103 protein-coding genes, 3 tRNA genes and 1 other RNA gene are annotated in these 115343 nt (G+C 68.4%); 59 read left to right on the plus strand and 48 right to left on the minus strand.

The features are described 5' to 3' along the window. A partial coding sequence (locus ACWEKS_RS05915) for a MarR family transcriptional regulator (RefSeq protein ID WP_452339041.1) occupies positions 1 to 234 on the plus strand: 234 nt, incomplete at its 5' end. Here the strand turns inward: ACWEKS_RS05915 and ACWEKS_RS05920 are convergent. Next, positions 197 to 1414 carry a low temperature requirement protein A gene (locus tag ACWEKS_RS05920; RefSeq protein ID WP_452339042.1) on the minus strand — a complete coding sequence of 406 codons (1218 nt, stop codon included), beginning with the start codon at positions 1412 to 1414 and terminating at the stop codon, positions 197 to 199. The genes ACWEKS_RS05915 and ACWEKS_RS05920 overlap by 38 nt on opposite strands. A 90-nt stretch (positions 1415 to 1504) precedes the next feature. Between ACWEKS_RS05920 and ACWEKS_RS05925 the strand changes: the two genes are divergently transcribed. The 3 genes from ACWEKS_RS05925 to ACWEKS_RS05935 all read left to right on the plus strand — a co-directional run bounded on the left by ACWEKS_RS05925 (position 1505) and on the right by ACWEKS_RS05935 (position 4631). Then, positions 1505 to 3661 carry an ATP-dependent DNA helicase UvrD2 gene (locus tag ACWEKS_RS05925; RefSeq protein ID WP_452339240.1) on the plus strand — a complete coding sequence of 719 codons (2157 nt, stop codon included), beginning with the start codon at positions 1505 to 1507 and terminating at the stop codon, positions 3659 to 3661. A 153-nt stretch (positions 3662 to 3814) separates the two neighbouring features. Next, the gene (locus ACWEKS_RS05930) at positions 3815 to 4177 is read left to right on the plus strand and encodes a hypothetical protein (protein ID WP_354840427.1); all 363 of its coding nucleotides are present in this window, start codon (positions 3815 to 3817) and stop codon (positions 4175 to 4177) included. 112 nt (positions 4178 to 4289) lie between these two features. Further along, a complete protein-coding gene (locus tag ACWEKS_RS05935; RefSeq protein WP_379379392.1) occupies positions 4290 to 4631 on the plus strand; it encodes a WhiB family transcriptional regulator in 342 nt (113 codons plus the stop codon). A gap of 81 nt (positions 4632 to 4712) precedes the next feature. Here the strand turns inward: ACWEKS_RS05935 and ACWEKS_RS05940 are convergent, their stop codons facing one another. The 3 genes from ACWEKS_RS05940 to ACWEKS_RS05950 form a co-directional block, all read right to left on the minus strand. Next, complete coding sequence (locus ACWEKS_RS05940; protein ID WP_452339241.1) at positions 4713 to 6101, minus strand: ABC1 kinase family protein; 1389 nt, start codon at positions 6099 to 6101, stop codon at positions 4713 to 4715. Between the two features lie 44 nt (positions 6102 to 6145). After that, positions 6146 to 7006, minus strand: a complete 861-nt coding sequence (locus tag ACWEKS_RS05945) for a TOMM precursor leader peptide-binding protein (protein WP_452339043.1) — start codon at positions 7004 to 7006, stop codon at positions 6146 to 6148. Between the two features lie 111 nt (positions 7007 to 7117). After that, positions 7118 to 8530: a zinc-dependent metalloprotease gene (locus ACWEKS_RS05950; protein ID WP_452339044.1), complete on the minus strand. Its 1413-nt coding sequence runs from the start codon at positions 8528 to 8530 to the stop codon at positions 7118 to 7120. An 85-nt stretch (positions 8531 to 8615) separates the two neighbouring features. On the opposite strand from ACWEKS_RS05950, the gene ACWEKS_RS05955 reads away from it, so the two are divergent. Then, positions 8616 to 9641, plus strand: a complete 1026-nt coding sequence (locus ACWEKS_RS05955; RefSeq protein ID WP_364607761.1) for a YlbL family protein — start codon at positions 8616 to 8618, stop codon at positions 9639 to 9641. 6 nt (positions 9642 to 9647) lie between these two features. Here the strand turns inward: ACWEKS_RS05955 and ACWEKS_RS05960 are convergent, their stop codons facing one another. Next, complete coding sequence (locus ACWEKS_RS05960) at positions 9648 to 10256, minus strand: PPA1309 family protein (protein WP_452339045.1); 609 nt, start codon at positions 10254 to 10256, stop codon at positions 9648 to 9650. A 179-nt stretch (positions 10257 to 10435) separates the two neighbouring features. On the opposite strand from ACWEKS_RS05960, the gene ACWEKS_RS05965 reads away from it, so the two are divergent. Further along, positions 10436 to 13420, plus strand: coding sequence for a UPF0182 family protein (locus ACWEKS_RS05965; protein WP_452339046.1), 2985 nt, complete (start codon positions 10436 to 10438; stop codon positions 13418 to 13420). 104 nt (positions 13421 to 13524) lie between these two features. Here the strand turns inward: ACWEKS_RS05965 and ACWEKS_RS05970 are convergent, their stop codons facing one another. Beyond that, the gene (locus tag ACWEKS_RS05970) at positions 13525 to 14649 is read right to left on the minus strand and encodes an Lrp/AsnC family transcriptional regulator (protein WP_452339047.1); all 1125 of its coding nucleotides are present in this window, start codon (positions 14647 to 14649) and stop codon (positions 13525 to 13527) included. Positions 14650 to 14783: 134 nt separating this feature from the next. On the opposite strand from ACWEKS_RS05970, the gene ACWEKS_RS05975 reads away from it, so the two are divergent. Next, positions 14784 to 15644 (plus strand): NAD(P)H-binding protein, encoded by an 861-nt coding sequence (locus ACWEKS_RS05975; protein ID WP_452339048.1) that lies wholly within the window; start codon positions 14784 to 14786, stop codon positions 15642 to 15644. Between the two features lie 88 nt (positions 15645 to 15732). Here ACWEKS_RS05975 and ACWEKS_RS05980 read toward each other — a convergent pair whose 3' ends face one another. Then, a complete protein-coding gene (locus ACWEKS_RS05980) occupies positions 15733 to 16272 on the minus strand; it encodes a transglycosylase family protein (RefSeq protein ID WP_452339049.1) in 540 nt (179 codons plus the stop codon). 533 nt (positions 16273 to 16805) lie between these two features. Here ACWEKS_RS05980 and ACWEKS_RS05985 point away from each other — a divergent pair. Continuing rightward, a tRNA-Met gene (locus ACWEKS_RS05985) sits at positions 16806 to 16879 on the plus strand. Between the two features lie 162 nt (positions 16880 to 17041). On the opposite strand, the gene ACWEKS_RS05990 is transcribed toward ACWEKS_RS05985, so the two are convergent. Further along, a complete protein-coding gene (locus ACWEKS_RS05990; RefSeq protein ID WP_452339050.1) occupies positions 17042 to 17317 on the minus strand; it encodes an alpha/beta fold hydrolase in 276 nt (91 codons plus the stop codon). 127 nt (positions 17318 to 17444) lie between these two features. On the opposite strand from ACWEKS_RS05990, the gene ACWEKS_RS05995 reads away from it, so the two are divergent. From ACWEKS_RS05995 to ACWEKS_RS06020, 6 genes are all read left to right on the plus strand, one after another. After that, positions 17445 to 18203, plus strand: coding sequence for a PP2C family protein-serine/threonine phosphatase (locus ACWEKS_RS05995; RefSeq protein ID WP_452339051.1), 759 nt, complete (start codon positions 17445 to 17447; stop codon positions 18201 to 18203). Positions 18204 to 18296: 93 nt separating this feature from the next. Beyond that, entirely contained in the window at positions 18297 to 20294 is a 1998-nt protein-coding gene (locus ACWEKS_RS06000; RefSeq protein WP_452339052.1) for a YhgE/Pip domain-containing protein, read from the plus strand. A gap of 64 nt (positions 20295 to 20358) precedes the next feature. Further along, positions 20359 to 20432 (plus strand) — tRNA-Met (locus tag ACWEKS_RS06005). Between the two features lie 609 nt (positions 20433 to 21041). Then, on the plus strand, positions 21042 to 22412 hold the full coding sequence (locus ACWEKS_RS06010) for a cutinase family protein (protein ID WP_452339053.1): 1371 nt from the start codon (positions 21042 to 21044) through the stop codon (positions 22410 to 22412). Positions 22413 to 22528: 116 nt separating this feature from the next. Beyond that, on the plus strand, positions 22529 to 23179 hold the full coding sequence (locus tag ACWEKS_RS06015; RefSeq protein ID WP_452339054.1) for a TetR/AcrR family transcriptional regulator: 651 nt from the start codon (positions 22529 to 22531) through the stop codon (positions 23177 to 23179). A 209-nt stretch (positions 23180 to 23388) separates the two neighbouring features. Continuing rightward, positions 23389 to 23709, plus strand: a complete 321-nt coding sequence (locus tag ACWEKS_RS06020) for an alpha/beta fold hydrolase (protein WP_452339055.1) — start codon at positions 23389 to 23391, stop codon at positions 23707 to 23709. 6 nt (positions 23710 to 23715) lie between these two features. Here the strand turns inward: ACWEKS_RS06020 and ACWEKS_RS06025 are convergent, their stop codons facing one another. Both ACWEKS_RS06025 and ACWEKS_RS06030 read right to left on the minus strand, forming a co-directional pair. Then, a complete protein-coding gene (locus ACWEKS_RS06025; protein ID WP_452339056.1) occupies positions 23716 to 24921 on the minus strand; it encodes an Ig-like domain-containing protein in 1206 nt (401 codons plus the stop codon). Between the two features lie 174 nt (positions 24922 to 25095). After that, positions 25096 to 26634, minus strand: a complete 1539-nt coding sequence (locus ACWEKS_RS06030) for a DUF4185 domain-containing protein (RefSeq protein WP_452339057.1) — start codon at positions 26632 to 26634, stop codon at positions 25096 to 25098. A gap of 160 nt (positions 26635 to 26794) precedes the next feature. Between ACWEKS_RS06030 and hrpB the strand changes: the two genes are divergently transcribed. Then, complete coding sequence (gene hrpB, locus ACWEKS_RS06035; protein WP_452339058.1) at positions 26795 to 29242, plus strand: ATP-dependent helicase HrpB; 2448 nt, start codon at positions 26795 to 26797, stop codon at positions 29240 to 29242. A gap of 333 nt (positions 29243 to 29575) precedes the next feature. Further along, entirely contained in the window at positions 29576 to 30556 is a 981-nt protein-coding gene (locus ACWEKS_RS06040; protein ID WP_452339059.1) for a quinone oxidoreductase family protein, read from the plus strand. 12 nt (positions 30557 to 30568) lie between these two features. Here ACWEKS_RS06040 and ACWEKS_RS06045 read toward each other — a convergent pair whose 3' ends face one another. From ACWEKS_RS06045 to ACWEKS_RS06055, 3 genes are all read right to left on the minus strand, one after another. Beyond that, positions 30569 to 31954: a DUF2252 domain-containing protein gene (locus ACWEKS_RS06045; RefSeq protein ID WP_452339060.1), complete on the minus strand. Its 1386-nt coding sequence runs from the start codon at positions 31952 to 31954 to the stop codon at positions 30569 to 30571. 167 nt (positions 31955 to 32121) lie between these two features. Then, positions 32122 to 33684, minus strand: coding sequence for an FAD-dependent monooxygenase (locus tag ACWEKS_RS06050; protein ID WP_452339061.1), 1563 nt, complete (start codon positions 33682 to 33684; stop codon positions 32122 to 32124). A gap of 57 nt (positions 33685 to 33741) precedes the next feature. Continuing rightward, positions 33742 to 34362: a TetR/AcrR family transcriptional regulator gene (locus tag ACWEKS_RS06055; RefSeq protein ID WP_452339062.1), complete on the minus strand. Its 621-nt coding sequence runs from the start codon at positions 34360 to 34362 to the stop codon at positions 33742 to 33744. Positions 34363 to 34570: 208 nt separating this feature from the next. Here ACWEKS_RS06055 and ACWEKS_RS06060 point away from each other — a divergent pair, with 208 nt between their 5' ends. The 5 genes from ACWEKS_RS06060 (at position 34571) to ACWEKS_RS06080 (ending at position 41305) form a co-directional block, all read left to right on the plus strand. Next, positions 34571 to 35449, plus strand: coding sequence for a DMT family transporter (locus ACWEKS_RS06060; protein ID WP_379427148.1), 879 nt, complete (start codon positions 34571 to 34573; stop codon positions 35447 to 35449). A gap of 115 nt (positions 35450 to 35564) precedes the next feature. Next, positions 35565 to 36836, plus strand: coding sequence for a diguanylate cyclase domain-containing protein (locus ACWEKS_RS06065; RefSeq protein ID WP_452339063.1), 1272 nt, complete (start codon positions 35565 to 35567; stop codon positions 36834 to 36836). A gap of 129 nt (positions 36837 to 36965) precedes the next feature. Then, a complete protein-coding gene (locus tag ACWEKS_RS06070) occupies positions 36966 to 37625 on the plus strand; it encodes a phosphate signaling complex PhoU family protein (protein ID WP_452339064.1) in 660 nt (219 codons plus the stop codon). A 121-nt stretch (positions 37626 to 37746) separates the two neighbouring features. Then, positions 37747 to 40263: an MFS transporter gene (locus ACWEKS_RS06075; protein WP_452339065.1), complete on the plus strand. Its 2517-nt coding sequence runs from the start codon at positions 37747 to 37749 to the stop codon at positions 40261 to 40263. Positions 40264 to 40396: 133 nt separating this feature from the next. Continuing rightward, complete coding sequence (locus ACWEKS_RS06080) at positions 40397 to 41305, plus strand: SGNH/GDSL hydrolase family protein (RefSeq protein WP_452339066.1); 909 nt, start codon at positions 40397 to 40399, stop codon at positions 41303 to 41305. Between the two features lie 9 nt (positions 41306 to 41314). Here ACWEKS_RS06080 and ACWEKS_RS06085 read toward each other — a convergent pair whose 3' ends face one another. Beyond that, on the minus strand, positions 41315 to 43279 hold the full coding sequence (locus ACWEKS_RS06085; RefSeq protein ID WP_452339067.1) for a molybdopterin-containing oxidoreductase family protein: 1965 nt from the start codon (positions 43277 to 43279) through the stop codon (positions 41315 to 41317). A gap of 182 nt (positions 43280 to 43461) precedes the next feature. On the opposite strand from ACWEKS_RS06085, the gene ACWEKS_RS06090 reads away from it, so the two are divergent. Together ACWEKS_RS06090 and ACWEKS_RS06095 are read left to right on the plus strand one after the other, a co-directional pair. Then, positions 43462 to 43872, plus strand: coding sequence for a hypothetical protein (locus tag ACWEKS_RS06090; protein WP_364607860.1), 411 nt, complete (start codon positions 43462 to 43464; stop codon positions 43870 to 43872). 240 nt (positions 43873 to 44112) lie between these two features. Beyond that, positions 44113 to 44865, plus strand: coding sequence for a DUF6319 family protein (locus ACWEKS_RS06095; protein ID WP_452339068.1), 753 nt, complete (start codon positions 44113 to 44115; stop codon positions 44863 to 44865). A 77-nt stretch (positions 44866 to 44942) separates the two neighbouring features. Here the strand turns inward: ACWEKS_RS06095 and ACWEKS_RS06100 are convergent, their stop codons facing one another. After that, positions 44943 to 46463: a diguanylate cyclase domain-containing protein gene (locus ACWEKS_RS06100; protein ID WP_452339069.1), complete on the minus strand. Its 1521-nt coding sequence runs from the start codon at positions 46461 to 46463 to the stop codon at positions 44943 to 44945. A gap of 272 nt (positions 46464 to 46735) precedes the next feature. On the opposite strand from ACWEKS_RS06100, the gene galK reads away from it, so the two are divergent. Then, positions 46736 to 47848: a galactokinase gene (galK, locus tag ACWEKS_RS06105; protein ID WP_452339070.1), complete on the plus strand. Its 1113-nt coding sequence runs from the start codon at positions 46736 to 46738 to the stop codon at positions 47846 to 47848. Positions 47849 to 48181: 333 nt separating this feature from the next. On the opposite strand, the gene ACWEKS_RS06110 is transcribed toward galK, so the two are convergent. The 9 genes from ACWEKS_RS06110 to ACWEKS_RS06150 form a co-directional block, all read right to left on the minus strand. Beyond that, positions 48182 to 48904 carry a hypothetical protein gene (locus tag ACWEKS_RS06110; RefSeq protein WP_452339071.1) on the minus strand — a complete coding sequence of 241 codons (723 nt, stop codon included), beginning with the start codon at positions 48902 to 48904 and terminating at the stop codon, positions 48182 to 48184. 134 nt (positions 48905 to 49038) lie between these two features. Continuing rightward, positions 49039 to 50514 carry a PepSY-associated TM helix domain-containing protein gene (locus tag ACWEKS_RS06115; protein WP_452339072.1) on the minus strand — a complete coding sequence of 492 codons (1476 nt, stop codon included), beginning with the start codon at positions 50512 to 50514 and terminating at the stop codon, positions 49039 to 49041. Positions 50515 to 50753: 239 nt separating this feature from the next. Then, positions 50754 to 51329, minus strand: coding sequence for a hypothetical protein (locus ACWEKS_RS06120; protein ID WP_452339073.1), 576 nt, complete (start codon positions 51327 to 51329; stop codon positions 50754 to 50756). Between the two features lie 76 nt (positions 51330 to 51405). After that, positions 51406 to 53067, minus strand: a complete 1662-nt coding sequence (locus ACWEKS_RS06125) for an acyl-CoA synthetase (RefSeq protein WP_452339074.1) — start codon at positions 53065 to 53067, stop codon at positions 51406 to 51408. A 251-nt stretch (positions 53068 to 53318) separates the two neighbouring features. After that, positions 53319 to 54980, minus strand: a complete 1662-nt coding sequence (locus tag ACWEKS_RS06130; protein ID WP_452339075.1) for an acyl-CoA synthetase — start codon at positions 54978 to 54980, stop codon at positions 53319 to 53321. A 353-nt stretch (positions 54981 to 55333) separates the two neighbouring features. Further along, entirely contained in the window at positions 55334 to 56170 is an 837-nt protein-coding gene (locus tag ACWEKS_RS06135; protein WP_452339076.1) for an SDR family NAD(P)-dependent oxidoreductase, read from the minus strand. A 253-nt stretch (positions 56171 to 56423) separates the two neighbouring features. Then, positions 56424 to 57335, minus strand: a complete 912-nt coding sequence (locus ACWEKS_RS06140; protein ID WP_452339077.1) for a serine hydrolase — start codon at positions 57333 to 57335, stop codon at positions 56424 to 56426. A 351-nt stretch (positions 57336 to 57686) separates the two neighbouring features. After that, positions 57687 to 58934: an acyl-CoA dehydrogenase family protein gene (locus ACWEKS_RS06145; protein ID WP_452339078.1), complete on the minus strand. Its 1248-nt coding sequence runs from the start codon at positions 58932 to 58934 to the stop codon at positions 57687 to 57689. A gap of 27 nt (positions 58935 to 58961) precedes the next feature. Further along, the gene (locus ACWEKS_RS06150) at positions 58962 to 60350 is read right to left on the minus strand and encodes an acyl-CoA dehydrogenase family protein (RefSeq protein ID WP_452339079.1); all 1389 of its coding nucleotides are present in this window, start codon (positions 60348 to 60350) and stop codon (positions 58962 to 58964) included. 234 nt (positions 60351 to 60584) lie between these two features. Between ACWEKS_RS06150 and ACWEKS_RS06155 the strand changes: the two genes are divergently transcribed. Then, complete coding sequence (locus ACWEKS_RS06155) at positions 60585 to 60848, plus strand: hypothetical protein (RefSeq protein ID WP_452339080.1); 264 nt, start codon at positions 60585 to 60587, stop codon at positions 60846 to 60848. Positions 60849 to 60974: 126 nt separating this feature from the next. After that, positions 60975 to 62438 carry an ArnT family glycosyltransferase gene (locus tag ACWEKS_RS06160; RefSeq protein WP_452339081.1) on the plus strand — a complete coding sequence of 488 codons (1464 nt, stop codon included), beginning with the start codon at positions 60975 to 60977 and terminating at the stop codon, positions 62436 to 62438. A 20-nt stretch (positions 62439 to 62458) separates the two neighbouring features. Here ACWEKS_RS06160 and hisN read toward each other — a convergent pair whose 3' ends face one another. Next, positions 62459 to 63244 carry a histidinol-phosphatase gene (hisN, locus tag ACWEKS_RS06165; protein WP_354840545.1) on the minus strand — a complete coding sequence of 262 codons (786 nt, stop codon included), beginning with the start codon at positions 63242 to 63244 and terminating at the stop codon, positions 62459 to 62461. A 117-nt stretch (positions 63245 to 63361) separates the two neighbouring features. Further along, entirely contained in the window at positions 63362 to 63955 is a 594-nt protein-coding gene (locus ACWEKS_RS06170; protein ID WP_452339082.1) for an NADPH-dependent FMN reductase, read from the minus strand. Between the two features lie 144 nt (positions 63956 to 64099). Here ACWEKS_RS06170 and ACWEKS_RS06175 point away from each other — a divergent pair, with 144 nt between their 5' ends. From ACWEKS_RS06175 to ACWEKS_RS06215, 9 genes are all read left to right on the plus strand, one after another. Next, entirely contained in the window at positions 64100 to 64957 is an 858-nt protein-coding gene (locus tag ACWEKS_RS06175) for a helix-turn-helix transcriptional regulator (protein WP_452339083.1), read from the plus strand. A gap of 194 nt (positions 64958 to 65151) precedes the next feature. After that, on the plus strand, positions 65152 to 66270 hold the full coding sequence (prfB, locus tag ACWEKS_RS06180; protein WP_433562604.1) for a peptide chain release factor 2: 1119 nt from the start codon (positions 65152 to 65154) through the stop codon (positions 66268 to 66270). Between the two features lie 162 nt (positions 66271 to 66432). Then, positions 66433 to 67296, plus strand: a complete 864-nt coding sequence (locus ACWEKS_RS06185) for a mechanosensitive ion channel family protein (protein WP_452339084.1) — start codon at positions 66433 to 66435, stop codon at positions 67294 to 67296. Position 67297: 1 nt separating this feature from the next. Next, positions 67298 to 67459, plus strand: coding sequence for a hypothetical protein (locus ACWEKS_RS06190; protein WP_452339085.1), 162 nt, complete (start codon positions 67298 to 67300; stop codon positions 67457 to 67459). A gap of 57 nt (positions 67460 to 67516) precedes the next feature. Continuing rightward, the gene (gene ftsE, locus ACWEKS_RS06195; RefSeq protein ID WP_354840562.1) at positions 67517 to 68206 is read left to right on the plus strand and encodes a cell division ATP-binding protein FtsE; all 690 of its coding nucleotides are present in this window, start codon (positions 67517 to 67519) and stop codon (positions 68204 to 68206) included. Then, positions 68206 to 69111: a permease-like cell division protein FtsX gene (ftsX, locus tag ACWEKS_RS06200; RefSeq protein ID WP_452339086.1), complete on the plus strand. Its 906-nt coding sequence runs from the start codon at positions 68206 to 68208 to the stop codon at positions 69109 to 69111. The genes ftsE and ftsX overlap by 1 nt, the downstream gene beginning before the upstream one ends. Positions 69112 to 69216: 105 nt before the next feature. Then, positions 69217 to 71358, plus strand: coding sequence for a DNA helicase RecQ (gene recQ, locus ACWEKS_RS06205; RefSeq protein WP_452339087.1), 2142 nt, complete (start codon positions 69217 to 69219; stop codon positions 71356 to 71358). Positions 71359 to 71471: 113 nt separating this feature from the next. Further along, positions 71472 to 71544: transfer RNA gene (locus ACWEKS_RS06210), tRNA-Glu, on the plus strand. A gap of 360 nt (positions 71545 to 71904) precedes the next feature. Beyond that, the gene (locus ACWEKS_RS06215; RefSeq protein WP_452339088.1) at positions 71905 to 72573 is read left to right on the plus strand and encodes a slipin family protein; all 669 of its coding nucleotides are present in this window, start codon (positions 71905 to 71907) and stop codon (positions 72571 to 72573) included. Between the two features lie 66 nt (positions 72574 to 72639). Here ACWEKS_RS06215 and ACWEKS_RS06220 read toward each other — a convergent pair whose 3' ends face one another. Then, on the minus strand, positions 72640 to 72963 hold the full coding sequence (locus ACWEKS_RS06220) for a putative quinol monooxygenase (RefSeq protein ID WP_379437483.1): 324 nt from the start codon (positions 72961 to 72963) through the stop codon (positions 72640 to 72642). Between the two features lie 187 nt (positions 72964 to 73150). Here ACWEKS_RS06220 and smpB point away from each other — a divergent pair, with 187 nt between their 5' ends. Continuing rightward, positions 73151 to 73627: an SsrA-binding protein SmpB gene (smpB, locus tag ACWEKS_RS06225; protein WP_154787106.1), complete on the plus strand. Its 477-nt coding sequence runs from the start codon at positions 73151 to 73153 to the stop codon at positions 73625 to 73627. Positions 73628 to 73741: 114 nt separating this feature from the next. After that, positions 73742 to 74114, plus strand: a transfer-messenger RNA (tmRNA) gene (ssrA, locus tag ACWEKS_RS06230). A gap of 84 nt (positions 74115 to 74198) precedes the next feature. On the opposite strand, the gene ACWEKS_RS06235 is transcribed toward ssrA, so the two are convergent. From ACWEKS_RS06235 to ACWEKS_RS06245, 3 genes are all read right to left on the minus strand, one after another. Further along, a complete protein-coding gene (locus tag ACWEKS_RS06235) occupies positions 74199 to 74915 on the minus strand; it encodes a DUF4240 domain-containing protein (protein WP_452339089.1) in 717 nt (238 codons plus the stop codon). Positions 74916 to 75211: 296 nt separating this feature from the next. After that, a complete protein-coding gene (locus tag ACWEKS_RS06240) occupies positions 75212 to 75664 on the minus strand; it encodes a hypothetical protein (RefSeq protein WP_452339090.1) in 453 nt (150 codons plus the stop codon). A gap of 66 nt (positions 75665 to 75730) precedes the next feature. Then, a complete protein-coding gene (locus tag ACWEKS_RS06245; RefSeq protein WP_452339091.1) occupies positions 75731 to 75943 on the minus strand; it encodes a DUF5302 domain-containing protein in 213 nt (70 codons plus the stop codon). Between the two features lie 135 nt (positions 75944 to 76078). Here ACWEKS_RS06245 and ACWEKS_RS06250 point away from each other — a divergent pair, with 135 nt between their 5' ends. Then, the gene (locus tag ACWEKS_RS06250; RefSeq protein ID WP_452339092.1) at positions 76079 to 76552 is read left to right on the plus strand and encodes an NUDIX domain-containing protein; all 474 of its coding nucleotides are present in this window, start codon (positions 76079 to 76081) and stop codon (positions 76550 to 76552) included. 46 nt (positions 76553 to 76598) lie between these two features. Here ACWEKS_RS06250 and ACWEKS_RS06255 read toward each other — a convergent pair whose 3' ends face one another. The 6 genes from ACWEKS_RS06255 to ACWEKS_RS06280 all read right to left on the minus strand — a co-directional run bounded on the left by ACWEKS_RS06255 (position 76599) and on the right by ACWEKS_RS06280 (position 83422). Next, positions 76599 to 77993: an alpha/beta hydrolase family protein gene (locus tag ACWEKS_RS06255; RefSeq protein ID WP_452339093.1), complete on the minus strand. Its 1395-nt coding sequence runs from the start codon at positions 77991 to 77993 to the stop codon at positions 76599 to 76601. Positions 77994 to 78135: 142 nt separating this feature from the next. Beyond that, a complete protein-coding gene (locus tag ACWEKS_RS06260) occupies positions 78136 to 79188 on the minus strand; it encodes a Rieske 2Fe-2S domain-containing protein (protein WP_452339094.1) in 1053 nt (350 codons plus the stop codon). A 127-nt stretch (positions 79189 to 79315) separates the two neighbouring features. Continuing rightward, a complete protein-coding gene (locus tag ACWEKS_RS06265; RefSeq protein WP_452339095.1) occupies positions 79316 to 80005 on the minus strand; it encodes a DUF899 domain-containing protein in 690 nt (229 codons plus the stop codon). A gap of 85 nt (positions 80006 to 80090) precedes the next feature. Next, complete coding sequence (locus ACWEKS_RS06270; RefSeq protein ID WP_452339096.1) at positions 80091 to 80618, minus strand: phenolic acid decarboxylase; 528 nt, start codon at positions 80616 to 80618, stop codon at positions 80091 to 80093. A gap of 99 nt (positions 80619 to 80717) precedes the next feature. After that, entirely contained in the window at positions 80718 to 81872 is a 1155-nt protein-coding gene (locus ACWEKS_RS06275) for a serine hydrolase domain-containing protein (RefSeq protein WP_452339097.1), read from the minus strand. A 113-nt stretch (positions 81873 to 81985) separates the two neighbouring features. Beyond that, the gene (locus ACWEKS_RS06280; RefSeq protein WP_452339098.1) at positions 81986 to 83422 is read right to left on the minus strand and encodes an MFS transporter; all 1437 of its coding nucleotides are present in this window, start codon (positions 83420 to 83422) and stop codon (positions 81986 to 81988) included. A gap of 105 nt (positions 83423 to 83527) precedes the next feature. Here ACWEKS_RS06280 and ACWEKS_RS06285 point away from each other — a divergent pair, with 105 nt between their 5' ends. Next, the gene (locus ACWEKS_RS06285) at positions 83528 to 83950 is read left to right on the plus strand and encodes a MarR family winged helix-turn-helix transcriptional regulator (protein WP_452339099.1); all 423 of its coding nucleotides are present in this window, start codon (positions 83528 to 83530) and stop codon (positions 83948 to 83950) included. Between the two features lie 23 nt (positions 83951 to 83973). Here ACWEKS_RS06285 and ACWEKS_RS06290 read toward each other — a convergent pair whose 3' ends face one another. The 3 genes from ACWEKS_RS06290 to ACWEKS_RS06300 form a co-directional block, all read right to left on the minus strand. Next, a complete protein-coding gene (locus ACWEKS_RS06290) occupies positions 83974 to 84597 on the minus strand; it encodes a hypothetical protein (protein WP_452339100.1) in 624 nt (207 codons plus the stop codon). Positions 84598 to 84782: 185 nt separating this feature from the next. After that, entirely contained in the window at positions 84783 to 85181 is a 399-nt protein-coding gene (locus ACWEKS_RS06295; RefSeq protein ID WP_379399775.1) for a CD225/dispanin family protein, read from the minus strand. A gap of 126 nt (positions 85182 to 85307) precedes the next feature. Beyond that, positions 85308 to 86072 carry an IclR family transcriptional regulator gene (locus ACWEKS_RS06300; RefSeq protein ID WP_452339101.1) on the minus strand — a complete coding sequence of 255 codons (765 nt, stop codon included), beginning with the start codon at positions 86070 to 86072 and terminating at the stop codon, positions 85308 to 85310. 82 nt (positions 86073 to 86154) lie between these two features. Here ACWEKS_RS06300 and ACWEKS_RS06305 point away from each other — a divergent pair, with 82 nt between their 5' ends. The 12 genes from ACWEKS_RS06305 to ACWEKS_RS06360 all read left to right on the plus strand — a co-directional run bounded on the left by ACWEKS_RS06305 (position 86155) and on the right by ACWEKS_RS06360 (position 97647). Continuing rightward, positions 86155 to 86394: a thiamine-binding protein gene (locus tag ACWEKS_RS06305; RefSeq protein ID WP_452339102.1), complete on the plus strand. Its 240-nt coding sequence runs from the start codon at positions 86155 to 86157 to the stop codon at positions 86392 to 86394. After that, on the plus strand, positions 86387 to 86776 hold the full coding sequence (locus ACWEKS_RS06310; protein WP_452339103.1) for a helix-turn-helix domain-containing protein: 390 nt from the start codon (positions 86387 to 86389) through the stop codon (positions 86774 to 86776). Before ACWEKS_RS06305 ends, ACWEKS_RS06310 begins: the two co-directional genes overlap by 8 nt. 266 nt (positions 86777 to 87042) lie before the next feature. Next, positions 87043 to 88467 carry a nucleobase:cation symporter-2 family protein gene (locus ACWEKS_RS06315; RefSeq protein ID WP_452339104.1) on the plus strand — a complete coding sequence of 475 codons (1425 nt, stop codon included), beginning with the start codon at positions 87043 to 87045 and terminating at the stop codon, positions 88465 to 88467. A gap of 214 nt (positions 88468 to 88681) precedes the next feature. Next, positions 88682 to 89179 (plus strand): 2-oxo-4-hydroxy-4-carboxy-5-ureidoimidazoline decarboxylase, encoded by a 498-nt coding sequence (uraD, locus tag ACWEKS_RS06320; protein WP_452339105.1) that lies wholly within the window; start codon positions 88682 to 88684, stop codon positions 89177 to 89179. Next, positions 89167 to 89511, plus strand: coding sequence for a hydroxyisourate hydrolase (uraH, locus tag ACWEKS_RS06325; protein WP_354840832.1), 345 nt, complete (start codon positions 89167 to 89169; stop codon positions 89509 to 89511). The genes uraD and uraH overlap by 13 nt, the downstream gene beginning before the upstream one ends. A 6-nt stretch (positions 89512 to 89517) precedes the next feature. Continuing rightward, a complete protein-coding gene (pucL, locus tag ACWEKS_RS06330; RefSeq protein ID WP_452339106.1) occupies positions 89518 to 90423 on the plus strand; it encodes a factor-independent urate hydroxylase in 906 nt (301 codons plus the stop codon). 31 nt (positions 90424 to 90454) lie between these two features. Continuing rightward, positions 90455 to 91861, plus strand: coding sequence for a nucleobase:cation symporter-2 family protein (locus tag ACWEKS_RS06335; protein WP_452339107.1), 1407 nt, complete (start codon positions 90455 to 90457; stop codon positions 91859 to 91861). A gap of 161 nt (positions 91862 to 92022) precedes the next feature. After that, complete coding sequence (locus tag ACWEKS_RS06340; RefSeq protein WP_452339108.1) at positions 92023 to 92844, plus strand: hydroxypyruvate isomerase family protein; 822 nt, start codon at positions 92023 to 92025, stop codon at positions 92842 to 92844. 54 nt (positions 92845 to 92898) lie between these two features. Beyond that, entirely contained in the window at positions 92899 to 93789 is an 891-nt protein-coding gene (locus ACWEKS_RS06345) for a 2-hydroxy-3-oxopropionate reductase (RefSeq protein ID WP_379399768.1), read from the plus strand. Positions 93790 to 93791: 2 nt separating this feature from the next. Beyond that, complete coding sequence (gcl, locus tag ACWEKS_RS06350; protein ID WP_452339109.1) at positions 93792 to 95570, plus strand: glyoxylate carboligase; 1779 nt, start codon at positions 93792 to 93794, stop codon at positions 95568 to 95570. A 9-nt stretch (positions 95571 to 95579) separates the two neighbouring features. Continuing rightward, positions 95580 to 96752: a glycerate kinase gene (locus tag ACWEKS_RS06355; RefSeq protein WP_452339110.1), complete on the plus strand. Its 1173-nt coding sequence runs from the start codon at positions 95580 to 95582 to the stop codon at positions 96750 to 96752. Positions 96753 to 96771: 19 nt separating this feature from the next. Then, entirely contained in the window at positions 96772 to 97647 is an 876-nt protein-coding gene (locus ACWEKS_RS06360) for a fumarylacetoacetate hydrolase family protein (protein ID WP_452339111.1), read from the plus strand. A gap of 146 nt (positions 97648 to 97793) precedes the next feature. Here the strand turns inward: ACWEKS_RS06360 and ACWEKS_RS06365 are convergent, their stop codons facing one another. Further along, positions 97794 to 98585 (minus strand): VOC family protein, encoded by a 792-nt coding sequence (locus ACWEKS_RS06365; RefSeq protein ID WP_452339112.1) that lies wholly within the window; start codon positions 98583 to 98585, stop codon positions 97794 to 97796. Positions 98586 to 98812: 227 nt separating this feature from the next. Between ACWEKS_RS06365 and ACWEKS_RS06370 the strand changes: the two genes are divergently transcribed. From ACWEKS_RS06370 to ACWEKS_RS06385, 4 genes are read left to right on the plus strand one after another with little or no spacing between them, the layout of a single operon-like run. After that, the gene (locus ACWEKS_RS06370) at positions 98813 to 99502 is read left to right on the plus strand and encodes a VC0807 family protein (protein ID WP_452339113.1); all 690 of its coding nucleotides are present in this window, start codon (positions 98813 to 98815) and stop codon (positions 99500 to 99502) included. Further along, the gene (locus ACWEKS_RS06375) at positions 99495 to 100154 is read left to right on the plus strand and encodes a TMEM175 family protein (RefSeq protein ID WP_452339114.1); all 660 of its coding nucleotides are present in this window, start codon (positions 99495 to 99497) and stop codon (positions 100152 to 100154) included. Before ACWEKS_RS06370 ends, ACWEKS_RS06375 begins: the two co-directional genes overlap by 8 nt. A 37-nt stretch (positions 100155 to 100191) precedes the next feature. Further along, entirely contained in the window at positions 100192 to 100692 is a 501-nt protein-coding gene (locus tag ACWEKS_RS06380; protein WP_452339115.1) for a VOC family protein, read from the plus strand. Beyond that, positions 100689 to 102146: an FAD-binding protein gene (locus tag ACWEKS_RS06385; RefSeq protein ID WP_452339116.1), complete on the plus strand. Its 1458-nt coding sequence runs from the start codon at positions 100689 to 100691 to the stop codon at positions 102144 to 102146. The genes ACWEKS_RS06380 and ACWEKS_RS06385 overlap by 4 nt, the downstream gene beginning before the upstream one ends. Here the strand turns inward: ACWEKS_RS06385 and ACWEKS_RS06390 are convergent. Beyond that, the gene (locus ACWEKS_RS06390) at positions 102122 to 103369 is read right to left on the minus strand and encodes a DUF4132 domain-containing protein (RefSeq protein ID WP_452339117.1); all 1248 of its coding nucleotides are present in this window, start codon (positions 103367 to 103369) and stop codon (positions 102122 to 102124) included. The two genes, ACWEKS_RS06385 and ACWEKS_RS06390, sit on opposite strands and share 25 nt — an antisense overlap. An 84-nt stretch (positions 103370 to 103453) precedes the next feature. On the opposite strand from ACWEKS_RS06390, the gene ACWEKS_RS06395 reads away from it, so the two are divergent. After that, on the plus strand, positions 103454 to 105565 hold the full coding sequence (locus tag ACWEKS_RS06395; protein WP_452339118.1) for a prolyl oligopeptidase family serine peptidase: 2112 nt from the start codon (positions 103454 to 103456) through the stop codon (positions 105563 to 105565). 23 nt (positions 105566 to 105588) lie between these two features. Here ACWEKS_RS06395 and ACWEKS_RS06400 read toward each other — a convergent pair whose 3' ends face one another. Continuing rightward, positions 105589 to 106188 (minus strand): TetR/AcrR family transcriptional regulator, encoded by a 600-nt coding sequence (locus ACWEKS_RS06400; protein ID WP_452339119.1) that lies wholly within the window; start codon positions 106186 to 106188, stop codon positions 105589 to 105591. Between the two features lie 130 nt (positions 106189 to 106318). After that, a complete protein-coding gene (locus ACWEKS_RS06405; protein ID WP_379379193.1) occupies positions 106319 to 106939 on the minus strand; it encodes a TetR/AcrR family transcriptional regulator in 621 nt (206 codons plus the stop codon). Positions 106940 to 107014: 75 nt separating this feature from the next. Here ACWEKS_RS06405 and ACWEKS_RS06410 point away from each other — a divergent pair, with 75 nt between their 5' ends. Together ACWEKS_RS06410 and ACWEKS_RS06415 are read left to right on the plus strand one after the other, a co-directional pair. After that, on the plus strand, positions 107015 to 108358 hold the full coding sequence (locus tag ACWEKS_RS06410) for a DUF3533 domain-containing protein (protein ID WP_452339120.1): 1344 nt from the start codon (positions 107015 to 107017) through the stop codon (positions 108356 to 108358). Between the two features lie 117 nt (positions 108359 to 108475). Beyond that, a complete protein-coding gene (locus ACWEKS_RS06415; RefSeq protein WP_452339121.1) occupies positions 108476 to 108928 on the plus strand; it encodes a GAF domain-containing protein in 453 nt (150 codons plus the stop codon). Here ACWEKS_RS06415 and ACWEKS_RS06420 read toward each other — a convergent pair. The 5 genes from ACWEKS_RS06420 to ACWEKS_RS06440 all read right to left on the minus strand — a co-directional run bounded on the left by ACWEKS_RS06420 (position 108906) and on the right by ACWEKS_RS06440 (position 113695). After that, complete coding sequence (locus ACWEKS_RS06420) at positions 108906 to 110456, minus strand: MFS transporter (protein WP_452339122.1); 1551 nt, start codon at positions 110454 to 110456, stop codon at positions 108906 to 108908. The genes ACWEKS_RS06415 and ACWEKS_RS06420 overlap by 23 nt on opposite strands. A 75-nt stretch (positions 110457 to 110531) precedes the next feature. Next, positions 110532 to 110927: a large conductance mechanosensitive channel protein MscL gene (gene mscL / locus ACWEKS_RS06425; RefSeq protein ID WP_452339123.1), complete on the minus strand. Its 396-nt coding sequence runs from the start codon at positions 110925 to 110927 to the stop codon at positions 110532 to 110534. Positions 110928 to 111169: 242 nt separating this feature from the next. Further along, the gene (locus ACWEKS_RS06430) at positions 111170 to 111535 is read right to left on the minus strand and encodes a hypothetical protein (protein WP_452339124.1); all 366 of its coding nucleotides are present in this window, start codon (positions 111533 to 111535) and stop codon (positions 111170 to 111172) included. Positions 111536 to 111688: 153 nt separating this feature from the next. Continuing rightward, entirely contained in the window at positions 111689 to 112987 is a 1299-nt protein-coding gene (locus ACWEKS_RS06435) for a D-arabinono-1,4-lactone oxidase (protein WP_452339125.1), read from the minus strand. Between the two features lie 33 nt (positions 112988 to 113020). Beyond that, positions 113021 to 113695, minus strand: a complete 675-nt coding sequence (locus tag ACWEKS_RS06440; RefSeq protein ID WP_379379177.1) for a TetR/AcrR family transcriptional regulator — start codon at positions 113693 to 113695, stop codon at positions 113021 to 113023. Between the two features lie 118 nt (positions 113696 to 113813). Between ACWEKS_RS06440 and ACWEKS_RS06445 the strand changes: the two genes are divergently transcribed. Continuing rightward, positions 113814 to 115310 (plus strand): MFS transporter, encoded by a 1497-nt coding sequence (locus ACWEKS_RS06445; protein ID WP_452339126.1) that lies wholly within the window; start codon positions 113814 to 113816, stop codon positions 115308 to 115310. Positions 115311 to 115343: the final 33 nt, after the last annotated feature.

Below are 115343 nucleotides of genomic sequence, written 5' to 3' on the forward strand. Positions count from 1 at the left end.
CCCATGATGACCTCCCAGGTGCTGCGCACCCTGGAACAGAAGGGCCTGCTGGAACGGCGCGATCACCCCACCGACCGCCGCGCCAAATCCCTCGTTCCCACCGAATCCGGTGCGGCCCTGGTCAATCGGGCCATCGGCGCCGTCGAAACCTGCGACCGCGACTTCTTCGCCCCCCTCGGCGACCGCACCCCCCGCTTCACCGCGGCATTACGCCAACTCCGCGACCGCGGCTAGTCCAGGTCTCCCACAGCAGCGGCCACAGCACCTGCGCCGCCACCGCGCAGACCAGGGGCAGGGCCGTCAGATGTGCGGCGAACAGGCCGAGGAGCACGGCGAGCAGCGTGCAGGGCAGCGGCCAGACCAGGGTCCACCGCCAACCCGCGCCACTGCGCACGCCGCTCAGGCCCACGACCGCGAAATAGCATGCGGCACCGCCGCACAACGCCCAGCCGGCACCGGTGCTCAGATGTCCGTGGGGGTGATCCATCGCCAGACCCAGGCCGGCGGCGAGGGTGGCCAGGCCGCCCGTGATGCCGCAGTGCGTGAGCATGATGCGCTGCCACGGTTCGTCGGCCGCGGCGACCGACTCGGTCATCAGGCGCGGCACGAAACCGAACAGGAGGGTCAACGCCCACAGCCCGGCCAGGATCACGAATGCGGCGAAGGCCAGGCCCAGCACGGCGGCGGTCCACAGTTGTCCGCCCAGCGCGGCGATGATGCCGATGACACCCTCGCCGAGCACGATGATCACGAACAGCCCGAGCCGCTCACCCAGGTGCGCCGGATCCGCGTGCACCGCTTCCATTTTCGTCACTCGATCGGGATCGAAGCGCGGGTTGCGCTCGGCCCGCTGCAATCGGGCGCGCAGCCGCTTGCGCACCTCGGCCAGCATCTGCTCGCCGCTGACCGCGAACATGATCCACAGATCCAGCGCCAGGCCCGCGGCCCACAGCCAGTACTTCGCCGGTTCACTCACCCACAGCGAGATGATCCACGGGTACACGCCGATGGTGAGCTGCACCGTGGGCCAGTCGACCACGATCTTGCCGCGACCCCACAGATGTTCGGATCCGAGCCGCACCAGTACGTAGACCGCCGCGAAGGTGGTGGCGTGCCGGTCGGGAATGCCGGGGACGGCCGCGGCCATCAGCCCCAGGCCCAGCATGGCCGACAGCATCAGTACCACCCGCGCCTGGTCCCGAGCGATATTGCCGTACAGCGTGATGCACGCCCAGACCATCCAGAACGCCAGGTAGAGCACCACGTACAGCCCGAAGTCGCCGAGTGACGGACCGCGATGCAGCAGGTGCGTCAGCTGGCCGATCCCGGCGACCGCCACCAGGTCGAAGAACAATTCCATCCAACTCGCATGACGTTCGTGCGTCTCATGCGTCTCCCGCGTCTCATCGACCACGTCCGCACGCTAACCGGACGTTTTCTCAACCGTCCAGTTTTCGTGCCGCCGCGCGGAGGGCCACCACGCCTGTCGGAGGGCACTGTCATGATGGAGCGCGTGACTGCCGCGACCACCCAGGCCCAGCTCCGGCTCGACGAACTCGATGCCGAGCAGGCCGCGGCCGTGCGCGCACCCCGGGGACCGGTCTGCGTGCTGGCGGGCGCGGGCACCGGCAAGACGCGCACCATCACTCATCGCATCGCGCACCTGGTCTCGGCCGGGCATGTGCGTGCCGACCAGGTGCTGTCGGTGACCTTCACCGCCCGTGCGGCGGGGGAGCTGCGGAATCGGCTGCGGGCCCTGGGTTTGAGCGGTGAGGCCGGGCAGGTGCAGGCGCGGACCTTCCACGCCGCGGCGCTGCGGCAGCTCAAATACTTCTGGCCGCAGGTGGTCGGCGAGGTGCCGTGGCGGCTGATCGACGGCAAGTTCCCCATCGTGGCCCAGGCCGCCGGCCGGGCCGGGCTGCCCACCGACACCGACAGCCTGCGCGACCTGATCGGCGAGATCGAATGGGCCAAGGGCTCGCTCGTCGCGCCCGAGGACTATGCGGGCGAGGCGGCCCGCCGCCACCGCGATGTGCCCTACGAGGCGAAGAAGGTCTCGGCGGTCTACACCTATTACGAGGCCCTGAAGAACACCCCCGACGGGTTGCTGCTCGATTTCGACGATCTGCTGCTGCACACCGCGGCCGCGCTCGAGGACTATTCGTCGGTGGCCGAGGAGTTCCGCGGCCGCTACCGGTGTTTCGTGGTGGACGAGTACCAGGACGTCACCCCGCTGCAGCAGCGGGTGCTCGACGCCTGGCTCGGCGATCGCGACGACCTGACCGTGGTCGGCGATGCCAACCAGACCATCTACTCCTTCACCGGGGCCAGCCCGGCCCATCTGCTCGACTTCTCCCGCCGCTTCCCCGACGCCACCGTGGTCCGCCTGGAACGCGACTACCGCTCCACCCCGCAGGTGGTGTCGCTGGCCAACCGGGTGATCGGTGCGGCCCGCGGCCGCATCGCGGGCACCCGGCTGCAGCTCATCGGCCAGCGCGCCGACGGCCCGGAACCGACCTTCGCCGAATTCGACGACGAGCCCGCCGAGGCCGCCGCCGTCGCCAGGGCGGTCGCCAAACTGCTCGGAAAAGGTGTTCCCGCAGCGGAAATCGCGATCCTCTACCGCATCAACGCGCAATCGGAGGTCTACGAGCAGGCGCTCACCGAGGCGGGCATCCCGTATCAGGTACGCGGCGGCGAGGGCTTCTTCCACCGGCCCGAGGTGCGGCAGGCGGTGTCGGCGCTGCGCACGGCCGCCAACCGCGACGACCTGCCCGATGCCCGCGGCGAGCAGCTGGTCACCCTGGTGCGCGCGGCACTGGCCCAGGTCGGGCTCACCAAGGAGGAGCCGGTCGGCGCCCAGGCCCGCGAACGCTGGTCCTCGCTGATGGCGCTGGTCCAGCTCACCGAGGAACTCGCCGAGCAGGATCCGGACCTGGAACTGACCGGCCTGCTGCGCGAGCTGGCCGCCCGCGCCGAGGCCCGGCACCCACCGACCGTGCAGGGCATCACCCTGGCCTCGCTGCACGCTGCCAAGGGTCTGGAGTGGGACGCCGTCTTCCTGGTCGGCCTGGCCGACGGCACCCTGCCCATCCAGCACGTACTCGGCCCGGACGCAACGGTTTCCGACGAGGCCGCCCTCGAGGAGGAACGCCGCCTGCTCTACGTCGGCGTCACCCGCGCGCGGGAACACCTCCAATTGTCCTGGGCCCTGGCCCGTTCCGCGGGCGGCCGCAAGGTGCGCCGCCGTTCCCGCTTCCTCATCGGCCTGGTCCCCGACGACTCGCCGGCCTCGCGCATCGCCGCCCACACCACCGAGCGCCGCAACGGTCCCAAGCGCGTCCACCCGACCTGCCGCATTTGCGGTCGGCCGCTGCTGAATACGCAGGCCACCATGCTCGGCCGCTGCTCGCGCTGCCCCGCCGACATCGACCCGGAACTGCTCGAGGCACTGAAGGAATGGCGGCGCGAGAAGGCCGAGGAGCTGTCACTGCCACATTTTGTGGTGTTCAGCGATACGACCCTGACCGCCATCGCCGAACAGCGCCCGGCCGACGACCGAGCCCTGGTGGCGCTTCCCGGCATCGGGGCCAAGAAACTGCAGGCATACGGCGCGGATGTCCTCGCGATCGTCCGATCGCGGCTACGGGACTCTTCCTAGTCCGTGCGAAGAATGTGTGCAAGCCCCTAAAACCGCAGGTCAAAAATAGGTTGTGCGCATCCGTATAGGTACCTAGTGTGGTTCTCACGCACCGGGGAAGAGCCCGCGTGTTCCAAGCACTGATCGCTACGAGTGAAGGAGGGAGACAGACCGATGAACAACATTTCGAGCTTCGTTTCGACCGGCAGCATCGCCGGCCGTCCGGCGACGGCATGCGTCATGTCCGTCGCGTCCGTCTCCCGGGGGATCCTCGCGCCCAAGGGGATTCGTATGTCCGGCGTGAATGGCGATCTTGGTCTTCAGGTCTTTGCAAGCAAAGCCCAAGCGGATCAGCAGATCGTGATCAAGCAGGACAAGCCCAAGGGTGACTGGCACCCGGCTGCCGTGTACGCGGCCGTCGAAACCCTCGCAGTCGCAACCGGAACCGAGCGTCCGGTGCATCTGCTGGCAGCCCGTCCCCGCACTACCGACCCAGCGACCGTGATCAGGAGTCGACACCGAAGTCGACTCAGGTAGGGAATCACTCCCAGACCTCCTGGCCACGGATCGCGAACCCCGCGAAACCGTGGCCAAAGTTTTATCGGCCCTGCAGCCACCGGCACCGGTTTCGCGAAACACCGAACGACCGATGCACGAGCTGAAGGAGCCCGACGTGTCCACCACGGTCATCCGTGAACGAGTGACATGCCGCAACACCGTGGCCAACACGACGACCCGCACCCGCCGGGGAGTCACCATCACCCTGCCCTGCCGAGTCGGCAACCCGGACCTCTGGTTCGCCGAGGCCCCCGCCCAGCTGGAAGAGGCGAAGGCGTTGTGCGCGTCCTGCCCGATCCGCCAGGGCTGCCTGTCGGCCGCACTGGATCGCGGTGAGCCCTGGGGCGTCTGGGGCGGTGAGATCTTCGACCAGGGTGTCGTGATCGCCCGCAAGCGCCCGCGTGGCCGCCCGCGCAAGGTCGCGGTGGCATGATCGCCCCGGCTTCCGGGGGAGTAGAACGCATACGACCCGCTTACCAGACGGTAGGCGGGTCGTTTTGCGTCGCAGGAGAATTCAGCTCGCGGCGCGGAGGGTCTCGACGTAGCCGGGGACCCAATCGTTCATGAGCTTCATGAAGGGGATTTCGGCGTCGAGCTGGGCGCAGATCCCTACCGATCCGCCGAGGACTCGGAAGATCATCACGTGTTCCGCCGGGAGTTGCAGGGAGCGAGCGGTTTTCATCATGTCGGCGTTGGAGATGTCGGTGGCCTTGCCCGCCACGCGCTGCATCCACCGGCGGGTGAAGTGGAAGGTTTCGGTTTTGATGGGGTCGGTGAAGGGTCGCAGGTAGTCCTGGATCTCCTGGATGCTGACGGTCTTGCCCGGGATGACCCAGCCGTTGTCGTGCAGCAGCGCCGTCAGTTCGTCGTAACGCTGCTGGACCTCGAGCGCCACCATCTGGCCCAGGATCTTGGGGAAGCCATTGGGCAGGGGAGCGCAGGCGCCGTAGTCGATGACCGCGAGGCGGCCGTCCTCGAGCACCATGAAATTGCCCGGATGCGGATCGGCGTGCAGCAGGCCCGCGATCGACGGTGAGCTGAAATGGAATTCGCCCATCAGCGAGGCCGTCCGATTGCGCAGGTCGACCGTGCCGTCCGGGTCCGCCATGCCGCGCTGAATGATCTTCGAGACCGGGGTGGCATTGTCCAGCCACTCGGTGACGATCACCTTCGGTGCGCTGGCCACCACCTTCGGCACCAGGAAGCGCGGGTGCCCCTCGTAGGCCCGGGCGAACTGGCGCTGATGCCCGCCCTCGATCCGGTAGTCCAGCTCCTCCTCGGTGCGCTCACTGATCTCGGCGAGGATCGGCTTGATGTCGGCGCCCGGAATGAGCGCGCTCATCATGCCCGCCATCCGGTTGAGCGTCTTGAGATCGGCGCGCAGCGCCTCGTCGGCGCCCGGGTACTGCACCTTCACCGCGACCACCCGGCCGTCGGACCAGATCGCCTTGTGCACCTGGCCGATGCTGGCCGAGGCGGTGGGCGCGTCGTCGAATTCCCGGAAGCGTTGCCGCCAGCCGGTTCCCAGCTGCTGGTCCAGCTGCCGATGCACGGCCGCGGCCGGCATGGGCGGCGCGGCGGCCTGCAGCTTGGTGAGCGCCTCGCGATAGTGCTCGCCGAACTCCTCCGGGACGGCGGCCTCCATCACCGACAGCGCCTGACCGAACTTCATGGCGCCGCCCTTGAGCTCACCGAGCACGGCGAAGAGCTGTTCGGCGGCCTTCTGATTCAGCTCGGCGTTGATCTCCTGCTTGTCTCCCCCGGCAAGTTTGCGGCCGAAACCCACGGCCGCCCGCCCTGCGATGCCCAGTGGAATCTTGGCCAGCTTGGCATTGCGGGAAGAGCGCTTGCTCACAATCTCTGACACGTTCCCATCATGCCGATGTCCCAGACGGTCCGCCATGGGATTGGGGTGTTCTTCCGGGTTAGCGGCGATAGTGGTTTCCATCACACCACCGCGCTTTCACGGCAACCGCAGCTCGGATGGACGGGCCACGGACGCCGATCCAGGTGCGGAATCTCCGGATCCCATTCGAGCGTGGCATGCAGCGTGGCCGGCGGGTGCTCCGCCCGGCCGAAGGACACGGTCTCGATCTCCTGCAGCGCCAGGGCCGCGGTCACGGCCACCCCCGCCGGGGACGCGTACCCGACCCGCCCCAGCAACTGCGCCGCCAGTTGCGGCCACGCCGGTTCGGACTCGGCGCGATACAGGTCCGCGCAACGCAGACAACCGGTTTCGCCCGGCAGCACCAGCGGGCCGACGATCCCGCGCCCATCGCGGATGCGGACCTGCAGATGGGGAATGCGGCGGCGCATGAGCGCGGTCACCAGGGCCGGATCCGGGACCAGGGTGTCGGACAGCACGAGCAGATCCGGCCGATCCGCCTCGAGGCTCTCGATGCCCGGCTCTCCGTAGCGCGCGTGGGAGTGCTTGGCCCGCAGGCCGATTCGGCGCAGGCCGTCCAGCAGTGCGTCCGCCAGCGGCCCGCGGCCATGGACCCGCACCTTCCGCAATCGTGCGCGCGGCCCATCCACGGCCAGTAGCTCCGCGGCCGCCATCTGCTCGAGCAGCGACTTCGCGATATCGGTCCCGAATCCCAATTCCCGGGCCTGCCAGAGAATCTCGGCCTGGGTGCGGGACCCGTCCAGTAGCCGCAGCAACGAGGGCACCGCCTCGATCGGCCCCGGCGGTTGCAGGATGACCGCGTGCTCGGGATCCCAGCCGAGCTGGACCGCGCCATTCGGGCGCACCAGCACGGTGATTCGGGGATGGAGCATCGGTCCACGGGTCGGCAGCAGAGTCGTCATGCCATCAGCGTGCATGCTCCCGGAAACGCGGAAACCCGCGAAAACGCTTGTTCATCAGCGCTTTCGCGGGTTATCCACAACTCGCGTCAGGGTCTTGCGGCCATCCACAGGTCAGGCGGTGGCATCGCCCTCGGGCTTGTCGCCGGTGGCATCCTCGCCCTTGCCTTCCTTTTCGGCGCGCTCCCGCGCCTCCGTCTCGGCCAGCTGCGCCAGCGGATCGTCGAACACCGCCGCGCCGCCGCCCAGCACCGAATCGATGAAGCCCGCCGGGGCGTCCAGGTCGGAGGAGTCGGGCAGCAGGTCCGGGTGCGCCCACACGCCGTCGCGCTTCTCCAGCCCGGCGTCGGTGGTCAGCCGCCGCCACAGCGCGGCGGCCTCGCGCACCTTGCGCGGCCGCAACTCCAGGCCGACGAGCGTCGCGAAGGTCTGCTCGGCCGGCCCGCCGGTGGCACGACGACGGCGCAGCGTCTCGGCCAGCGCGCCCGCACCGGGCAGCCGATCGCTCACGGCGTCGGTGACCACGGTCTCCACCCAGCCCTCGATGAGCGCCAGCAGCGTCTCCAGCCGCTCCAGCGCGGCCTTCTGCTCGGGGGTGGTCTGCGGTTCGAACGTGCCCTGCGACAGCAGCTCTTCCAGCTTCGACGGATCCTGCGCCAGCGCCATGGGATCCAGGTTCTGGGCGGCCTGCTCGATGGCCGAGAAGTCCATCTTGATGCCGCGCGCGTAGTCCTCGACCGCGCCCAGCACCTGCTGGCGCAGCCACGGCACGTGCGCGAACAGCCGCTGGTGCGCGGTCTCGCGGGCGGCCAGGTAGACCAGGATCTCGCTCTCCGGCTGCTCGAGCCCGGCGCTGAATTCCGAGATGGCCGCGGGCAGCAGCGCCGCGGTGCCGTCGGGACCCAGCGGCAGGCCGATGTCGGTGGAGGTCAGCACCTCCTTGGCGAGCTGGCCCAGGGCCTGGCCCAGCTGCGAACCGAATGCGAGTCCGCCCATCTGGCCGAGCATTCCGAACATCGGCGCGGCGAATTCCCTGGCCTCGGCCGGGAGTGTGGCGGTCCACATGCCGGAAACCTGTTCGGCCACCGGATCACACAGCCGCTTCCAGGTGGGCAGCGTCTCCTCGATCCAGTCGTTGGCGGTCCACGCGACGGTCTTGGTCGCGCCCGCGGGGAAGGTGGTGGCGGCGTCGAGCCACAGCTCCGCCAGATGCGCCGCATCGGCGACCGCGCTCTGCGCGCCGGACGAGACGGGCGGGACACTGGACCCGAGCTGCTGGCGGGCCAGCCGCTTGGCGATGTCGTAATTGACCGGACCGGTCTGTGCGCCCGGCTGTCCCATGCTCGAGAACATGGCACCCAGCTGCGTCAGCATCTGACCGAGTTGCGAGGGATCGAATCCGCCGCCGCCCGGACCGCCCATGGCGAATCCGAACGGGTTGTTCGCACCAGAATCGCTGGACTGGTCCCCGGGCTTGCGCTCCGGATCGTCGTCGCGATTCGAGAATCCGAACGGAAAATCACTCATACCCACTACGGTACTGGAGCCGCGGACCACGCGAACCGCCGAGCGGAGCGCGGCAATGGCCTCGATGACCAGTACCCTTGGCCGCGTGAACCGTCGGATATTCACCCTGCTCGCCGCTCTGGTCCCGATTCTGGCGCTGGGCATACTTGGCAGTGTCGTCACCGTTCCGTTCGTGGCGCTCGGACCGGGGCCGACCTTCAATACGCTGGGCGAAGTCGACGGAAAACAGGTGGTCGACGTGCAGGGCGCGCCGGTGAAACCGGTGTCCGGCAATCTCAATATGACGACCGTCTCCGTTCGCGATCGGCTGAATATTTTCGAGGCGATCGGCTTGTGGATCGACGGCCAGCACGGTTTGGTGCCGCGCGCGGAGGTCTATCCGCCGGGACAGTCGCGTGATGATGTCGACAAATCCAATCAGCAGCAGTTCAAGGATTCCGAGGACTCCGCGGAATTGGCGGCCCTCAACTATCTGAAGCTGCCGACCGCGGTGCAGCTGGCGAATGTCGCCGACGACGGCCCGGCCAAGGACATGCTGAAGAAGGGCGACGAGATCGTCAGTATCGACGGTAAGCCGATCGCCACCACCAAAGACGTTGTGACCGCGGTCTCCTCGGCCAAGCCCGGCACCACCATCCCGGTGGTGGTCCGCCGCGACGGCGTCGAGCAGACCGCCGAGATCACCCTGGGCGCGCGCCCCGACGATTCCGGCAAGGGCTACCTCGGCATCACTCCCGACGAGGTCAACAAGGGCCCGATCAAGGTCGACTTCAACCTCGGCGAGATCGGCGGCCCGTCGGCGGGGCTGATGTTCACCCTGGCCCTCGTCGACAAGCTCACCACCGGTGACCTGTCCGGCGGCAAGTTCGTCGCGGGCACCGGCACCATCGACCCCGACGGCAAGGTCGGCCCGATCGGCGGCATCCAGTACAAGATGATCGCCGCCCGCGAAGCGGGTGCCGAGACCTTCATGGTCCCCGCCGCCAATTGCAACGAGGCCGCTCAGCGCACGCCCGCGGGCCTGCGCCTGGTCAAGGTCGAAAACCTGTCCGGCGCAGTCCAATCGCTCGAGGACATCAACGCGGGCAAGGAAGTCACCAGCTGCGGCTGACCTCGTTCAGAAGTCGTCGGGATCGTTCTCCAGCGTGTGGCGCAGGGCTTCGACGAGATTCGGGGCGAGGTTCGGGGCGGTGCGCAGATCGAGGTCGCCGAAAGGATCCTCGTTCTCCTCGCTGGGCCGGACCTGCAGCAGCGACAGCGAGGTGCCGTCGCGCAGGACACCGACGAACAGGCGGGCGTCGCGGCGCTCGGCGTGGGTCATGGCCGCGCGGCGGGCGGCCTGGTCGGCGGCGTCGCGGTCGGCGAGCAGGGGAGCGATGGCATCGTCGAGGGTCTGCTCGGCGGCCGGCGGCAGCACCACGATCTGCTGTACCAGTACACAGCCCTCGACGGACGGCGGCCAACTGGTGGTGGCGAGGAACTCGTCGAGCGCCATGGCGTCGGCCTCGCCCGCGATGTCCTCGGGGAAGGGTTCCTGCGCAATGGGAGTCAGGGCGTTCTGCTCGTCCAGCTGATCGAGCAGCGCGGGTTCGGCGGCGGCCAGGTCCGCGGTCGGTACCAGGGCGAACATCTGCGGCGGGCGGTCCCAGCCTTCGCCGTCGACATATTCCGCGACTTCCCGGATACACCGGTACAGGGCCGAGGCCGCCCACTGCTCAGGATTCACCCGGCAATCCTCGCATCCCGCTCATGTCCGGCCCACGCGGCAGGTGTTCGGCCGCGCGGCGGGCGTTTTACGTAGAGTGGGGCGCGAACGGTCCCCTGGGACCAACTCGCATCATCGGACTGCGACGCTGCGTGCCGGTATCCCGGCCGGGGCGTCGCCGGACCTGGGAGAGTGGCATCGTGGGCATGCGCCCCCCGACCGGCTTACCTTCGCTGTCGCGACGCAGCCGCATTCTGCTCGTCACGGCGCTGGTGCTGGCCGCACTGTTACTGGTCGGGCCCCGGCTCACCGACGCCTACACCAACTGGTTGTGGTTCGGGGAGGTGGGATTCCGCAACGTCTACACCACCGTGCTGTTCACCCGGATCCTGTTGTTCCTGGTGGTCGCGGTGGTCGTGGCCGTCATCATCTGGCTGGCGCTGCTGCTGGCGTACCGGTCGCGTCCGGTGTTCGTGCCGGCGAACGGACCCGGCGATCCGATCGCCCGCTACCGGACGACGGTGATGAGCCGGCTGCGTCTGTTCGGTATCGGCATCCCGGTGCTCATCGGCGTGCTGTCGGGTCTGGTGGCGCAGTCGAGCTGGGTGACGGTGCAGCTGTTCCTGCACGGCAGCTCCTTCGGGGTCAAGGATCCGCAGTTCCATCTGGACGTCGGCTTCTACGCCTTCGATCTGCCGTTCTATCGGATGGTGCTGAACTGGCTCTTCGTCTCCGTGGTGATCGCCTTCTTCGCGAACCTGGTGGCGCACTACGTCTTCGGCGGGCTGCGGCTGTCCGGCCGCGAGGGCACACTGAGCACCTCGGCGCGCGTGCAGCTGGCCATCCTGGCCGGACTCTTCGTGCTGCTCAAGGCGGTCGCGTATTGGCTGGACCGCTACGCGCTGCTGTCGAGCACCCGCAAGGAGCCGACCTTCACCGGTGGCTCCTACACCGATATCAACGCGGTGCTGCCGGCCAAGCTGATCCTGCTGTCCATCGCGGTCATCTGCGCCATCGCCTTCTTCGCCGGAGTCGTACTGCGCGACCTGCGGATTCCGGCCATGGCGGCGGCGCTGCTGGTGCTGTCCTCGGTGCTGGTGGGCGCGGTGTGGCCGCTGCTGGTCGAGCAGTTCTCGGTGCGCCCGAACGCGGCCACCAAGGAACAGGCCTATATCGAGCGCAATATCGAGGCCACCCGCGAGGCCTACGGGCTCACCCAGGACAAGGTCCAGTACGTCGACTACAAGGGCGAGGCGACCAAGGACCCGGTCACCGTGCCCGCTGACCAGCAGACCATCAAGAACATCCGGCTGCTGGACCCGAACCTGCTGACCCAGACGTTCATTCAGCGCAATCTGCAGCTGCAGAACTTCTACGGCTTCCCGGATCCGCTCGACATCGACCGTTACACCATCAACGGTGAGATGGGCGATTACATCGTGGCCGCGCGCGAGCTGCAGCCGCAGAACCTGTCCGGCAACCAGACCGACTGGATCAACAAGCACACCGTGTACACACACGGCAACGGCTTCGTGGCCTCGCCCGCCAACAAGGTGAACGCGGCTCCGCCCAAGGAATCCCAGCAGGCAGGTCAGTCCGCGGGCAGTGATTCCGGTGGCGGGTACGGCTATCCGGTGTTCAATGTCGGCGACAAGAAGACGGTCAGCGACCTGTTCACGCCCAAGGAAGAGCAGGCCATCCCGGTCGATCAGCCGCGCATCTACTACGGCGAGCTGATCTCCAAGTCGGATGCCGACTACGCGATCGTGGGCAGCAACAACCAGCCCAAGCGCGAATACGACACCCCCACCGACCAGTTCACCTACGACGGCGCGGGCGGCGTGCCGCTCGGCAACTGGTTCAACCGGCTGGCCTTCGCGGCCAAGTACGCCGAGCGCAACATCCTGTTCTCGGGCGCCATCGGACCGGATTCGAAGATCATCTTCAATCGCAATCCGCGTGACCGCGTCACCCAGGTGGCGCCGTGGCTGACCGCCGACGGCGATGTGTACCCGGCCGTGGTGAAGGGCCGCATCGTCTGGATCGTGGACGCCTACACCACCCTCGACAATTACCCGTACGCGCAGAAGACCTCGCTGGACGGCGTCGTCGAGGACTCCATCGACCAGACCACGGGGCGTCTACTACCCCGCAAGGAGGTCTCCTACATCCGGAACTCGGTGAAGGCCACCGTCGATGCGTATGACGGCACCGTCAGCCTGTACGAGGTGGACAAGACCGATCCGGTGCTGAAGGCGTGGATGGGCGTGTTCCCGAACGCGGTGAAGCCGGAGAGCGCCATCTCCGACGAGCTGCGCGCGCACTTCCGCTACCCGGAAGACCTGTTCAAGGTGCAGCGCGAGATGCTGGCGAAGTACCACGTGGACGATCCGCGAGAGTTCTTCACCAACAACGCCTTCTGGTCGGTGCCCAATGATCCGACCCAGGAGGGCGCGGCCAGCGGGGCGCATCAACCGCCGTACTACGTCCTGCTCGGCGATTCGAAGACCGGGAAGTCGCAGTTCAACCTGACCAGTGTGATGGTGGGTTACAAGCGGAACTTCCTGTCCGCTTACATCCAGGCGCATTCGGATCCCGACAACTACGGCAAGATCACCGTTTTGAAGCTGCCCGCGGATTCACAGACGCCGGGCCCGGGCCAGACGCAGACGTCCATGACGACGGCCGATCAAGTGTCCCGAGACCGGAACCTGCTGACCGGTGGCAATGTCAACAAGATCAAATACGGCAATCTGCTGACCCTGCCGGTCGGTGACGGCGGCATCCTGTACGTCGAACCCTGGTACCTGGAACGCAATACCGGCGGGCCCAACGCGCCGTCCTTCCCGCAGCTGGTGAAGGTGCTGGCCAGCTACCGCGACAAGGTCGGCTACGGATCGACGGTCAAGGAAGCGCTCGACCAGGTGCTGCCCGGAACCGGCAGCGCCGCAACCGATCAGCCGGGACAGACGGCCACTCCGCCGGCCCAGGGCGCGACGCCGCCGACCACACCGGCGACACCCCCGGCCACCGGGTCCGTCGGCAAGGATGCGGCGGTCAAGCAACTCGACGACGCGTTGCGGGCGGTTCAGGACGCACAGAAGTCCGGCGATCTGGGCCAACTGGGCAAGGCGCTGGAGCAGTTGCAGACCGCCGTGAACAACTACGAGAAGACGGGTGGGTAACTGACCCGTTAGCGCGAGGCGCTGTCACCTGTGGGTGACAGCGCCTTTCGTATTCCTGGGGTCGATGTCTCGAGGCGGGTGGTGTGGCTGGGGCGCTTCCGATTTCAGCGACCCGGTCGAGAGGTGAGTGCAGTGGGAGGCGCGGTCGACTTGACCGTGTAGAGGACCGGGGTGGTCTCGAGCGCGTGGATGGCGTCGAAGGATCCCAGGCGGCGAGTCAGATAGCGGTGCAGTGCGGCCGGGTCGGGGCAGAGGGCCTCGGCGATCAGGTTGGTGCGGCCGGTCGTCGCCGCGACGAACGCCAATTCCTGGTGCTGGGAGAGGGATTCGGCGACCGCGTCGAGCTGACCCGGAGCGACGGTCGCCCACAGCAGGGCGCGAGTGGTGACGCCGAAGACGCGATCGTCGATGTCGACATCCAGATAGAGTGCCCCGGCAGCGCGCAGGTCGGCGATGCGCCGCGCCACCGTGGACTGTGACCAGCCGGTGGCGGCAGCCAGGTCCGCCAAGGTCGCGCGGCCGTCGGCACGCAATGCCGAGAACAGTGGCGCGTCGGTGGGGGAGACCGGTTTGCGAACGCCGGCCCGGGAATTCGACTGTCGACTGGTACCGGACGAGCCTGAGCCGTGTATCTCGGCGTGCCCGGCTGGTTCCTCCGTCTCGGTCGTCGGAACCGGGTGGCTGTTGTCGGCGGATGAGTTCGCTGCGCCCGGGACCGACGGCTCATCAGGGCTGAAAATGGTGTCTGACAGTAGTTTCCGACGTTGTTCGGCGTCCAGCGTGGTGAGTCGACCGGGCCAGGCGGTCGGGCCGCCGAGGTAGGTGTGCAGTACGTAGTGCGCGGAGATGCCGGTGATCGCCGAGGTTCGGGGAAGGTCGTCGAGCAGCAGCGCGGGTGCGTCGGGACCGGGGCCGTCGATGATGAGGAAGATTTCGGTGCCCCCGGAGGTGAGCATCACCCAGCTGGTGTCGCCGCGTTTCGCCAAGGCGTGCGCCAGTTTTCGCGCGGCCGCCGGGGTGCAGGTGAGCCGGACCAGCCACTGGGTGGTGCTGGTGCGCCCCGGGTCCGGCAGCCCGACCACCCGCAGCCCGAACTCCGCGCGCAGGCGGCGGTAGCGGCGGGCGACGGTCTGGGTCGAGACACCGAGCACCTCGCCGATGCGGCTGAAGGGCGCGCGTCCATCGATGTGCAGGGCGTGGACAACGCCGCGATCCACCTCGTCCAACATGGAAGAAATCATCGCAGGTCAGGCTGATACGGAAGATATCCGCAATCCGATGGCGCTGGATAGCCGCTATTCCGCGCCGTTCGCAGGATGAAGGAGCGGGACACACCCCGCCCCCACCGACGAACGGAGTACCCATGTTTCTCGTGACCGGAGCCACCGGCACCGTCGGCCGCGCGGTGGTCGATCGGCTGCAGGCCGAGGGTCTGCCGGTGCGGGCCGTCACCCGCCGCCCCGAGGCGGCCGGCCTGCCCGCCGGTGTGGAGGTCGTGCGCGCCGATCTCGGCGACGCGGACAGCCTGCCCGCCGCGCTGACCGGTGTCCGCGGCGTCTTCCTGTCGACCGCGGGCCCCGAGATCCCCACGCACGACGCGAATCTCGCCCGGGCCGCCGCGGCCGCGGGCGTCGAGCACATCGTGAAGCTGTCGTCGGGGCGAGCCGGTGACGCGGCCGCGACCGACCCGATCCCCGCCTGGCATCGCGCCGGCGAGGACGCGGTACGCGCGAGCGGGATCGCGTGGACCATGGTGCGCCCCATGGGGTTCATGTCCAACGCGCTGCACTGGGCGCCCTCGATCCGCGAATCCGCCACCGTCCGTGCGCCTTTCGGCCAGGGCCGCATCGCGGTGGTGGATCCGCGCGACATCGCCGCCGTCGCCGTCGCGGCGCTCGCCGACCCGGCGCGCCATGCCGGTCAGGTCTACACGGTCACCGGTCCGCAGGCGCTCTCCCCGGGCGAGCAGACCGCGACCCTCGCCGAAATACTCGGCCGCCCACTGCGTTTCGAGGAGATCTCGGCCGACCGGGCGCGGGCGGATCTGCTGCGCTTCGGGGTGGAGCCGGAGCTGGCCACGGCCATCATGGCCCTGCGCGCCACGGCGCTGGAGTCCTTCACCTCGGTGGTGCACCCGACGGTCGCGGAGGTCACGGGCCGGTCACCGCGAACCTTTCAGGAATGGGCTCTCGATAATCGCGCGGGATTTACTGCCGCACAATAAGAATTGTTGCCTCCGAATAGCGAAAGGTGCTGCGTCGCCATTGACGCAGCACCTTTCCATTTCTTCCGGTGTGGGAAGGAGATTCGGGTTATTTGCCCCAGGATTCGATGAGGGCGGCGTTGGACTGGAGGACCTGGTTGTACTGGTCCTGCACGCCGAACTGCTGGGCGAGGCCGCCGGCAACGCTCTTGGCCTGGTCGATGACGGCCTGGCGATCGGTCGGGAGGGCGGGGACGGGAGCCGGGGCTGCGGGCTCCGGGGCCGCCTGGGGCTCGGGCTCGCTGGTGCCCGCGCGCAGGTACTGGCCGCACACCGGCCAGGCGCCGGCGCCCTGGGTGGAGAGCACGTTCTCGGCCACGCGGATCTGCTCGGCCTTGCTGGCATTGGAGGCGAGGCCGCCGCCGCCATTGGCGGCCCAGGTGCTCTGCGAGAACTGCAGACCGCCGTAGTAGCCGTTGCCGGTGTTGATACCCCAGTTGCCGCCGCTCTCGCACTGGGCGACGCCGTCCCAGTCGTGGGTCGGGGCGGCGGAGGCGGTTGCGGTGAAGCCGAACGGGACGGCAACAAGTGCGCCGGTGACGGCGGCGAGGCCGAGGACGCGAGTGTTGATCTTCCGGTTCTGTTTCATGGTGTTTTCCCTCCCTGTGCCGACCAGCCCGGCGCAAATGCTCCGCCGTGTCCCTGTCCCCAGGAGTCGGGGTGCCCGACCGCGGGACAGGGTTTCCGGAGTGCAGCGGTTCGGGTCGGAGCCCATCTCAGGTTTGATCCGGGCCGCAACTGACGATAACGAGTAAATCTCGGCAGATCACGTCTTGATAACTTCGGAATTGCATGAAGCGAATGACCCGAAAAACGGTGTTGATGCAGGTTGGCTATGCTGCAAATGTCAATCCCGAGCGGTCTGTTATCTGGCCGTGATGTGATTCAACTCACCAAGAATTTGTGATTCCGGTCACGTTTCATGCTCAAATGGGCGGCCGAACGTGCGCGCGAGACTCTCAAATGGAAGATTTTCACCCTGATCACTCCGCTTTAGGGGCAACCGTCCGGCCTGATTCGCTTCGCCACCCTCGCCGGCGAGACTGTTTCTCGCCCCGGAACCTGGCTTGACCAGCCGATTTGGTGCATCTCCGAGCCCGTGTGTAATGTTGTGTTCACCGACGCGGGGTGGAGCAGCTCGGTAGCTCGCTGGGCTCATAACCCAGAGGTCGCAGGTTCAAATCCTGTCCCCGCTACTAAGCGAAGGGCCCGGAACCATCAGGTTCCGGGCCCTTCGCATATTCGAGGTTCTCCGTTCATGCCAGACGAGCATCCAACCCGATGTATTGCCTCGGGCGGCCAGGCTGGGGTTCTCCACCGGTGTATCAGGGGCGAGCAGGGAGTCGCGCGGAATTTGGTCAGCCGACCTTGTCGAGGAAGGTCAGGATGGCGGCGTTGATCTCGTCCGAGCTCTCCTGCTGGATCCAGTGGCCGCAACCCGGGATGACCAGGGGATCGAGCAGGTTCGGGACGAGTGTGCGCATGGCCGACAGGTCGCTGAAGCGGACAGTGGTGTCGAGCGCGCCTCCGGCGAAGAGGATCGGCTGGGAGAGGACGGCGAAGTCGCCGAGCGGCCAGTCGGGCTCCAACGTCGCGGCGGCATCCGTGCTACGCGTTGCGGCGTAGCACCTCATTCGTGAACCTCCCGAATTACTCAGCAAGCACACAGACATTTCGGGAGCGGAGCTTGGGTTTCGGCCGTTGAATGGGGTAGTGCTGCAGGACAGCACCCCGTGAGACGGAGTCCCAGGAGGTCCGGTCGTGCACACCGAAGCCATCGAGGTTGGGGATGTCGCCGCTGTCGACGCCGATGCGCAGGCGCGGCTCGGCTTGGTGGCCGGGGCGGGGGTGAGCCGGCTGGGGCGGCGCACGATCAATGCGGACGCGTTCGCCACGTTCACCGATGCGCGGCTCGGGCGCAGCGCTTTCGTGGTGGCCGACGGGGTGGGGGATCATCTGGCGGCGGCCCGGGCGGCGCGGCTGGTGGCGCAGACCGCGGCGCGGGCGGCGGTCGGGGACGGCGCGCAGGCCGGAATCCTGGCGGCGCAGCGGGAATTGCTGCGTGAGCTACCCGAGTCGAGCGCCGACAGCGTGCTGGTGGTCGCGGTGCTGCCGAGCAGTGGTCAGCTGGACGGCCCCTGCGATATCGCCTGGGTGGGCGACTGCCGGGCCTACCGGTGGAACGGTCGCGTGCTGCACCGCATGACCACCGATCACACTGTCGCCGAGTACTTCCGGGCGCGCGGGCGCGACCCACTGCCGGGTATGCGGCATCTGGTCACGACCTCGGTGCGGACCGTGCAGCCGGGCGACATCGGGCGCGCGGCCACCGGATCGAGCGCGGGCCGGCTGCTGCTGTGCACCGATGGGGTGGGTAAGAAGCTCAATATGCCGATCATCAAGTCGATTCTGTCCCACGGGACTTCGGCGGGTCAGGCGGCGGAGACGCTGGTGGGGACGGCCCTCGGTCGCGGCGGCACCGACAACACCACCGCGCTGGTGGTGGACGCGAGCCGCTGAGCCGGGCGGATATTTCCCCGAATTCGCACATTTTGGACGGGTGACCAGTTATCTTGGGCCCGACTTTGGCAGTGCGCAGTATCGGGGTTCGCCGTGGCAGACAGATCGACATCCATCCGCAGTCACCTCGGCGGTCTGCTGCGGCGCAAGCCGTGGGGATCCACATTCGCGCGCGCCTCGATCGTGCTGCTCCTGGTGGTGCCGACACTGGTCTCGGCGGTCTACATGTGGATCATGTGGGATCCGGAGCTGTACCTGAAGCAGATTCCGGTCGCCGTCGCCAGCGATGATGCCGGCGGCATCTCCGACGGCAAGGCCCAGAACATGGGCACCGAGATTCTCGACAATCTGGTGTCCAGCGGTGAACTCCAGTTCCACCGGGTCAGCAGCGCGGAAGCGGTGCGCGGGCTGCGGGAGAGCCGGTACGCCTTCTCGGTCGTCATTCCCGCCGACTTCACCCGGAACGTGCTGAGCGTGACCGATCCCGCGCCGCAGCATGCTCGGATCATGGTCTGGTACAACGACTTCAACGGCACGCTGGGACCGGCTGTGGCCAATAGTGTTGTCACCGAGGCGCAGAACCAGATCGCGGCCACCATCGGGCGCGGTTACGCCGGTCAGATCCTGGTCGGCGTGAACAGTCTCGGCTCCGGCCTCGGCGATGCCGCCAAGGGGGCGACCCAGTTGGCCCAGGGCACCACGCAGCTCGCCGACGGCTCCGACCAGCTGACCGCCGGACTCGATCAGGCCGCCACCGGCGCGGCGCAACTCGCGACCGGCACGGGCCAGCTCCATACCGGTGCGGTCCAGCTCGCCGACGGTGCGAACCAATTGGTCACCGGCACCGATCAACTCGGCTCCGGAGCCCGGCAGATCCGTGATGGTGTGGACCAGGTCGTCACGCCGCTGCTGGACGCCCTCGAACCCGCCGGACGGCTCGCGACCCAGCTCGATCCGCTGCTCGACCAGTTGAGCAGGAACCCGGACCCCGCGGTGGCCGACGCGGTCACCCAGCTGAAGAGCCTCATCGGCCAGGTCCGGCCGGACGACCCCGATTCCCTCGTCGGCCAGCTGACCCAGTTGCGGGACGGCACAAAGGAATTGGCCCGGCAGCTCACCGATCCCAAGGCCGACTACCGCTCCGGCGTGCTGGCCCTCGCCGACGGCAGCACCCAATTGCGGGACGGCACAGCACAACTCGGCAGCGGCGCGAACGACCTGTCCACGGGCCTGGACCAGCTGGTCGCCGGCGGCCGCGACCTCCGGGCGGGCGTCACCCAATTGGGCGACGGCGCAACCCAGCTCGACAACGGCCTGCGCGACGGTGCGGCCGCAGCACCCCACATCGCCGACCCCAACGCCTCGGCCGACGTCATGGCCCAGCCCGTCACCATGGACATCCGCAACCAGGAACCCAGCCAGCTCGTCCGCGACGGCGACCGCAGCCACAAGGAGATCGCCCGCGGCGCAGGTCCCGTGCTCGTCGTGATGGGCTCCTTCCTCGCCGCCATTGTCCTGTGGATGCTGGTGCGCCCCTTGCGCGGAGCCGCCCGCAGCCGTTCACCCTGGCGGCGCGCCGCGGCCCCCGTTCTGCGCGGCACCGCGGTCGGCGCGGCGTGCGTCATCGCCCTGTCCGCCCTCGCCGCCGGTTACGGCAGCTGGCTCGGCTGGTCCCCGCAACAGTGGCCCGCCATGGTCGCCGTCATCGCCCTCGTCGGCCTGGTGGCAGCGGTGACGGCGCAACTGTTCGTCGTGCTCTTCGGCCGCGTCGCCGGTTCCATCGCGGCCTTCTCCTTCTATATGTTCCAAATCTTCGCCTTCGGCGGCGTTTTCCCCGCCGGCACCACCCCACTCCTGTTCCGCCCCTTCAAAGACATCGCCCCCATGACGTTCGCCCGCCGGGCCATCATCCGCACCGACATCGCCCTCTACGACCGGATGTTCTGGATCTCCATCGCGGCCCTGCTCCTCATCCTCGCCGCCGCCCTGGCGATCATGATCGCCGCCCGCTACCTCGCCGCCTCCGTACCCGATCCGGCCCCCGCCGATCGCACCCCCGAACCCCTGCGCCCGATTCCCTCCCGACCCTGAAAAATGGCTCTGACCAGTCGATTAGGTTCCCTTCCCCACTTGTGTGTAATGTTGTATTCACCGACGCGGGGTGGAGCAGCTCGGTAGCTCGCTGGGCTCATAACCCAGAGGTCGCAGGTTCAAATCCTGTCCCCGCTACTAGGGAAGCGGCCCGGAACCATCAGGTTCCGGGCCTTTTTCGCGAGTCATCGGCGCGGGCAGTTGCGTCTTCGTCCATATCGGGGAGGACATGCCGGGCCCGCATCGCTCAGCGTCTGCTCGAGGCTAACGGCCGCAGCTTCGTATTACCCGGTCGCAAATTTGCTGGAAGCCGGAGAGGGCAGCAAGCTTCTCAGAACAGCGACACCATCGACAGTCGCGGGAGGTCCGCACACCATCGCCTGGACCACCCCGAGATCGGTGAACCCCGCACTGCTGGAGTTCCTCTCATGACCGCATTCCCTCGGCCACCCGTCGCCGCGCCGGACCAACCGGAAACGCGCTGCCGGAATCTCGAACAGGGATAGGGGTGGTCGTGGTGCTCGAGTTCGCGCTGTGCGTAGTCGACCAGCAGACCGAAGCGAGTCCGCCGCCCAGGGACGACGCGGCGGGGTGGGCCGCAGGCCCCTGACGTGGTCTGAAACGATTATGTGTCTGAAAAGCCTGCGAAACCGACCGCGAATGGCGAGAATTGTCTATGCTGCGCAGCGGAACGAGGACCTGCCGCCGCACCGCCCGAAACCCCTTCGGCACCAGAGGAATTGGACAATGAGCAGGCTGGCGACAGCGTGCGCGGCGATCTTGGTTGCCGCGGGCGTCACGGTCGGGACCACGGTGGCCGGCGATGCGCGGGCAGAGACGCACGGCGCACTGCCCTGCACCCCGTACACCGCGATTCTCGCGCCGGGGACCTGGGAGACGCGTTTCGATGCGGATCCGATGGTGCCGGTCGGCATGCTCCGGCCGATCGGCGATGGGCTGCAACGGCAGTACGGCAGTGACATCACCGTGCTCTATGCCCCGTATGCGGCAAGCGCTTTCGATCAGGGGCTGAGCTATGCGCAATCCCTGAGCACCCTCGAATCCCGGCTGCACCAGATGGCGAGCAGCCTGTGCGGTTCGACGCGAGTCTTCCTTGCCGGGTACAGCCAGGGCGCGGACGGAATCGGCGATTTCGCGACCGAGATCGGCAATGGCGAGGGGCCGATCAGCGCCGATCGGGTGGTCGGCGTGGGGCTACTGGCCGATCCGCATCGCGATCCGAGAACCACTCTCTCGCTGGGCGACCCGCAACCCGGTCACGGCATCGCCGGGACGCGGAGTCAGGACTTCGGTGCGCTGACCGATCGGGTGCGCACCCTGTGCGTCGAAGGCGACCTGTACTGCTCGCTCAATGCCGCCACGTCCCCGTTCCTTTTCGCGCTCGGCCGGGTGCTCAGCGGTGATTCCGCGATGATCGCATCCCTGATTCCCGCGGGCACGGATCCCAGCACACTGCTCGCGCAGGCTGTGAAGGTCGGCGCCGGTTGGACGGCGACCGCGGCGAACCTGCCCGCCATTCTCCAAAGCCTCACCAACCTCCCCGATCTGATCCAAGCGGGCGATATCAGTGGTGCGCACGAGATCGCGAGCAACCTCAATATGGCCCTGGCTCCGATGGTCCAGGCGGCCGCGGGCGTGGACCTGCCTCTCATCGGCTCGGTCATCCGGGCGGCGGCGGCCATCGACCCGTCGGGCTGGACCGCCGCTGCCAGCGTGATCGCCGATGCCCTGACCCAGATCGACATCCTGCGCATCGCGGGGAATGTCGGCCGCATGCAGGACACCCTCTGGCGCGCAGTCGAATCCCTCACTCGCAACGACGCGTCCGGCGCCGCTGCCGAAGTGGCGACCCTCGCCCCGGCCGGACTCGATCTGGCCGGCTCCGTTCTCGGCCCCCTCACCAACGCCGTACGGGGTGATCTCCGCGTCGCCGCGCAAACCCTGCTCAGCATCGGCGGTATCGACAGCATCAACGATCTGCTGGAACTGAGCCGCCAGGGCGTCGACATGGCCACCTTCTACGCCTCGAAGGCGCACGTCGACTACGGCGACGACGCACAGATACTCCTGGGCTTCCTGGGCTCCCTGGCTGCTTGACAGGACGCCGCTCCCCGCCCCGGAACCACTGGTTCCGGGGCTGCCCGCGTTGGAGCGGGTTAGGATCTGTGTGATTCATGGACCGGTGGGGAGCCGGACCTGAGGGGGAGCGAAACATGGTGACTACCACCGATATACCCGTGATCGGCCGCAGGGAGCGCAACCGGCAGCGGGTCCGTGCCCGGATCTACACGTCCGCGCTGGAGTTGTTCGCCGAAAAGGGCTACGACGCAACCACGATCGACGAGATAGCGGAACGCGCGGACGTGTCGCGCGGCACCTTCTTCAATCACTTCCCGCGCAAGGAAGACCTCATCACCGAGTGGGCCGAGGACCGTCGCCGCACACTGATGGACCGCATCGAGCAGCCGCTCGGGGCCGGGGCGAGCGACACCGGCGCGCTGTTGCACCGGTGCATGGCCGGTCTCGCCCAGCTCAGCGAGGTGCAGCGCGGAGTCACCGAGATCATGCTGACGGCGTGGGTGAAGACGGGCCGGCCCCTCACCGAAGAGCCCTACACCGCCGAGGTTTTCGCGCGGATCGTCGAGATCGGCGTCCGGCGCGGCGACATCGACGCACGCGTGGATCCGGTCCTGCTGGGGAACCTGCTCCGCGACGCCTACCTCGGGGTCGTGTACCGCTGGGCCCGCCGCACGACCGACCGGGAGCGGATAGCCGGCGAACTGCGCGACGTACTCGATGTCATCCTGCGAGGTGTCGCAACCAACAAGGTCGCCGGGACCGAGAACGGTTGGCCCGCAGCGTGACCGAACCCGCCGACTTACCGTGAATGTGATCTGAACGCCATTCGTGGTCGAGTCATGCGGATCGAATCATGCACTTTGGCACGAAATGTCCCCTAGCAGGCGCGTTCCATCCCCGTCCCGCCGTCCGAACACCGATAGATTTGCCCGGTCCGGGCCCAACGAGGGGTGGGTCCGCACATACCTTGGAGCGGGCGCGGAATGGAGGCTCGATGCCCAGCGGGGCGATGCGGGAGAGGATCGCGGGATTCACGGCCCCGCGCCCGCTGACCCCCGCTGCCGCTCGCCCGGCCGCAACGCAACACCACGAGGAGACACCACCCATGGAGCGTTTCGACTCGGTGTCATGGACGCGCTCGGTCTGGAGACGGCGCACGTGGTGGGTCTGTCCTACGGCGGCGGCATCGCGAGTCGCCGAGCGCATCCCGGTGGCCGAGTACCGCGAGCTGCCCGGCACCCCGCACATGGAGGCCCTGGAGCAGCCCGCGCTGGTCGCGGCGGCGCTCGACGACTTCCTGCCCGCAGACCGCTGACGGCCCTCAGGCCAGGGCGCTGCCCCGCTGCCAGTCCGGCCAGAGGATGGTCCAGTCACCGCCCTGCCCGATGTCGAGCGGATCGCCGCCGGTATTGCGGACCTCGACCACATCGCCGGGGTTGGCGAAGTCGAAGAACCAGGCGGCGTCCGCGGGACTGAGGTTGAGGCAGCCGTGCGAGACGTTGGTATTGCCCTGCGCCCAGACCGTCGCGGCGAGTTCGTGCAGGTAGATGCCATCGTGGCTGATGCGGACGGCATTTCTGATGTTTTCGCGGTAGCCGAGGCCGGAGTTGACGGGCAGGCCGTAGCTGGAGGAGTCCATGCTGACGACGCTGTTCTTATCGAGGACGGTGTAGACCCCGGGATGGGTCCAGAACGACAACACCCGCCCGCCCACCACGGCGGTACCGCCCCGGCCCATGGACGTGGGCATGCTGCGAACCAGGTTGCCGTTCTCGAAGACCTCGATGTGCTTGGTGTTGTCGTCGGCGATGGCGATGTGGGAGGGGCCGACCACCACGGAGACCCGCTGGTCGTCCCGGCCGTACACGCCGTCGCCGAGGCGGGTGCCGAACAGGTTCGCCGCCACCGTGATCCGGGTGCCGGGCGTGTGATAGCTCTCCGGACGCCAGTGCGCATTGCGATCGTCGAGCCAGTACCACGCGCCCGGCACGTGGGGCTCGGTGGTGACCCGGAGGGTGCGTTCCGCGGCGGCTCGGTCGACGGCCTCGTCGAAGTGCGCGACCAGCACCAGGCCGATGCCGTAGGTTTCACCGTCCTGGATGTCGAGGAGATTGTTCGAGCGGAAGGAGACGCTGGTCAGCGTGTCGGGCCGGACAGTGGTGAAGACGGCGGTGGTGTCGACGTCGCCGGTCTCGCCGTTCGCCACCACCGACGCCGTATAGGTGTGGCCGTAGCCGAGTGGTTCGGAACTGATCCAGGCCAGGCGATCCGCGGAGAGCGCGCCCGGTAGCGGTCGGCCGGTTTCGTCGACCCAGGAGACCGAGGTCAAGGTCCCGTTGAGCACACCCACCCGGCCGAGTTGACGCGGACTCAACTCGCGCCCGGCGGCCACGGGCGGAAACACGATGGCGGCGGGCCGCGAGGCGCGCGGGAGCAGCCCGTTGCCCCGGTACGGCACGCTGCCGGCGACGAACAGGCCGCCCAGCCCCATGATCCCGGTCAATACCTGACGACGTCGCAGCCCCAACGCGCGCTCCCTTCGACCTGATCCCGGACCCGGCTCGGTCGTGTCAGCATCGCGCCGCCGGCCAACAAGATCACGACGCCGGACGGGATCTCCACCGTTCCGTCGCGTAACCGACACCTGGCGGCAATCGAGCGGGAGTGCTCAGCGGGTCGGTATCACCTCAGCGTCGCGCGATCACTTCAGCGTCGCGTGCATGAGGTAGACGTTGTAGCTGTTCCAGGTGGAGATGGTGAAGTAGAGGTCCTTGGCGGTGGACCAGGGGTGGATGAAGCCGCCGTAGGCGGTGGGGTAGTCGTCGGTGCTGAGCAGCGGGGTCGGATCCGACCAGGCGCCCTGGGGTTCGGTGGCGGTGCGGAGGACGATCTGGTTGCGGGTGACGTCGAGGTAGACCATCCGCCACTGGTTCGACTCGGGGTCGTAGTGGATGGACAGTTCGCTGGCGGTGCCGGAAACCAGTGGGGTGGCGAGTAATTCGTTGGGGCCGTCGGCGGGGGTCCAGGTGCCGTCGATCCAGTACTGGTAGGCCGATTTGTTCAGGACCTGGTCGGCGGGGACGCGGGCGAGGCCGATGACGCCGAGGCGGCCGTTGGGTGTGCCGAACATGTAGACGTAGTCGCCGTGCGGAACCATGGTGGCGACCTGGAAGCGGCCGAGCCCGAACAGGTTGTCCCAGCGGGCCCACTGCGATTTGGTCCAGGTGCGGCCGTCGTCGTCGGACCAGGCGATGCCGCCCAGGTTGGTCGACCACATGCCGGGGATCTGGGACCAGTGGTTGACCGACATGTAGGTCAGGTACTGGCGGTCGCCGACGGCGAATCCCGAGGTGGGGATGGTGGTGGTCTCGAAGTTCTTGATCTTGCGGCTGTCGAGCAGTTCGGCGGCGTGGCAGCGGCTGTTCTGCACGAAGTCGTCCAGGATCAGACCCTGCGACAGATCGCGAGTGCTGCTGTATGCCAGCACATTGCTGCGCCAGTCCTGCTGGTCGGTGCCGGCGCCGGTGGGTTTCCAGCCCTTGCCGAAGGTGTCGCCGAACATGACGGCGACCTGGCCGGGCTTGGTCTCCCACATGAGCCCGAGGTCGGTGCCGTCGACCGACCAGCGCATGTTCGTGCGATTGACCGATCCCTGCCCGGTGACCTGGTTGACCAGCTGGACCGAATCCACCTGCGGCGCGGCCACCGCCGCGGCCACGGGCGCGGGCGCGGCAGACTGGACGGCCGCGGTGGGCGCGGCCTGGGGTTCGGGTGGTTCGCCGCCCGGCACGACGATCGGGATGGGTTCGGGCTCGGTGGTGATCTCGACCTGCGGCAGCGACGCGCTGCCGCCGCCGGGCTGATTCACCGGGGCCGGGACGGTGTCGCGGACATCCGGGCACGGATTGGCGCAGGGATCGGCGGGCAGCGCGACCGGATCGACGCGGGTGTTGTCGGGCTTCGGGCCGGGCACCTGGACGGTGACGATCTGGGGCACCGGCACGGGGACCTTGATGGTCTGATTACCCTGCGGCTGGACGCCGTTCGGGTCCGCTCGGCGGTCCAGCGGATCGAATCCGGTCTCGCCGCAGCTGTTCACCGGCGCGGGCGCCCAGGGATGCGGCGCGGCCCCGGCGGGCGGCGCGGGCAGCAGCATCGCGCCCAGTGCGACGACGCCCGAGAGTGCGGGCGCCGCAGGGAATCCGGAATGACTCGACCAGCGGCGGGATCGAATTCCCATGTGGTGTGCGGCTCCTCGTCCAAGATCGGCTGACTCACCCTAGTCCGGCTCCGCCCGCTGCGCGTAACGGCACGAACCGGTCAGGGTATCGGTCGTTCCGGGCCGTCGCCGCCCACGCCGGTGGCGGCGGCGCGTCGCCGGGGCGGCAGACTGAGCGGTAATGAAGCTGCCTGATCTTCCCGACCTCCCCGTACGCCCGGCGCTGGACCGCATCGCGGCCACCCTGGGTGAGTGCGGGACCGCCGTGCTGGTCGCGCCGCCCGGAACCGGCAAGACGACGCTGGTTCCGCTGGCTCTGGCCGCGACCACCGGCGGACGGGTGGTGGTCGCGGAGCCGCGCCGGCTGGCGGCACGGGCGGCGGCCGCGCGCATGGCGGCGCTGCTGGGCGAGCGGGTCGGAGAGACCGTCGGGTATGCGGTGCGCGGGGACCGGAAGGTGGGGGCCGGGACCCGGATCGAGGTGGTGACCTCCGGGCTGCTGGTGCGGCGGCTCCAGAACGATCCGGAGTTGGCCGGGGTCGACGTGGTCGTCATGGACGAGTGCCACGAACGCCACCTGGACGCGGATCTGCTGCTGGCCCTGCTCCTGGATGCCCGGGCCGGGCTGCGGCCGGACCTGCGGGTGCTGGCGACCTCGGCGACCATTGCGGCGGAACGGCTTTCGGCGCTGCTGGGCGGGGAGGGGGAGCCCGCCGCGCCGGTGCTGGAGGTGCGGGGCCGGGCCTATCCGGTCGAGCTGGCGTACGTGCCGCCGGCCGCCCGGGAGCGGATCGAGCAGCAGGTGGCGCGGGTGACCCGCCAGGCATTGGCGGGCAGCGCGGGCGATGTGCTGGTCTTCCTGCCCGGGGCCGGGGAGATCCGCCGGACCGCCGACCTGTTGTCGGGACTGCCCGACGTGGACGTGCTGCCCTTGCACGGCAGGCTGTCCGCCGCGGCCCAGGACGCGGCGCTGCGGCCGGGCGCGCGGCGGCGGGTGGTGCTGTCCACAGCGGTGGCCGAATCCAGTCTGACCGTGCCGGGGGTGCGGGCGGTGGTGGACTCGGGGCTGGCGCGGGTGCCGCGCATCGATCATCGGCGCGGGCTGTCCGGGCTTGCGACCGTGCGGGTTTCGGCCGCGGTAGCCGAGCAGCGGGCCGGACGCGCGGGCCGCGAAGGCCCGGGGTGGGCGTGGCGGTGCTGGCCGGAATACGAGCACGCGACCCTGCCCGCGTATCCGGAACCCGAGATCCGCACCGCCGATCTGACCCGGCTGGCCTTGGAATTGGCGTGCTGGGGCACCGTCGACGGGCAGGCGCTGGCCTGGTGGGATGCGCCGCCGGCGGGTGGGCTGGCGGCGGGGCGGGCGGTGCTGCGGGCGCTCGACGCGGTGGATGACCATGGGGCGGTGACGGATCGGGGACGGCGCATGGCGGCTGTCGGATTGCATCCGCGCCTGGCGCGCGCACTGCTCGACGGGGCGCGCGAGGTGGGGGCGCGGGCGGCCGCCGAGGTGGTCGCGCTACTCGATGACGATTCCCTCGCTCCCGGTATCGATCTGGCCGTGGCACTGCGGAGCCTGCGCGGCGACCGGCCCGCCCGCTGGCAGCGGGAGGCGCAGCGGCTGGCGAAACTCGTCGAGGGCGACGGCGTGGACGACCCGGCTCTCGTTGCCGCACTGGCCTATCCGGAACGGCTCGCCCGCCGCCGGGCCCCCGGTTCGGCCAGTTACCTGATGGCGGGCGGCACCGCGGTGACCCTGCCACCGGGCAGCGGGCTGGGCGACGCCGAATGGCTCGCCATCGCGGTGGCCGGGCGCGACCCGGGTCAGGCCGAGGGGCGAATCCGATTGGCCGCCAAGGCAGATGAGCAGCTCGCCCGGCAGGCCGCCGCGAACCTCCTGGAGACCGCCGACGAGGTCGACTGGGCCGACGGCGATCTGGTGGCCCGCCGGGTGCGGCGCCTCGGCGCGATCGTGCTGTCGGAGCAGCCGCTCAGGGAACCGGATCCGAGCCTGGTGTCGGCCGCCCTGCTGCGCGGACTGCGCGCCACCGGCCTGGATCTGCTGCGCTGGGACGAGGATGCCTCCAGCCTGCGGCAGCGCCTGGACTTCCTGCACCGCACCCTCGGCGCGCCCTGGCCCGCCGTCGATGACGACACGCTGCTGGCCGACGCCGAAACCTGGCTCGCCCCAGAGCTTTCCACCGCCCGCCGCCGCGCCGACCTGGAGCGCGCCGACGCGGGTCAGGCCCTGCGCCGCCTGCTCCCGTGGCCCGAGGCCGCACGCCTGGACGAGCTCGCCCCCGAACGACTGGAGGTGCCCTCCGGCAGCCGCGTCCGCCTCGACTACTCCGCGGACCCGCCGGTGCTCGCGGTCAAGGTGCAGGAGATCTTCGGCTGGACCGAGCCGCCGCGCCTGGCCGGCGGCCGTGCCTCGATCCTGCTGCACCTGCTGTCCCCGGCGCAGCGCCCGGTGGCCGTCACCGCCGACCTGCCGTCCTTCTGGCGCACCGGCTGGCCCCAGGTCCGCGCCGACCTGCGCGGCCGCTACCCGAAACACTCCTGGCCCGAGGACCCCACCACGGTCACCGCCCACCGCGGCACCGCTCGCAACGCCGATCGCTCTGGCTGACCGGGGGTCATTGCTCCGACCGCCGCGGACCCATCGCTTCGACTGACGGTGGCTCACCGGACCCGGTGGCGACGGCCGATCGCCGGTCGGCGTGGCCCAATGCTCGGGCTTACGAGGTTCGATCGCTCAGGCTGAAGAGAACTCACCGCTCTGTCCGGCGACGGCCGATCGCTGCGGGTAGCGGTGTCCGGCCGGACCGGGTGGCGGGAGTGAGACTTCAAGGGCAGCATGCGGAATAGCCGGTGACGCCCGGGTGCTGCAAGGCGGTGCGTCCGGCGTTCGGATGATGTGGTTCGACCCGCCGGTGAACAGGCGGAGAGGGAGTGTGGCGGCATGCGTGCGATTCGATTCGACGAATATGGCGGACCGGAGGTGCTGCGGTCGGTGGAGCTCGTGGTGCCGGAGCCGGGGGCTGGGCGGGTATCCATCGACGTCGCCTATGTCGGAGTGAATTTCGCCGATCTGCAGGCGCGGGCCGTGGGCTATCGGGTGCCGGGGCTGCCGTTCGTGCCGGGCCTGGAATTGTCCGGGCGGGTGCGGGCCGTGGGCGAGGGTGTCGAGGGTTTGCGGGTCGGCCAGCCGGTGGCCGCCATCACCGACGGCGGCGCGTACGCCGATGTCGCGGTCGTCTCGGCCGCGACGGTGTTCCCGGTGCCGGAGGGCGTCGATCTGCGCACCGCCGCAACGCTTCCCACGGTGCTGCCGACCGCCTACGCCCTGGTGCACACCGTCGGCCGCCTGCAGCCCGGGGAGACCATGCTGGTGCAGGCCGCGGCGGGCGGCGTCGGCACGGTGGTCGCGCAGATCGCCAAGCTCGCGGGCGCGGGCGCGGTGTACGGCGTGGTGTCCAGCCCGGCCAAGGCCGAGTACGCCCGCGAATACGGTTATGACGCAGCGTTTCTGAACGAGTCCTTCGACGCGGAGGTCGCCGCCGCCACCGGCGGTCGCGGCGTGGACCTCGCGCTGGAGTCCATCGGCGGTGAAACCCTGCGCCGTACACTGGATTCCCTGGCCCGCTTCGGCCGCCTGGTCTCCTTCGGCAATGCGGGCGGTGCGGGCCCGTGGCAGGTCGGCGCGCCCGACCTCTACCCGCAGGGCCGCTCGGTGGCCGGGTTCTCCATTCTCGGCCTGAGCGTCGAGGCCCCGGACGTCCTGCACGAGATTGCCTCGCACGCCTTCGAATTGGCCACCTCCGGCAAGGTACGGCTGCCCATCACCGCCGAGTTCCCGCTCGCCGAGGCCGCGGAAGCGCACCGGCTGATGGCAGGTCGCTCCTCGACCGGCAAGCTGGTGATCGCCGTCAACCCGGAGTAGCGCCCGGCCCGCCTACTGCCCGTTCTTCTCCGGCGCGAGGTTCTCGGCAGCCGTGATGCGACCGGATTCGATGGCGGCCAGCAGGGATTCGCGATCGGCTGCCGTCTGATCGGCGTAGGCCAGCGCGAAGGCTCCGATGGCCTGGTCGAAGACGTCGTTGCTGCCGAGATACGCGGCGATGGCCACCCGATCTCCCGATCGCGCGTGGCCACGCGCCAGCGTGTGCCCGCACAGGCTGGCGTACAGCCGCAGCTGCGCCGCCGACATCTCGTCGATGACCAAGGAGCCCTTCATGTCTCGCAGCTGCCGCCAGTAGTAGAACAGCCCATCGGGCCCGGTCGCCCAGCCCAGGAAGATGTCACCGGCCGCCTGGGTGAGCCGCTGCCCGTGCACCACTCGGTGCCCCTGATGCTGGAACTTGCTGCTCCGCAGATGCGCGGCCAGTACCGAATTCTCGGCCTGCTTCACCTGGAGGAAGAGCGGATCGCCGGTATTGCGGCCGGTCAGCAGCGCGATGAAGCAGCGCGTGCCCACGCTGCCCACGCCCACGACCTTCAAGGCGATATCCCGCAATTCGTACCGATCCAGCAGCACCCGGCGCTCCTCCGGCAGCGTGTCCCGGTAGTTCGAGAGCACCGAGAGCAGTTCGGTGTGCAGCTCTCTCGGTACCGGTCTGAGCAGCGGCGGCTCGGCCTTGATGCGCGGCACGCCATCGGGCCCGGGTTCGGTGAGCTTGTCCAGCGCCTGCAGGCTGGTGCGCGCCCGGGCCCGGCTGATCACCTTCTCGGTCTGCTTGCGGTCGTGCGGGCGCAGCAGCTCGGCGACCCGTTCGGCGTCCACCATCTCGTACCAGACGTCGGTCTCGCCCAGACCCGCCAGCCGCACCATGGCCTCGCGATAGGCCTGCGCCGCCGCGGCCGCCGCCCCGCTCGCCTCGGCGTCGTCGCACCCATTGGCCCGCGCCGCCACCGCCACGCTGGCTGCCAGCCGCTTCACATCCCATTCGAACGGCCCGGGCAGGGTCTCGTCGAAGTCGTTGACGTCGAACACGAGTGACCGCTCCGGCGAGGCGAACAAGCCGAAGTTCGACAGGTGCGCGTCCCCGCACAACTGCACGGTGAGCCCGGTGTTCGGCCCGCTCGCCAGATCGGCCGCCATGATCGCCGGCGCACCCCGGTAGAACGGGAACTGCCCGGCCGCCATGCGCGCGTACCGGATCTCCACCAGCTCGGGCACCCGGGTCGCGGCCTGACGCTCCAGCACCGCTATCGGATCCTCCCGATCCGCCGCCGGCTTCCACTCACCGAGCGATCGACGTGGCACCTGCTTCCGTGCGGCCCGCCCGGCCTCCGCCGCCCCGTTACCGCCCGCCGCCGACTCCGCCTCCGATGTCGCCATGGGAGGACTCTAGTTCGACCGCACGCGGATTCCCAGGACCGTGGCCCTGCGGCCGGCGCGATCACGCTGGTCGCAGGGCCACGGGTCCGGACACCGCCGGCGACAGTGCCGACGGGCTCGATCAGGTTGACTGCCCAGCGACTCCTGATCGAGCCCGCGCGACCCTCCTAACCGGCCGCGGCGTCGGGAGTGGGTGCGCCGAACCATCGGTGCAGTGCGTTCCGGAGACTCTCCTGAGCGGCCGGGGTGATGTCGTCGGTCGCCCAGGCCACATAGCCGTCCGGCCGGATCAGCAGTGCCGCGGCCGGTGCGTCGGTGGCGGTGGCGGCGATGGGCGTGACGCGGTCGGTCCAGCCCGCCGCGGCAGCGACCGGATCGAGGGCGGTGTCGAAGGTCAGCAGGAGGGGGCGGGCGTCGCGCAGGAGTTCGGCGATCCGGGTTGGGCCGCCGGCTGTTTCGAGGGCGCCGTCGGGGAAGAAGTAGCCGGACAGCCGATGATCGTCGCCGACGTCGTAGCGGATGTCCGAGCCCGCCAGCAGCCCGGCGATATGGGCGGCCGCCGCGGGGAGCCGCAGCAGTTCGCCGAAAAGCTCTCGGAGAGCGGTGATTTCCGGACCGGGGGAGACCAGAGCCGCCTGGGAGAGCGAATACATCACCACGCGTTCGGCCACCGGGTGACGCTCGGACTCGTAGGTGTCGAGCAGGCCCTCGGGAGCCCAGCCCCGGATTTCGGCCGCGAGCTTCCATCCGAGGTTGACGGTGTCCTGCAGGCCGAGGTTCAGCCCGGGCCCGCCCATCGCCGAATGCACGTGCGCGGCATCGCCGAGCAGTAGGACGGCGCCCTGCCGGTAGTGCTGCGCCACCCGGGTGTTCTGGCCGATCGTGCGGCGCAGCGTGTGCGGGCCCGGGCCGGGCGGCGGCGTGATGGGCAGCGGGGCGCCGAGGACGCGTTCGACGCTCGCGCGCAGTTCCTCGAACGTCAGGGGTTCGTCGTCGGAAAACTGCTCGCCGCCTTGGAATTCCATGGTTCCGATGATCGGCCGGCCCGGATCGAGTTCGGCGTAGATGAAGATGCCGCGTTCGAGCCGGTGATGGCCGAGTCCGAACCGGCCCACCCCGGGAATCTCGATGCCGCCGTCGCCGGAACGGAACTCGTCGGGCAGGGTGGCATGGCCGACCCGGCTGACGTGCCCGTCGGAGGTGATGCCCGGGAACTCGATCCCGATCCGCTTGCGCACCAGGCTCTTTCCGCCGTCCGCCCCGACCAGGAAGCGGGCGGTCAGCGGGTAGGGCCCGTCGGGTCCGGACACCGTGACCGTGACCTGGTCGCCGGCGGGCTCGATGCCGGTCAGCTCGTGTCCCCAGCGCAGGTCCACGCCGAGGTCGATGGCGCGCTTGGTGAGGATCTCCACCATCTCCGGTTGCGGCTTGAAGACGAGGTGCACCGGATTCGGTTGTACGGCAGTGAGATCCAGGGGCAGGCCGCCGAAGATGTAGCGCGGGGTCGGGGCCGGTGCGGCCGGACTGCCGCTGAACGCGCCGTACAGCCCCCGCATATCGAGGACCCGGACCACCTGCCCGGCCAGGCCGTTGGCCTTCGGTTCGGGGCTGGGTGCGGGTAGCCGATCCAGCACGATCGGGCGGAGGCCGGCGAGTGCGAGTTCGCAGGCGAGCATCAGGCCGTTGGGTCCGGCTCCGGCGATGACGATGTCGACGGTGTTTTCGGGCATGGCAAATAAACCTCTTGTCGTTGAGGGTATTTGGAGAAACCGGCGAGAGCGGCGCTGCTATGCCGGCGGTTGCGGCAGGCCCGCCGCGAGCGCGGACAGGGCCTGGCGGAGCAGATGGGTGACGGGGACGGTCGGCGCCGTGCGCACATAGACCTCGAAGGTGGCCTGCAGCGCGGCGCCGGCGGCCCCGGCCACCAGCCGCGGGTACAGATCGAGTTCCGGGTCGGTGCCGGTGCGTTCGGCGATGGCGGTGATCAGGTTGTCTTCGACGCCCTTGGACAGCAGGGCCCGGGTCTCGGGGGCGGCCACCAGTTTCCGGACCTCGGCGAGCTCCGTGGGCGAGGGCAGATACCCGGGCGACTCGGCGTGTTCCGCCTCGAGCGGCTCGAGCAGTGCCGCCGTGAGCGACTCCCACAGCGGCTCGTTTGCCGGACGGGAGCGCAGAATCTCGACGGCGCTGTTGATCCGGGCCAGATGCCGGTAGGCGAGCGCGTCGTACTTGCCGGAGAAGTAGTTGTTGAAGGTGCGCACGGACACTCCCGCGCGGGCGGCGATGTCCTCGCGCACCACGTTCTCCAGGCCGCGCTCGAACATGAGCTGAAGTGCCGCGTCGCTCAAGGCTTTCCGGGTATCGAGCTTCTTGCGTTCGCGGAGACCGAGGGTCTGTTCGTCCGGCATGACTCCAGTATGCGCAAAACGTGCCCAGTGGGCAATGTTTCTCTGTGGGAAAGTTTTCACCGCGCTGTTCGCGGGTGTCGCATGCCTGACCGAAATAGTTCGAACGCCCATGGCGTTCGGACGACCGATTCAGCGTGTCGGCGGCGTGGCTTACGCTCCCGGGGATTCGGAAGGAGCGTGTCGTGCGACGAGGTTGTGGGGTGGGGCGGTGAGCAAGCGCGGCTGGCTGCTGTTCCTGGGCATGGGTGTGATCTGGGGTGTGCCGTACGCCATGATCCGGGTCGCGGTGCGGGATTTCGATCCGGTCTTCGTGGCCTTCGGACGGACCCTGCTGGGTGCGCTGGTGCTGTTGCCCATCGCGCTGTCCACCCGGGTGCTGCGGCCGGCACTGCGGCACTGGCGCTGGGTGCTGGTGTACACGATCGTCGAGATCACCGGTCCGTGGCTGCTCATCGGGCGCGCCGAGACCAGGCTGACCAGCTCGACGGTGGGCCTGCTGATCGCGGCGGTGCCCCTGATCGCCATCGTGCTCACCACCCGCCTCGGGCACGAACGCCTCGATCCGCGGCGCATTCTCGGCCTGGTGATCGGCTTCGCGGGCGTGACCGCCCTGGTCGGTCTGGATATCGACGTCTCGAATCTGGGTGCGCTGGCGGCCATCGGCGTGAGTGTCATCGGCTATGCGCTGGGCCCGATCATCATCGACCGAAAGCTGGCCGAGTTGCCGCCGATCGGCGTGGTGACCGGGTCGCTGATCTTCGCCGCCGCCATCTATCTGCCGTTCGCGCTGTGGCGGATGCCTTCTCGCTTTCCGGCCGGAGCGAGCTGGTCGGTGGTGGGCCTGGGCCTGATCTGCACCGCGCTGGCCTTCGTGGTCTTCTTCGCCCTGATCGGCGAGGTCGGCCCGTCGCGCGCCACCGTCATCACCTACATCAATCCCGCGGTGGCACTGCTGATCGGCGTCTCGCTGCTGGACGAGCCCCTCACCGCGGGCATGGCGATCGGCTTCCCGCTGGTGATCCTGGGCTCGATCCTCGGCACCGCCCGGGCCCGGGTGCGGCCCGCGGCCGAGCCCGCGCCGGCCTAGCTCGGTCGGCCGGTGCCGGCACGGGCGCAGCGGTTCTTTCGTATGCTCATTGTTAGCGAGTGGGGAGGGAAGTGCTGGACCTCGATGGTCCGGCTATGGAGGAAGGTCCTCACGGATGGACAGTCGTGAGGTTGCCGAGATGGCGCGGGAATGGTCGGCGGCCCTGGTCGATTGCGGTGGCGTGCCGACAGCTGTGCCGCCCGACATCCGCCAGTTGACGACAGGATGGATCGTCACGCTGGAAGCTGCCCTGTCGGCCGAGTCGTTCGATCCGTCGCCCGCATGCCGAGTCGGGGTCGAGATGGTCCGGTCGAACCTGACGGTCCCCGCCATGATGACCTCGACCGCGGCGGTGCTGGCCGGATTGCTGGAGCGGTCACGGCGCCCGGATCGAGCACAGCGGTTCGGCGCGCTGCTGGGAGAGCTTGCTCGCGGCTACACCACCGAGCTGCTGGACGTCCACGCCCGCAGCCAGCAGGCTGCCGAGCAACGCTTCCGCGTGGTGTTCGACAACGCCGCGGTGGCTATCGCGCTCTACGACGACTACGGCATCACGCTCGAGGCCAATTCCACGACGGCACGGATGGTCGGGATGAACCAGGAGGATCTGCCGGGGGTGTCCGCGCTGGACTTGATGCACCCCGACGACCGCGACAAACTCCGGCACGCGGTCGTCGGTCTGCTCAAGCGCAGAAGCGGCACCGCGCACCTGGAAGGCCGCTTCTGCCGCCCCGACGGCACCGTCTGCTGGGGCGCATGGACGATGACGCTGGTGCACGACGCGGACGGGCGTGAGGTGCGCGTGCTCGCCGTCGGGGAGGACATCACCGAACGGCGGGCCATGCAGCAGAAACTGTGGTGGGAGGCCCGTCATGACCCGTTGACGGGTCTGCCGAATCGTCATTGCCTGCTCGAGCAGTTGGAGGCCATTGTGGCGGCGGCCCGTCCCGGCGATCACATCGGTTTGTGCTTCCTCGATCTCGACGCGTTCAAGATGATCAACGATCGCTACGGCCACCACGCGGGAGACAGCGTGCTGGCCGAGGTCGGCCGCAGGCTCGACGCGACCCTGACCTCGCCGACGGTCACGCCGGCCCGCATCGGAGGAGACGAGTTCGTCGCGCTGCTCGCGCCGCCCTGCGACGACGACACGGCCCACGCGACCGCCGAGACCATGCTTGCGACGCTGCGAGACCCGGTTCCGGTCGGTTCCGGCGATCTGCTGTCGATTTCGGCCAGCATCGGCGCCGTTGTCACTCCGGTTGCCGGCGCGAATGCCGAAAAGCTGTTGGACGAAGCCGATGTCGGCCTGTACCGCGCCAAGGCCGCGGGCCGCGGCACCTGGGTACTGCACCGCACCGAGAACGACCCCGCAGCCAGGCAGTAGCCATGGAGCCGCCGCACGCCCGACTGGGCGGTCGGTTCTTGCCTCGGGAAGAGAACCGAGAGCCATTCGGGGATAAAGGTTTTGCCGCGATAGTGTGCAGGCATGCGGGTGGGCGGCCAAGATATGCGAGTGCGCACGAAATTCTCCAGCGAGCTGATAGCGCTGACCGATGAGCTCGCGCATATGGCGCGGCTGACGCATGAGGCTTCCGAACGGGCCGCGGCGGCGCTCCTCGGCAGCGACCTGACCGCCGCCTACGAGGTGTTCGCGCTCGAAGAGCAGGTGGAGATCGAGCACGCGAAATGTGAGGACCGGTCGGTCATCCTGCTGGCCCTGGAGGCGCCGGTGGCCCGCGACCTGCGCCAGGTGGTGACGGCCATGCAGATCGCCGACGACCTACTGGCGGTCAGCCGCGCCCTGAGCCGGGTGGCCGATGTGGTGGTGCGCCGCTACCCGAATGCGGTGGCCCCCCAGCACGTCCTCGACCTGCTCGCGGAAATGTCGGCCGCGGTCACCGATCTCGCCGATCTGGCGGGCAAAGTCATTGCCGCACAGAACCCGCCGCGCGATCGCGCCCTGGTGCCGCACGACGACAACCTGGAGCGGCTGCGCGGCCGGCTGGTGGAGCTGGCGGCCGATGACGGCTGGCCGCACGGGTCGGCCATGGCCATCGATATCGCGCTGCTGGCCCACCACTTCGAGCGCGGGGCCGACCACTGCGTGCGCATCGGGCGGCTCATTCGCTTCTTCCACACCGGTATTCCGCTCTACGCGCAAACGGAGGCGTAACCACCACCTCGTGTGAGGGGCCCCGATCGGCGGGAGTAAGCTGCCCGAATTGCTTCATGGCGAGGTCTTTTCGAGTAGCACCGCACGCACGGACAGCCGAAATCCGACAAGGGCCCCAAACATGACCAACATCTCCACCCAGACATCGGTGTCCACCCCGGCGCGGGTGGCGGCGCCGGTCCGGGTCGCCGCGGCCGCCCCGGCGCCGAGCGACCGGGCAGCGCCGATCGAGAGAACGCTGTCGCACCGTCAGATCATGACCATCCTCTCCGGCCTGCTGCTGGGCGTCTTCCTGGCGGCGCTGGACCAGAACATCGTGAGCGTGGCGATCGTCCGCATCGCCAACAGCCTGCACGGCTTCGACAAACAGGCCTGGGCCACCACGGCCTACCTCATCACCGCCACCATCTCGACGCCGCTCTACGGCAAGCTCGCCGACATCTACGGCCGAAAACCCTGCTACCTCATCGCCATCGGCATCTTCGTGATCGGCTCGGTGTGCTGCACCTTCGCCACCTCCATGTACCAGCTCGCGGGATTCCGTGCGCTGCAGGGCGTCGGCGCGGGCGGGCTCATGTCACTCGCCTTCACCATCATCGGCGATATCGTGCCGCCCCGCGAAAGGGTCAGGTACCAGGGCTATTTCATGATGGTCTTCGGCATCGCCACGGTGCTGGGACCGGTGCTGGGCGGCTTCTTCTCCAATGCCGACCACATTCTCGGGCTCGCGGGCTGGCGCTGGGTGTTCCTGGTGAACGTGCCGATCGGGGTGCTGGCGCTGCTGGTGGTCGGCAAGGTGCTGGACGTGCCCTTCGCGCGGCACCGCCACCGCACCGACTGGCTGGGGGCGATAACCCTTGCGGCCGGCACGGTTCCACTGCTCATCGTCGCCCAGCAGGGCCGGGACTGGGGCTGGGGCTCCCATCGCGCGCTGCTCTGCTACGGCATCGCGGCGGCCGGACTGGTGCTGTTCCTGATCGTCGAATTCCTCATGAAGGACAGCGCGCTGATTCCGCTGCGGCTGTTCGCGAATCGCACCTTCAGCATCGCCATCCTCGGTGGGTTCATCGTCGGTGTCGCCATGTTCGGCGCGATCGTGCTGGTGCCGCTGTACTTCCAGGTGGTGCGCGGGTACTCGCCCACGCGCTCCGGGCTCTTCATGCTGCCGCTGGTGGTGGGCATCATGCTGGGCGCGCAATTGTCCGGGCTCATCACCAAATTCACCGGGCGCTACAAGGTGCTGCCGATCCTCGGCTCGCTGGTGATCGGCGCCGGGTCGGTGCTGTTCGCGCTGGTGCACTACGACAGCCCGCTGTGGCAGCCGCTGCTGTACTGCGGCATCATCGGTTTCGGCCTCGGCGGGTGCATGCAGACGCTCATCATCGCGGCGCAGAACGCCGGGCCGCGCTCGGATATGGGTGTGTCCACCGCGTCGGCCACCTTCTTCCGGCAGATGGGCGGCACGCTCGGCGTCGCGGTCTTCCTGACCATCCTGTTCAACCTGCTGCCGCGCAAGATCCTGGCGGCTTTCGGCGGACAGCTGCCGCCGGGATTCGACGCCGGGCAGCTGGGCCGGATCCAGAGCAACACCAGCGGCATCGCGGCGTTGCCGGACCAGCTGCGCGTACCCATCCTGACCGGATTCACCCACGCCCTGGGCGGGGTGTTCGTCGTGGCGGCCGCGGTGGCGGTGGTGGCGGCGTTCGTGCTCATGTTCATGAAAGAGATTCCGCTGCAGGATGTTCCGACGCCGGTCGTGGAGGAGATCGCCGAGCCGGAAGTCGAGCCAGAATTCGAGCCCGAGCCGGAGCCGGAATTCCATATCTCCGCGCCGTCGGGGCTGTCGGTGTCGGGGTGCGTGCACCGCGAGGACGGGCAGTCGGTGCCCGACGCCGTGCTCACCCTCATCGACCAACGCGGACGCCAGGTTTCGCGCGCCGTCGGCCAACCCGACGGCGGCTATGTCATCGCGGTCCCGCGGGCGGGCGGCTACGTACTGATCGTCTCGGCGTTCGGGTATCAGCCCGCCGCGGTGACCATTTCGGTCGGCAGCCGCCCGCACCGCCTGGATGTGGCCTTGCTCGGATCCGGTGAGGTGTCGGGCGTGGTGCGGTCGGTGGGACGCGGTGCGCCGCTGGGCGATGCGACCATCACCCTCACCGACGCGTTCGGTGACGTGGTCGGCTCGACGGTCACCACCCCGGAGGGCGATTTCATCTGCCGTGGCGTGCTGGCCGGCACCTACACGCTGGTCGCGGTGGCCGATCACATGCGTCCCTCCGCGGTCACCCTGACCGTGCCGGACAGCGGAATGCTGCGCCACGACATCGAATTGGCGCCGCGCGCGGTGCTGGCCGGATCGGCCTGCAACGACCGCGGGCACGGCGTGCCCGATGCCCAGATCACGGTGCTGGACGAGGCCGGGGATCTGATCGCCGTGACCCGCACCGACGACACCGGCCGCTATGCCGTGCCGGATCTGGCAGAGGGCCGCTACACCGTGATGGCCCGGGGATATCCGGCGGCGTTCAGCCGGGTCACGGTCGCCGACGGCGAGGTCGCCCACGATGTCCTGCTGGGCTACGAGCGGGTGGAATCGCCGGGGCGCGAGCGCTGGGAGTCGGTGGATCGGGTCTGAGCCGGGGGGGCCGGGAGCGGTTGCGACCGAGGATTGTTCAAATTCGCCGCGCGCCGCGGTCCTGCAGCTGTTAGGTTTCCGAGCTGAATGCAGTTCAATGTTCGGTATTGGGCTGGTCCAGGGGAGAACCGACATGAAGACCTCGCGTGCACTGCTGACCGTGGCTGCCCTCGTGCTCACCGCCGCCCTCGTGCCGACCGCCGCCGCCCAGGCCGAACCCGCCGCCCCCGACACCGGCGCAGCCGTCAACGAGTATGTGGCCCTGGGCGATTCCTGGGCCGCCGACGCCACCCTGAGCCAGCTCACCACCGCCTTCACCCCGGCGCCGTGCGTACAGAGCGTCCACAATTACGCCAAGCAGGTCGCCGCGGCCCTGGCCGTGCCGGTGTTCCGCGACGCCACCTGCGGCGGCGCGGTCACCGCCAACATGACCCGGCCGCAGCACACCGCGCTGGGCGACAACGCGCCGCAGTTCGACCGGCTGACCGAGAACACCGACCTGGTCACCCTCGAAATTGGCGGCAATGACGCGGATCTCGCGGCCACCGTCACCGACTGCGTCACCCTCGACCCGGCCGTCAGCCCCTGCCTGAACGAGATGGTGGTGGGAGGCGTCGACCGGATGTCGCAGAACATCGCCCGCACCGAACCCCGGGTGGCCGCCACCATCGCCGGCATTCGCGAGCGCGCCCCGCACGCCCGCATCCTGCTGCTCGACTACTTCGAGGGCATCGGCCTCGACGGCGGCTGCTGGCCGGAGATCCCCATCTCCGACGCCGACGCCATCTGGCTGGGGCAGAAGCTGATCGAACTGCACGACATGCTCGGGCGGGTGGCCGCCGAGACCGGAGTCGAGTTCGTCGATACCTACGACGGCAGCTCCGGGCACGACGCCTGCCGGCCCGTCGGCACCCGCTGGGTGGAGGGGCTGCTGCCGTTCTCGGGCAGCCCGGTCGGGCTCGCGGTGCCGTTCCACCCCAACCAGCTCGGCGCGGACTACCAGGCGCGGCGGGTCCTGGAGACCCTGGACGCCACCTCCTGACCGGCGCAGTCAGCGGCGCGGGGTGATCGATACCCGGTTGTCGTGGAACACCGCGCCGCCGCCGAAGTCCGAATCACGTTCCGCGACCGTCGCATTCACCGTCGCACCGCCGGAGTGCTTGGCCCAGCGGCCCTTCGTGGTCGCGGCGACGCCGGGCCGGACCCGGTCGGACACCTCGGCGACGGCCTCGAAGGAGCCGCGATCATTGCGAACGGTGACCGGATCGCCGTCCGCGATGCCGCGCGCCGCCGCGTCCCCGGGATGGAGCGTGACGGTCGGTTCGCCTGCGCGCCTGCGTAATTCGGGATCGATGCCGAAGCTGGTGTTCAGGAAGTAGTGCGACGCCGCGGAGATCAGCACCAGTCCGTCGCCCGGATCGGCGGGTGGGGTGTACCCGGCCAGCGGATCGTGGCCGGCCCGCGCCGCGCGGTCCGACAGGAACCGGAGCTTGTCCACCGGCACCGGGCGCGGATCGATCCTCAGGAAGCCGTCCGCGCGCAGCCGGTCGACGTCGTACTGTCTCAACAGCTGGTTCGCCAGGTCCTCATCCGACTCGTACAGCGCCGGTTCGGTCAGCCCCAGCCGCCGGGCCAGCCGGCGGAAGGTCTCGGTGGTGGGCAGGCATTCACCGGGCGGGGTCACTGCCGGTTCGTTCCAGACCAGATAGAGATTGCCGTACGCGGCCAGCACATCGAGGTGCTCGGGCTGCATGGTGGCCGGGAGGACGATATCGGCGTAGTCGACCGTGTCGGTCGGAAAGTGTTCCAGGACAACGGTGAACAGATCCTCGCGGGACAGGCCCTCGATCACCCGGCGCTGATCGGGATTGGAGCCCACCGGATTCGCCGCGATCACGAACAGCGCCTTGACCGGCGGCCCGTCGGCATTCAGCAGCACCTCGCCCATGCGGGTCATGGACAGCGTCCGCACCGGATGCGGCAGCAGATCGAATCGCATCAGCGCGGGGGTGTCGAGCCGGAAGTGCCCGCTGGTCGAATAGTGCAGTCCGCCACCGGGAATCGCCCAGTCGCCGGTGACGCCGGGCAGGCAGGCCAGGGTGCGCAGCGCCATCCCGCCGCCCGCGTGCCGCTGCATTCCCTGCGCGGCGCGAATGGCCGTGGGCCGGGTGCGGGCGATGCGTTCGCCCAGAGCCACTATGCGTTCCACCGGCAGCCCGGTGATCTCGGCGACCCGCTCCGGCGGGTACTGCGCGATGCGCTCGCGGAATTCGGGCCAGCCCTCGGTGCGGGTTTCCAGGAACTCGGTGTCCTCGGCCCCCAGCCCGACGATGACGTGCATGAGCCCCAGCGCCAGCGCCGCGTCGGTGCCGGGCAGCGGGGCGAGGTGTTCGTCACAGCGTTCGGCGGTGCGGGTGCGCACCGGGTCGATGGCCACCGTGTACGCGCCGCTGTCCTGGATGAACTTCCAGACATGATGGCCGGAGCTGAGCGGATTGGTGCCCCACAGCAGGATCAGCCGCGACTGCGCCAGCTGCTCCGGGTCCATGCCGCCCGCGGTGCCCAGGGTGTAGTTCAGACCCGTGCTGCCCGCGACGGAGCAGATGGTCGCGTCGTGCAGGGAGGCGCCGAGCGCATTGAAGAACCGCCGGCCGGAGAAGCCCTCCAGTCCTTGGATGTAGCCGAGGCTGCCGGTGCCGTGGAAGGGCCAGACGGCCTCGCCGCCGTACTCGGCGATGATGCCGGTGAGCCGGTTGGCGATCTCGTCGAGCGCCTCGTCCCAGGTGATCGGTTCGAAGCGGCCCTCGCCCTTGCGGCCGACCCGGCGCAGTGGCCGGGTGAGGCGCTCGGGGGAGTGGACCTGGTCGAGGTAGCGGTTCACCTTCACGCACAGCGCGCCCCGGGTGACCGGGTGCTCGCGGTTGCCGCGCAGGCCGGTCGCCCGGCCGTCCTGCACGTCCACCACCCAGGAGCAGGCGTCCGGGCAGTCGAGTGGGCATGCTCCGAGAACCTTCACCCGATCGATCGTAGGCAGGTCCGCGCGGGCGCGCGAAAGGCGAGCGTACGGCCGGTTTCCGGGCGCGACACGCCTATGCCGTCATGTGACGACACGCTGTCGAGCTGGGGTACTCTCGGCGCGCGGCTAATCAGCCGCAACAGGAGTGCGGGGGCGGAAGTGCGCGGTGGAATGGGAGATTCATGATCACCCCCGGCCGAGGTCTCGTCGGTGTCGTCTCGGGATGTGCGGCCCTGCTGACCGGATGCGCCCACGCCGGCCACACCGATGCCGCGCACGTACACCAGGCGAACAGCGAGATGGCCGCCAGCGACTCGGGCGAGATGCAGCGCAGCGCCTTCGTCACCGCCTGCGCGGGGACCTCGGCGGGCTGGCAGGCGACGGCGGTGGTGAGCAACCGGGATGTGGTGGAGCACCGGTATCTGGTAGTGATCAGTTTCATGTCGCCGGAATCCACCGATCTGGAACGGACACGCACCGAGGTGCTGGTGGCGCCGGGCTCGACGCAGGACTTCACCACGGAGACGCGGCTGAATCCGGTGTCACGGCCACAGACCGTCCGGTGTGTGCTGCGCGGGGTCGAGCAACTCTGACCGATGCTCGCGAATCGGGCGGCCGGGCGGTCGCGCTGCCTCGAAAGTTGCGCGGGGACAGGGGCGGACGCTTAGGATCACGAGCGCCGGCCATGCTCTGTGGGCCGCACCAGTAGAAATAGCTGACGGTTCACTGGCTCTCGGGCGGTGACCATGTGCGTTCTCCGGATGTGGATTTGTCGGTGCCATGGTGCATGCTCTTGGCACGCAGATGTCCGCCCCGTCCGCCCGGAGTGCCCCATGTCGACCCGTACCAAGCCACAGCCCTTGTCGGATACCGAAATTCGGCAGATCGCCGCGGAAATCGACGCGGGCCGGCCACCGATGGTGTGGTTCACCGCGGTGGCGGTCGGCGTCCCGGAAGGCCGTTCCGGAAAGGTGATGTCCCTCGGGGATCCGTCCGAGGGGGATTTCCTGCAGGTGAAGCCGACGGGTTCGAAGGATGTATTGTCCTTCGGTCCCACCGAGGTGACCCTGACCAAACCGGCCCGGCAGAACCCGGCCAAACCGGCCGGAGCTCAACCGAAAACGGCAACCAGGAAGGAACCCACCGTGACGATGTCGTCTCCCGTGACGATGCCGGCCAGCGCGCCGAACGCTTCGCCCGCTCCGGAAGCCAAGGTCGAGACCCCGCCGCCGGCTGCGGAATCCGCGCCCGAGGCCAAGGCCAAGCCCGCCGCGTCGCGTCCGGCCCGCAATGCCGCCAACAGCGCCGCCGCCAAGAAGCCGAAGGCTCCCGAGGTGACGGTCACCCTCAGCGGCACCGCCGAGGGGGAGTGGACCCTGGACGTCGTGAACGGCAAGAAGCGCACCATCAAGGGCCTGGCCGTCACGAGTTCCGCTGTGGCCCAGGCCGCCAAGATTCTCCACCCCGAATTCGCCGAGGTCGTCGACTCCATCCACGAGTCGGTCCGCGCCGCCCAGCATGCCAAGGTCGCGCAGCTGCAGGCCGAACTCGAATCGGCCCGTCGGCTACTCGAAGACCTGGCCTGACGAGATTCCACCCGGGTAACTCCGGCGCGAGGACCGGTGGCCCAACCCTTTTCGTGCAGGGCTGGGCCGCTTCCGGGTCACATCGCGGATTCGCGTTGCCAGGTGCGAGGACCGGATTCGGGACGGCTGCGGCGCAGGTCGTCGTGGAAGATGTAGCCGAGGGAGTATTCCTTGGCGTGGTACATGGCCGAATCCGCCTCGCGCAGTAGCTCGTAGACGGTGGTCTCGGTCTCTCGTGGCTTGGTGCAGGCGATTCCGATACTGGCCGCTATTCGCACCTCGGCCGCGCTCAGCTCGAACGGTTCCCCCAGGGTGGCCAGCAGCCGCTCCGCCAGCTGGCGGGCCTGCTGCTGCGCGAGCGGGGCGAGCACCACGAATTCATCACCGCCGTAGCGGGCGGCCGCGTCATCGCGGCGGATCACACGGCGAATGCGGGCGGCGGCATTGGCGATGAGCTCGTCACCCACCGCATGGCCGTAGTTGTCGTTGACCCGCTTGAAGCCGTCGAGGTCGATGAACAGCAGGGCCAAAGGCTGTCCGGCCCAACGCTCCCGATTACGATGCAGCGCCCGCAACAGGGCGGCGCGGTTCAGGAGTCCGGTGAGCATGTCGTGGTCTGCCTGATACTGCGCGCGCCGTTCGCTGCGGGCGCTGCGTTCGATGGCGCGTTCACTGCGTAGTAGTACGCCCGCTAGTAGTAGGGCGAAGAGCGAGGACACCACCACGCGGTCGAGTGTGTCGAGGCTGGAGCCCACCACCGGCACCAGCGAGGCCACGATCATGACGATGGCGATGATGCTGGCCCGCTGCCGGGACCTGTGCGGATGGATGTCGCGCGGCTCGCCCAGGACCACCATGCTCGGGTGCAGGGCGGCCGCGCCGATCAGCGTGAAGCCCAGTTGCAGTGGCAGCAGCTGGATCTGGCGGCCGAAGACCGCCGAGCCCGCGGTCTCCAGGTTGTAGGCCAGGTCACCGGCCAGGATCACCAGCATGGCCAGGTGCACCAGCCGCAGCGAGGTTTCCGAGCGCGCCGAGGTGATCACCGAGTGCACGATCACGGTGAGCAGCAGGGCGTCCACGATCGGATCCGCGACCGAGGTGATGGTCGTGAAGTAGGTGTGGTGCGTCATGTGCAGCACCGGTGAGATGAGGAACGTCCACGACAGCAGCAGCGCGCCCAGGCCGATCAGCCCGGAGTCCAGCAGCAGATCGTGATCGGTGCTGTTCTGCCGCGGGCGCAGCCACAGCACCGCGGCCACGCCGACGCAGCAGTACCCGCTGAGGGTGAAGAGATCGTCGAAGGGGTGGCGCTGCGATTCGGAGATGTGGCGCAGCCCGGTGCCGATGGCGAATTGCACGGCGGACGCCGACAGCAGATACCAGGGCAGGGGATGGCGGGGGTGGTACCTGCGTACACCGAGCCCGATCATGGTGAGGCTGATGGCCACCGACACGAACAGGGTGCCCAGGGCCACCGCGCGGGTATTGACCACCATGGGCAGTCCGAGAATGAGTACGCCACCGACGAACAATACGGTGCGCCAGCAGATTTTGAAGCGCGGACCAGACCGTTCGGCCGGTTGTGCGTCCGTTCCCACCAGCCCCCCTTGTCCGAGCAGTACTCGAAAAGACACCGCCGATCATCAACCGAATGTTGCGGTACGAGCATAGGTCCCGCGCAGCGGTGGCAGAGTGCCCGGTAGAGAAAAGGCGCTGCCACTATCTGGGCAACCGATCCGATCATGACATGAAAACGGCCGCTCCGGAGCGGAGTTCGGCGAACCCGCAGGATCACTTTTCGCGAGACTCGTTATGCTCCCCAGCGAATCGAACCGTACGGCCTGCGCGAACCTGTGAACAGGAGCCGGAAGTGGAAACGACGGCGGGACGCTGGTGGGCCCCGGGCCGGGTGAATCTCATCGGCGAGCACACCGATTACAACGACGGCTACGTGCTCCCGATGGCCCTGCCACTGGGTGTGACCTGCACCGCGGCGGCCGGACCGCGTGGTGTGGTGCGGCTGAGATCCCGGCAGGCGCCCGATGACCCCGTCGACACCAGCACGGCCGCCCTCGCCGCCGGCGGCTGGTCCGAATTCCCCGCCTGGTCGCGCTACCCCCTCGGCGTCATCCGGGAATTCGAGCGCCGCGGCCACGAGGTGCCGGGCGTCCACCTCGACCTCGACGGCAGCGTCCCGATCGGCGCGGGCCTGTCCTCCTCGGCGGCCCTGTCCTGCTCGGTCGCCATCGCCCTGCGGGACCTGTTCGCCCCCGCCATCACCGACACCGAGCTCATCGACATCGCCCGCACCGCCGAAAACGTCTACGCCGGCGTCCCCACCGGCACCCTCGACCAGTCCGCTGCTCTCCTGTGCACCGCAGGCCACCTCCTCTTCCTCGACACCCGCACCGGAGCCACCGAGCAGATCCCCTTCGACCTGGCCGCCTTCGGCCTGACGCTGCTCATCATCGACACCGGCACCCCCCACCGCCTGGTGGACAGCGACTACGCCGCCCGCCGCGCCGAATGTGCCGCCGCCGCAGCCCAACTGGACGCCCCCACCCTCCGCGACATCCCCTTCGCCGCCGAAGCCGACCGCCTCACCGACCCCGTCCTCCGCCGCCGCGCCCGCCATGTGATCACCGAAAACGCCCGCGTCCTGCAAATAGCCGAACAATTGCGCACCGGCGCCGACCCCCGCGCCATAGCCCCTCTCCTCACCGCCGCTCATCAATCCCTCCGCGAGGACTTCGAAGTCTCCGCCCCACCCTTGAACACCGCCGTCGACGCGGCCCTCGCCGCCGGCGCACACGGCGCCCGCATGACCGGTGCCGGCTTCGGTGGCAGCATCCTCGCCCTCGCCGACCGCGACGACACTCCCGACATCGTCACCGCCATTCGAGAATCCTTCGCCACCAAGGGATTCCCCCCACCCCACGACTACACGGTGACCCCCTCGGCCGGCGCCCACCGCCTTGCCTGACTCGACGTCGTGAAAGAGGCCGACCGCGCTGTACATCCAACTCGTCGTCAGAGGCTGTCCGCCGTAAAAGGATCCACGTGCGGCCGGACTCGAGCGGTAGCGCTCCGCCGAGCAACGCGCTGGTCGTCGAGGCCGCGAAACTGTAGTGCGTGTGGGTCATTCGCCCGGCCTCGGTCAGTTCGGCGGTATGACAGCAGTGAACAGAGACCGTTGGTGTGCTGCTGTCGTCCGGGCAGGTGTAAATGGTGACGGGACACCCGTTTTTCGGTCGTAACCACGGTGCCGCCGGCCGATCGTGGAGTTGTGGATCGGCCGGCGGCAACGGGTTTCGGGTTACTTCGCGGGTGTGATCGAGGGCTGGGTGATGGTTGTGAAGTACTGGACTGCGGCGGCGATGGCTACCGGGGCGGTTACGAACAGCTGGCCGGCGATGGTGCCGACGAAGCCGACGGCGCCTGCGCCGATGAGGCAGCCGGTGCCGGCTGCGCCGAGGAGCGGGACGAACATGGCGGCGAGGACGCCTGCGGAGCCGAGGGTGACCAGGCCGGCGGCTCCGACGGCGCCGAGCAGGCAGCCGAGAGCCGCGCCGCCGAGGCCGCCGGCCAGGGTGCCGACCGTGGCGCCCATGGAGATGGTGCTGGTCATGCGGCTCCAGGCGGCCTGTTCACGCTCGTAGTCCGACTTCCAGGGGGCGCTGTTGTCGAAGGGCAGCGCGACCGGCTGGTAGACCGCGTGGGCGGTGTCGAACTGCGGGGTGAGCGTGGCGACGCGGTCGTGGATGTCGGCGGCGATCGGGAAAACGAAATCGTCCACCCGGAACGACAATTCGGTGCCCGCGACCGCGGTTCCGTCGGCGGCCTCGATCTTCAGGACGCCGTTGTCCACCACCAGCGACCCGGCATCCGTGCGGATGGTCAGGTCCCTCTCGCCGGTGGTGGCGCTGTAGTTGACGACACCCGCGTCGGACTGGGCGGGTGCGGCGTTCACGGTTCCGGCGGTGACCCCGAGCGCGGTCGTCACGAGGGCAGCGGACACGGCGAACTTGTTGAGCTTCATCAGGTTTCGTCTTTCGTCAGTGCGGGTCAGGGGCCGCACGGATGGCGCGGCTCTGCTATGTGCGTGAGCCGCGAAAGGATGTGACTGGCCGGCGGCACGGCCCGGCGGCCGTGTCGCTCAGCGGTTTTCGTGGACTAGGCGGTGGCGCGCAGGCGGGCTCCCACACCCACCAGCACGTCGATCACCAGGAAGCCCAGCAGCGGAATGCCGATCATGGGCGCGAACCAGCCGACCACCGCGGCGGCCGCTGCCAACGGCGCCAGGACGATCAGCGGGGTCTGCGCCAGTGCCCGGCGCGGGGCCTTGCCCGCGGCGAGCCTCGACTCCTTGGTCGGGCGGCGCCGCCACCACATGAGGTAGCCGCGCACGATCACCGTCACCAGTCCGGCCATGATGACCAGCAGCAACAGCTGATTGGCCAGGCCGAACATCAGGCCCATGTGGAACTGGATGCCCCAGTTGGTGAGCTTGGCCATGAGCGGCCAGTCGGAGTACGGCAGCTTGTCGGTGACATTGCCGGTCGCGCCGTCCACCGCGATGGCATCGCGGGTGTACTGGCCGGGCCGGCGCAGCTCCTGCGCCACGAAGGCCATGCCGTCCTTGGCCGGAATGCTGATCTCCAAGGGCCCGGTCAGGCCGTTGGCCCGGGCGACGCCGTACACGGTGTCGACCAGTGCCGCCTTGTCGGCGGGCGGCACGGCCGCGGCCGCACCGCCACCGTGGTGATCGTGTTCACCGCCCGCGGACATGGCCGGACCGGTCGACCCGGGCAGCTTGGCGCTCACCGCGGGCGTGGTCCAGCTCATCGCCTGCCGCAGCTGGGTGACGTTCTCACCCGCGTACTTCGACCAGGTCATACCGGTGACCGACAGCAGCAGGAGCACCGGCAGGATCCAGACACCCACCACCGCATGCCAATTCAGTGTCCGGGCCCGCGTCCGCGACCGATCCGGCCGCAGCAGCCAGCCGGGCGACCGCTTCTCGCGCCGCGCCCGCACCCGCCGGTACCAGAGCACCAGCCCCGCCAGCGCCACCAGCCACAGCCACGAGGCCGCGATCTCGCTGTAGTAGCGGCCGAACGCGCCCAGGTGCAGATCCTTGTGCAGCTGGTCGATCCAGGTGCGCATGGGCAGCGCGCCCGAGCTGCCGTAGACGACGCTGTCGCCCACCGGCTGCGCGGTCACCGGGTCGACGAACACCGCGCGGCGCTCGGATTCGCCCAGCGACGGATCGCTGAAGAGCACGCGCGTCGTCTCCCCGGCGTGCTGTCCCGGGGCCACCGCCACCAGCGCCAGGTTCGGCTCGGCCGCCTGCCCGGCGGCGACCTGCTCCCGCAACGGCTTGGCCGGGCCGGTCGAGTCGGTGTGCAGCAGGCCGCTGGAGGTGATGGTCTCCAGCGTCGGCGAGATCGCGTACAGCGCACCGGTCACGGCCGCGATCAGGATGAACGGCGCCACGAAGACGCCGGCATAGAAGTGCAGTCGCAGCATGAGCGCCTGAAAGGCATTGCCCGCGCCACGTTTCGGGGGCCGGCCGGACGGCGGCGGCTCCGTCGTCCGGGTAGGGGAGGGCGGCGGTGTCGTATCGACACCGCTGTCAGTGATTGTCACCAGCGATCTTTCGGGTTCGAGGGAACGCCCGGGACACGCGGTACAGGGAGCGAACACGTCGAGGCGACGCATGTCAGGGCACACCATGACCCCCTCATGGTGCGCACGCGACTGCCACCGCGTGCGCACAGCGGTCATGGGAAGCCCGGACGCGCATGACGCCACCGCGACGGACGCGGGCGCACAGCGAAGTCACACGGACGCGAAAGTCCGTGTGCCCGGGTGTGAAAAGAAGGGAATCAGCCTCGAACCAGCGCGGGTGGTCCGCGAGTGCGGAAGACGTCGGCCGCGAAGATACGCAGCACGACGAGATCCCGGTGCGCGATGGGCAGCAGCGGCGGCCCGATGTGCACCGGTAGTGAAATAGGTAGCGGCAGCGCCCAGGACAGCACCGTGGTGCCGATCCGATAGGCCGCCTCCGCACCGAGGATGACGACGGCCGCTGCGCACGCTGCCACGATGTGCGCGGCCAGCATGGCCGGACTCCACATCGAGGCATTGTGGTGGTGATGGTGCATGCTGCCCGGCGAGCCCCACATCATGCTGAAGTGACCCAGGAATTGCCCGCCGATCAGCGCGACCACCAGCCCGAGGGCCGTGGTGCGCAGCGTGTGCACGCTCGCCACCACCGCGCCGACCGCGGCCGAGGCGGCGACCAGCAGCGTCAGCGGACCGGACTCCAGGGGCGCGGCCCCCGAGATCCAGCCGTGCGCGGCCACCGCGAGCGCCCCGGATACCGAACCGGCCGCCCCACCGCGCAATACCGCAGCATCGCTGCGGGAATGCGCTGTAGAGCGGCCGGATTCGATGTTCACGCGCTGATAATAGCCAGGCCTGATCTCGACCCTATCCGTACCCTGCCGTTGACCGGCGGGGCGCTAACGGCTTTGGCTAATTCTCCGTGACTTCCATCTCGATCAGCGGCTTGCGCAGCAGCTTCCCGGTGGCATTGCGCGGCAGTTCATCGAGGAAGATCACCTCGCGCGGCACCTTGTAGCGCGCCAGGTTCTCCTTCACGTAGTCCTTGATCTCCTGCACGTCCCGCTTGGAGTCGGGCCCCGGAACCACGATGGCGCGCAGGCGCTTTCCGAAGTCGCGGTCGTCGACGCCGACCACCGCCGCCTCCAGGATGTCGTGGCGGTTGGACAGCAGGTTCTCGACCTCCTGCGGGAAGACGTTCTCGCCGCCGGAGACGATCATGTCGTCGTCGCGGCCGTCGATGAACAGCAGCCCGTCGGTGTCGAAGTGGCCGACGTCGCCGGAGGACATGAGGCCGTCCACGTATTCCTTGGTGCGGCCGTCGGTGTACTGCTTGAAGGAGTGCCCGTTCTCGATGAAGATCGTGCCGGTCACGTTGGGCGCGGAGATGCGCTTGCGGTTCTCGTCGTAGAGCGCGATGCGAATGCCGACCGGCGCCTTGCCCGCGGTGGTCGGGGCCTTGCGCAGTTCCGACGGGGTGGCCACGGTCATGACCGCGCACTCGGTGGAGCCGTACACGTTGTAGAGGGTCTCGCCGAAGTAGTCGAGGGTGCGGGTGACCACGTCCGGCGGGATGGCCGAGCCGGCGGCGAAGACGACCTTCAGGGTCTCCGCCGGGTTGTACTTCGCCAGCGTCTCTTCCGGCAGGTCCAGGATGCGCTGCAGCATGGTCGGGACCACGGTCAGACCCTGTGCGCGGAACTTCTCGATATTGGCCAGCGTGCCCTCGGGATCGAAGCGGCGCTGCTGGAACACCACCCGGTTGCCCAGCGCGATCGACAGCGTGAACTGCGACAGGCCGGTGGCGTGGAAGATCGGGGCGGCCATCACCACGGTGCTGTTGCGCGGCAACGGGATTCGATCCAGGAACTGGGCCGTGATGAACGGGCTGACCTTGTCGCGCGGCGCGCCCTTGGGGGTGCCGGTGGTGCCCGAGGTCAGGATGACCATGCCGCCCGGCTTCTCCGGCGGGGCCAGCGGCGCGGTGGACTGCCCGGCCGCCACCGACTCGATGGTCGGAATCGACGGGTCGGCATTGTCCTGCTCGTCGACCCAGGTCAGGATGCGCGGAATCTCGGCCGGAATGGCCGACATCAGATCGAAGAACTCGCTGTCGTGGAGCAGCGCCTTGACGTTCTCGCGGGCGGCCACATCGGTGAACTGCGGCTTGGCGAAGCCGGTGTTCATCAGCACCGCGCGCACGCCCAGCTTGCCGGCGGCGACCAGGCTCAGCACCATGCCGCGGTGGTCGCGGGCCAGTACGCCGATCACATCGCCGGGGCCCAGGCCCTGGGCGGCGAGGCCGCGCGCGAAGGCATTGGACTGCTGGTCGAGCTGCTCGAAGGTCAGCTCTCCGCGCTCGTCGACAATGGCCGCGGACTTGGGATTGGTGTTGGCCGCGTGCACGACCGCGCCCGCGAACGGACCGAACTTCAGCACATTGAGCGCCGAGCGCACCGCGTGATCGGGGCGCAGCGGATTGAAGAGTCCCCCTCGGACCATGGCATTGACGCTGAGCGCCGTATCGCCGGCCTTGCGTAGAACCGTGCCAGCCGATGGAAGGGCAAGTGACATGGGTACAACCTTCCGCGATCCCCCGCCGGACGAGTCGGCCGACGGACCGCAACATCGAGATCCAGTGCGGTGCTAACCCTAGCAAGCGCAGGCAGCGGGGTGTGGCCGAGGTCTCCGTTACTCGCGGTTACGAATAAACCGCGCAGCTCGTGGTGGGGATCCCAGGATTGCCGCTGGGTCGCGGACGTCATCGGTGCTGTGCCGCCTCTTGACTCGGCGCTGTGCCGCCTGCTGACTCGGTGCTGTGCCGCCTACTGACTCGCGACGGGTGGCTCGTACTCCACGAGGACCCGGCGCAGCAGTTTGCCGGTGGCATTGCGCGGCAGATCGTCGAGGAAGAAGACGTCCCGCGGCACCTTGTAGCGGGCCAGATTGGCCTTCACATAGGTCTTGATCTCCTCGGGCGCGAGCTTCGCGCCGGGCTCGGGAACGATGAACGCGCGCAGGCGCTTACCGAATTCCACATCGTCCACGCCGACCACGGCCGCATCGAATACGTCGGGGCGCTCCAGCAGCAGGTTCTCGACCTCCTGCGGGAAGACGTTCTCGCCGCCGGAGACGATCATGTCGTCATCGCGGCCGTCGATGAACAGCAGTCCGCGATCGTCGAAGTGCCCGACGTCGCCACTGGACATGTACCCGTCGATGACCTCCTTCATCCGCCCGTCGGTGTAGCCCTTGAACGGCGAGCCCGAGCGGATGAAGACGCGGCCCGTCACGTTCTTGGCGAGGACGCGCCGCCCGTCGTCGTCGAAGAGCGCCACCTCGCAGGTGAGCGGCGCCCGTCCCGCCGTCCCCGGTGCGAGGGCCAGATCCTCGGGCCGGGCGACCGAGGCGATCGCGCATTCGGTGGAGCCGTAGAGGTTGTAGAGCACCGGCCCGAACACCTCGGCCGTGCGCACCGACAGCTCCGGCGACAGCGCCGAACCGGCGAGCACGATCCCGGTCAGCGACGAGGTGTCGTACTGCTGGCGAATCTCCTTGTCCAGCTCCACTATTCGATGCAGCATGGTCGGCACCGCCACCAGCATGTCGGCGCGGTGCTCGGCGATCAGGCGCAGCGTCCGCTCGGCGTCGAAGCGGCGCGCCATCACCACCTTGTTGCCGAAGGCGCACGCGGTCAGCCAGGTCGCGAACCCGGTGGAGTGGAAGATGGGGGAGACGATGACCATCGTGCCCTGCTGCGGAAAGTCGATGCGGTCCACCATCTGCACCGTCGACAGCGGTCCGGTGCGTTCGCGCGGGGCGCCCTTGGGCAGGCCGGTGGTGCCCGAGGTGAGGATGATGAAGCCGCCCGGCTGTTTCGGCGCGGGCAGCGGCGTCGGCGCGTTGGCCGCGATGAGCTCGTCCAGAGTTTTTGCGCCGGACGGTATTTCGGTGCCCTCGTCGACCCAGGTCAGTATGCGCGGAAGATCCTCCGGCAGGGCGTCGAGCAGGCCGAGGAATTCGCTGTCGTGCAATACGACTCGCACGTTCTCGCGCTCGCAGACCTGGGCGAACTGCGGTTTGGCGAATCCGGTGTTCATCAGCGCCAGCCGCGCGCCGAGTTTGCCCAGCGCCGCCATGGTCAGCACCAGGCCCCGGTGATCGCGGGCCAGCACGCCCACCACGGTTCCGGGTCTGACGCCATTGCGCTGCAATCCGCGCGCCAGCGCGTTCGACCGCTCGTCCAGCTCCCGGTAGGTGAGCTCACCCCGCTCGTCGGCGAGGGCCGGCCGGTCCCCGAACAGGCGTGCCGCGCGCCGTACCGCGGTCGCCGGCGGCCCGAAAACCCTGGCGTCCCTGAGCAATCGGACCGTCTCCACCGGGTCCGTGGGATCGCTCAACCCCAGCTCCCGCAAACGCCTCAGACCCTTGAGCGCCGCACCGGTGTGCGCCATGCGCTGCCGAGCCGAATGCAGAACCGAGGCCATCCGGACCACCTCCGTTGACGAGCCGTCCACCGCCCGGACCCGACGGCGGTAGCGTCACCGTAACAGCGGTCTGTGACGGCCGTTACACAAATTCGGTCACAACAGACACACGGCAATTCTGAGCGAATGGCCCTACTGTGTTCACCTGTTGATAGCTCGCTCGTAACCCGGGTCGCCCAGGCTGCGGGTTCCCCCTTCCCCGAACCGATGAGGTACCCCCATGGAAATTCTCGCCGCACTCGCCAACATCGTCGCCGCCATGAGCACCGGAAGCGCGTCGCTGGCCGCGCTGTAATCCGGCGCTCACGCGGACAGCCCGCCGACCGATCGGCGGGCTGTTCGCATATCCGGGCTCAGGCCTCGTCGAAGCCGGTGGTCAGGCCCAGGTGGGCGGTGGCGTCCAGCTCAGCGGCGACGATGGCCAGCTTGCCGCGGATGGCGCCGACCGCGTCCGGGCCCAGGGCCAGGCGCAGCGGGGCGTCCGTCTGGCCGACCACCGCGAGGACGGCGGCCGCGGCCTTGCCGGGATCGCCCTGCTGCTGCTGGTCGGAGGCGGGCAGGCCGTCGCGGATGGCGCCCACGGTGCCGGCGTAGTCCGGGATGGCGGAACCGATGGTGAGGGCGGCGGGCTTGGCGAAACCGGTTCGGAATTCCCCGGGTTCGACGATCAGCACCTGGATGCCGAGCGGATTCACCTCGGCGGCAAGGGCTTCACTGGCCAGCTCCAGCGCGCCCTTGGCGGCGCTGTAGGCGCCCACGCCCGCGAAGGACAGGAACCCGCCCATGCTGGTCAGCTGGACGACGGCGCCCGCGTGACGCTCGCGCATCTGGGGGAGGACCAGCTGGGTCAGCCGCAGCGGGCCGAAGAACATGACCTCCATGGCGTCCCGCAGATCGGCCTCGGTGGTCTCCTCGATCGCGCCGACGATGCCGTAGCCCGCATTGTTGACCAGGACGTCGATCCGCCCGGCCTCCTTCACCGCCCGCTCGGCGGCGGCCGGGTCGCGCATGTCCAGGGTCACCACCTGCACCCGGTCCGGGTGCGCGGCAACCACGTCCGCCATCGTCTCGGGGCGGCGCACCGCAGCCACCACCTCGTCCCCGGCGGCCAGCACGGCCTGGGTGAAGGCCGCGCCGAAACCGCTATTGGCTCCGGTGATCAGCCAGCGGCGCGGGTCTTCTGTACTCATGTCGATCCTTTGCTGCGAGATCCGGCTATGCCCCGGGTCGGGGTCGATGACCAGCTTGCCCGTCATTGGCCGGGATGTCATGCGCCGGACCGGAATACGGTTCCGCGACTGAGGGTTCGGGCCGATCCGAACTAATTCTCGCGCTGATCGCCGCAGCATCAGAAGATGAGCGACCTCTTCGACTTCTCCGGCCGGCCGGTCTTCACCGCCATGCGAAACCTGCTGGTGGGCTGACGCTTCCGCTGCCCGGCGTTCAGTGTCCGCCCGAGGCGATCTTCTTCGGATCGATGAACGACTGCAGCGGCGACAGATCCGTATAGGTGTCGAGCAACCCGCGTCCCAGCGTGGCATGCGCCTCCACCACCGGATTCGTGGCCCCGTAGTTGTCCGCGTCCGGCGCCTGATCGGCGAAGAACGAGAACACCATCAGCGGCGCCCCCGCCGCATCGAACATGATCCCGGTATCGTGCCGCTTGTCCTCGGACGCACCGTGTTTGGTGGCGAACCGCGCCCGCTCGTCCGAGGACATGTTCCGCCGGATCCCGTCGGTGTATCCCACCGAGGTCCACGTCATGATTCGCAGCACCGCCTGTGTCGACTCCTTCGACAGCAGCGTCCCCGACGCCAGCCGGAACAGCAGGTCGTTGTTCTCCCGAGCGGTCGTATTCCCCAGGTAGAACCGGCTCTCCCCGGGTAACGGCACCACCCGGGTCTCCTTGAAACCCAGCCGATCCAACGTCGCGTTGACCTGTTCCCCCGACACGAACCGCGACAGCAGCCGCACCGCGGTGTTGTCCGAAACCTGCAACATCGTGGTCAGCAGATTCGCCACCGTGAGCTGATCCCCGAACGCCGCCTGGTTCAAATACAGCCCGCTGCCCTCGGCCACCATGTCGGCATCGAGAGTCGTGGTGTCGGACAGCTTGATCCGCCCCGCATCCACCTCACTCATCAGCGCCGTCATCACCGCCAGCTTCTGCACACTGGCCCCCTCGATGACGAAGTCCGCGTCCTCCTCCACCACCGGAACCGGCTTCCCCGATCCCAAATCGCTGACCAGGCAATGCCACCGCCCGCCGGCCACCTTCGTGATCGCCCGATACTGCGCATCGAATGCCGGCCCCACCAGCGGCACCCCCGCCCGCGCCGTCCCCGCCCGCATCATCCCCCCAGCGACAATAGCGCCGGCCCCCAATAGCATCCGCCTACTGAATCCACGCACCGGCGAAACCTATCCGCGTAAATCACATTTCAGCAACTGCAACGCCGATACTCCCAGCTCGAATCAGAGTATGGCTGCGATAGCCCCGGCCGGCCTGCCATTGTCCGCCCGCCGACCGCGACGTCGGCCGTGAACGTGACGGCCGCGCAAACCCGCACGGGCAGCGCCGACTCCATTCCGGTTATCGGCAGCCTGTGGAAGGCGTTCGTAAACCGACCCGGATCGTGGCGTCCGGAACGAGAAAACCGGTGCGGGCCACGAATGCGGCCCGCACCGGTTTTCTCGGGGGACTTGCTACTTCAGCTTGTCGCTCGACAGCCCCAGCACGCGGCGGGCGACGATGAGCTGCTGGATCTGCTGGGTGCCTTCGAAGATGTCGAGGATCTTCGAGTCGCGGGCCCACTTCTCCAGGAGGGTGCGCTGGGAGTAACCCGTGGTGCCGGCGAGTTCGACGGCCTTGAGGGTGACGTCGGTGCCCATGCGGCCGGCTTTGGCCTTGGACATGGAAGCCTCGAGGGAGTTGGGCTTCTTGTTGTCGGCCATCCACGCGGCGCGCAGCGACAGCAGGTAGGCGGCTTCCCAGTCGGCCTCCAGGCGGAGGAATTCCGCGGCGGCGGCGTGCTGGTTGCTGGCCGGCTTGTCGTAGGAGATCTCGATGCCCGCGTCGGTGAGGACGGTGCGGAGCTCCTCGAGGGCGGCGCGACCGACGCCGACGGCCATGCCGGCGACCAGCGGGCGGGTGTTGTCGAACGTCTGCATGACGCCCGCGAAACCCTTCTCCACATTGACTTCCGGCGAGCCCAGGATGTTGTCCTTGGGGATGCGGCAGTCCTCGAGGCGGAGCTCGGCGGTGTCGGAGGCCTTGATGCCCAGCTTGTGCTCGAGGCGGGACACGGTGAGGCCCTTGGCATCCCGCGGCACCACGAACGACTTGATGGCCGCGCGGCCCAGCGACTTGTCGACGGTCGCCCACACGACGATGTGGGTGGCGCGTGAACCGGCGGTCACGAAGATCTTGGTGCCGTTGAGCACCCACTCGTCGCCGTCGAGCACCGCGGTGGTGGACACGGCCGCGGAGTCGGAACCGAAGGACGGCTCGGTGATGGCCATGGCGGCCCATACCTTGCCGAAACGCGACAGCTGCTCATCGGTGGCGACCGCCGCGATGGCGGCGTTGCCGAGGCCCTGGTAGGGGATCGACAGCATGAGGCCGACATCGCCCCACGAGGTCTCCAGCGCGTTCATCAGCGCGGACATATTGCCGCCGTTGGTGTTTCCGAGCAACTCGGTGGCGTGCGCGTCCTTGGACCCAGCGCCCTCGGTCTTCTCGCCGGCCTTGCGGCCACCGGTGGCGCCGGAGACGTCGGCCGAGCCGGAGTCGGACAGGCCCTCGACCATGGCGGCCATGGTGTCCAGCTCGACCGGGTATTCGTGCTCGGCCAGGTCGTACTTGCGCGACGCGGGACGGAAGATCTCCTGCGCGACCTGGTGGGCCTGGTTGGCGCTGGCCCGCAGCTTCTTGGGGAGTTCGAGATTGATCATGAGGTGTCTCTCCGTTGAGAAGTCGGGTCAGATGAGGACGATGCCTTCGGCCACGCCGACGCCGCGCAGATCGCGGTACCAGCGCTCGACCGGGTGCTCCTTGGTGAAACCGTGGCCGCCGAGCAGCTGCACGCCGTCGAGCCCGATCTGCATGCCCTTGTCGGTGGCCAGCTTCTTGGCCAGCGCGGCCTCACGGGCGAAGGACAGCCCCTGCTCAGCGCGCGACGCACCCCGCAGCGTCACGAGCCGAAGACCGTCCAGCTCGATCGCCATATTGGCGACCATGAACGCGACCGCCTGGCGGTGCGCGATCGGCTCACCGAACGCCTCACGCTCCTTCACGTACGGAATCACGTAGTCCAGCACGGCCTGACCGGTGCCGATGGCCAGCGAGGCCCAGCCCAGCCGGGCCAGCCGCACGGCGTCGGCGTACTCCTCGGCGCGCTGTGCGCCCTCCGAGTCGCCCAGCAGGGCGGTGGCGGGCACGGCCACATTGTTCAGCACCAGCCGGCCCAGGCCCGCGGCGCGCATACCCATGCTCGGGTCCGCCTCGATCACCACACCGTCGGTATCGGACTCCACGATGAAGAAGGTGGGGCGGCCGTCCAGCTCGGCGGCGACGATGAACAGCTCGGCGTCAGCCGCGGCCGGGACCAGGGTCTTCGCGCCGTTGAGGCGGAAACCGCTGGGAGAGCGGGTGGCCTTGGTCCGCAGCGCGAACGGATCGAACAGGGCCTGCGGCTCGGCGACGACGACCGAGGCCTGCGGCACGTTCTCACCCGTGAAGGCGCCCAGGTAGGTCTGCTGCTGCGCGTCGGTACCCCACTGCGACAGCGCGATCGCGACACCGCTCGGCGCCAGGATCGGCAGCGCCAGGCCCATGTCGCCGTACGAAAGCGCCTCGGCCACCAGCGAATTGGTGACCGCGCCCCGCTCGGACGCCGCGCCCTCGAGCTCCTCGGGCACGTTGATCAGGGTGATGCCCAGCTCGGCGGCACGCTCGAGCAGGTCGCGCGGGGCCTTGGCGGAATTGTCGGCCTCGTACGCGGCCGGGCGCAGGATCTCGCCGGCGAAGTCGCGCACCGTCTCGACGATCATCTGCTGCTCGTCGGTCGGGGTGAGGTCGAAGTAGTCCTTCTTGCGAGACTCGTTGGCGGGCAGCCGCTTCGGAGCGCCACCGCCGGCGACCTTCTCGAACACCCGGGTCGCCGCGCCCAGGGTGCGGAACCCGGTCTTGGTGCCCTCGTAGGTGATTCGTTCGATCGGCTTGCGCAGCTTGTACTTCTCCGCCAGCTCCGATCCCGTGATGGTCGTCATGACCCGCATCGCCGCGCCCATCCAGTCTCGTTTGACCGGGTTGAGGCCAACGGCGGAGGTATCCCGCTTCGTTGCGGTGTCTCGAGTGCTCATAATCACCAGTTTTCTATCGAGGAGGTGGGTGATCCTGCCCAGCAATCTTACTCCTGAGTAAGACTATCTTACTTCAGAGTAAGAACTGGCGTCGAGGATTGTCGAATCGGCAGGTCAGGGCGGTCGTTCGAACTTACCGACCGGTATCACTCGGATCTAGTGAAACAAATACGCTTCAGACGTGCCCGAGGTGGGCTAGGGTGTCGGCGCATAACCCGCTCCTGATGGAGGTTCGTACATATGAAGATTGCGCTCGGAACGGCGGGCATCATTGCCGCCGGTCTCTTCCTCGCCGCCCCCAACGCCAGCGCCGACGTGCAGCTGCAGCCGGTCGATGTGGGCATCAGCGGTTCCGGTGTCGGCCTGGGTACCGGATCCGGCGGCACGGGTGGCTGCATCAGCGGTGTCGGCACCGAGATCGGACTCGGTTCGGTCGGTGTTGGCTCCGCTGCCCCCGGCGGCCCGTTCCTCGACCTCGGCTCGGTCTGCGTACCGCTCGGCTGAGAGACAACGGCGTAGCGACGCTGGATAGCTGAGCGTAGCAACGCGCCCGGTGGCGGGACCGCAGCCCGCGCCGGGTACCCCCGGCACCGGTGGCCCGGCCGCCCCGGAGATGCGACGATGCGGGGGATGCGCGAACGGCCGGTCAACGCCTCGGGTGGCGAAACGTACTGGATAGCCGGAATTTTCGCGGTGCTGCTCACCGCGCTCTCCGGACGGTACGGGTACCACCGCGATGAGCTCTACTTTCTGGCCGCGGGAAGGCGATTGGACTGGGGCTATCCCGATCAGCCGCCGCTGGTGCCACTGCTGGCCCGTGCGATGTCGGCCATCGATCCGAATTCCCTACTGCTGCTGCGTCTTCCGGCGACGCTGGCGGCCACCACCGTGGTGATCTGCGCCGGACTCGCCGCCCGCGAACTCGGCGGCGGCCGGGCGGCGCAGGCGGTAGCCGCCGGGACCATGGCGTCGGCGGCCGTGGTGGCCGGGGCCGGGCACACGCTCAGTACGGCGGACATCGATCTCGCGGTGTGGTCGGTACTGATGCTGCTGGTCCTGCATCTCCTGCGGCCGGATGCCGACCCGCGATGGTGGCTCGCGATCGGCGCGCTGGCCGGAATCGGGGTGCAGAACAAGGCCCTGATCGTCGTTCCCCTTGCCGCGCTGGCCTTCTCACTGCTTGTGGTCGGACCGCGAGAAGTGTTTGCCACCAGGTATTTCCCGCTCGCCCTCGGTATCGCGGCGGTGATCAGCGCGCCCTACGTGGTGTGGCAGGCGCGCAACGGCTGGCCGCAGTGGGCGCTGAGCCGGGCCATCGCGGGCGGCTCCTCGGGCAGCTCGAATTCGCGAATCGGGTTCGTGCTCCTGCAATTCGGTCTGATCGGCGTCCTGCTGGTGCCCCTGTGGGCGTTCGGCCTGTGGTGGCTGTGGCGGCGCTACCGGGCCTTCGCCGTCGCCTACGCGATGCTGTTCGTCGGCTACCTGGCCATGGTCGGCAAGGCGTACTACCTCGGCGGGATGTATCCGCTGCTGGTGGCCGCGGGCGCCGCCGGACTGGAGCCGCGGCTGAGCGGGCATCGGATACGGCTTGCCGCACTGACTTTCGTCATCGCCTTGAACGCGGTGTTCTCGGCGGTGGTCTTCCTGCCCGTGCTCCCGATGTCCGCCCTCCGGGACCCGTCGGCTCTGCTCGCGATCAACAAGGAGGCGGGGGAGACCGTCGGCTGGCCGCAATTCACCGCGCAGATCGCCGATGTCCGAGCGCATTCCGCGCCCGACGCCGACCTCCTCACCGCCAACTACGGTGAGGCCGCCGCCCTCGAACACTTCGGCGGACGCTACCACCTGCCGACCCCGCACAGCGTGCACAACGCGTACTGGTGGTGGGGCCCGCCGCCGGGCGCGCACGAGGTGCTCGTCCTCGGCATGCCCGCCGACCGGGTGAGCCGCTTCTGCGTGGACCCGGAACCATTGGGGCACTTGAACAATGGCCTGAACATCCGCAATCTCGAGCAGGGGCGCGCGATCATCCTGTGCCGCACACCCCGCCGCCCCTGGTCCGAGATGTGGCCCGCCATGCGGCAACTCGGCTGAGGCCGGACCTCCGGCCCGGATCAGGCCTGCAGGGCCGCCAGCACCTGGTCCTGCAGATGCGAATTGGTCGCCACCGCGCTCCCGCCGTGCGGTCCCGGCTTGCCGTCCAGCGCCGTGAAGGTGCCGCCCGCCTCGCGAATGAGAATGTCCAGCGCCGCCATATCCCACAGCGACAGTTCGGGTTCGGTGACGATGTCGACCGCGCCCTCGGCCAGCAGCGTGTACCCGAAGAAGTCGCCGTACCCGCGCACCCGCCACACCTCGTCGGTGAGCGCGATGAGCTTGGCCCGGCGCCCGATGGCCCGCCAGCCCGACAGACTCGAGATCGCGAGGCTGGCCGCACCCAGCTCGGCGATCGCCGACACCGAGATGGCCCGAGGCTCACCCTGCTCGAAGCTGCTCCACGCGCCGTGACCGGTCGCCGCCCACCAGCGTCGCGCCAGCGCCGGCGCGCTGACCACGCCCACCACCGGTACGCCGTCCTCGAGCAGCGAGATGAGCGAGGCCCACACCGGCACCCCGCGCACGAAGTTCTTGGTCCCGTCGATCGGGTCGATGACCCACTGCCGGCCGCTGAATTCGACATCCCCGCCGAACTCCTCACCGAGCACCAGATCCCCCGGCCGCTCGACGGCCAGGATCTCCCGCAGCGTCCGCTCGACCGCCAGATCCGCATCCGACACCGGCGTCAGATCCGGCTTGGAATCGATCTTCAAATCGAGCGCCCCGAACCGCTCACGGGTGATCCCATCGGCCGCGTCGGCCAGCTTCAGCGCGAGTTCCAGGTCAGCGGAGTATCCGGTCACGCCCCAGCACGTTAGTCCTCCCCCGTTAACAGGTGGTGTCCCACGTCCCCAACACCGAGTGGCACACCGGTGAGGTGAATTGCCCGTTTTCGTGCTCGCCGGCGTGCCACTCGCCCATCACGCGGGGACGGCGGTGCGGGCGGCGGTGAGGGCGGTTGCCCACCAGCGGAGTTGCTCGAGTAGGTGGGTGGCGGAGTCGTCGAACTCGGTGGGATTGGGCAGGGTGCCGTCGGGGGCGAAGTGCAGGAAGTAGCGGGGGAAGGTGACGGTGGAGCGGACGGTGTGGGCGTTGAGTTCGTTGAATACCGTGCGCAGGGACTCGATGGCCAGCAGGCCGCCGGTGCTGCCGCCGTAGCCGACGAATCCGACCGTTTTGCGATCCCACTGCGTGAAGTGCCAATCGATCGCGGTCTTCAGCGAGGCCGGGAAGCTGCGGTTGATATCGGGCGTGACCACCACGAAGGCGTCGGCGTCGGCCAGTCGCTCGGCCAGCTCGGCGGTATTGCCGGGGCGCACCGGGTTCGGGTCCATGAGCGGCGAGACGGCGGGCAGGGCGTGCGGCAGCGGGTAGTCGGCCAGGTCGATGACATCCACCTCGAACCCGCCGTGGGCGCGGGCTCGCTCGGCGAACCAGTTCGCCACCACCGGTCCGAAGCGGCCCTCGCGGACGCTGCCGATGATCACCGCGAGGCGCAGGGGAGTGCTGGTCATTGTGGGTCTCCTTCGAGATTCGCCGCGACCGGTCGGCCGCTCGAGATCAACTCTGCGAGCCCGGCCGGGCGCTAGGGAGGCCACGCTGAGGGTGGTAGTGGCAGGGACACGATAAGAACCGCGCCCGTTGCTAGCGTCGAATACGTGAGTGAGAACGAGCTGGGCCTGTTCCTGCGGCTACGCCGGGAGGCGGTCACGCCCGCCGAAGTGGGCCTGCCGACGGGTCCGCGCCGTCGCACGCCCGGCCTGCGCCGCGCCGAATTGGCCACGCTCGCAGGAGTTTCCGTCGAGTACCTGACCCGGCTGGAGCAGGGCCGCGACCGGCACCCGTCCGCGCCCGTGCTGATCGCGCTGGCCGACGCGCTGCGATTGACCCCGGCGCAACGGGTGCACCTGCTCAATTTCGCCAAGGCCGGGGATCCGAACTTCAACTGCCGCGGCGGTTCCGGGCCCAACCGCCGCATCCGCCCGGCCGTGCAGGCCATGCTGGATCAGCTCGAACCCGCGCCCGCGGCCATCATGAACCGGCTCAGCGAGATCCTCGCGGTGACCGACGGCTACCGTGCCCTGTTCGGCCCGATCGGCCTGCTCGACGGCGGTCTGCCCGGCAGCTACGCCCGCTACGTCCTGTCGGACCCGCGCGCCCGCGACGCCTACCCGGACTGGGAACACAAGGCCGACAAGGTGGTCGCCACCCTCAAGCAGGGCCCCGGCCGCGCCGATCCCCACGTCGATGCCCTCATGGATGAACTGGCCGCCACCGTCGGCCCCGAATTCACCCGCCGCCTCGACACCCTCCCCGGCCTTCCCGACACCAATGGCGTCGGCCGCCTCACCCACCCCGAGGCGGGTCCCCTGCGCCTGGCCTACGAAACCCTGAACCTCTCCGCCGACGACGACCAATTCCTCATGGTCTACCTCCCGGCCGACGCCGCCACCGCCACGGCCCTGGACCGCCTCGTCGGCCGCCGCCCGGGCGGACTGCGCGCCGTCGCCGGGTGATTTGTCGGAATAGCACCTGGTGGCGGGGTCTTGTCCCGTGCGAGAGGTGACAGCTGATTGCGCAACGGTCGGGGTAACTCACCGGGTACGTCCAAAATCGGGTTGGCTCCCAATCCGCCGGCGCGGGTGCCTAAGTGACTACGGCACTTGGCCGTCCGCTGAAGGCTCGGGGAGGCGGGGTAGCCTTGAACATCGTGCATCCTGACGTCTCCGCTGATCTGGCCGAACTCGACACGACTCTGAAGACCATCGAGTCGGTGCTCGACATCGACGAGCTGGCTCGCCGCATCGACGAGCTGGAGCAGCAGGCGGCCGACCCGGAGCTGTGGAACAACCAGGAACACGCGCAGAGCGTGACCAGTCAGCTCTCCCACGCGCAGAGTGAAATGCGCCGGGTGCGCGACCTCCGCCAGCGGCTCGAGGATCTGCCCGTGCTCTACGAGCTCGCCGAGGCGGAAGAAGGTGCGGATCGCACGGCTGCGCTCGCCGACGCCGATTCGGAGCGGGCCAGCCTGCACGCCGATGTCGAGGCCATGGAGGTCCGGACCCTGCTCTCGGGCGAGTACGACAAGCGTGAGGCGCTGGTCAACATTCGCTCCGGCGCGGGCGGCGTGGACGCCGCGGACTGGGCGCAGATGCTCATGCGCATGTACGTGCGCTGGGCCGAGGGCCACAAGTACGCGGTCGAGATCTACGACACCTCGTATGCGGAGGAGGCGGGCATCAAGTCGGCGACCTTCGCGGTCAAGACGCCCTACGCCTACGGCACGCTCTCGGTGGAAATGGGCACGCACCGCTTGGTCCGCATCAGCCCGTTCGACAACCAGGGCCGCCGCCAGACCTCCTTCGCCGAGGTCGAGGTGCTGCCGGTGGTCGAGACCACCGACCACATCGAGATTCCCGAGAACGAGGTCCGGGTCGACGTCTACCGTTCGTCCGGCCCCGGCGGCCAGTCGGTCAACACCACCGACTCCGCGGTCCGCCTCACCCACATCCCGACCGGCATCGTCGTCACCTGTCAGAACGAGAAATCGCAGCTGCAGAACAAGATTTCGGCCATGCGTGTGCTGCAGGCCAAGCTGCTGGAACGCAAGCGCCAGGAAGAACGCGCCCAGATGGACGCGCTCAAGACCAACGAGGGCGCGTCCTGGGGCAACCAGATGCGCTCCTACGTGCTGCACCCGTACCAGATGGTCAAGGATCTCCGCACTGGTTACGAGGTCAACAACCCCTCCGCCGTGCTCGACGGCGACATCGATGCTTTCATCGAATCCGGCATCCGCTGGCGCATGCGGGAGCAGGCGACAAACTAGCCATTGTTGGCGGCTCACTTCGGTGTTCGCGACCCGCCCCGGTCTGGACTGCGGCTTGATTGACCTCCGCCTTGTCGCGGAAGCGGGAGCGAAGCGGAGGAGCGGAGGAGGGAAGACCGGGGTTACGAGGGCCGCGAACCACCGGAGCGAAGCGGAGGCAAAATGGGCACGATTCTCGCCGCGGGCACCGGAGCCGATTTCGGGAACTGGCTACGGTCCAGCGGTCTCGAGATCGTGCTGCTGGTCGTCGGCGCCATGTTGTTCAGTCGCGCCGCGACCTTCGTGCGCGACCGCATCACTCGCAAGATCGACGCCGGCTTCCGCAGCAGCGATTCGCTGGTGCGCTCCGAGGCGGCCAAGCACCGGCATGCGCTGGCGCAGGTCATCACCTGGGTGGTGCTGTCCATCGTCTACTTCCTGGTGTCGCTGGAAGTATTGCGGCGCTTGGGTTTCGAGCTCGGCGGACTGGTCGCCCCGGCCGCGGTGCTCGGCGCCGCCCTGGGTTTCGGGGCGCAGCGGATCGTGCAGGACCTGCTCGCCGGATTCTTCCTGATCACCGAAAGGCAGTACGGCTTCGGCGATGTCGTGCGCATCGCGGTCACTGGCAATTCGACCGAGGCCGAGGGTACGGTCGAGGACGTCACGCTGCGCATCACGACGCTGCGTAGCGCCGACGGCGAAGTGATAACCGTCCCGAACGGTCAGATCGTGAAAGTGACCAACCTGTCGAAGGATTGGGCGCGCGCCGCCATCGACGTGCCCGTTCCCGCCACCGCCGACATCAACAAGGTCAACGAGATCCTGCGCGAGGTGGGGGCCAAGGCCTTCGCCGATCGCAAGCTCAGAGCACTGCTGCTGGACGAGCCGACCGTCATGGGTGTCGAAGATCTCACCGTCAACCAGATGAACATCAAGATGGTCGCCCGGACGCTGCCGGGCAAACAGTTCGAAGTCGGGCGCGAGCTGCGGGTGCGAGTGGCCGCCGCGTTGCGCCGGGAGGGTCTCAGTGTCGGTGCTGATCAATAGAATGCGTAAGTCCACGGCGATCCTGATGGCCGTGTGGGTAGGAACATTCGTTCTGTATGTCTTCGTCAAGCCCGCCCAACACGAGACCGGCAGCACCCCGCCGATCATGAACACCATGCTCAGCAACTATCTGCCGAACTCTCCCGAGCACGCGGGCCGCTGAGCCCGAGTCCGCGCGGTGTAGTCGGCCGCAGTGGCGTGCTGGCTACACTGGCTCCCCGTGATAACCCTGCGCAACGTCACCAAGTCGTATCAGACCTCGACGCGGCCGGCGCTGGACAATATCTCCGTCGATATCGAAAAAGGCGAGTTCGTCTTCGTTATCGGGCCCTCGGGCTCCGGAAAGTCCACGTTCATGCGGCTGCTGCTCAAGGACGAGAAGCCGACCACCGGTGAGGTGTGGGTCGCCGACTTCCGGGTCGACAGGCTGCCCGGGCGCAAGGTTCCCAAACTGCGCCAGCGCATCGGCTGCGTCTTCCAGGATTTCCGGCTACTGCAGCAGAAGACCGTGGAACAGAACGTGGCCTTCGCGCTGGAAGTGATTGGCAAATCACGAGCATTCATCAATCGCTCGGTGCCCGAGGCGCTCGACATGGTCGGTCTCGCCGGCAAGGCCGACCGGCTGCCGGGTGAGCTCTCCGGCGGTGAACAGCAACGGGTGGCGCTCGCGCGCGCCTTCGTGAACCGGCCGCTGGTATTGCTGGCCGACGAACCGACCGGCAACCTCGACCCGGAGACCAGCCAGGACATCATGACGCTGCTCGAACGCATCAACCGGACCGGAACCACGGTCGTCATGGCCACCCACGACAACACCATCGTCGACGCCATGCGCCGGCGCGTGGTCGAACTCGACCGCGGGCGCATCGTGCGCGACGACGAGATGGGCGTGTACGGGGTGGGCCGGTAATGCGCGCGGGATTCCTGTTCAGCGAGGTCTTCACCGGCCTGCGCCGCAATGTCACCATGACCATCGCCATGATCCTCACCACCGCGGTGTCGCTGACCATGCTGGGCGGCGGTCTGCTGGCGGTCCGCATGGCCGACAAGATCCAGGACTACTACGTCCAGCGCGTCGAGATCCGGTTGTATCTCGACGATCAGGTCTCCAAGACCGATCCGGACTGCACCGGGCAGCCGTGCGCCTCGCTGATGGCGGATCTGAAGAAGCACGACTATGTGGCGAACGTGCAGTTCGTCAACAGCCAGGACGCGGTGAAGGAGGTCAAGGAGACCACCTTCAAGGATCAGCCCGGGCTCGCTGACGAGGTGAGCAAGGACGGGCTGCCCTCCTCGTTCCGGGTGAAGCTCGACGATGTCACCCAATACCGGTCCATCTATGACGACTTCTCCAAGCGGCCCGGCGTCATGACCGTGCTCAATGACATGGACATCGTGGATCGGCTGGTCAGCTTCTTCGTCGGACTGCGCAATGCGGCCTTCGGTTTGGCGGCGCTGCAGGCGCTGGCCGCGCTGCTGCTGATCGCCAATATGGTTCAGGTGGCGGCGCTGGCCCGCAAGACCGAGGTCGGCATCATGCGGCTGGTCGGTGCGACGCGGTGGTACACGCAGCTGCCGTTCCTGCTGGAGGCGGTGCTGGCCGCGCTGGTGGGGTCGGTGCTGGCGGTGGGCGGTCTGTTCGTCGCGCAACCGCTGGTGATCAACCGGGCGCTGGGGTCGCTGTTCAACGACCAGGTGCTGCCGCGGATCACGGGCGACGACATCGCGGCCGTCGCGATGATCGTCACGCCGATCGGTGTCGGATTCGCCGCTCTCACGGCATATGCCGCGCTCCGGTACTACGTCCGCGAGTGAGTGCCACGCTCTTCCCGAGGCTTGTCAACTCGCAGAGGGTGCGAAGTTCGGGCCATTGGCCCCAACGGCATTCCGGTGTCGGGCGGTGTCCGTAGGATTGCGGGCGTGAGTGCGCCGGAGGTCGAGACCGTAGTCGGAAACCTGGATGACGCCGGAAGTGATCCGGCGCACCAGGTGCTGCGAAAGACGTTCGGGTACGACAGTTTTCGCGGACCGCAGCGGGACATCGTCGACCAGGTGATCGCCGGCGGCGACGCCCTGGTGCTCATGCCCACCGGTGGTGGCAAATCGCTGTGCTATCAGATTCCGGCGCTGGTGCGCCCGGGCGTGGGCGTGGTGATCTCACCACTCATCGCGCTCATGCAGGACCAGGTGGACGCGCTCAATGCCGTCGGCGTGCGCGCCGGATTCCTGAACTCCACCCAGTTCCCCGACGAACGGCGCACGGTCGAGGCGCAATTCGTGGCGGGTGAGCTGGATGTGCTCTACCTCGCACCGGAGCGGCTGCGGCTGGAGTCCACCGCGCAGTTGCTGGATCGGGGCAAGATCTCGGTCTTCGCCATCGACGAGGCGCACTGTGTCTCGCAGTGGGGCCACGACTTCCGGCCCGACTATCTGGGCCTGTCGATGGTGCACGAGCGCTGGCCGGACGTGCCGCGCATCGCGCTCACCGCCACCGCGACCGAGGCCACCCGCAAGGAGATCGCCGAGCGGCTGGACCTCACCCGCGCCAAGCACTTCGTGGCCAGTTTCGACCGGCCCAATATCCAGTACCGGATCGAGGCCAAGAATCGGCCCGAACACCAGCTGCTCGCGTTCATCCAGACCGAGCACGCCGGCGATGCGGGCATCGTCTACTGCCTCTCGCGCAATTCCGTCGAGAAGACCGCGGCCTTCCTGACCGCCAATGGCGTGGAAGCCGTGCCGTACCACGCGGGGCTGGACAATCGCACCCGCGCGGCCAACCAGGCGCGGTTCCTGCGCGAGGACGGGCTCGTGGTGGTCGCCACCATCGCCTTCGGCATGGGCATCGACAAGCCGGACGTGCGCTTCGTCGCACACCTGGATCTGCCCAAGTCGGTCGAGGGCTACTACCAGGAGACCGGCCGTGCCGGGCGTGACGGGCAGCCGTCCACCGCGTGGATGGTGTACGGCCTCAGTGACGTTGTGCAGCAACGGAAGATGATCGACTCCTCCGACGGCGACGCCATGCACCGGCGCCAGCTGCAACTGCACCTGGATGCCATGCTCGCGCTCTGCGAAACCGTGCAGTGCCGCCGCGTCCAGCTGCTGGCCTACTTCGGTCAGCAGGGTGAGCGCTGTGGCAACTGCGACACCTGCCTCAACGCGCCGGAGGCGTGGGACGGCACCGTGCCCGCCCAGAAGGTGCTCTCCACCGTGCTGCGGCTCAAACGCGAACGCGGTCAGAGCTTCGGCGCGGGCCACATCGTGGACATCCTGATCGGCAAGCGCAATCCCAAGGTGGAGCAGCACGCCCACCACGAGCTGAAGGTGTTCGGCATCGGCACCGAGCTGCGCGACATCGAGTGGCGCGGCGTCGTACGTCAGCTGCTGGCCCAGGGTCTGCTCGCCGTGCACGGCGACTACGGTGTGCTCACCCTCACCGACGCCAGCAACCAGGTGCTGTTCGAGAAGCGCCAGGTCATGTTCCGGCGTGAGCCCGAACGCGCCAAGGCTGCCCGAACCGCCAAGCCCGCCAAGGCATCCCGCCTGGCCGCCGGCGACCTGAGCCAGTCCGACACCGACCTGTTCGAAAAGCTCCGCGCCTGGCGTGCGGCCACCGCCAAGGAGCAGGGCGTCCCCGCCTACGTGGTCTTCCACGACGCCACCCTCCGCGAGATCGCCACCCGCAAACCCGCCACCCTGTCCGACCTCGCGGGTATCTCCGGCATCGGGGAGAACAAGCGCGCCAAATACGGTGAGGGCGTGCTGGAAGTGATCGCCGCCGGCGGTTCGGGCACCGAAACATCAAGCTCCGCACCGGCTTCCGGTTCCGCCGTCGCCACGCCGAGCGGCCGGTCGGCGGCCTCGTCCCAGGGATCTCGGTCCGCGGCCTCGAGTGCGAGCCCACAATCGGCGCCCCCTGAGCGGCGCTCCTCGCGGTTCGGCGCCGCGCCGGCCGCTGCGCCGAAACCGAGCCCGGCCACCGTCACCCCCGCCGACGAGATCCCCTGGCCCGACGAAGCGCCACCGGACTTCGACGAGCTCCCGCCCGACTACCAGTGACCGGTGTCCGGAAATGACCTCGCGCACGTCCATTAGCAGGCGATTTGGTTGCTGGGCGGCGGCACGATAAGCTTTCGGAGCTGCCGCGGTCCACGGATCGCAGCGAGCGACCTGGTCCCGTCGTCTAGCGGCCTAGGACGCCGCCCTCTCAAGGCGGTAGCGCGGGTTCAAATCCCGTCGGGACTACTGAGAAAGGCCCTTCAGTGAATACTGAAGGGCCTTTCTGTATTTCGCGTCTCATCCACGCCCGAAAATCATTGGCGTGCACCGCGATACCGTGGCTACCGTGGGTCCCGGTCGTTCGAGGGGTGCCCCGGAATCTCCGGATCGTATTCCCCGTTCGAGAGCGGCCACGTCATTCAGGTTGGCGCAGAACAAATCTGCCGGGGTTCGATTCCCTTCACCGGTACGCCTCGCCCGGTCGGGTGCGGTGCCGTGGCCCTGCGGGCTCCCCGACTTCGGTCGGGGGACGCCCCCGCCGCGGTCCCGTGACCGGGCGAGGCGTGTCCGGTCACGCCGAAACCACTGTGGGGGAAGGAGATACGCATGTTCACGACGGTCATGGAATACAAGACGGTCATGGAATACCAGCGCACGCTGCGATTCGAGGACGGCACCCTGCGGGAGGTTCTCGGCCCCGGCCGGCACCGCTACAACAAGGAGCGCTGCACCCTGGTCACGGTCGATATGCGCCCGCGTCTGCTGCAGGTCGGCGGCCAGGAGCTGCTGACCCGCGACGGTCTGTCGCTGCGCGTCAGCTTCGTCGGCGACTGGGTGGTCACCGATCCGGTGACCTTCACCACCGGAGCCCAGTCCGCGGAGACGGTGCTCTACACGACCGTCCAGGAGGTCGCTCGCGATCTCGTGGCCGCGCACACCCTCGACGAACTGGTCGCCGACCGCACCCGGCTCGGCGCGGGCACCGAGCGCGTGGCGGCCGCCGTCGAACGTCTCGGCATTCGCGTCGAGAGCCTGCGCGCCAAGGACCTCATGCTCCCGGGCGAGCTCCGTAAGGCCGCGCTCGAAACGGTGCTGGCGCGCGAACGTGGCCGCGCCGAACTCGAGCGCGCCCGCGCCGAGGCTGCCGCCCTGCGCTCGCTGGCCAATACCGCGAAGCTCCTGGCGGACAACCCGGTCCTGCTGCGCCTGCGGACCCTGCAGGTCGCGGCCGCTCCGGGTACCAAGGTGGTCCTCGACTCGCGGGAGAATGTCTGAGCAGTACGGGCAGCGAGAGGCACGACACCGCCCCGGCCGGAACATCCCGTTCCGGCCGGGGCCGGTTCAGGCCAGCGCGGTCGTATGGTTCTGCTCCCACACCTGGATGTGCGGCCCGAACTCGCTGAGGAAAGCCTGCACGTGCGGAGTCGAGCCGTGAGCGTCGAGCGCCTGGCGTGAATCCCAGTGCTCGAAGCACAGGAACAGTGACGGGTCGTCCTGGTCGCGGTAGAACTCGTAGGTGTGGCAGCCCGGTTCGGCGAGGGTGGGCGCGGTCAGCGTCAGCATCGCCTGCGCGACCCGGTCGGCTGCCACGGGATCGACCTTGATGCGGATGAAAGCCGTATGCACGGAAGTCCTTTCGAGGAGAGTCGCTGTGAACTGGCTCACGCCAGCAGTGTTCTCATGACTAACACCGGGCCCGCCGGGATGGGCTGGGCGCGTCCCGGCCACCGGAACAAGACGCCGGCCGGCGTGGTTGAACAACGAGGCCCGATTCCGGCACCGTGCGGGTTCGGGCCGGAGCATCCGTAAGCTGGTTGGGCACTCCGGGCAGCGACGGGACGATAGAGGAGACATGAAGGAAAAGGGGCGCAAGGTCATCGCCAGCAACAAGAAGGCGCGGCACAACTACGCGATCCTCGAGACCTACGAGGCCGGGGTCGCGCTGGTCGGTACCGAGGTGAAGAGCCTGCGTGAGGGCAAAGCCTCGCTGGTCGACGCCTACGCCTCCATCGACGACGGCGAGGTGTGGCTGCGCGGCCTGCACGTACCCGAGTACGGGCACGGCACCTGGACCAACCACGCGCCGCGCCGCACCCGAAAGTTGCTGCTGCACCGCCGCGAGATCGACAAGCTGCTCGGCAAGACCAAGGAGTCGAGCCTGACCCTGGTCCCGCTGTCGATGTACTTCTCCGACGGCAAGGTCAAGGTCGAACTGGCCCTCGCCAAGGGCAAGCAGGACTACGACAAGCGCCAGGACCTGGCCCGACGCGACGCCGAACGCGAGGTCACCCGCGAACTCGGCCGCCGCATCAAGGGCATGCGCGGCTGACCCCCGGGACCCCCGGCTGACGGCGCGTTAATGGAATGAACCAAGGTTTGTTCGGTGTTAGGATAGGTAGCCCGGTGAGAGCCGGGTAGTTCATCTGAATCGGTGAACACAGACGGGGCTGAACGGTTTCGACTGCGTACGTTGATTCAGGGGAAGCGTGTCGGTGCAGGCAGGAGACCACCGTATAAGCGTCGCTGTAACCCTATAAGCGCCGATTCTCATCAGCGCGACTACGCTCTCGCTGCCTAAGCAACGAAGCGTGTCTGTCAGCCCGGGTTCGCCCTCGACCCGGTCCCTGGCATCAGCTAGAGGGCTCTACCGTCCGACGCGGTCGCGGCGCCGGACGGGACATCCAACAGCGACTGGGATCGTCATCTCGGCTTGTTCGCGTGACCGAGAGATCCGAGCAGAGGCATAGCGAACTGCACACGGAGAAGCCCTGAAGATGCGGCGGAGGACCCGGGTTCGATTCCCGGCAGCTCCACTGACGGAGGCGAGTGCTCATGGCGAGCACTCGCCTTTTTCGTTCCGCGTGCCTGTGACGGTGCCACGCGTGGTCGCCGTTCGCCGTCTACGAATCCCGGTGGAGGTAGAGGGCGGCGAGCCGGGGGAGTCGCTGCAGCATCTGCTCGTGGTCGGAGAAATCGAACGGCTCGCCCATGTCGGGGAAGTCGAGGTCCTCATCGGTTGCCGTCATCGGCTCGCTGTCCGGGGCGGTGGCCTGGAACTGTTGCCATGCTGCGGTGAAGGTGTCCTCGCCCGTACCTCGTTCGTACGCGGTCATGGCTGCGTAGAGGACGGTTTCGTCGGCTATCGCGTCTTGGTCGTATTCTGCGGCTGCGGCGATCACGACCGGATGGTCGGCCAGGTTGTCGGGGTTGGCGTCTACCTTGGCGGTCCAGTCTTTGCCGAGCGCGATGATGCCGGCGCGGAAGTCTTCGAACCCATCGTCTGAGCAACCGTCGCCGATCAGGTATGCGGCGGCCCACACGTCCCAGCGGTAAAGGGCGTCATGGATATTGAGGAAGTGGTCCTGGTATTCGAGGATTTCATTCGGGGCGAGGTCCGCCAGGTGATCGACCAACGCTTCGGCGAACGGTGCACGGTCGGTGCCGGCGGCGTCGATGATGCGCCAGAACGAATCGCTATTCACGAATGACACTGTGTCAGAGTGGCAACTATGAATGCGAGCATCCGCGGGGTATCGGGTCTGCTGCGTCGGCTGCAGGATGACGGGCAGGACCTCGCGGCCGTACATGCCACGGCTGAAGGCTTCTTGGACCAGCATTATGCCGCGCCGTACGAACTATGCCTGGTCCTGGCGGCATTGGTCGAGTGCTCGGCGGATCTGCTGACTGCCGAGGACATTCGGGATGCGATCACGAGCGATCCTCGGTGGGGCACTGCGGCGGACCGGAGTCGACTCGTGGCACAGCTTCGCGAACTCGCCTCGGATGTGTACTCATCCACGCGGGAGGACGCACTGGCGATCCTGAGTGCCCTCGGAACACCGGGTTGACGCCTGACCGCGCCGGGCCACGACTGCTTCGACCGCAAAGGTCGAGCCGTGCAGCGCTATCCAACTCACGTGAATACGGGCTGAACCGACCACAGGATGACGAACGCGAGCATGCAGATCGCGCTGGTGATGTGGTCGCGAAGAATGAGGCGGGCCAGGCGGGACTGTTCGGGGAGCGGATCCGCGCGGGAGCCCAGCCGGACCGCGTTGGGGACGGTGCGCAGGGCAGCCGGGGCTATCGCCGCGAGCGCCAGTACGAGCGCGAGCAGGGAGGCCCAGAGAGGGTGGTGGCCGCGGAGCAGTTGGAAGACCAGGCCCGCCAACAGGACCACCATGACCAGGGCGATCAGGGTGCTCATCGGGCGGGACGTGGTGGTGGCCCGGCGGTAGTAGGCGGCGATGGAATCGATTACCTCGGTGGGTAATTCGGGTTCCGCGCGGTAACGCAGCACTTGGCTGTCGAAGATCAAATCCATCCAGAGGACGGCCAGCAGGAATCCTCCGCACGCGGTGAGCATGGATGGATGCTAGCGACAGCGAAGGCCCGGTCCACTCGGATCGGGCCTTCGCCGTTCGTTGCTGGATCAGCCGCCCGCTCGGCGGCGGAAGGTGCGTTTGCCGCCTGCCTGAGCGTGGGTGCCGCGCACCTTGGCGGAGTGTTGGGCGGAACCGCCTGTGGAGGCGTGGCCATTCTTTCGGTCGAGTGCTTCCCGGAACTTCCGTTTGGTCGCCTCCTCCGGCGACTCGATAGCATCACCCGCGAGTAGCTCGGCTGGGACTTCTTGTTCGTCGGCCATGGGCCCAGCCTATCGTTGCGTTTCGTCTCTGGCGTGTTGCCGAGCGCGAGCGGATCATGCTCACCATGGCGCTCGGCGAGACCGAGCGCAGATCTTATTGTGTTCGTGGGAGGTTCGGCCCGAACCGGAGGCCACATGAGCAGGATGTATCTGTGCTGTGACATCGATGGCGATGCTCACCTGGTGCCCGACAATGAACTGGTCCAACGGACGTCCGCTTACCTCGTAGCGCTTTGCGACAATGCCGTGCTGCTGGTTCGAGATGGCACCGGGCAGAAGGGGAGATGGGATCTTCCCGGTGGTGGTCTCGAGCCCGGCGAGGAGCGTCTGGATGCTCTCGATCGGGAACTGCTGGAGGAGACGGGACTTCGCCTGGCAGGTGAGCCCGCTTATCTTTGCGAATTCGTCGAATACTTCTATGACCTTCAGTCCCGGCGAGGTTGGGAGTCGACGCGGTGCTATTACGTCGGCGGTGTAGTGGGAACCGTGCGTCCGCACGGCAATGATGTTGATGTTGCTGCCTGCCAATATGTTTCGCTCCCGCTGTCCGCAGCCGAAGTTGGGGCGGTGGCACGGAAGATGACGCAATTGGCGCTTTTGTCTGGTTGATCAGGGAGGTTCCGGGGCGATGCTCGGATTGCGGTGGTGAGCCGGCTCATCGGCTGAACAATTGCCAGTGCAGGGCCCAGGGTACGAATGCCATTGCAGTTGCGAGCAGTAGTAGCGTCTGTCGGCGTAGTGGTGCGTGCATCTGGGCTCGCGCGCGCCATGCCGACAGGGCCAGGATGGCTGCGGTTACGGGGACTGCCAATGCCAGTCCGTGGAGTAGGAGCCAGGGCAGTGGCTGGCCGAGGGTGAAGGCTGTCTGCGGTAGCTTGCCACCTATGGCCAGGATTCCTACGACGTAGATCACGGTGCCCAGGGTGGCCAGCAGTCCGATGGCGGATACTGCTCGAGCTGCCCGGCGTGGTCCGCGACGGGCTTCGGATGGACTGCGTCGCCGTATCATCCGGCCGAGGGCGGCGAGTGGGTAGGTGGCGAAGCCGAGCAGTAGGGCAGCCAGTGCTGCGTACTCGAGACCGGGGTGGGCGCCTGGTGCGCGGCTGGCCGGCTGCCGGGGTGGGGTGGCGGCGCTGGTGGGTGGTGCTTGATCGGCGGCTACCGCGTGGATCCAGTCGGTTATGACGTCGGTGTAGCCGGGGTCGAGTTCACCGAGCGGTTTGCCCTCGAAGAGCTCGCCGCCGACGCTGTCGAAGCCGTTGGTGGTGCGATGGCCGTTGTGGCCGGCATCCGGGATGAAGCGTGTTGTCACCGAGTGATTTCCGGCGACTGCCAGTTCGCGTTGGAAGATCGCCGCGCTCTCGCCGCTCGGCACCTTCACATCGTGGTCACCCCACAGCGCCAACACGGGCACTCGCACTTGCCGCAGAGCGGGCGCCGGGTCGTAGTCCGCTTCCGGGAACGCGCCGAGTCCGTCGACCACAGCAGCGCCGGGGCCGCTCACTGCCTCCGGCAGGTGGCCGGAAACGCCGTTGTGCCGCAGGAGATTCGAGAGATACCAGGTTTGGGTGCGCAAGGGTGTCAGTCCGGACCCGCCGATGGTGACCACGAAATCGACCGTCGACGAGCGGGACGCCGCGAGTGTCGCCACCCAGCCGCCCTCGCTGAACCCCCACAGGCCGACGTGAGCGGCATCCACATCGGGCCGATCGCGCAGCAGTCGCACCCCGGCGAGCGCATCGTCGGCCAGTACCGAGAAGTCCCGGTGGCCGGTCGAGTATCCGACGGTGCGTTTGTCCACAACCAGCGTGGTGATGCCCGCACGCGCGAAAGCTGCGGCCTCGGGATGGTATTCGGCCCGAGGCCCCGGCCCCGATCCGCCGATGAGCACGATCCCCGGATGCGGCCCGGCACCCGTGGGCCGGTAGACCGCACCGTGCAGCGTCACCCCGTCGCTGTCGAAGGCCACCTGCTCCTGCTCGGGATCGGCTGGTCCGGGTTGCGCTTCGGCCTTACCACCACCGATTCCGAAGCACAGCAGGACAAGCATCGCGACCATCATCACTCGCACACCGGAAACATAGGGACGTCAACCACTTCCGGGCATCGCACCACGGTACTGACGCTCCTCATCCCTCGGTACTGGACGGAGCGGGCCTTCTCGTTTCTTCGGGCCGGTAGCGGGCTGACTTCTAGTGGAGAGTTTCCAGGTCGCGGGTGGTGCCGGGCAGCGCCAGATCTTCCAGGGCCTGAGGGGATTGGGGCGGGTAGAACTGGGCGTACCAGCGGCGGAGGGACTTGATGCCCTTCTCGTGGGGGAGGAGGACGGGGCGGGGGCGGTGGATTTTGTGGTCCCAGATGGCCAGTTCTTCGCGGACCTCGCCGAAGGCGACCAGGCGGAGGGCGAGTTTGAGAACTGGGGCGGCGAAGGGGAATCCGGGGCGGCGGCGGATGTAGTAGAGCATGCGGAGTTCGCTGGTGGTGTCGTCGATGGGGGTGGTGAGGGCGACGGCGGTCATGGTGATCAGTGCGCCGGTGGTGCGGACGACCATGACACCGGGGCCGTACATGAAGACGTCGAAGCTGTTGTCGACCGGGTAGCCGAGGACGGGTTTGCAGAAGCGGGTGTGGATTTCGGCGAAGGGGCCGTCGGGGATGAGTTCCTGGACAGGGGGCTCGCTCTGGCCGTGGATGTGGTGGAAGTGGGATTCGTCGACGATGTTCTCGCGCATCTCCTGGATGTGGATGCGCGATTGCAGGACATCGTCGATGGGGCGGGCGAAGGCGCGATCGGTGGCCTCGGGGATCTCGGGCACTTCCCACAGCGGTTCGCCGGCACCGGAATAGACGAAGATCAGCCCGCTGTGCTCGCGCACCGGGAAACCACCCAGCGTCACCCGCGGCGGGCGGGGCGTGAAAGGCGCTGAGGCGCAGGCACCGTCGGCGTCGAAACGCCAGCCGTGGAACGGGCACTCCACCTGCCCGTCCACCACCCGGCCCCCGGCCCCGAGATGGGCGCCGTAATGCGGGCAGTGCGCGTCGCGGACGGTGGCCCGGCCATCGCTGCCCCGGAAGGCGATCAGCGCGCGACCGAAGTAATGCAGATTCACGATCTTTCCGGACCGGAGGTGCTTGCTGCGCAACACCGCATACCAGCCCTCGGGCACCGTCGGCATCGGATAGTGGTCGGCGCGCGGATCGCGCGCCAGCTCGGACAGGCCCGAACGATCACGTCGAAGGAACACGCCGCAAACCCTAACTGGAACCTGTTACAAAACAATGAACGGAACCGTCGGTTTGCTATGAATCGTGTTGGACGGGAACGCAACTCGATTCGTGATCGGCCGGGTACTCGTTATTCCATTGGCGGGCTCAGGGATTCGGGTTGCCGTAGGTGGCGGCGATGTCTTTGGAGCTGGGCCAGCGGTTGTAGGTGGGGGACTGGGGCCAGCCGGTGGGGACGTCTTGCCAGTCTTCCTGGCGGCCGTAGGGGAGGAGGTCGATGAGGGGGAAGGTGTGGGTCAGTTGTTCGACGCCGCGGCCGCTGGTGTGCCAGGTGCGGTAGACGGTGTCGCCGTCGCGGAGGAAGACGTTGACGCCGAAGCCGCCGCCGGGTGGGGCGTCGATGTCCGCGCCGAATGGGCTGTTGGCCGTGGAGTACCAGGACATCTGGTTGCCGACGCGGCGCTTGTAGGCGAGGGCCTCGTCGATCGGGCCCTGGGTGACGATGACGAAGCGGGCGTCGTAGAGGTCCAGGAATTCCAAACGGGTGAACTGCGCTGTGAATCCGGTGCAACCGGGGCATTGCCATTCCGCGCCCGGGAACCACATGTGGCTGTAGATGATCAATTGGGACTTGCCGCCGAATATGTCGGCCAGGCGGACCGGGCCGTCCTCGCCTTCCAGGATGTAGTCGGGCAGTTCGACCATCGGCAGGCGGCGACGCTGGGCGGCGATGGCGTCGAGCTCGCGGGTCGCGGCCTTCTCACGGATACGCAGTGCTTCGAGTTCGGTCCGCCAGGTGTCGATGTCGACGACGGGCGGCAGCGGGTTGGTGCTCACAGGATCCTCCCTCACCGGGTTCACAGAGTGCGTGTTGTAGGCATGGACGCCGCGGGCGCGCAGAACTCATCGGTGCCCCGTCGAATCAGTTGGTGCGATTCGCGTAATCGAGGGGGAGTTTGGCCGGTGGGCAGTCGATGACGGTGTCGTCGTCGGGTTCCCGGGTTTCGAGGTAGGTGATGCGACCGGTGGAGGCGACCAGGGTTTGCGGGTAGGTCGGGCCCTGGTCGCGGTCGGCGATGATCTGCGGGATGTCGTCCTCGTAGTGGCCCACGGTGCTCTCGGGAAAGTCGAGCATCCACTGCGGATAGCAGATCGTCGTATGCACCCGGCGCTCGCGGAGCCAGACGATGAGCACGGTGACCGCCCCGGTCGGCTCCACCCAGGCGATTTTGTACATATCGCCGCTGAGCTGGATCATCTTGGCCGGTTGCGCCGTGGACCAGCGCCCGAACATCGGTCCCATCAGGCAGCGGAAGGCGACAGTCTGCGAATTGCGCACGTACAGGTCGAACTTCCAGCCGTTCTCGTACGCATAGATCAGATGTCGCCCGACGATTCCCGACAGGTCACCGGCCAGGGCCGGTGCGGCTGCGGCATCCTCGGCGCTCATCGCTAACTCCTCTCGGCCGACCTGCGTCAGGACCCGGGCGTCGCGCTCAGCCTATCCGCTGAGCACGGCTTCCCCGATGATCTCCACGGATGTTCCAGATCAGGGCAGAGGCGGCGGGCGGTCGGGCACCAGCAGGGTGGCGATGGCGGCGCCGATGGGGATGGCGTTGTCGGTGTCGGGCTTGGCGGCCGGGCCCAGGGTGGCGTAGACGACGATGGTGGTGTCGGATTTGGTGTCGTAGAGGGCGATGCCGTGGTAGCCGCCGTAGGCGGGGTTCATGAACAGCCAGTCGGCCATGTGGGGCACGCCGAAGGCGAAGTACTTCTGGCCGGTGAGCGGGCCGAGACCGGCGGTGGAGGGGGCCATCATCTGCTGGAACTGGCTGCTGGAGAGCAGTTCTCCCGTGCCGAGGGCCCGGACCCAGCGGCCGACGTCGGTGACGGTGGAATTCATGTTGCCGGAGTGCAGGAAGGCCGTCGGGTTCCAGAAGGTGGCGTCTTCGAAGATCTTTCGCTCGTCGGTGTAGCCGTGCAGGATCGGCTCGTCGATCCGGGCAGTGCGGACCACCGCGGAATGCCGCATGCCGAGCGGTCCCAGGACGTACTGGGAGATCAGGTCCCCCAGCGATTTGCCGCTGGCCAGCTGCAGCACCTCACCCAGGACGACCAGGTCGCTGTGGGCGTAGGCGAAGCTGGTGCCGGGATCGAACAGGGGCGGGCGGGCATTGGCCAGGTCGAACAGCTCCTGGGCGGTCCAGGTGTGAAACGGATTGTCGGCGAAGCGTTTCAGGAAGCCGGGGTCGGTGACGTAGTCGGAGATTCCGGAGGTGCTGTCGGCGAGCATGCGCGGGGTGATCCGGTCGGCGCGCGGGAAGGCCGGCAGCCAGGTGGCGATCGGCTGGTCCATGGACAGGGTGCCGGCCGCGTCCAGATGCCACAGCACGGTGGACAGCATCGGCTCCATGGGCTGGCCCACCCGCAGCTGCATGTCGGTGGTCGCGGGGATGCCCAGCGGCGAGTCGCCCACCGCGCCGATGGCGATCGGCGCCTTACCCCGCCACACCCCGAAAACCGCTGCGGTGAGGTCGAGTTGGGTCAGTTTGGTGCGCACGATATCGGCGATCTGCGCGGCTTCGGGGGAGTTGGTGCCGGAGCTCTGCGTCCCACCGCCCCGATCGGATCCGCAGGCACCGGCGGCCACGGTCAGCACGATCGCCAGGACCACACCCACTCGGCATCGAGTAGACACACCCATCACCGGATCCCTTCATCGAAGAAGACGGCCCGAGCAGCGTGGATGACAATCTACGCCGCCGCTCGGGCCGTCTTCGCCACGGATCACCGGGGTGCCGGGATTTCGCCGGTCGGTCAGGCGACGGGCACCGGGTCGGGGCGGGCGGCTCCCGCCGTCGCGGTGATGCCGGCGGCGAGGAGGGCTGCGAGGGTAAGGATTCCCGCACTCACCAGGTACGTGAGCTGGAAACCCTGGGCCAGGGCCTCGGTGGGGGAGGCGCCGGCGGCCAGCCGGGCCGTGCGGTGATGGAGGGCAATGGTGGTCAGGACGCCGAGTCCCAGGGCCCCGCCCAGTTGCTGGGTGGTGGTGACGAAACCGGAGGCCAGGCCGGTGATATCGGCGTGGGTTTCGCCGACGGCGGCGATGGTGATCGAGACGAACCCCAGGCCCATGCCGAAACCGGCGGTCAGCATGCCGGGAAGGAGGTCCGGGTAGGAGGCGGTCACCGGAATCTGGGCAAGCAGCAGCATGCCGACGGCGCCGGAGGCCATGGCGGCGACCAGGATCGGGCGGACGCCGACCCTGGGGACGAGGCCGGCGGCGGTGGCGAAACCAGCGATGACCAGGGCACAGAACGGGAGCCAGGCCACGCCCGTGCGGAGCGGGGAGAAACGGAGGACCTGCTGGAGGTACAGGGTCAGGAAGAAGAGCATCGACAGGATGGCCGAGCAGAAGAGGATGTTCGCGGTGTTGGCGACGGCGCGGTCGCGGTCCCGGAAGAAGGACAGCGGGATCATCGGGGCCCGGGAACGGCGGGCGCGCAGCAGGAATGCGGTCAGCAGCATCAGGCCCAGGGTGATGCGGGCTGCGGTGGCGAGGCCGGCGGAGTGGCCGCTGTCGATGAGGCCGAGGTCGAAGGCGGCGATCGCGCCGGTGATCAGGGCCGCGCTCAGGCCGTCGAGACGGATGTCGGTGCGGGGCGGGCGATTGTCCGGGAGCAGCCGGTGTACCAGGACCAGTGCCAGGACTCCGACCGGCACATTGATGAGGAAACACCAACGCCACCCGGCATATTCGGTGATGACCCCGGAGAGGACGACACCGAGGGTCGCCGCCAGACCGCCCAGCCCGGCCCAAATGCCCAGGGCGCGATTGCGTTCGCGGGGTTCGGCGAAGAGTCCGGCGACGATGCTCAGGGCGGCGGGGCCGGCGAACGCGCCGCCGATGCCCTGTCCCGCGCGGCTGGCGATGAGCATGGCCGAGTCCTGCGCCAGGCCGGTGGCCAGCGAGGAGAGGCCGAAGACCGTCACGCCGATCAGGAAGACACGCTTGCCGCCGAACAGGTCCGCGGTGCGCCCGCCGACCAGTAGAAAGCCGCCGAACAGCAGCAGGTAGGCATTGATGATCCAGGTCAGGTCGGACTCGGACATGTGCAGGTGCCGCTGGATGGTGGGCAGTGCGACGTTCACGACCGTGTCGTCGAGGTTGAGCATCATCTGGACCGAGCAGAGCAGGCTCAGGGTGAGGTAGCGGAGGGTGGCTCGGCTCGCCACGGGAGGTGCGGTTGTCATGACTCTCCATTTATTGGTGGTGTACCACTAATAAATGAGAGTGTGCGACCGAAACTGTTGGTGGTCAACCACTAATTTCTCGGCGCGCGCCGGTAGAGTGGGCGAGTGACCGATGAGCAGCGCCAGCCCACCACCGCCGAACTGGTCGATGTGCTGCAGCGCGCCGTCGCACTGGTCCGAAACCACTTCGCGGTCACCACGGCCCGGCTCGGCGTCACTCCGGTGCAGGCCAAGGCGCTGGGGCACCTCGCCGAACCACTGACTCTCAAGGAGCTGTCCGCCCGGCTCGGGGCGGACCTGTCCAATACGGCCACCTCGATCGACCGGCTCGAGTCACAGGGCTTGGTGCAGAAGCAGATTCATCCAACCGACCGCCGCGCCCGCCTGGTCACGCTGACCGCGGCCGGGGAGGCGCTCCGCACCCAGCTCGATGAACAGGTCTTCGGGGCGGTACCGGCGCTGGCCGTGCTGGACGCGAACCAGCAGCGCGAGCTCTATGCGCTGCTGGAACTCGTTGTCTCCCAATAGGGTTGAGCTGAGCTGCGCAGTGTTCAGCTGGGCTGGGGCACAGCCGGGCCGGGCTGGGCTGCCGGCGCCGGATTGATCAGACCGTCCGCCACGCCGACGGCCGCCCCGACACCTGCGCCGAGCGCCATGAACGGTGCGGCGACCATGGCGTAGCCGATGACGCCGCCGATGGCCGGGACGATGACCAGGCCGATCGGCGCGAAGGGGAGTCCGGCGATCGCGCCCGAGACCACGCCGACCAGTGCGCCGGTCCACGCGATCGGACTGGCCACGACGGACCCGATCGACGCGCCGATGGCCGCGTCACCGAGGACGGCCTTCGCGACGCTGGTGGAGCGGTCATGGTCGAGCCCGGCCGCTTCGAGCGACTGCGCCAGACCGGCTTCGGTGCCCGTGGTCGCGGTATTGATCTGCTGGGTCTGCTCGGGGGTCAGAAAGAACGGCCGGTCGAGCTGGAGGGTGCCGATGTGAATCGACGAGTCCGGGATATCCAGGGCCGGCTGATCCGCCGCGGCCGGTGGCGCTTCCTCGGCCAGGGCGGGTGTTACTCCCAGGAGAACCAGGGAGAGGGGAAGAGCCCCCGCAACGGCGACCCGGGCCGCACGCCGACAAAGCTGAACCGAACTTGTGGGCTGCCTTGTGCCCATAGGGAAACCTCATTCCGAGATGTCGATGACTTCGCATCAGGATTCGAAACCGGAACCCTCTCGGATCTGTCCCGATTATGGGAATTGTTGGCAGCGACGGGTTTTGCGAGGTGTCGGACGAAGTTGTGCGAGGCATGGGAAGAAGTCCGGGGCCCGCGCACTGTCGTGCACGGGCCCCGGAACCGTCAGCCGCGGTGCATCCGCGGGCCCGGGCCGCCCCAATTGTGGTGGCCGTGATGGCCGTGGTGCATGAGGACGAGCATGCCCACGATGTAGAGGATGGCGAACAGGACGAAGAGGGCGCCGCCGATCCAGAGGGAGAGGATGCCGAGGTAGCGGGCTCGGTGCGAGGCGTAGCGGGCGCCGTCGGCATCGCCTTCGGACCACAGGGGAAAGACGTTCAGGGCGTGGGTGAACGCGGAGAAGGAGAGGGGCCAGAAGAACAGGAGGGACGCGACGGCCCAGCCGATATTGTTCGGCGGGCGAGTGATGGGTCGCTGTGAGGTTGCGGGGGTGGTGGCCGCGTCTGGAAGCTCGGTTGTTCGGGGCTCGTCGGGCGTCGCGGCCGGTTCGGGGGTCGTCATGGCAGCATCCTTTTCGAATTGCCTGGTCCGCGAGTTTTCGCGGGTTCTATGAGGTCGATTACGACATCGCTGTCTGGTAGCCGACCGAGAACCGCCGGTGAGATTGCTGCGTAGGAGATTCGAGAACTATCGGAGGTCGTCGGACAGGACGGCGGCGACCTCTGTCAGCAGCGGTGCCGCGCGGTCGATGAGCTCCTCGGTCATCCGGCCCACCGGGCCGGACACCGAAATCGCCAGCCGGGCAGGCGCTTTGGGCACCGCGACCGCCACACAGCGCACGCCGAGCTCCTGCTCGCCCTCGTCCATGGCGTATCCGGTGCGCGCGGCTTCGTCCAGCTGCCGGGCGAACTCCTCCGGATCGGTGATGGTGTTATCGGTGTAGCGCGGCATTCCGGTGCGCTGCAACAGCTCTCGGGTCAGGTCCGGCGCCGAACCCGCCAGGATGGCCTTGCCCACGGCCGTGCAGTGCGGTAGCACCCGCCGGCCCACCTCGGTGAACATGCGCATGGAGTGCCGCGACTGCACCTGCGCCACATAGACGATCTGATCGCCGTCCAGCATGGCCATGTTCGCGGATTCACCGAGCTCGTCGACCAGCCGGGACAGGTGCGGGCGAGCCAGCACCGCCAGCATCTGCGAGGAGCTCTCACCGAGCTTGATCAGCTTGGGGCCCAGTACATATTTGCGCGACGGCTCCTGGTGCAGGTAGCCCAGATCCACCAGGGTCCGCACCAGCCGGTGAATGGTCGGCAGCGGCAGCCCCGACTCCGTGGCGAGCTGGGACAGGCCCATCATGCCGCCCTCGTCGGCCATCAGCTCCAGCAGGGCGAACGCGCGCTCGATGGACTGCACGCCGCCGGTGCCGCTCTTGGGTTCCTTCGCTGCTGGCACCCCGGTCCTCCTCAGTTTTTCCGAATGCCGGAATTCTAGGGCAGATCGTAGATCACCTGTTCTGCCCAGTAGCCTGAGGCCCATGCGGCTACGCGCGGAGTTCACGACCGAACCGTTCCACGGCGAAGGGGAGACGCCGCCGCATGCCAGAGCGGCTCTCGAACTGGCGGAGTCGGCCGGTCTGGAATGCGATTTCGGTCCGCTCGGCACCTCGGTGGCCGGGACCGACGATCGGCTGCTGCCGGTGCTGGGCCAGATCATGGTGACCGCCTTCGCGCACGGGGCGACCCGGGTGACCATGCAGGTCGAGCAGGATGACTGAGCGTTCGCCGATGGACGAGTCGCACCCCGTGCTGGTGACCCTTGCCCCGTTGCTGGAGAGAACCGGCGGCCGCCTGGTGTCCGCGCAGGAGGCCACCGCCGACGATGTCCCTCTGGTCTGGGAAGGAACGACCCTGGCCTGCGTGCGTTTCGGTCCGCCCGAGTCCGACACCCTCGGCGGCCTGGAGCGGCTGCTGGACGAGGTGGCGGCGGAGCTGGGCGGGCCGCTGGCGGGTCTGCCGCGCGTCGAGAAGCAGCGTGCTGTGCGATTGCTGGAAGAGCGGGGCGCGTTCACGTTCCGTAAGTCGGCGGAGACCGTGGCGGCGGCGCTGGGTGTCACCCGCTTCACCGTCTACAACTACCTGAACCGCGAACGCGCCTGACCGGTCTGTCGGCCGACCGATATATATTCAACGAATTGTTGACGGCCAATGTGGCCCGTGCCACTCTTCTCGGATAGCGGAATGACCCTTCCGTTATCCGAGAGAGGTTGCGCCAATGGAGACGTTGAGCGAACGCGGTTCACCTGTGGGCCAAAGAGTTTCGACGCCATACCGAAGACTGTCGACGGTCGTCCGGCCGTCGCGATCGGGCCGACTACGCGACGGAAGTGCTGCTTCCTCCGCTGATCGAGGGGGCCGGCCCGCCCGTGACTGCTGAATCCGCACCCGGCGTCCCGGGAACTCCCTCCACGCCGGGGTCCACCGCACCGGGGCTGGAACCCGAAGCGCCCGAACGGCATCCGGTCGATGTCGTCCCGCCGCCCTGGCAGTTGCTCGCCGGCGGCCTACAGCACATCGCCGCCATGGTCGCCGGCGTGGTGGCGCCACCGCTGATCGTGGGGGCCGCGGTCGGCCTGGGCACCCGGGACACGGTCCTGCTCATCACCGCGAGCCTGTTCACCGCCGGACTGGCCACCCTGCTGCAGTCCCTGGGCTGGTGGAAGTTCGGCGCGCGGCTGCCGCTCATCAATGGCGGATCGTTCGCGGCGGTGGGACCGATCCTGGCCATCGCCAAGGACGCCGCGCCGGGCGAGGCGCTGCCGGTCATCTTCGGGGCCACCTTGGTGGCGGGCATGCTGGCCGTCCTCGCCGCCCCGTATTTCTCACGGCTGCACCGGTTTTTCCCGCCGATCGTGGGTGGCACGGTCATCTCGCTCATCGGCCTGTCGCTGCTGCCGGTCGCGCTCGGCTGGATCAGCGGTGCGGGCGAGGGCTCCATGGGCTCCGCGCATGTGCCGTTGAAGAACCTGCTGGACGCGGCGATCGCGCTGGTGGTCGTGCTGCTGTGCCATCGATTCCTGAAAGGGTTCGGGCGGCAGCTGGCCCTGCTGATCGGACTGGTCGCGGGTTCGCTGGCGGGATGGCCACTGGGACTGCTGGATACGGGCCCGGTGCGCAACAGCGCGCTGGTCGGTTTCATACCGCCCATGCACTTCGGTGCACCGCAGTTCCAGATCGGTGCGATCGTCTCGCTGTGCATCGTGATGCTCGTGGTGATGACCGAGTCGACCGCGACCATGATCGCGCTCGGCGAGATCGTGGACCGGCCCGCCGAGGAACAGCACATCGCGGGCGGTCTGCGGGCGGCCGGTGCCGGCACCATGCTGGCCTCGGTCATGGGCGGATTCGCCTGCGGCGCTTTCGCGCAGAACGTCGGACTGGTGGCGCTCACCCGCATGTACAGCCGTTTCGTCGTGGCCGCCAGCGGTGCGCTGCTGGTGCTGCTGGGGTTGTTCCCGGTGGCGAGCGCGGTGGTGGAGCTGGTGCCGAAACCGGCTCTGGGCGGAACGGGTCTCGTACTGTTCGGGACGGTCGCCGCGAGCGGTATTCGCACCCTGGCCAAGGCCGATCTGCACGATCCGATCAACTCCCTGATCGTGGGCGTCGCGCTGTTCATCGGCATGACACCGACGGTCGCGCCCTCGTTCTACGCCGGTCTGCCGGGACCGGTGTCGATCATCCTGGCGTCGGGGATCAGTGCGGGCTGTCTGGCGGCCCTGGTGTTGCACCAGCTGTTCGGATCCCGCACCAGCGCCGCCCTGGCGGCGGCACCGGCCGCGCGGAATACCTAACCGACTCCGGTGCGATGAGCAGCGGCGGAGGGTCGACCACGGTCGGCCCGACGCCGCTGTCCGCGTTTCGGGGTGGTCGGCACGTATGCTCGGCTAGTGCCCTGACCTGCAGCCTCTGTATATTTTCAACAAAATGTTGACGAGTTGTTGTGGCCCGTGACACTCTTCTCGAGTAGCGGAATCACCCTTCCGCTATCCGAGAGAGGTAGCGCCGATGGTGACATTGAGCGAATTCAATTCGACAGCCGGGGAACAACTCCGGCCGGACCTGCTGACCTGCTGTGACGTGCCCGCCTGGGCCGACGGCGTGCTGGCGGCCCGGCCCTATGCCGATATCGACAGCGTGCTCGCCCGGGCCGGCGAACTGGCCGGCGCCCTGAGCGGAGCCGAGGTGGATCGCGCGCTGGCCGCGCACCCCCGCATCGGCGACCGGGTGCAGGGCGCCGACACCGGATCCGCGTGGTCGCGCCAGGAGCAGGCCGGGGTCGGCCAGGACGTGGCCATCGCCGCGCAGCTGCTGGCCGGCAATCGCGCCTACGAGCAGCGTTTCGGCCGGGTCTTCCTGATCTGCGCCACCGGCCTGTCCGCCGAGCAGATTCTGGCGAGCCTGCACCAGCGCCTCACCAACGACGACACCACCGAGGCGGCCGTGGTGGCCGAGGAGCTGCGCAAGATCGCGGTCCTGCGCCTGCGAAAGGTATTCGAGCAGTGAGCACCATTACGACGCACATCCTGGACTCCGCGCTGGGCAAGCCCGCGGCCGGTGTCGAGGTGCGGCTGGAACAGGTCGGCCCGGACGCGCGGGTGCTGGCCGAGGGCAAGACCGATGACGACGGCCGGATCCGCGATCTCGGCCCCGAAGGGCTCGCGGCCGGTGTCTACCGGCTCACCTTCGATATCGAAAGCTATGCCGCCGCAACGAATCAGACCTACTTCTACCCGTCGGTCTCCATCACCTTCAAGGTCGCCGGGGCGGCGGGCGAGCACTACCACGTGCCCCTGCTCATGAGCCCCTTCGCCTATTCCACCTACCGAGGAAGCTGAACTCACATGGCAATCAAGCTGGGACAGAACCAGTACGGCAAGGCCGAGAACCGCGTCGTCCGCGTCTACCGCGACACCCCGCGCCACCAGATCCGCGACCTGAACGTCTCCTCGGCGCTGCGCGGCGACTTCGCCGACGCCCACATCACCGGTGATCAGGGCGACGTGCTGCCCACCGACACCCAGAAGAACACCGCCTTCTCCTTCGCCAAGGAGAAGGGCGTGCACTCCATCGAGGAGTTCGGTCTCACCCTCGCCGACCACTTCATCTCCCGGGCCCCCACCGCCACCGGTGCGCGCGTCGAGATCGAGGAGTACGCCTGGGATCGCATCGAGGTCGACGGCCAGGGCCACGATCACTCGTTCGTGAAGTCGGGCCGAGGCGTACGCACCACCGTGGTGAATGTCGACGGCGTCGGCCCGGATCGCAAGGCCCACGTGGTCTCCGGCGTGCAGGACCTGACCCTGCTGAAGACCACGGGCTCGGAGTTCCACGGCTTCTTCAAGGACAAGTACACCACCCTGCAGCCGACCAGCGACCGCATCATGGCGACCTCGCTGGTGGCCCGCTGGCGCTACAACCACACCGACGTCGACTGGGACAAGACTTACGACGCCATCCTCAAGACCATCCTGCGGCAGTTCGCCGTGGTGCACTCGCTGGCGCTGCAGCAGACCCTCTACTCCATGGGCCGCGCGGTGCTCGAGCAGTTCACCGAGGTCGCCGAGATCCGTTTCTCGGCCCCGAACAAGCACCACTTCCTGGTGGACCTGAGCCCCTTCAATGTCGACAACCCGGGCGAGGTCTTCATCGCCGCGGACCGTCCGTACGGCCTGATCGAGGCCACCGTCGAGCGCGACGACGCCAACGAGGCCGGGAACGCCTGGCTCGCCACCCCGGGCTTTTGCTGAACGGCTCAGTGCTGATCTAGGAGGTGCGGCGATGGGTGATGACCAGAGCCGCGTGACAGAGACCATCACCCGTCCCGAGGATGCGCGACATCCCCTGGGCCAGTTGGTGGTCTACGGAACTCAGCACATTCTGACGATGTACGGCGGTGTGATCGCACCGCCGCTGATCGTCGGCGGTGCGGCCGGGCTCTCGGCGTCGGACGTGGCCCTGCTGGTGACGGCGGGCCTGTTCCTCTCCGGTCTGGCCACCCTGCTACAGACTCTCGGCATCGGGCCCGTCGGCTCCAGATTGCCGATCGTGCAGGGTATTTCGTTCGCCAGTGTCTCGACGATGGTCACCATCGCGAGCGACGGCGGACTCCGGCCGGTCTTCGGCGCGATCATAGTCGCCGGTCTGATCGGGCTGGTGCTGTCCAGCTTCTTCGCCAAGCTGGTACGGCTCTTCCCGGCCGTGGTGACCGGGACGATCATCACGGTGATCGGACTCTCGTTGCTGCCCACCGCATTCCGGTGGGCAATGGGCAACGATCCCAAGGCGGCCGATTACGGCTCGATGGGCAATATCGGTTTCGCGGGGCTGACCCTGCTCATCATTCTGGTGATCAGCCGGCTCTTCCAGGGCGCGATCTCACGGCTGTCGATCCTGATCGGCCTGGCGATCGGCACCCTGCTGGCCGTGGTCACCCACCACGCCGACTTCTCGGCGGTCGGCAAGGCGAAAATCATTGCGCTGCCGCCGATCCTGCACTTCGGCGGGCCGACCTTCGAGGCCGGGGCGATCGTGTCCATGACCATCGTGATCCTGGTGATCATGACCGAGACCACCGCCGACATCCTCGCCATCGGCGAGATCGTCGGTACCGAGGTGGATTCGGCGCGGGTGGCGGCCGGCCTGCGGGCCGACATGCTGTCCACTACGGTCGCGCCGGTGTTCGGCAGCTTCCCGTGCAGTGCCTTCGCGCAGAACGTGGGACTGGTGGCGCTCACCGGCATCAAGAGCCGATTCGTGGTCGCGACAGGCGGTTTGGTGCTCGTACTGCTGGGCTTGTTCCCGGTGGTGGGCGCGGTGGTGGCCGGGATTCCGTATCCGGTGCTGGGCGGTGCGGGCATCGTCCTGTTCGGATCCGTGGCGGCGAGCGGTATCCGCACGCTGGCGCGGGTGGACTTCACCGACAACCTCAATATGGTCATCGTCGCGGTGGCCATGGGCGTGGGCCTGATTCCGATTGCGGCGCCGACGTTCTGGGACCGGTTCCCGACCTGGCTCGGGGTGATCATGCACTCCGGCATCTCCGCCACGGCGGTGGTGGCGATCGCGTTGAACCTGGTGTTCAACGAGATCAAGGGTGGAAACAAGTCGGGCGCTTCGGTGTTCGCGGCAGCCGAGGATCGCAAGGACGAACTGGGCGAGCGCCTGGACGACGATATCCGCGACTGAATCGGCAATTTCGTATATCTCGTGCCGTACTGGCCGGTAGCTCCCGGAACTCTCTTGACGGGGTTGTTTCGGGAGCACTAGCATTTTCATATCCCGAAAAAACATTTCCGCATTGTGGAAAATAGCGGAAACGCTGCGGGAACGAACTGGAGGGATTCCTGATGACCCACTCGCTCAACTACGCCGTGAATTGCTCGCTGCTGTTCACCGAGCTGCCCATCCTGGAGCGCCCGGAAGCTGTGCGGCAGGCCGGATTCGACGCCATCGAGTTCTGGTGGCCCTTCGCCGAGGCGGTCCCGTCGGACCGGGACGTGGACGCTTTCGTCGCCGCCGTGCAGAACGCGGGCGTGCAGCTGATCGGCCTCAACTTCTTCGCCGGTGACATGGCCGGCGGCGACCGCGGCCTGGTCTCCTGGCCGTCGCGGTCCGCGGAGTTCCAGGACAATATCGACGTCACGGTCGGCATCGGAGAACGACTGGGCACCAAGGCTTTCAACGCCCTCTACGGCAACCGCGTCGACGGCGCCACCCCCGAGCAGCAGGACGAGCTGGCCGTCGAGAATCTGGCGGCGGCGGCCGTGGCCGCCTCCCGGATCGGGGCCACCATCCTGGTCGAGCCCGCTTCCGGCGCGCCGCGCTACCCGCTGCTGAAGGCCGTCGACGGCCTCGCCGTCATCGACAGGGTGCAGGCGTACGCGGGCGTCAGCAATATCGGCCTGCTCGCCGACCTCTACCACCTCGCCGTGAACGGCGACGACGTGGACAAGGTGATCTCCGAGTACACCGACCGGATCGCCCACGTGCAGATCGCCGACAACCCGGGCCGCAACGAGCCGGGCACCGGTGAGCTCCAGCTCGAGCTTCAGCTCACCGACCTCGCGTCGCGCGGCTACCGGGGCTGGGTCGGCCTCGAGTACAAGCCGTCCGGCCGTTCCGAGGACGCCTTCGAATGGCTGCCGCGCGAGCGCCGCGCCGCGAAGTAGCCCGCCGTTCAGAGACCCAGAGAACTTGCCATACAGAGGATTAGGGAACAGATCATGACCAACATCGCTTTCATCGGCCTCGGCATCATGGGCAGCCCGATGGCCGTCCACCTCCAGAACGCCGGCCACGCCGTCAAGGGCTTCGACCGCAACCCGGCCCAGGCCCAGCCGCTGGTCGACGCGGGCGGCCGTGCGGTCACCTCGATCGCGGACGCCGTACGCGGCGCGGAGGTCATCGCCGTGATGGTGCCGGACTCCCCGCACGTGCAGGAGGTACTGGCCGGTGAGAAGGGTGTCTTCGAGACCGCCGAGCCCGGCGCGCTGATCATCGACTTCTCCAGCATCCGCCCGGATGTCACCCAGGAGCTGGCGAAGCAGGCCGCCGAGCGTGGCTTCCGCCTGCTGGACGCCCCGGTCTCCGGCGGCGAGCCGGGCGCGGTGAACGCGACCCTGTCCATCATGGTCGGCGGCTCGGCCGAGGACTTCGCCACCGCCAAGCCGGTTTTCGACACCGTCGGCAAGACCATCGTGCACGTCGGCACCAATGGCGCGGGCCAGACCGTGAAGGCCGCCAACCAGCTCATCGTGGCCAGCAACATCCAGGCCGTGGCCGAGGCCGTGGTCTTCCTCGAGGCCTACGGCGTCGAGCTGGGCCCCGCCCTGGACGTGCTCGGCGGCGGCCTGGCCGGTTCGGCCGTGCTGAACCAGAAGCGCGACAAGATGATCAACCGCGAGTTCGCGCCGGGCTTCCGTATCGACCTGCACCACAAGGACATGGGCATCTTCACCACCGCCGCGCGTGAGGCCGGTCTGGTGACCCCGGCCGGCTCGCTCATCGCGCAGCTGGTCGCCTCGGCCCGCGCCAATGGCGACGGCCACCTGGACCACTCTGCACTGCTGCGCGGCGTCGAGCGCCTGAGCGGCAAGCTGGACAAGGAGAACTGATTATGGCGCGCATGCGCACCGTCGACGCGGCGGTCCTGATCCTGGAAAAGGAAGGGGCCACACAGGCTTTCGGCCTGCCGGGCGCCGCGATCAACCCGTTCTACAGCGCCATGAAGGCGCACGGCGGCATCAAGCACGTGCTGGCCCGCCACGTCGAGGCCGCCTCGCACATGGCCGAGGGCTTCACCCGGGCCAAGCCCGGCAATATCGGCATCTGCATCGGGACCTCGGGCCCCGCGGGCACCGACATGGTGACCGGTCTGTACGCCGCCAGCGCGGATTCCATTCCGATCCTGTGCATCACGGGCCAGGCCCCGGTGTCCAAGCTGCACAAGGAGGACTTCCAGGCCGTCGACATCGCGTCCATCGCGAAGCCGCTGGCCAAGTGGGCGCACACCGTGCTCGAGCCCGCCCAGGTGCCCGGCGCTTTCCAGAAGGCGTTCTGGCTCATGCGCGAAGGCCGTCCGGGCCCGGTGCTCATCGATCTGCCGATCGACGTGCAGCTGGCCGAGATCGAGTTCGACATCGACACCTACGAGCCGCTGCCCGTGGCTCGCCCGGCCGCCACCCGGGCGCAGGCCGCCAAGGTGCTGCAGATGCTGAACGCCGCGAAGCGTCCGCTGATCATCGCCGGCGGCGGCATCATCAATGCCGACGCCGACGCCCTGCTGGTGAAATTCGCCGAGCTGACCGGTGTTCCGGTGGTCCCGACCCTGATGGGCTGGGGCACCATCGCCGACGATCACGAGCTGAACGCCGGCATGGTGGGTCTGCAGACCTCGCACATCTACGGCAACGAGTCGCTGCTGGCCTCGGACTTCGTGCTGGGTATCGGCAACCGGTGGGCCAACCGCCACACCGGTGGTCTCGACACCTACACCAGGGACCGCAAGTTCGTGCACGTCGACATCGAGCCGACCCAGATCGGCCGGGTCTTCGCGCCCGACTACGGCATCGTCTCCGACGCCGGCGCGGCCCTGGAGCAGTTCATCGCCGTCGCGGAATCCCTTGACGCCGTGGGTGGTCTGACCGACCACGGTGACTGGGCCAAGCAGGTGCGTGCCCGCCGCGCGACCGGACAGCGCAAGACGCACTTCGAGAACGTGCCGCTCAAGCCGCAGCGCGTGTACGAGGAGATGAACAAGGCGTTCGGCCGGGACACCCGGTACGTCACCACCATCGGCCTGTCGCAGATCCAGGCCTCGCAGCTGCTGCACGTGTACAAGCCGCGGCACTGGATCAACGCCGGTCAGGCCGGTCCGCTGGGCTGGACCCTGCCCGCCGCGCTGGGTGTCGCCACCGCGTGCAAGGACGAGCAGGTCGTCGCGCTGTCGGGTGACTACGACTTCCAGTTCCTCATCGAGGAATTGGCCGTCGGCGCCCAGTTCAACATCCCGTACATCCATGTGCTGGTGAACAACTCGTACCTGGGGCTGATCCGGCAGGCGCAGCGGGCGTTCGAGATGGACTACTACGTCCAGCTCGACTTCGAGAACATCAACTCGCCCGAGGTCAACGGCTACGGCGTGGACCACGTCAAGGTCGCGGAGGGTCTGGGCTGCAAGGCGATTCGCGTCTTCGAGCCACAGGACATCGGTCCTGCCTTCGAGAAGGCCAAGTCGCTGATGGCCGAATTCAAGGTGCCCGTCGTGGTCGAGTGCATTCTCGAGCGCGTCACCAATGTGTCCATGGGCGCGCGTGAGATCAACGAGGTCGTGGAGTTCGAGGAGCTGGCCTCGGCCTTCGTCGACGCCCCGACCGCAACCGTCCCGCTGGACTAGAGGATTCCCATGGCTCGTGTGCTGATCGCCTCCGACAAATTCAAGGGCTCGCTGACCGCGGCGCAGGTCGGGGCCGCCGTGCGAGCCGGAATCCGGCGGGCGCGTCCCGACGCCTCGGTGGCGGTCGTGCCCGTGGCCGACGGCGGTGACGGCACCGTCGCCGCCACGCTCGCAGCCGGTTTCGACGCTGTCCCGCTGACCGCGTCGGGGCCGACCGGGGAACCGGTGCTGACCGCCTACGCCCGCCGCGACGATCTCGCGGTCGTGGAGATGGCGGATGTGTCGGGCCTGGTGCGGCTGCCGGAAGGCCGGCTGCGACCGATGACCGCCACCAGCCGGGGCACCGGCGAGGTGATGGCGGCCGCGGTCGCGGCCGGGTGCCGCCGCATCGTGCTCGGCATCGGCGGTAGTGCCGGAACCGACGGCGGCGCAGGTCTGTTGGAGGCGCTCGGCGCCCGGCTGCTGGACGCGGATGGGCAGCCCATCGGCGACGGCGGGGCGGCTCTCACCCGGGTGCACGCCATCGACCTGACCGCCCTGCGTGAGCGGATGGACGGCGTCGAGGTCACGGTGGCCTGCGATGTCGACAATCCGCTCACCGGGCCCTATGGGGCCGGTGCGGTCTACGGACCGCAGAAGGGCGCCGATCCGGCCCAGGTGGCCGAGCTGGACGCCGCGCTCGGGCAGTGGGCGCAGCGGCTGGCCGCGGAACTCGGGTCGGATCGGCGCGACGCGGCGGGGGCCGGCGCCGCGGGGGGTGTCGGATTCGCCGCGCTCGCCGTCCTCGGCGCGACCCTGCGGCCCGGCATCGAATTGATGCTGGAGCTGGTCGGTTTCGACGCGCGGCTGGCCGGGGTGGACCTGGTAGTCACCGGTGAGGGCAAGCTCGACGAGCAGACCCTGCACGGCAAGGCGCCAGCGGGTGTCGCGGCGGCCGCGCGGGCCGCGGGGGTACCGGTGGTCGCCGTGTGCGGCCGGAACACGTTGCCGGCGGACCGGTTGCGCGAAACCGGCATCGCCGCGGCGTATTCGCTCATCGAGATCGAGCCGGACGAACTGCGCTGCCTGAGTGCCGGCGCAATGCTGTTGCAGCAGTTGGGTATTCGCATCGCGCACGAACACCTGCCGGGTGGCGCGGGGGTGGCGGCCGTGACCGCCGAGCAATCGGGGGCCGAGAAATGAAGCAGCCGGGAGGCGACGTATGAAACTGCTGCGCGTAGGGGCCCGGGGCGCCGAGCGTCCCGTGGCCATCGATGATGAGGGCGCGCTGCGCGATCTGTCGTCCGTCACCGCCGATATCGACGGCCGGCTGCTGGGTGATCCGGCGGCGCTGAGTGCGGTGCGGTCCGCGCTCGCCGCCGGAACTCTCCCCGAGGTGGATCCGGCCGCGCGGGTCGGCGCACCGATTGCCCGGCCCGGCAAGGTGATCGGCATCGGGCTCAACTACACCGACCATGCCGCCGCCATCGGCGCGGCCATTCCGGAACGGCCCGTGGTGTTCCTGAAGCCCGGCACCACGGTGAGCGGTCCCTACGACGCCATCGAGCTGCCACCCGGCAGCCGCGCCACCGACCACGAGGTGGAGCTGGGCGTGGTGATCGGCCGCACGCTGCGCGACTGCCCGGACGCCGCCACCGCGCTGGGGGCGGTGGGCGGCTATGTCACCGCCAATGACGTCACCGAGCGCAATGGCATTGCGGGCGAACCGACCTGGGTGAAGGGCAAGTCCTTCGACACCTTCACCCCCATCGGCCCGTGGCTGGTGACACCCGACGAGGTCGCCGAACCGCAGGCGCTGAGCCTGCAGCTGTGGGTGAACGGGCAACAGCGGCAGGCGGGTACGACCGGCAATATGGTCGCCGGGGTGGGCGAACTGCTGCGGTACCTGAGCACGCTGATGACCCTGGAACCCGGTGATCTGGTGCTGACCGGAACCCCGGGTGGCGTCGCGGTCAGCCGGCCGGAGCCGAAACCCTATCTGCGCGACGGTGATGTCGTCGTCGTGGAGGTCGCCGGACTGGGCAGGCAGCAGACCCTGGCCACCGGCGTGCGCGGCGCCGTCGTCACCGGGGGATGAGTTTCCCGCGGCGGCGTCCGAAGCGCTGCTGGGGCGCCGACCACGTCGCCGCGGGATGATCCGAACGGCCCGGTCACTGTGGGGACCGGGCCGTTCGTCCTGTCCGGGGCCGGTTATCGATCGGGTACACGCAGCCAGGCAGCCGGTCAGGACTTGTTGCCGCCCAGGCTGAATCGCACGCCGGACGGGTCGGCCACCGCCGCCAGCCGGCCGTACGGGGTGTCCTCGGCGGGCCGCACCACGCTGCCGCCCAGCTCGGCGACCTTGCGCACGGCGGCGTCCACGTCCTCGACGCCGAAGTAGACGGTCCAGTATCCGGGCACACTCGGCGGCAGGAAGCTGCTCGAGTCCATCACGCCGCCCAGCATCGGGGTCACGGAATGGATGGTGGTGTACCGGAATTCGGGCGTATCGCCAATGGTGAACGGGTCCTTCCAGCCGAAGACCTCGCGATAGAACTTCAGGGCGTCGTCGTAGTTGCGCGTGTGCAGTTCGAACCACGAGGGCGCGCCCACATGCTCCTCCCACTGCCCGCCGCCGACCACGCCGCGCTGCTCGAACCCGGCCATGGTCCCGGCTTCCCACACGCCGATCCCGACCCCGCCGTTGTCACCGAACACGCCGAACTTGCCGAGGTCCCCGACCGTCGTCACCGGCGCCGCGATCATCCCGCCGGCCGCCGGGACGGCCGCCGCGGTCGCCTCGGCGTCCGGGCTGGCCAGGTATATGGTCCACTGATCGGGCCCGCCGCTCCCGTCATTGCGCATCCCGCCCGCGACGGCCAAGCCGTCCTTGCGGAAGGTGATGTAGTCGCCGTACTCGGGCGCGACATCCGCGCTCCACCCGAACAGCTCGCCGTAGAAGTCGATGGCGCTGTCGGTGTCGGTGGTGAAGAGATCGGTCCAGACCGGATCGCCCGGCTGTGTCACGTAGGACATGGTCAACTCCTCGAATCGGTATTTCGGTCCCCGGGAATGGAGACGACGCCCGGCTCCGGAAATCATCGTCTTCCGCGGGCCCGAAGCGGGGATGGCGGCGGACGGCGTGTCCGGCGCCGGCATGACAACTGTCATGGCCGGGAGGTGATGGTTGGCAGATTCGGCGAGGTCGGCGCGACCGTAGCGTCATTCCTGTAGCGCACAAACCGATTACAGGAGTTCCGACCATGGCCGACAACATCGCCGCAGTGCCCGCGCCGCAGTCGCAGGACCGGCCGAACCTGCTGCGCCTGCTCGCACCCACCGCCCGTGACATCGCGGTGCCGCTCGCGGCGTACTACCTCCTGCACTGGGCCGGGTACTCCGATTTCCTCGCGCTGCTGGCGGGCGCGGTGTTCTCCGGCGTCGTGGTCCTCGTCGAGGCGATCCGGGCCCGGCGCGTCGACGCCCTGGCCGCGCTCATCCTGGCCGGCTTCGTCTTCGGCATTGCCAGCTCGCTGATCAGCGGCGACGCCCGGATGATGATCGTGCGGGACTCGCTCACCACCGCCGTCATCGGTCTGGCGTTCGGGGTGAGCGCACTGCTGGGCAAGCCGCTGACCTACGTGGCGGCCCGGAAGGCCTTCGCGAACTCACCGGCGAAGCTGGCGGAGATGGAGCACAATTTCCGCACCAACCCGCTGGTGCGCCGCGTGCACAACCGGATCGCCGGGATGTGGGGCGTGGGCCTGGTCGGCGAGTCCGTGCTGCGGGTGGTGCTCGCCTACCGACTGCCCATCCACACCATGGCCTGGCTGTCGAGCGTGCTCATGATCGGCGTGACCGTGCTGCTGATGGCGATCACGGTTCGAACCATCAAGCGGGCCAAGCGATCTGAAGCGATCACGGAATCGGGTTACGCTTCCGTCCATGAGTGACGGATCGGTTCCGGATCGCACGCTCGCCGGAACCGCCCGGGTGGAAGCGTTCAGCGACGGGGTGATGGCGATTGCCATCACCCTGTTGATTTTGGATATCCGGGTGCCCGACCACGAGCCCGGGCACCTGCTGCAGGCGCTGGCGCACATCTGGCCGGCGTACGTGGCCTATCTGGCGTCGTTCATGACGATCGGCGTCGTGTGGATGAACCACCACACCTTCTTCGGGCGATTACGGCGCATCGACCACGTGCTGCGGTGGTGGAATCTGATGCTGCTGCTGGGCATTTCGCTGGTGCCGTTCCCGACGATGGTGGTGGCCGACAATGTGGTGCACGGGACCAACCGGGACGCCGTGGTGGCGGTGGCGCTGTACGGGATCGTCGGGGTGATGATGACCGTGCCGTGGGCGCCCATGTGGTGGCGGCTGGCGAAGCGGCCGGAGATGTTGAAGCCCGGTCTGGGTGCGGATTACGCGCGGCGCGAGAGTTGGCGGGCCTGGCCGGGCATCCTGGTCTACGCGGTGTGCATCGGGGTCGGATTCTTGTCGCCGATCACGGCTCTGGTGCTGTATCTGCTGGTCTCGACGTTCTACGGCCTCAGCAACAAAGGGTGGACCGCGCCGTCCGATCCGGATCCCGACGAGGAGTGACCCTTGCCAATTTAAGCGATTGTGATTAACTGCCGGGGTGGACAGCACAAGTGTGGCGCGCGGCCCGGTCACCCAGATCGCCTGGGTGGTCGAGGACATCGCGGCCGGTGAACAGTTCCTGAAGACCACCATGGGCGCCGGCGGCTGGATGCGCATGCCCGAGGTCTACTTCGGGCCCGAGAGCTGCGTCTACCGTGGCGAACCCGCCGATTTCACCGCGCACATCTCGCTGTCCTACAGCGGCGACACCCAGCTCGAACTCATCCAGCCGGTGCGCGGCCGCTCCATCTACACCGAATTCCTCGAACGCGGCGGGCCCGGCCTGCATCACGTCTGCCTGGAGCCCGACGACTTCGATGCCGCCCTGAAAGATGCCGCAGCGCAGGGGATCCCGGTGGTGCAGCAGGGCGACATGAGCGGGCAGATGCGTTTCGCCTACCTCGACGGTGCGGCCTCGGGCGTACCGTTCATCGAACTCGCCGAGATCGGGCCGAATATGCGGCTGTTCTTCGAGCAGATCAAGAAGGATGCGCAGTGAGCACACAGATCCCGGAAACCCTTGCGGCGGCGTCGATTACCGAGTGGTCCGACGAGGTCGACGTGGTCGTGGCCGGATTCGGCATCGCGGGCGGCTGCGCGGCGGTCGAGGCGGCCGCCAACGGGGCCCGCGTACTGGTCCTGGAGCGGGCCGGCGTCGCGGGCGGCACCACCGCGCTGGCGGGCGGGCACTTCTACCTCGGCGGCGGCACCGCCGTGCAGCGGGCGACCGGCCACGACGATTCGGCGGAGGAGATGTACAAGTACCTGCTGTCGGTGGCGCGCGATCCCGAACCCGACAAGATCCGCGCCTACTGCGACGGCAGCGTCGAGCACTTCGACTGGCTGGAGAGCCTGGGCTTCGAATTCGAGCGCAGCTACTACCCGGAGAAGGCGGTCATCCAGCCCGGCACCCAGGGGCTGATGTACACCGGCAACGAAAAGGTCTGGCCCTACCGGGATCAGGCGACGCCCGCGCCGCGCGGGCACAAGGTTCCGGTGCCCGGCGACACCCAGGGCGCGGCCATGATCATCGAGCTGCTGGTGAAGCGGGCCGCCGCGCTCGGTGTCGAGGTGCGGTACGAGACCGGCGTGACCAATCTGATCACCGAGGCCGACGGCAGTGTGGCCGGTGTGAGCTGGAAGCACCTCGGCAGCACCGGTGCGGTGCGGGCGAAGTCGGTGGTGCTCGCCGCCGGCGGCTTCGTCATGAACACCGACATGGTGACCGAGCACGTGCCGTGGCTGACCGAGAAACCCTTCGTGCTGGGGACGCCCTTCGACGACGGGCTGGGTATCCAGCTCGGCGTCTCGGCGGGCGGCGTGACCCGCATGATGGACCAGGCCTTCGTCACCGCGCCCGTGTATCCGCCCGCGAAGCTGCTGACCGGAATCGTGGTGAACCAGCGGGGCGAACGCTTCGTCGCCGAGGATTCCTATCACGCGCGGACCTCCGCCTTCGTGCTCGATCAGCCCGGCGCGGTGGCCTACCTGATCGTGGACTCCGAGCACATGGAACGTCCGATGTTCCCGCTCGCGCCGTTCATCGACGGCTGGGAGACCGTCGAGGAGATGGCGACCGCGCTCGGAATCCCGTACGAGGCACTGCGATCCACCCTCGACCGATACAACGAGAACGCGGCTCGCGGCGAGGATCCCGATTTCCACAAGGCGGCCGAATGGCTCGAGCCGCAGGATCACGGGCCGTGGGCGGCCTTCGACCTGACCCTGGGCAAGGCGCTGTACGCGGGCTTCACCCTCGGCGGCCTGCGCACCTCGGCGGACTCGGAAGTGCTGCGGGACAACGGATCAGCGATTCCCGGGCTCTACGCGGCGGGCGCTACCGCCTCCACGCTGGCCCAGGACGGCAAGGGCTATTCCAGCGGCACCCAGCTCGGCGCGGGCTCCTTCTTCGGCCGCCGCGCCGGACGTCACGCCGCCAGCCGCTCCAGCTGACGGATCAGCTCCGAGGCGGTGACGGCATCGAACGACCCGAACGTGCCGCCCCGCAGCTCCACCGCCAGCACCCGCTGGAGCTCGGGCTCGTAGCGATAACCGCCCGCGAGCCCGGGGTCCAGCGTGACTGCCACCTCCCGGGTCGGGCCGAACCGGCGATACAGGAGCTCTCCGGACAACCCCCAGCCCAGCTGTTGCAGTCCGAACACCCGATCGGTGCGGACCTGGCGATCGGTGAAGCGGGACAGGCGATCCGCTTCCGCCTCCTCCGGCGTGAGGGTGTACGTGCGCCGGTCCAGCTGCTCGAACGGCTGGCGTAATCGGTTGCCGGCGAACGAATTCCGCCATGCCGCCAGGGATTCCGCGAGGTGCAGCGGGTGGGCCACACCCACCAGCGTCTCGCGCGGCAGCTCGACGGGCCTCTCGTCCACGGCACGGAGCCCGCCCTCGGCATCGATGCGGAACGTGCCCGTCACGGTGCCGCGGCCGTCGAAGCTCGCCCACACCAGCCGCCGGGCCAGCTGACCGAGCGCGGGATCCTCGAGCACCAGCCGCCGGTGTGCCGCGGCCCGCCATCGCCGGCCGTCCACCATGGCCGCCTCCAGCCGCCGAATCTGGTCGGTGGTCACCGATTTCGGCTCCGCGGGGGCGTGTGGTGTGTCCCCGCCGGGAGCGGGCAGTTGCGCACCTAGCCGGGCATGCACCCGGAGATTCAATGTCTCCGCGGCGGGCTCGGGCTCCTCGCCGGGCGTGGTCGCCCGCAGCCACGGTGTCATCCGTCCCGCGCGCGGCTCCGGTTCCTCGATGCGCAGGCCCCGCCGTGTCTCGGCGACCGCGGCCGCGAACGCGTACCCGTGCTCGTTCATCCAGCTGTCGATGAACCGGTCGATGAACTCCTGCTCCCGCTGTGCCCCGGTCCGGTACGCGATCGCCGCCTGCTGTGCGATGGCGAACACCACCGCCGCGCCCTCCGGCGTGACCGGTCCGGCGGGGTTGGCGACGTATTCCGCTGCGGCGTCGGCGAATTCGTCCAGCCCGTCCACCCGGGCCGCCGTCAGCACGGTCTCCACCGCTCGACGATGCCGGCGCAGGAACTTCCGCACCGCCGTGGTGGCGTGCGGATCGGCCCAGCGCCTCTCCTCGTCGGTCATGCCCGTGATCTTGCCGCCCGGCACCGACAGGTTGTCGGCAGGAGTCGCAGACAGGTTGTCGGCAGCAGGCACAGACAGGTTGTCGGTGGGCGGCGGTAGGGTGGCTCGCTGACGCCCCGATCGGGGTCGCCTCGTGATCATGGGATGGGGGATTTCATGGTGTGGAGCAAGAGCGGAATCCAGGCCGCCCTGGCGGGTCTGGCGGTGGTCCTGCTGGCCGCGTGCGGGGGATCGAGCACGGCGAGCGACCCGTATCAGTGGCTCGAAGAGCTGGACAGTCCCCGCGTGCAGTCGTGGGTGGCGGCAGAGAACACGAAGACCCTCGGCGTGCTGGAACAGGATCCGCGCTACGCCGACAATCTGGCCCAGGCGAAGGCGCTGGCGAATGCGGCCGATCGCCTGCCGGTGCCGGAGTTCCACGACGGGATGATCGGCAACTTCTGGCAGGACGCCGACCATCAGCGGGGCATCTGGCGGGAGACGACGGTCGCGGATTACGAATCGCCGCAACCACAGTGGCGCACCGTTCTGGATCTCGACGCCCTGGCCCGCGACGAGGGCAAGAACTGGGTGTGGAAGGGCATGTCCTGCGACCCCGTCACCCATCGGCGATGCCTGGTCGAGCTGTCCGAGGGTGGCGAGGACGCCGTCACACTGCGCGAATTCGATCTGGGGACAGGGACGTTCGTGGCCGGCGGATTCGTGCTCGACCGCGGCAAGCAGTATGCCGCCTGGGTGGACACCGACACGCTGCTGGTGTCGCGGGAATGGCAGCCGGGGGAGAAGACCACCTCGGGCTATCCGTACGTCGTGAAGCGTCTGGGGCGCGGGCAGGCGCTCGACCAGGCGGTGGAGGTCGCCCGCGGCAGCCAGGGTGATGGGCTCGCCACCGCGGCGGTGCTGCTGGACAACGGGATCGGGCGGCGGATGAACCTGGTGGAGCGGCGGCCGTCGTTCTACGAGTCGGAGGTCAGCCTGCTCGCGGGCGCGCAGCCCGTGCGGCTGGGGCTGCCGCCGAAGTCCGGGCTCCAGGGCATGGTCGGCAATCGGGTCCTGGTTGCGCTGCAACAGGATTGGACCGCTGGCGGCGCCACCTTCAAGTCCGGCTCACTGGTGTCCCTCGATGCCGACGACCTGACCACGCACCCGGATCAGCCGAAGGCCGCCCTCGTCTACGAACCCGGGCCGCAGGAGACCCTCGAAGGGGTCATGACAACCCGGGACCACGTGGTGGTGACGTCGCTCTACGACGTGAAGGGCCGCGCCACCGTCTACACCCCGCAGCCCGACGGCGGCTGGACATCCGCACCGGTTCCCCTGCCCGACAATGCGACCGTCTCCGGCGTGGACGCCGATTCCCAGGGCGAGACGGCCTACCTCTCGGTCACCTCGATGCTCACCCCGGCCACCATCTGGAGCCTGGACACCGCGACCGGACGGCTGAACCAGGTGAAAGCCGCACCGGCACGGTTCGATTCGTCCGGGTTCGTGGTGGAGCAACTGAAGGCCACCTCGCCCGACGGGACCAAGGTGCCCTATTTCATCGTGCATCCGGCCACGCTGCCCTACGACGGCAGCACCCCGACGATCCTGTGGGGGTACGGCGGCTTCGCCTCCTCCTCCACGCCGGGCTACAACGGGCTGCTCGGCAAGTCGTGGCTGGAACACGGTGGCGCGTATGTCATCGCGAACATCCGCGGCGGCGGCGAATACGGGCCCGCCTGGCACGACGCGGCTCTCAAGACCCACCGGCAGAAGGCCTTCGACGACTTCGCGGCCGTGGCCGACGATCTCGTCGCACGCAAGATCACCTCGCCGCGGCGGCTGGGGATCCAGGGCGGGTCCAATGGCGGGCTGCTCATGGGTGTCGAATTCACGCAGCATCCCGACCTGTGGAGTGCGGTGGACATCCAGGTTCCACTGCTGGACATGGTCCGCTACGAGCAGATCGCGGCGGGCGCGTCCTGGGTGGGGGAGTACGGATCGGTGGCCGATCCGGACGAACGGGCCTTCCTCGCGTCCATTTCGCCGTACGCACAGCTGAAGAAGGGCGTGAAGTACCCCGAGCCGCTGATCTGGACGACCACCAAGGACGACCGGGTCGGGCCCCAGCACGCGCGCAAGTTCGCCGCCCGACTAGCCGAATTCGGCGATCCGTACCTGTTCTACGAGGCCACCCAGGGCGGCCACGGGTCCGGCGCGAACAACGACGAGAAGGCGCACACCAGCGCGCTGGAGTACACCTACTTCATGCGGCAGCTGATGTGACCGGCTCGGTGTGAGGTGACTGCCTAGGCCGGATCCCGCACGATGAGCGAAACCGCCATGGGGACGAGCACTTCCACCAGGTCGCTCACCGGCGGGCGCGGCTCGGACAGCAGCCACTCGTGGGCCAGGCCGTTGATCGCGCCGATCAGGGCGCTGCCCGCGAGCTCGCCCGCGCCGCGCACCCGCGCGCCCGAACCGGCCAGCGGTTCCACCGCCAGATACAGGGTGGCGACCCAGGCGTGCCGCCGATCGCGCCGGTGCTGCTCCATGCGCTCGCTCACGCCGACGACCTCGACAAAGGCGACCTTGGCGCGGTGCGGGTCGGCGCCGATCGAGCCGAGGAAGGCCGATAGGGCCCGCGTCACGGTGTCGGTCGGGTCCGGGTTCGGTCCCATGGCGCTCAGGGCCGTGGCCAGCGCGGCGCCGGCCTGGTCCTGGATCTGGTCGTATGCCGCGACCAGCACGTCCTCGCGGGTCTGGAACTCCTCGTAGAACTGGCGTTTGGACAGTCCGGCGGCCGCGCACACATCGGCCAGCGAACAGTTGGCGTAGCCGCGCTCACCGAAAATCTGGATGGCCGCGTCGAGAAAGCGCTGCCGGCGCTCGGCTTTTCGTTCGGTCACGGCGCGTCCGCCGTACTGCCTGCCTTCGATCGTCACTGTCGTTTCTCGATCGTCACGCCTGAAAGGTTACGGGTGCGGGTCCACGGATTCCGGTTCGCGGAATTCCGCAGCCGGTTCGCGGGACGCGGCGTCAGCGTCGCGGACGCAAACCGTTCATCATGTGGGTGACCATCTCGTCGAAGAGACCGTCGGCCTCCTCGGCGTCGACCAGGCCCGACCCCATGATGGCGGCCAGTCCGTGCAGCGCGGCGACCGCCGACAGGCAGATGCGCCGGGCGTCGCCGGGCACCACCTCGCCGCTCGCCTGCGCATCGGTGACCATTTCGATGGGCACGGTGAACGCGCGCGCGGCGGCCTCGCCGATGGCCGGCGTCGGACTGTTCTTGCGCGCGAACATGAGTGCCAGCAGCGCCGGATTGTCGATGGCGAAGCGCAGGTAGGTGTGGGCCATGGCGCGCAGGCGCTCGAGGAAGGCGCCGGTCGCGGCGGCCTTCTCGAATCCGGCTCCGAGCCGCTCGAATCCGGCTACCGTCAGCGCGTCCAGCAGTGCCTGTTTGTCGCGGAAGTGCCGGCTGGGCGCGGCGTGGCTGACGCCGGTGTCGCGGGCGAGCTGCCGCAGCGACAGGCCGTCGACACCCGCGCCGCGCAGGGTCTCCTCGGCGCGCCGGAGTAGTTCGGCGCGCAGGTCCCCGTGGTGGTACGACCGCGCGCGCTCCACCACCTCGCGGGCTTTGCGCTTGGCGATGCTCATGGTGAGAGCAGGATATCGGACACACTCGGGGATGTTGGCGTTGACTACTTTGTTGTCGCTGCCTACATTCGTCGCATGGCGAATGACAGTGCCTCCCAGACCGGCCCGGAGACCACGGTGACCCCGGCGGCGACCCCGGCCCGGTGGGCCGTGCCGCTGCGCGGCTGGATCGGCCCGATGCTGGTGCTCACGCTGCTCGCGGCGCTGATCGGCACCATGTACCTCGGCTACACCTCCGACCCGGAGAAGAACCTGCACGACTTCCCGGTCGCCCTGGTCAATCAGGATGTGGGCGACGTCATGGACGGCAAGACCCTCAATGTCGGCAACCAGATCACCGGTGCGCTGACCGAGCAGATTCCGCAGGACAAGATCGATCTGCGGTTGGTCGGCATCAATGACGCCCGCCAGCAGCTGAGCAACGGCCAGATCTACGGCGCCATCATCATTCCGAGCGACTTCACCAAGCGGCTGTCCATCCTGGCGGCGGCCTCGGTGGTCCCCGGCGACGTGGAGCGCCCGGTCATCACCGTGCAGACCAATCCGCGTGCGGGCACCTACGCGTCCTCGATCATGCAGCGCATCACCGATCGCGCCATGGCACAGGTCGATACGACCGTCGGTACGCAGCTCACCGATCAGGTGAAGGCCAAGCTGGCGCCCAAGGCGGGCGCTCCCGCAACCGAATTGTCCGGCGCGGCACGGCTGCAGCTGGCCAAGCCCATCGACGTCGTGGTCAGTCCGTACCGGCCGCTGCCCGCGGGCACCGGCCAGGGCCTGTCGGCCTTCTTCTACACCCTCGTGCTGCTGTTCGCGGGCTTCAGCGGCGCCATGATCATCCACTCCATGATCGACAACGTGCTCGGCTATGCGCCGGCCGAATACGGCCCGTGGTTCCGCGCGCCGGAGCCGGCGTCCATCAGCCGCTGGCGCACCCTGCTGGTGAAGTGGGCCATCACCGTCATCACCGCGCCGGTCCTCTCCGGCATGTTCATGGGCATCGCCAGGATCTTCGGTATGCCGATCGACCAGCCGCTGCCGCTGTTCCTCTACGGCACGCTGGCCATCATCGCGGTGGGGGTGACCGGGCTGTCGGTGCTGGCGGCCTTCGGCACCGCCGGGCTGCTGATCAACATGATCGTCTTCGTGGTGCTGGGCCTGCCGTCCTCCTCGGGTTCGATTCCGGTGGAGGCGATTCCGCGCTGGATCGCGGCGCTGTCCAGCTTCGAGCCCATGCACCAGATCTACCTGTCGGTGCGCGCCATCCTGTTCTTCGACGGGCACCTGGAGGCGGGTCTGAGCACCGGGATCTGGATGACGGTGTTCGGCCTGACCGTGGGTCTGCTGCTGGGCGCGGTCGCCACCCACACCTACGACCTGCGCGGCCTGTCCCGGCTCGGCGTGGCCTATCAGCCCTGACCATCGTCCGCCACAGTGACTTTCGGCCCTGTTCGTTGTCGAGCTGTGACGGCGATACTGGCCCCGGGCACCGAATTACTCATCGCCGGGCGATGATTGTGGGGCGGTTCGATGGTGATGGCTTCGTCGCAGTTCGATCAGCTGACGGGACAGTTCCTGCGCGCCGTGCGTGATGCCGGCGGCGGTCTGCGGGCGGTGTGCACCGCGTGTGTGCGGGTGCTGCCGGTCCGGCGGGCGGCCATCGTGCTCGAGGAACGCGACGCCGGCATGCAACCCTGGTGTGCCAGTGACGGATTCGCCGAGCGGGTGGAGCGGGCGCAGGCCACGGCGGGGGAGGGGCCCGCGGTCTCGGCGGTGGCCGACGGGGTGCCGGTGGTGATCACCGATCTGAGCGCCGACTGCGAGCACTGGCCCGGGTTCGCCGAGGCGCTCTCGGGGGAGCCGATGTCGGGTTCCCTGTTCGCAGTGCCCTTGCGGCTGGGCACGATTCGGCTGGGCGCGGTGGATCTGTACCGCGATTCGGTCGGGCTCGGATACGGCGTGCCGATCAGTGCGCGGCGGTGGCCTTGAAGCCGCGCGGGACCAGGATCACGGTGAGCACCGCGACCGTGCCCACCATGGCGGTCGAGATCCAGGAGGTGGTGGTGAGCGCGGCATCGTAGGCGTGCTGGGCGATGCGCAGCACCTCGTCACCGGTGGGCCCGCCGATCTTCTCGGCGATATGGGCCGCGCCGCCCACCGAGCCGCGCGCCTCGGCCAGATCGTCGCCCTGCAGCGGCAATCCAGACATGTGGCCGGTGAACAGACGACCGTGAATGCTGCCCAGCAGTGCGACGCCCAGGCCGATCCCCAGCTCGTAGTTGGTCTCCTCGACCGCGCCCGCCTGCCCGGCGCGCTCGGCCGGCACCGCCGATACCAGCACCGCGGCCGCGGTGGTGATGGCGATGCCGTCACCGATGCCCAGGCACACCAGGACCAGCGCGACAATCGGATAGGTGGTGTCCGGCACTGCCGCCAGCACCGCGAAACCCCCGGCCAGCGCGCCCAGCGCGACGCCCATCAGCGCGCGCACGCTCACGTGCTGCATGAGCCACGGGGTGGACAGCGAGCCGAACAGGGTGGCCAGCGCCGCGGGCAGCGTGCGCATGCCCGCCTGGGAGGGCGAGTAGCCGTGAATGTATTGCAGCCACAACGAGATCAGGAACAGTGCCGCACCGATGGCCAGCATGGCCAGCAGGGTGGCCAGCGCCGCCGCGGTGAAGGCGCGATTGCGGAACAGCCGCACATCCAGCAGCGGATCCGGCGACTTCAGCTGCCGATAGGCGAACAGCCCCAGCAGGATCACCGAGGCGGCCATGAGCACCAGATCGGTCGGGGCCGGATTGCCCTTGGCCACATGCTTGATCCCCCACGCCAGCGCCACGACGCCCAGCACCGACAACGCCGCGCTCGCCCAGTCCAGGCTGCCGTGCTGCGGCGCTCGGTATTCCGGCAGCAGCCACAGTCCGGCGACCACCGTGATGATCACCACCGGCACGTTGAGCCAGAAGGCCGCCGACCACCCGAACGCCTCGACCAGGTGGCCGCCGACCAGCGGGCCGATGGCCGCGCCCGCACCGGCCACCGAGGCCCAGATGCCGATGGCCAGTGTGCGTTCCCGGTCATCGGAGAAGATATTGCGGATCAGCGAGAGGGTGGACGGCATCACCATGGCCCCGCCGACGCCCAGCAGCGCGCGGCCCGCGATGAGCTGCGCGGGCGCGTGGGCGGTCGCCGCCACCACCGAGGCCAGGCCGAAAAGCACGAAGCCGGACAGGAACAGCCGCTTGCGGCCGTGGCGGTCGCCGATCGCGCCGCAGGTGATGAGCAGGCCGCCCAGCACCAGGCCGTACAGGTCGACGATCCAGAGCTGTTCCATCGGAGTGGGCGCCATGTGATCGATGAGCGACGGCAACGCGACATTGAGGATGGTCGCGTCCATCGCCACCAGCAGCAGGCTCGCGCACAGCACGGCGAGCATGGCCCACCGGCTCGCCGGCGCGGGCGCCACCCGGTTCGCCAGATCGTCCGACTGTTCCCGGGGTGGGATGCGGCCCACGTCTTCCGCCTCCTCGGCTAGGCATAGGTCAAGCTGCTGGCAACAACCTGGCTAAGACTACCCGGGGTGCGCGGCTCACTTGTTCGCGTTCTGCTTCGCCAGCAGGTCGCGGATCTCGGTGAGGAGCTCCAGTTCGGTGGGATCGGCCTTCACCGCGGTGGGCTTGCTGAGCCGGTTCTTGATGGTCTTCATCGGGAGGATGAGCACGAAATAGAGGACCGCGGCCACGCACAGGAAGTTGATGCCGGCGCTGATGATCGGACCGAGGGCGACGAAGGTGGACGGCTTGTCGGACAGGAGCTGGAAGCCCAGACCGTATTCCTTGTTGCCGCCGAGGGTGGCCAGCAGCGGCTCGATCACACCCTTGGTCACCGAGGTCACGATGGCGGTGAAGGCCGTGCCCATGACCACGGCGACCGCGAGATCGATGACATTGCCCCTCATCAGGAAGTCTTTGAAGCCCTTGAGCATGGTGCGCGCTTAATCCAATCCGAGACGTTTTCGTTATCTTCTGGATGGGAGTTTAAGGGCTGGTCGCGGTGCGGCGCGCACCTGGCACAGCCCCCTTGACGTGCATCACTCCGGACGGTCGGTCGGGGGCTGGCACACAATCGGCAACCCGATGGGGTCGTCTGGTACGAGCGAAGCGGCCGGACGAAAGCGAACAACCCCGGTTCCGGGCCGTGTGGCCCGGAACCGGGGTTGGGTGTGGACTACTTTCCGCCGGCCCTGTTCTTGAGGGTGGTGACGATCTCGTTGACCGCGGCGAGCACGTCCTGGGCGGCGTGGTCGAGGTTGGCGCGCACCGATTCCAGAGTGCTCTGGAGATCCTCGGGAGTGATCTTGTCGGCGAAGGCCTTCGCCATATCGGCGAGATCGGCGGCCGCGCTCTGTGCCCGGTCGGCCAGTTCGGCGGCGGCGCCGCTGGCCCGCTCGGCCAGCGCTCCCGCCGCTGATTCGGCTCGCTCTCTCAGGTCGGAGGCGGTGACCCCGAGGTCGGTGGTCAGATCGTCGGCGGTGGTGCGCAGGTCGTCGGTCAGGCGTTCGACCTTGTCATCGGAGTCGTCATCAGTGGGCATCGTCGTGGTTCCCTACTTCGATCCGCCACTCAGGCATCGGAACCCTCCCTACGTCGGTCACGCTCGGGCAGTTACAGCGATCTTTCAGCAATCGATAGTAGTCCTCTTTCGGTGCGCCATCGGCACTCTTTTCGGTGCGCGGTGGCCGGCACTTCAGAGCACGGCACCCAGGACACGCTCGATGTACTCGTTCGTGAAGCGCCCCTTCGGGTCGAAGCGGCGGCGGACCTCGGCGAACTTGTCCCAGTCCGGGTAGCGCTCGCGCAGGGTCTCGGCGGTCTGGAAGTGCCGCTTGCCCCAGTGCGGGCGGCCGTTGTATCGGTCGAAGACGCGTTCGCAGGCGCGGAAATACGGCTCGTAGTTCATGCCCTGGTACTGGTGCACGGCGATGTAGCAGGTCTCGCGGCCGCCGGCGGGGGAGAGGAAGGCGTCGTCGGGGGCGACCCAGCGCACCTCGATCGGCATCGGGGTGTCGAAATGCTTGGCCACCTCCTTGATCTCGCGGATGGCGTCGGCCGAATGCTCGCGTGGCAGTGCGTATTCCATCTCGGTGAAGCGGAACAGCCGGGGGCTGGCGAAGACCCGGTAGGAGCGCTCGACCTGGCGGCGGTAGCTGCCCGCGTAGGCGGCGCTGCGCTGGACCAGCGGGATCAGGTTCGGGCGGCGGCGGGTGAGCCGGCACAGCGCGTCGAAGGTGTAGTTGGTCATGAGGATGTCGGAGAACCAGTCCACGGCTCTGCCGCGCGGTTGCTCGGGCAGCTCGACCCGGTTGTTGCGCTTGGTCATTGCCAGCGGGCTGTGCGCGAACATGTAGAACTCGAAGTGCTCGTTGCCCTCGACGTAGCCGTCGAGATCGGCCAGTACCTCCTCGACCGGGACCGGCCGTTCGATGCCCTCGAGGACGAAGGACGGCACCATCTGCAGGGTCACGGCGGTGACCACGCCCAGCGCGCCCACGTTCACGCGGGCGGCGCGCCAGCCGTCGGGGTCGGTCTGCTCGTTGAGTTCGACCCGGCTGCCGTCGGCGAGCATGAGCTCGACGGAATGCAGTGCGGCCGAGAGGTTCTGCAGCTTGGATCCGGTTCCGTGGGTGCCGGTCGCGGTGGCGCCGGCAATGGACTGCACGTCGATGTCGCCGAGATTGGGGAAGGCCAGACCCAGCGGGTGCAGCGCATTGCTGGCGGCATTGAGCGTGATGCCGGCTTCCGCCCGGACCAGCCCGGATTCGCGGTCCACGTTCAGGATCCGGTCCAGCTTGTTCAGGCGCAGGAGTGTGCCGTCGGTGAGCACGGTCTCGGTGAAGGAGTGTCCCGATCCGGCGACCCGGACGGTGTGCCCGTTCGCTTCGGCCTGTGCGAGTACTGCCGCGACGTCCTCGGGCGAGCTCGGTTCGGCGATGGCCGCCGGGGTACAGCTCTGATCCCCGGCCCAGTTCGCCCAAGAATTGGTCATGCGACCAACTTTAAACCGCGAGTGTGATGCGCGCTACCGTTTGCGCGGGGTATACGCCGCGGCCTTGGCCCGCTCCACCTCGTCCTCGGTGAGCGGCGGCTGCGCCAGCGCCAGGCGGGGCACGCCGTCGCCGCGCACGCCATTGAGGATCAGTGCCATATAGCGCTCCCAGACCTGGGGATTGACCGGCCGGGCGAATCCGGCAATGCCGTCGACCATGTTCACCATGGCGAAGAAGTCGCCCGCCTCGATATCGGGCTGCAGCGCGCCCGCGTCCCTGGCGCGCTGGATGACCGCCTGCATGCCGGGCCGGATGTGATCCTTCATGGCGCAGAAGCGATCCATGCTGTCGTGCAATTCGAGGATGACCTCGCCGAAGCCGCGGTTGACCGCGACGTGCCGGCACGAGTACTCGAACAGGTCGACCAGGCCCTCCCAGGGGTCCGGATGGTGCAGTGCCACATCCACGGCCCCGGCGAGTTCGGTGACCATCTGGTCGAAGACCTCGGAGATGAGCTCCTGTTTGTTGGCGAAGCGGCGGTAGACGGTGCCGACGCCGACCCCGGCGCGCTCGGCTACATCGTCGAGGGTGACCTCCAGCCCGCGATCGGCGAACAGCTCGCGGGCGGCCGCGATGATGCGCTGCTGATTGCGGGCAGCGTCCGCGCGCAGACGCCGAGGTGGGGGCGCGGTGGTGACGTGATTCACACCCTGATCCTAACAGCAATCGGGATTATCTGGAGGAGCTGTCTCCGTTTTGCTGGTAGCTTTTACCGGTAAGCGGAGACGGGTTCTCCACTAATCCTAGGGGACGAGGAAAACCGCCATGACAACAGCTCTCGAGAAAGAGGTCGCGGCACCGGCCGCCGCGCCGCGGCGCGGATCGCACGCGCTGCGCTGGTGGGTGCTCGCCGTGCTCGGCGTCGCCCAGCTGATGGTCGTGCTGGACGCGACCGTCGTGAATATCGCGCTGCCGCACGCGCAGGCCGATCTGGGCTTCTCCAATGGCGATCGGCAGTGGGTCATCACCGGCTACGCGCTCGCCTTCGGCAGCCTCCTGCTGCTGGGTGGACGGCTCTCCGATCTGTTCGGACGGCGTACCACCTTCATCACCGGCCTGGTCGGCTTCGCGGTCGCCTCGGCCGTCGGCGGCGCGGCCGGCAACTTCGAGGTGCTGGTCGGCTCCCGCGTCGCGCAGGGCGTGTTCGCCGCGCTGCTCGCGCCCGCCGCGCTCTCGCTGCTGACCGTCACCTTCACCGAACCCGCCGAGCGCGCAAAGGCTTTCGGCATCTTCGGCGCCATCGCCGGCGCCGGCGGCGCGCTGGGCCTGCTGCTGGGCGGCGCGCTCACCGAGTGGGCCTCGTGGCGCTGGGTGATGTACGTGAACCTGGTGTTCGCGGCCATCGCGCTGGTCGGCGCGGTACTGCTGCTGGCCGGGCACACCGCCACCGAGCGGCCCAAGCTGGACCTGCCCGGCACCCTGGCGGTGACCGCCGCGCTGTTCGCTATCGTCTACGGCTTCTCGCACGCCGAGTCGGACGGCTGGACCAATGGCCTGACGCTGTCCTTCCTGATCGGCGGCGTGCTGCTGCTCGGCGTGTTCGCCTGGCTGGAACAGCGGGTCGCGCATCCGCTGCTGCCGCTGCGCGTGGTGCTGGACAAGACCCGCGGCGCGTCCTACGTCACGGTGTTCACCATCGGCATCGGCATGTTCGCCATGTTCCTGTTCCTGACCTACTACATGCAGCAGCAGCTGGGGTACTCGCCGATCCGCACCGGCGTGGCGTTCCTGCCCATGGTCGCCGGCATGGTGGCGGCCTCCACCACCGTGCCAGCCCTGCTGATTCCCCGGGTGGGCCCGAAGGTGACCGTGGTGAGCGGATTCCTGCTCGCCACAGTGGGAATGGTGCTGCTGACCCGCATCGGCGTGGACACCGGCTACGCGAGCCACATCCTGCCCAGCCTGGTCCTGATGGGCCTGGGTCTCGGTATGGCGATGTCGACGGCCTTCAGCGGCGCGACCTCGGGCGTGCACCACAGTGACGCCGGTGTCGCCTCGGCGATGGTGAACACCAGCCAGCAGGTCGGCGGTTCCATCGGCACCGCGCTGCTGAGCACCCTGGCCTCGACGGCTTTCAACAATTACGCGTCGAGCCACGTGCCGCCGTCCGCGGCGGTGCTGGCCGAGGCCGCGGTGAAGAGCTACACCACCACCTTCTGGTGGGCCGCAGCGATCTTCGTGGTCGGCGCGGTGGTCACCGGTCTGATCATGCCCAACAAGGTGCCGGTTCCGGCGGAGGGCGAACCCGTTCTGGCGCACTGAGTTCCGGACATGGAAGCGGCCCCGCTCACGAAA

Source organism: Nocardia sp. NPDC004711 (assembly GCF_053601595.1).

Bases quoted from the DNA above. Each gene is read 5' to 3' on its own strand.
- ACWEKS_RS06040 (WP_452339059.1), top strand. From the start codon at position 29,576: ATGCGTGCGATTCGATTCGACGAATATGGCGGACCGGAGGTGCTGCGG.
- ACWEKS_RS05930 (WP_354840427.1), top strand. From the start codon at position 3,815: ATGAACAACATTTCGAGCTTCGTTTCGACCGGCAGCATCGCCGGCCGT.
- ACWEKS_RS05950 (WP_452339044.1), bottom strand. From the start codon at position 8,530: ATGAGTGATTTTCCGTTCGGATTCTCGAATCGCGACGACGATCCGGAG.
- ACWEKS_RS06255 (WP_452339093.1), bottom strand. From the start codon at position 77,993: ATGCTTGTCCTGCTGTGCTTCGGAATCGGTGGTGGTAAGGCCGAAGCG.
- ACWEKS_RS06405 (WP_379379193.1), bottom strand. From the start codon at position 106,939: ATGAGCATCGCCAAGCGCAAAGCCCGCGAGGTGGTGGAGCGCGCGCGG.
- ACWEKS_RS06355 (WP_452339110.1), top strand. From the start codon at position 95,580: ATGGCTCGTGTGCTGATCGCCTCCGACAAATTCAAGGGCTCGCTGACC.
- ACWEKS_RS06340 (WP_452339108.1), top strand. From the start codon at position 92,023: ATGACCCACTCGCTCAACTACGCCGTGAATTGCTCGCTGCTGTTCACC.
- ACWEKS_RS06030 (WP_452339057.1), bottom strand. From the start codon at position 26,634: ATGGGAATTCGATCCCGCCGCTGGTCGAGTCATTCCGGATTCCCTGCG.
- ACWEKS_RS06240 (WP_452339090.1), bottom strand. From the start codon at position 75,664: ATGCTCACCGCGTGCGGAGGATTCCTGCTGGCCGTCCTCTGGATGGAT.
- mscL (WP_452339123.1), bottom strand. From the start codon at position 110,927: ATGCTCAAGGGCTTCAAAGACTTCCTGATGAGGGGCAATGTCATCGAT.
- ACWEKS_RS06375 (WP_452339114.1), top strand. From the start codon at position 99,495: ATGAGTGACGGATCGGTTCCGGATCGCACGCTCGCCGGAACCGCCCGG.
- ACWEKS_RS06135 (WP_452339076.1), bottom strand. From the start codon at position 56,170: ATGAGTACAGAAGACCCGCGCCGCTGGCTGATCACCGGAGCCAATAGC.
- ACWEKS_RS05975 (WP_452339048.1), top strand. From the start codon at position 14,784: ATGTTTCTCGTGACCGGAGCCACCGGCACCGTCGGCCGCGCGGTGGTC.
- ACWEKS_RS06395 (WP_452339118.1), top strand. From the start codon at position 103,454: ATGGTGTGGAGCAAGAGCGGAATCCAGGCCGCCCTGGCGGGTCTGGCG.
- ACWEKS_RS06055 (WP_452339062.1), bottom strand. From the start codon at position 34,362: ATGCCGGACGAACAGACCCTCGGTCTCCGCGAACGCAAGAAGCTCGAT.
- ACWEKS_RS05970 (WP_452339047.1), bottom strand. From the start codon at position 14,649: ATGTTGGACGAGGTGGATCGCGGCGTTGTCCACGCCCTGCACATCGAT.
- ACWEKS_RS06185 (WP_452339084.1), top strand. From the start codon at position 66,433: ATGGGCACGATTCTCGCCGCGGGCACCGGAGCCGATTTCGGGAACTGG.
- ACWEKS_RS05925 (WP_452339240.1), top strand. From the start codon at position 1,505: ATGGAGCGCGTGACTGCCGCGACCACCCAGGCCCAGCTCCGGCTCGAC.
- ACWEKS_RS06435 (WP_452339125.1), bottom strand. From the start codon at position 112,987: ATGACCAATTCTTGGGCGAACTGGGCCGGGGATCAGAGCTGTACCCCG.
- ACWEKS_RS06015 (WP_452339054.1), top strand. From the start codon at position 22,529: ATGGTGACTACCACCGATATACCCGTGATCGGCCGCAGGGAGCGCAAC.
- ACWEKS_RS06010 (WP_452339053.1), top strand. From the start codon at position 21,042: ATGAGCAGGCTGGCGACAGCGTGCGCGGCGATCTTGGTTGCCGCGGGC.
- gcl (WP_452339109.1), top strand. From the start codon at position 93,792: ATGGCGCGCATGCGCACCGTCGACGCGGCGGTCCTGATCCTGGAAAAG.
- ACWEKS_RS06245 (WP_452339091.1), bottom strand. From the start codon at position 75,943: ATGGCCGACGAACAAGAAGTCCCAGCCGAGCTACTCGCGGGTGATGCT.
- ACWEKS_RS06445 (WP_452339126.1), top strand. From the start codon at position 113,814: ATGACAACAGCTCTCGAGAAAGAGGTCGCGGCACCGGCCGCCGCGCCG.
- ACWEKS_RS06215 (WP_452339088.1), top strand. From the start codon at position 71,905: ATGTTCACGACGGTCATGGAATACAAGACGGTCATGGAATACCAGCGC.
- ACWEKS_RS06345 (WP_379399768.1), top strand. From the start codon at position 92,899: ATGACCAACATCGCTTTCATCGGCCTCGGCATCATGGGCAGCCCGATG.
- ACWEKS_RS06310 (WP_452339103.1), top strand. From the start codon at position 86,387: ATGACTGAGCGTTCGCCGATGGACGAGTCGCACCCCGTGCTGGTGACC.
- ACWEKS_RS06235 (WP_452339089.1), bottom strand. From the start codon at position 74,915: ATGCTGGTCCAAGAAGCCTTCAGCCGTGGCATGTACGGCCGCGAGGTC.
- ACWEKS_RS06290 (WP_452339100.1), bottom strand. From the start codon at position 84,597: ATGGGCACAAGGCAGCCCACAAGTTCGGTTCAGCTTTGTCGGCGTGCG.
- ACWEKS_RS06155 (WP_452339080.1), top strand. From the start codon at position 60,585: ATGAAGATTGCGCTCGGAACGGCGGGCATCATTGCCGCCGGTCTCTTC.
- ACWEKS_RS06365 (WP_452339112.1), bottom strand. From the start codon at position 98,585: ATGTCCTACGTGACACAGCCGGGCGATCCGGTCTGGACCGATCTCTTC.
- ACWEKS_RS06410 (WP_452339120.1), top strand. From the start codon at position 107,015: ATGGCGAATGACAGTGCCTCCCAGACCGGCCCGGAGACCACGGTGACC.
- ACWEKS_RS06160 (WP_452339081.1), top strand. From the start codon at position 60,975: ATGCGCGAACGGCCGGTCAACGCCTCGGGTGGCGAAACGTACTGGATA.
- ACWEKS_RS06270 (WP_452339096.1), bottom strand. From the start codon at position 80,618: ATGAGCGCCGAGGATGCCGCAGCCGCACCGGCCCTGGCCGGTGACCTG.
- ACWEKS_RS05940 (WP_452339241.1), bottom strand. From the start codon at position 6,101: ATGGCGGACCGTCTGGGACATCGGCATGATGGGAACGTGTCAGAGATT.
- ACWEKS_RS06415 (WP_452339121.1), top strand. From the start codon at position 108,476: ATGGCTTCGTCGCAGTTCGATCAGCTGACGGGACAGTTCCTGCGCGCC.
- ACWEKS_RS06090 (WP_364607860.1), top strand. From the start codon at position 43,462: ATGATCACCCCCGGCCGAGGTCTCGTCGGTGTCGTCTCGGGATGTGCG.
- ACWEKS_RS06125 (WP_452339074.1), bottom strand. From the start codon at position 53,067: ATGTCACTTGCCCTTCCATCGGCTGGCACGGTTCTACGCAAGGCCGGC.
- ACWEKS_RS05935 (WP_379379392.1), top strand. From the start codon at position 4,290: ATGCACGAGCTGAAGGAGCCCGACGTGTCCACCACGGTCATCCGTGAA.
- ACWEKS_RS06050 (WP_452339061.1), bottom strand. From the start codon at position 33,684: ATGCCCGAAAACACCGTCGACATCGTCATCGCCGGAGCCGGACCCAAC.
- ACWEKS_RS06335 (WP_452339107.1), top strand. From the start codon at position 90,455: ATGGGTGATGACCAGAGCCGCGTGACAGAGACCATCACCCGTCCCGAG.
- ACWEKS_RS05945 (WP_452339043.1), bottom strand. From the start codon at position 7,006: ATGACGACTCTGCTGCCGACCCGTGGACCGATGCTCCATCCCCGAATC.
- ACWEKS_RS06250 (WP_452339092.1), top strand. From the start codon at position 76,079: ATGAGCAGGATGTATCTGTGCTGTGACATCGATGGCGATGCTCACCTG.
- ACWEKS_RS06295 (WP_379399775.1), bottom strand. From the start codon at position 85,181: ATGACGACCCCCGAACCGGCCGCGACGCCCGACGAGCCCCGAACAACC.
- ACWEKS_RS06080 (WP_452339066.1), top strand. From the start codon at position 40,397: ATGAAGACCTCGCGTGCACTGCTGACCGTGGCTGCCCTCGTGCTCACC.
- ACWEKS_RS06110 (WP_452339071.1), bottom strand. From the start codon at position 48,904: ATGAAGCTCAACAAGTTCGCCGTGTCCGCTGCCCTCGTGACGACCGCG.
- ACWEKS_RS06095 (WP_452339068.1), top strand. From the start codon at position 44,113: ATGTCGACCCGTACCAAGCCACAGCCCTTGTCGGATACCGAAATTCGG.
- ACWEKS_RS06280 (WP_452339098.1), bottom strand. From the start codon at position 83,422: ATGACAACCGCACCTCCCGTGGCGAGCCGAGCCACCCTCCGCTACCTC.
- ACWEKS_RS06075 (WP_452339065.1), top strand. From the start codon at position 37,747: ATGACCAACATCTCCACCCAGACATCGGTGTCCACCCCGGCGCGGGTG.
- uraD (WP_452339105.1), top strand. From the start codon at position 88,682: ATGGTGACATTGAGCGAATTCAATTCGACAGCCGGGGAACAACTCCGG.
- ACWEKS_RS06370 (WP_452339113.1), top strand. From the start codon at position 98,813: ATGGCCGACAACATCGCCGCAGTGCCCGCGCCGCAGTCGCAGGACCGG.
- ACWEKS_RS05990 (WP_452339050.1), bottom strand. From the start codon at position 17,317: ATGAGGTGCTACGCCGCAACGCGTAGCACGGATGCCGCCGCGACGTTG.
- ACWEKS_RS05980 (WP_452339049.1), bottom strand. From the start codon at position 16,272: ATGAAACAGAACCGGAAGATCAACACTCGCGTCCTCGGCCTCGCCGCC.
- ACWEKS_RS06170 (WP_452339082.1), bottom strand. From the start codon at position 63,955: ATGACCAGCACTCCCCTGCGCCTCGCGGTGATCATCGGCAGCGTCCGC.
- ACWEKS_RS06190 (WP_452339085.1), top strand. From the start codon at position 67,298: ATGCGTAAGTCCACGGCGATCCTGATGGCCGTGTGGGTAGGAACATTC.
- ACWEKS_RS06140 (WP_452339077.1), bottom strand. From the start codon at position 57,335: ATGATGCGGGCGGGGACGGCGCGGGCGGGGGTGCCGCTGGTGGGGCCG.
- ACWEKS_RS06275 (WP_452339097.1), bottom strand. From the start codon at position 81,872: ATGGGTGTGTCTACTCGATGCCGAGTGGGTGTGGTCCTGGCGATCGTG.
- ACWEKS_RS06065 (WP_452339063.1), top strand. From the start codon at position 35,565: ATGGACAGTCGTGAGGTTGCCGAGATGGCGCGGGAATGGTCGGCGGCC.
- ACWEKS_RS06045 (WP_452339060.1), bottom strand. From the start codon at position 31,954: ATGGCGACATCGGAGGCGGAGTCGGCGGCGGGCGGTAACGGGGCGGCG.
- ACWEKS_RS06145 (WP_452339078.1), bottom strand. From the start codon at position 58,934: ATGATCAATCTCGAACTCCCCAAGAAGCTGCGGGCCAGCGCCAACCAG.
- hrpB (WP_452339058.1), top strand. From the start codon at position 26,795: ATGAAGCTGCCTGATCTTCCCGACCTCCCCGTACGCCCGGCGCTGGAC.
- smpB (WP_154787106.1), top strand. From the start codon at position 73,151: ATGAAGGAAAAGGGGCGCAAGGTCATCGCCAGCAACAAGAAGGCGCGG.
- ACWEKS_RS06305 (WP_452339102.1), top strand. From the start codon at position 86,155: ATGCGGCTACGCGCGGAGTTCACGACCGAACCGTTCCACGGCGAAGGG.
- ACWEKS_RS06020 (WP_452339055.1), top strand. From the start codon at position 23,389: ATGCCCAGCGGGGCGATGCGGGAGAGGATCGCGGGATTCACGGCCCCG.
- pucL (WP_452339106.1), top strand. From the start codon at position 89,518: ATGGCAATCAAGCTGGGACAGAACCAGTACGGCAAGGCCGAGAACCGC.
- ftsX (WP_452339086.1), top strand. From the start codon at position 68,206: ATGCGCGCGGGATTCCTGTTCAGCGAGGTCTTCACCGGCCTGCGCCGC.
- ACWEKS_RS06430 (WP_452339124.1), bottom strand. From the start codon at position 111,535: ATGCCCACTGATGACGACTCCGATGACAAGGTCGAACGCCTGACCGAC.
- ACWEKS_RS06360 (WP_452339111.1), top strand. From the start codon at position 96,772: ATGAAACTGCTGCGCGTAGGGGCCCGGGGCGCCGAGCGTCCCGTGGCC.
- ACWEKS_RS06130 (WP_452339075.1), bottom strand. From the start codon at position 54,980: ATGGCCTCGGTTCTGCATTCGGCTCGGCAGCGCATGGCGCACACCGGT.